The sequence below is a fragment of the Nocardia fusca NBRC 14340 genome (assembly GCF_001618425.1).
GTDB classification, from domain to species: domain Bacteria; phylum Actinomycetota; class Actinomycetes; order Mycobacteriales; family Mycobacteriaceae; genus Nocardia; species Nocardia fusca.
Genome location: NZ_BDCU01000030.1, coordinates 225,434 through 322,054, shown reverse-complemented (window position 1 = coordinate 322,054; position 96,621 = coordinate 225,434). Strand labels below are relative to the sequence as shown.

At 69.7% G+C, this 96,621-nt stretch carries 91 protein-coding genes and 1 pseudogene (1 of these 92 running past the window's edge); 44 read left to right on the top strand and 48 right to left on the bottom strand.

Annotated features, from left to right (window positions below; genetic code table 11):
- The first annotated feature begins 11 nt into the window (after positions 1-11).
- A complete protein-coding gene (locus tag NF4_RS20435; protein WP_063128931.1) occupies positions 12-527 on the top strand; it encodes a DinB family protein in 516 nt (171 codons plus the stop codon).
- Here NF4_RS20435 and NF4_RS20430 read toward each other — a convergent pair.
- Positions 520-948: an organic hydroperoxide resistance protein gene (locus tag NF4_RS20430; RefSeq protein WP_063128930.1), complete on the bottom strand. Its 429-nt coding sequence runs from the start codon at positions 946-948 to the stop codon at positions 520-522. The genes NF4_RS20435 and NF4_RS20430 overlap by 8 nt on opposite strands.
- A 152-nt stretch (positions 949-1,100) precedes the next feature.
- Positions 1,101-1,679, bottom strand: a complete 579-nt coding sequence (locus NF4_RS20425) for a hypothetical protein (protein WP_063128929.1) — start codon at positions 1,677-1,679, stop codon at positions 1,101-1,103.
- A 43-nt stretch (positions 1,680-1,722) separates the two neighbouring features.
- On the opposite strand from NF4_RS20425, the gene NF4_RS20420 reads away from it, so the two are divergent.
- On the top strand, positions 1,723-2,418 hold the full coding sequence (locus tag NF4_RS20420) for a TetR/AcrR family transcriptional regulator (protein ID WP_232330575.1): 696 nt from the start codon (positions 1,723-1,725) through the stop codon (positions 2,416-2,418).
- A 47-nt stretch (positions 2,419-2,465) separates the two neighbouring features.
- On the opposite strand, the gene NF4_RS20415 is transcribed toward NF4_RS20420, so the two are convergent.
- Positions 2,466-3,260, bottom strand: coding sequence for a GTP pyrophosphokinase (locus NF4_RS20415; protein ID WP_157120466.1), 795 nt, complete (start codon positions 3,258-3,260; stop codon positions 2,466-2,468).
- 259 nt (positions 3,261-3,519) lie between these two features.
- On the opposite strand from NF4_RS20415, the gene NF4_RS20410 reads away from it, so the two are divergent.
- On the top strand, positions 3,520-3,714 hold the full coding sequence (locus NF4_RS20410) for a hypothetical protein (protein ID WP_063128927.1): 195 nt from the start codon (positions 3,520-3,522) through the stop codon (positions 3,712-3,714).
- Positions 3,715-3,781: 67 nt separating this feature from the next.
- On the opposite strand, the gene NF4_RS20405 is transcribed toward NF4_RS20410, so the two are convergent.
- The 5 genes from NF4_RS20405 to NF4_RS20385 form a co-directional block, all read right to left on the bottom strand.
- Positions 3,782-4,744 (bottom strand): phytoene/squalene synthase family protein, encoded by a 963-nt coding sequence (locus NF4_RS20405; protein WP_063128926.1) that lies wholly within the window; start codon positions 4,742-4,744, stop codon positions 3,782-3,784.
- Positions 4,741-6,261, bottom strand: a complete 1,521-nt coding sequence (crtI, locus tag NF4_RS20400; protein ID WP_063128925.1) for a phytoene desaturase family protein — start codon at positions 6,259-6,261, stop codon at positions 4,741-4,743. Before crtI ends, NF4_RS20405 begins: the two co-directional genes overlap by 4 nt.
- 12 nt (positions 6,262-6,273) lie before the next feature.
- A complete protein-coding gene (locus tag NF4_RS20395; RefSeq protein ID WP_084533275.1) occupies positions 6,274-7,407 on the bottom strand; it encodes a polyprenyl synthetase family protein in 1,134 nt (377 codons plus the stop codon).
- A 77-nt stretch (positions 7,408-7,484) separates the two neighbouring features.
- Complete coding sequence (locus tag NF4_RS20390; protein ID WP_063128924.1) at positions 7,485-7,664, bottom strand: hypothetical protein; 180 nt, start codon at positions 7,662-7,664, stop codon at positions 7,485-7,487.
- A gap of 100 nt (positions 7,665-7,764) precedes the next feature.
- Positions 7,765-8,004, bottom strand: coding sequence for a MerR family transcriptional regulator (locus tag NF4_RS20385; protein WP_063128923.1), 240 nt, complete (start codon positions 8,002-8,004; stop codon positions 7,765-7,767).
- 433 nt (positions 8,005-8,437) lie between these two features.
- On the opposite strand from NF4_RS20385, the gene NF4_RS20380 reads away from it, so the two are divergent.
- The 5 genes from NF4_RS20380 (at position 8,438) to NF4_RS20365 (ending at position 13,532) form a co-directional block, all read left to right on the top strand.
- Complete coding sequence (locus tag NF4_RS20380; protein WP_232330574.1) at positions 8,438-10,186, top strand: DUF3556 domain-containing protein; 1,749 nt, start codon at positions 8,438-8,440, stop codon at positions 10,184-10,186.
- 48 nt (positions 10,187-10,234) lie between these two features.
- The gene (locus tag NF4_RS20375; RefSeq protein WP_063814648.1) at positions 10,235-10,864 is read left to right on the top strand and encodes an NUDIX hydrolase; all 630 of its coding nucleotides are present in this window, start codon (positions 10,235-10,237) and stop codon (positions 10,862-10,864) included.
- A 154-nt stretch (positions 10,865-11,018) separates the two neighbouring features.
- On the top strand, positions 11,019-11,141 hold the full coding sequence (locus NF4_RS39810; RefSeq protein WP_269749641.1) for a hypothetical protein: 123 nt from the start codon (positions 11,019-11,021) through the stop codon (positions 11,139-11,141).
- Between the two features lie 32 nt (positions 11,142-11,173).
- On the top strand, positions 11,174-11,659 hold the full coding sequence (locus NF4_RS20370; RefSeq protein WP_232330573.1) for a CinA family protein: 486 nt from the start codon (positions 11,174-11,176) through the stop codon (positions 11,657-11,659).
- A gap of 121 nt (positions 11,660-11,780) precedes the next feature.
- Positions 11,781-13,532, top strand: coding sequence for a penicillin-binding transpeptidase domain-containing protein (locus tag NF4_RS20365; RefSeq protein WP_063128922.1), 1,752 nt, complete (start codon positions 11,781-11,783; stop codon positions 13,530-13,532).
- Between the two features lie 29 nt (positions 13,533-13,561).
- Here NF4_RS20365 and NF4_RS20360 read toward each other — a convergent pair whose 3' ends face one another.
- Genes NF4_RS20360 through NF4_RS20350 form a run of 3 tightly spaced genes read right to left on the bottom strand, consistent with a single transcriptional unit; the run spans position 13,562 to position 15,922 of the window.
- Positions 13,562-14,737, bottom strand: a complete 1,176-nt coding sequence (locus NF4_RS20360; protein WP_063128921.1) for a pyridoxal phosphate-dependent aminotransferase — start codon at positions 14,735-14,737, stop codon at positions 13,562-13,564.
- Between the two features lie 42 nt (positions 14,738-14,779).
- Entirely contained in the window at positions 14,780-15,490 is a 711-nt protein-coding gene (locus tag NF4_RS20355; protein ID WP_063128920.1) for an HAD family hydrolase, read from the bottom strand.
- A 6-nt stretch (positions 15,491-15,496) separates the two neighbouring features.
- Complete coding sequence (locus tag NF4_RS20350; RefSeq protein ID WP_063128919.1) at positions 15,497-15,922, bottom strand: DoxX family protein; 426 nt, start codon at positions 15,920-15,922, stop codon at positions 15,497-15,499.
- 471 nt (positions 15,923-16,393) lie between these two features.
- Between NF4_RS20350 and NF4_RS20345 the strand changes: the two genes are divergently transcribed.
- From NF4_RS20345 to NF4_RS20320, 6 genes are all read left to right on the top strand, one after another.
- Positions 16,394-18,166, top strand: a complete 1,773-nt coding sequence (locus tag NF4_RS20345; protein ID WP_232330577.1) for a hypothetical protein — start codon at positions 16,394-16,396, stop codon at positions 18,164-18,166.
- Positions 18,163-18,345: a hypothetical protein gene (locus NF4_RS20340; RefSeq protein WP_063128917.1), complete on the top strand. Its 183-nt coding sequence runs from the start codon at positions 18,163-18,165 to the stop codon at positions 18,343-18,345. Before NF4_RS20345 ends, NF4_RS20340 begins: the two co-directional genes overlap by 4 nt.
- Positions 18,345-18,734 (top strand): hypothetical protein, encoded by a 390-nt coding sequence (locus NF4_RS20335; protein WP_063128916.1) that lies wholly within the window; start codon positions 18,345-18,347, stop codon positions 18,732-18,734. The genes NF4_RS20340 and NF4_RS20335 overlap by 1 nt, the downstream gene beginning before the upstream one ends.
- A complete protein-coding gene (locus NF4_RS20330) occupies positions 18,731-20,053 on the top strand; it encodes a hypothetical protein (protein ID WP_063128915.1) in 1,323 nt (440 codons plus the stop codon). Before NF4_RS20335 ends, NF4_RS20330 begins: the two co-directional genes overlap by 4 nt.
- 25 nt (positions 20,054-20,078) lie before the next feature.
- Positions 20,079-20,714: a hypothetical protein gene (locus NF4_RS20325; RefSeq protein ID WP_063128968.1), complete on the top strand. Its 636-nt coding sequence runs from the start codon at positions 20,079-20,081 to the stop codon at positions 20,712-20,714.
- 249 nt (positions 20,715-20,963) lie between these two features.
- Positions 20,964-21,401, top strand: coding sequence for a DoxX family protein (locus NF4_RS20320; RefSeq protein WP_063128914.1), 438 nt, complete (start codon positions 20,964-20,966; stop codon positions 21,399-21,401).
- A 162-nt stretch (positions 21,402-21,563) separates the two neighbouring features.
- On the opposite strand, the gene NF4_RS20315 is transcribed toward NF4_RS20320, so the two are convergent.
- From NF4_RS20315 to NF4_RS38685, 3 genes are all read right to left on the bottom strand, one after another.
- Entirely contained in the window at positions 21,564-22,199 is a 636-nt protein-coding gene (locus tag NF4_RS20315; protein ID WP_063128913.1) for a GNAT family N-acetyltransferase, read from the bottom strand.
- 337 nt (positions 22,200-22,536) lie between these two features.
- The gene (locus NF4_RS20310; RefSeq protein ID WP_063128912.1) at positions 22,537-23,268 is read right to left on the bottom strand and encodes a dienelactone hydrolase family protein; all 732 of its coding nucleotides are present in this window, start codon (positions 23,266-23,268) and stop codon (positions 22,537-22,539) included.
- Between the two features lie 237 nt (positions 23,269-23,505).
- Positions 23,506-23,820, bottom strand: coding sequence for a phosphotransferase (locus tag NF4_RS38685; RefSeq protein WP_063128911.1), 315 nt, complete (start codon positions 23,818-23,820; stop codon positions 23,506-23,508).
- A 219-nt stretch (positions 23,821-24,039) separates the two neighbouring features.
- Here NF4_RS38685 and NF4_RS20300 point away from each other — a divergent pair, with 219 nt between their 5' ends.
- On the top strand, positions 24,040-24,801 hold the full coding sequence (locus tag NF4_RS20300) for an aspartate racemase/maleate isomerase family protein (RefSeq protein ID WP_063128910.1): 762 nt from the start codon (positions 24,040-24,042) through the stop codon (positions 24,799-24,801).
- A gap of 113 nt (positions 24,802-24,914) precedes the next feature.
- Here NF4_RS20300 and NF4_RS20295 read toward each other — a convergent pair whose 3' ends face one another.
- Together NF4_RS20295 and NF4_RS20290 are read right to left on the bottom strand one after the other, a co-directional pair.
- Positions 24,915-25,361 carry a YybH family protein gene (locus NF4_RS20295; protein WP_198165388.1) on the bottom strand — a complete coding sequence of 149 codons (447 nt, stop codon included), beginning with the start codon at positions 25,359-25,361 and terminating at the stop codon, positions 24,915-24,917.
- A gap of 205 nt (positions 25,362-25,566) precedes the next feature.
- On the bottom strand, positions 25,567-26,103 hold the full coding sequence (locus NF4_RS20290; protein WP_063128908.1) for a PadR family transcriptional regulator: 537 nt from the start codon (positions 26,101-26,103) through the stop codon (positions 25,567-25,569).
- A gap of 45 nt (positions 26,104-26,148) precedes the next feature.
- Here NF4_RS20290 and NF4_RS20285 point away from each other — a divergent pair, with 45 nt between their 5' ends.
- Entirely contained in the window at positions 26,149-26,721 is a 573-nt protein-coding gene (locus tag NF4_RS20285; RefSeq protein WP_063128907.1) for a peptide deformylase, read from the top strand.
- On the opposite strand, the gene NF4_RS20280 is transcribed toward NF4_RS20285, so the two are convergent.
- Both NF4_RS20280 and NF4_RS20275 read right to left on the bottom strand, forming a co-directional pair.
- Positions 26,715-27,626: a cutinase family protein gene (locus NF4_RS20280; RefSeq protein WP_084533271.1), complete on the bottom strand. Its 912-nt coding sequence runs from the start codon at positions 27,624-27,626 to the stop codon at positions 26,715-26,717. The two genes, NF4_RS20285 and NF4_RS20280, sit on opposite strands and share 7 nt — an antisense overlap.
- Positions 27,627-27,800: 174 nt before the next feature.
- Positions 27,801-29,042 carry an oxygenase MpaB family protein gene (locus NF4_RS20275; protein WP_063128906.1) on the bottom strand — a complete coding sequence of 414 codons (1,242 nt, stop codon included), beginning with the start codon at positions 29,040-29,042 and terminating at the stop codon, positions 27,801-27,803.
- 430 nt (positions 29,043-29,472) lie between these two features.
- Between NF4_RS20275 and NF4_RS20270 the strand changes: the two genes are divergently transcribed.
- Positions 29,473-30,171 carry a class I SAM-dependent methyltransferase gene (locus NF4_RS20270; RefSeq protein ID WP_063128905.1) on the top strand — a complete coding sequence of 233 codons (699 nt, stop codon included), beginning with the start codon at positions 29,473-29,475 and terminating at the stop codon, positions 30,169-30,171.
- Between the two features lie 109 nt (positions 30,172-30,280).
- Here the strand turns inward: NF4_RS20270 and abmR are convergent, their stop codons facing one another.
- The gene (gene abmR, locus NF4_RS20265; protein ID WP_063128904.1) at positions 30,281-30,895 is read right to left on the bottom strand and encodes an ATP-binding transcription factor AbmR; all 615 of its coding nucleotides are present in this window, start codon (positions 30,893-30,895) and stop codon (positions 30,281-30,283) included.
- A gap of 278 nt (positions 30,896-31,173) precedes the next feature.
- Positions 31,174-31,680: a carboxymuconolactone decarboxylase family protein gene (locus NF4_RS20260; RefSeq protein WP_063128903.1), complete on the bottom strand. Its 507-nt coding sequence runs from the start codon at positions 31,678-31,680 to the stop codon at positions 31,174-31,176.
- A gap of 42 nt (positions 31,681-31,722) precedes the next feature.
- On the opposite strand from NF4_RS20260, the gene NF4_RS20255 reads away from it, so the two are divergent.
- Complete coding sequence (locus NF4_RS20255) at positions 31,723-32,250, top strand: MarR family winged helix-turn-helix transcriptional regulator (protein WP_063128966.1); 528 nt, start codon at positions 31,723-31,725, stop codon at positions 32,248-32,250.
- Between the two features lie 163 nt (positions 32,251-32,413).
- On the opposite strand, the gene NF4_RS20250 is transcribed toward NF4_RS20255, so the two are convergent.
- Positions 32,414-34,129, bottom strand: a complete 1,716-nt coding sequence (locus NF4_RS20250; protein ID WP_063128902.1) for an aldehyde dehydrogenase family protein — start codon at positions 34,127-34,129, stop codon at positions 32,414-32,416.
- 168 nt (positions 34,130-34,297) lie between these two features.
- Here NF4_RS20250 and NF4_RS20245 point away from each other — a divergent pair, with 168 nt between their 5' ends.
- The 3 genes from NF4_RS20245 to NF4_RS20235 all read left to right on the top strand — a co-directional run bounded on the left by NF4_RS20245 (position 34,298) and on the right by NF4_RS20235 (position 37,600).
- Positions 34,298-35,521, top strand: coding sequence for a PucR family transcriptional regulator (locus NF4_RS20245; protein ID WP_063128901.1), 1,224 nt, complete (start codon positions 34,298-34,300; stop codon positions 35,519-35,521).
- A 207-nt stretch (positions 35,522-35,728) separates the two neighbouring features.
- Complete coding sequence (locus NF4_RS20240; protein ID WP_063128900.1) at positions 35,729-36,517, top strand: crotonase/enoyl-CoA hydratase family protein; 789 nt, start codon at positions 35,729-35,731, stop codon at positions 36,515-36,517.
- Positions 36,518-36,682: 165 nt separating this feature from the next.
- The gene (locus NF4_RS20235; RefSeq protein WP_232330572.1) at positions 36,683-37,600 is read left to right on the top strand and encodes a hypothetical protein; all 918 of its coding nucleotides are present in this window, start codon (positions 36,683-36,685) and stop codon (positions 37,598-37,600) included.
- A gap of 80 nt (positions 37,601-37,680) precedes the next feature.
- On the opposite strand, the gene NF4_RS20230 is transcribed toward NF4_RS20235, so the two are convergent.
- The 4 genes from NF4_RS20230 to NF4_RS20215 all read right to left on the bottom strand — a co-directional run bounded on the left by NF4_RS20230 (position 37,681) and on the right by NF4_RS20215 (position 41,535).
- Positions 37,681-38,124: an SgcJ/EcaC family oxidoreductase gene (locus NF4_RS20230; protein WP_063128899.1), complete on the bottom strand. Its 444-nt coding sequence runs from the start codon at positions 38,122-38,124 to the stop codon at positions 37,681-37,683.
- A gap of 100 nt (positions 38,125-38,224) precedes the next feature.
- A complete protein-coding gene (locus NF4_RS20225; protein ID WP_232330571.1) occupies positions 38,225-39,220 on the bottom strand; it encodes a fused (3R)-hydroxyacyl-ACP dehydratase subunits HadA/HadB in 996 nt (331 codons plus the stop codon).
- A 186-nt stretch (positions 39,221-39,406) separates the two neighbouring features.
- Entirely contained in the window at positions 39,407-40,453 is a 1,047-nt protein-coding gene (locus NF4_RS20220; RefSeq protein WP_084533268.1) for an alpha/beta hydrolase, read from the bottom strand.
- 749 nt (positions 40,454-41,202) lie between these two features.
- Positions 41,203-41,535, bottom strand: a complete 333-nt coding sequence (locus NF4_RS20215) for a histone-like nucleoid-structuring protein Lsr2 (protein WP_063128897.1) — start codon at positions 41,533-41,535, stop codon at positions 41,203-41,205.
- 129 nt (positions 41,536-41,664) lie between these two features.
- Between NF4_RS20215 and NF4_RS20210 the strand changes: the two genes are divergently transcribed.
- On the top strand, positions 41,665-42,633 hold the full coding sequence (locus NF4_RS20210; RefSeq protein WP_063128896.1) for an MsnO8 family LLM class oxidoreductase: 969 nt from the start codon (positions 41,665-41,667) through the stop codon (positions 42,631-42,633).
- Between the two features lie 95 nt (positions 42,634-42,728).
- Here the strand turns inward: NF4_RS20210 and NF4_RS20205 are convergent, their stop codons facing one another.
- On the bottom strand, positions 42,729-43,619 hold the full coding sequence (locus NF4_RS20205) for an alpha/beta fold hydrolase (RefSeq protein WP_063128895.1): 891 nt from the start codon (positions 43,617-43,619) through the stop codon (positions 42,729-42,731).
- 166 nt (positions 43,620-43,785) lie between these two features.
- Here NF4_RS20205 and NF4_RS20200 point away from each other — a divergent pair, with 166 nt between their 5' ends.
- A complete protein-coding gene (locus tag NF4_RS20200) occupies positions 43,786-44,697 on the top strand; it encodes an LLM class F420-dependent oxidoreductase (RefSeq protein ID WP_063128894.1) in 912 nt (303 codons plus the stop codon).
- Between the two features lie 27 nt (positions 44,698-44,724).
- Here the strand turns inward: NF4_RS20200 and NF4_RS20195 are convergent, their stop codons facing one another.
- Positions 44,725-45,630, bottom strand: coding sequence for a universal stress protein (locus NF4_RS20195; protein ID WP_063128893.1), 906 nt, complete (start codon positions 45,628-45,630; stop codon positions 44,725-44,727).
- A gap of 174 nt (positions 45,631-45,804) precedes the next feature.
- Between NF4_RS20195 and NF4_RS20190 the strand changes: the two genes are divergently transcribed.
- Positions 45,805-46,302, top strand: a complete 498-nt coding sequence (locus tag NF4_RS20190; protein WP_063128892.1) for a GNAT family N-acetyltransferase — start codon at positions 45,805-45,807, stop codon at positions 46,300-46,302.
- A gap of 6 nt (positions 46,303-46,308) precedes the next feature.
- On the opposite strand, the gene ku is transcribed toward NF4_RS20190, so the two are convergent.
- A complete protein-coding gene (ku, locus tag NF4_RS20185) occupies positions 46,309-47,220 on the bottom strand; it encodes a non-homologous end joining protein Ku (protein ID WP_063128891.1) in 912 nt (303 codons plus the stop codon).
- A complete protein-coding gene (locus NF4_RS20180) occupies positions 47,220-48,326 on the bottom strand; it encodes a lycopene cyclase family protein (protein ID WP_063128890.1) in 1,107 nt (368 codons plus the stop codon). Before NF4_RS20180 ends, ku begins: the two co-directional genes overlap by 1 nt.
- Before the next feature lie 140 nt (positions 48,327-48,466).
- On the opposite strand from NF4_RS20180, the gene NF4_RS20175 reads away from it, so the two are divergent.
- Entirely contained in the window at positions 48,467-49,966 is a 1,500-nt protein-coding gene (locus NF4_RS20175) for an MFS transporter (protein WP_063128889.1), read from the top strand.
- Between the two features lie 38 nt (positions 49,967-50,004).
- On the opposite strand, the gene NF4_RS20170 is transcribed toward NF4_RS20175, so the two are convergent.
- The 3 genes from NF4_RS20170 to NF4_RS20160 all read right to left on the bottom strand — a co-directional run bounded on the left by NF4_RS20170 (position 50,005) and on the right by NF4_RS20160 (position 53,625).
- Positions 50,005-50,886: a DUF4564 domain-containing protein gene (locus NF4_RS20170; RefSeq protein ID WP_063128888.1), complete on the bottom strand. Its 882-nt coding sequence runs from the start codon at positions 50,884-50,886 to the stop codon at positions 50,005-50,007.
- A 301-nt stretch (positions 50,887-51,187) separates the two neighbouring features.
- On the bottom strand, positions 51,188-52,069 hold the full coding sequence (locus NF4_RS20165; RefSeq protein ID WP_063128887.1) for a hypothetical protein: 882 nt from the start codon (positions 52,067-52,069) through the stop codon (positions 51,188-51,190).
- Between the two features lie 77 nt (positions 52,070-52,146).
- The gene (locus NF4_RS20160; protein ID WP_084533267.1) at positions 52,147-53,625 is read right to left on the bottom strand and encodes an NAD(P)/FAD-dependent oxidoreductase; all 1,479 of its coding nucleotides are present in this window, start codon (positions 53,623-53,625) and stop codon (positions 52,147-52,149) included.
- A gap of 252 nt (positions 53,626-53,877) precedes the next feature.
- On the opposite strand from NF4_RS20160, the gene NF4_RS20155 reads away from it, so the two are divergent.
- Entirely contained in the window at positions 53,878-55,362 is a 1,485-nt protein-coding gene (locus NF4_RS20155; protein ID WP_063128886.1) for a cytochrome P450, read from the top strand.
- Positions 55,363-55,432: 70 nt separating this feature from the next.
- Here the strand turns inward: NF4_RS20155 and NF4_RS20150 are convergent, their stop codons facing one another.
- Both NF4_RS20150 and NF4_RS20145 read right to left on the bottom strand, forming a co-directional pair.
- A complete protein-coding gene (locus NF4_RS20150; RefSeq protein WP_232330570.1) occupies positions 55,433-56,311 on the bottom strand; it encodes a serine hydrolase in 879 nt (292 codons plus the stop codon).
- A 78-nt stretch (positions 56,312-56,389) separates the two neighbouring features.
- Positions 56,390-56,602, bottom strand: coding sequence for a hypothetical protein (locus NF4_RS20145; protein WP_063128885.1), 213 nt, complete (start codon positions 56,600-56,602; stop codon positions 56,390-56,392).
- Positions 56,603-56,925: 323 nt separating this feature from the next.
- Here NF4_RS20145 and recC point away from each other — a divergent pair, with 323 nt between their 5' ends.
- Genes recC through recD form a run of 3 tightly spaced genes read left to right on the top strand, consistent with a single transcriptional unit; the run spans position 56,926 to position 65,685 of the window.
- Positions 56,926-60,351: an exodeoxyribonuclease V subunit gamma gene (recC, locus tag NF4_RS20140; RefSeq protein WP_063128963.1), complete on the top strand. Its 3,426-nt coding sequence runs from the start codon at positions 56,926-56,928 to the stop codon at positions 60,349-60,351.
- Positions 60,352-60,388: 37 nt separating this feature from the next.
- Complete coding sequence (locus NF4_RS20135; RefSeq protein WP_063128884.1) at positions 60,389-63,748, top strand: UvrD-helicase domain-containing protein; 3,360 nt, start codon at positions 60,389-60,391, stop codon at positions 63,746-63,748.
- The gene (gene recD / locus NF4_RS20130; protein ID WP_063128883.1) at positions 63,745-65,685 is read left to right on the top strand and encodes an exodeoxyribonuclease V subunit alpha; all 1,941 of its coding nucleotides are present in this window, start codon (positions 63,745-63,747) and stop codon (positions 65,683-65,685) included. Before NF4_RS20135 ends, recD begins: the two co-directional genes overlap by 4 nt.
- Here the strand turns inward: recD and NF4_RS20125 are convergent.
- Positions 65,682-66,383: a TetR/AcrR family transcriptional regulator gene (locus tag NF4_RS20125; RefSeq protein WP_063128882.1), complete on the bottom strand. Its 702-nt coding sequence runs from the start codon at positions 66,381-66,383 to the stop codon at positions 65,682-65,684. The genes recD and NF4_RS20125 overlap by 4 nt on opposite strands.
- Before the next feature lie 180 nt (positions 66,384-66,563).
- Between NF4_RS20125 and NF4_RS20120 the strand changes: the two genes are divergently transcribed.
- Together NF4_RS20120 and NF4_RS20115 are read left to right on the top strand one after the other, a co-directional pair.
- On the top strand, positions 66,564-68,135 hold the full coding sequence (locus NF4_RS20120; RefSeq protein WP_063128881.1) for a succinic semialdehyde dehydrogenase: 1,572 nt from the start codon (positions 66,564-66,566) through the stop codon (positions 68,133-68,135).
- Positions 68,136-68,177: 42 nt separating this feature from the next.
- On the top strand, positions 68,178-69,005 hold the full coding sequence (locus tag NF4_RS20115; RefSeq protein WP_063128880.1) for an SDR family NAD(P)-dependent oxidoreductase: 828 nt from the start codon (positions 68,178-68,180) through the stop codon (positions 69,003-69,005).
- Here the strand turns inward: NF4_RS20115 and NF4_RS20110 are convergent.
- Both NF4_RS20110 and NF4_RS20105 read right to left on the bottom strand, forming a co-directional pair.
- Positions 68,989-69,795 (bottom strand): putative protein N(5)-glutamine methyltransferase, encoded by an 807-nt coding sequence (locus NF4_RS20110; protein ID WP_063128879.1) that lies wholly within the window; start codon positions 69,793-69,795, stop codon positions 68,989-68,991. The two genes, NF4_RS20115 and NF4_RS20110, sit on opposite strands and share 17 nt — an antisense overlap.
- A gap of 59 nt (positions 69,796-69,854) precedes the next feature.
- Entirely contained in the window at positions 69,855-70,478 is a 624-nt protein-coding gene (locus NF4_RS20105) for an NUDIX hydrolase (RefSeq protein WP_084533265.1), read from the bottom strand.
- Between the two features lie 106 nt (positions 70,479-70,584).
- On the opposite strand from NF4_RS20105, the pseudogene NF4_RS20100 reads away from it, so the two are divergent.
- Positions 70,585-71,143: pseudogene (locus tag NF4_RS20100) on the top strand (SDR family NAD(P)-dependent oxidoreductase).
- 20 nt (positions 71,144-71,163) lie between these two features.
- Here NF4_RS20100 and NF4_RS20095 read toward each other — a convergent pair.
- Entirely contained in the window at positions 71,164-72,495 is a 1,332-nt protein-coding gene (locus NF4_RS20095) for an adenylosuccinate synthetase (protein ID WP_084533264.1), read from the bottom strand.
- 31 nt (positions 72,496-72,526) lie between these two features.
- Entirely contained in the window at positions 72,527-73,465 is a 939-nt protein-coding gene (locus NF4_RS20090) for a hypothetical protein (RefSeq protein ID WP_063128877.1), read from the bottom strand.
- 226 nt (positions 73,466-73,691) lie between these two features.
- On the opposite strand from NF4_RS20090, the gene galT reads away from it, so the two are divergent.
- On the top strand, positions 73,692-74,813 hold the full coding sequence (galT, locus tag NF4_RS20085) for a galactose-1-phosphate uridylyltransferase (protein ID WP_084533263.1): 1,122 nt from the start codon (positions 73,692-73,694) through the stop codon (positions 74,811-74,813).
- Between the two features lie 84 nt (positions 74,814-74,897).
- On the opposite strand, the gene NF4_RS20080 is transcribed toward galT, so the two are convergent.
- Positions 74,898-75,776 (bottom strand): YdcF family protein, encoded by an 879-nt coding sequence (locus NF4_RS20080; protein WP_232330568.1) that lies wholly within the window; start codon positions 75,774-75,776, stop codon positions 74,898-74,900.
- A 264-nt stretch (positions 75,777-76,040) separates the two neighbouring features.
- Here NF4_RS20080 and NF4_RS20075 point away from each other — a divergent pair, with 264 nt between their 5' ends.
- From NF4_RS20075 to NF4_RS20065, 3 genes are all read left to right on the top strand, one after another.
- Positions 76,041-76,892 carry a bifunctional 5,10-methylenetetrahydrofolate dehydrogenase/5,10-methenyltetrahydrofolate cyclohydrolase gene (locus NF4_RS20075; RefSeq protein ID WP_063128874.1) on the top strand — a complete coding sequence of 284 codons (852 nt, stop codon included), beginning with the start codon at positions 76,041-76,043 and terminating at the stop codon, positions 76,890-76,892.
- A gap of 138 nt (positions 76,893-77,030) precedes the next feature.
- Positions 77,031-77,513, top strand: a complete 483-nt coding sequence (locus tag NF4_RS20070; RefSeq protein WP_063128962.1) for a cation:proton antiporter regulatory subunit — start codon at positions 77,031-77,033, stop codon at positions 77,511-77,513.
- Between the two features lie 10 nt (positions 77,514-77,523).
- Complete coding sequence (locus NF4_RS20065; RefSeq protein ID WP_063128873.1) at positions 77,524-78,714, top strand: cation:proton antiporter; 1,191 nt, start codon at positions 77,524-77,526, stop codon at positions 78,712-78,714.
- A gap of 13 nt (positions 78,715-78,727) precedes the next feature.
- On the opposite strand, the gene NF4_RS20060 is transcribed toward NF4_RS20065, so the two are convergent.
- Together NF4_RS20060 and NF4_RS20055 are read right to left on the bottom strand one after the other, a co-directional pair.
- Positions 78,728-79,108, bottom strand: a complete 381-nt coding sequence (locus tag NF4_RS20060) for an SDR family NAD(P)-dependent oxidoreductase (RefSeq protein WP_063128872.1) — start codon at positions 79,106-79,108, stop codon at positions 78,728-78,730.
- A gap of 65 nt (positions 79,109-79,173) precedes the next feature.
- A complete protein-coding gene (locus NF4_RS20055) occupies positions 79,174-79,524 on the bottom strand; it encodes a hypothetical protein (RefSeq protein ID WP_063128871.1) in 351 nt (116 codons plus the stop codon).
- 321 nt (positions 79,525-79,845) lie between these two features.
- Between NF4_RS20055 and NF4_RS20050 the strand changes: the two genes are divergently transcribed.
- The 3 genes from NF4_RS20050 to NF4_RS20040 all read left to right on the top strand — a co-directional run bounded on the left by NF4_RS20050 (position 79,846) and on the right by NF4_RS20040 (position 84,603).
- On the top strand, positions 79,846-81,414 hold the full coding sequence (locus NF4_RS20050; protein ID WP_063128870.1) for an AIM24 family protein: 1,569 nt from the start codon (positions 79,846-79,848) through the stop codon (positions 81,412-81,414).
- 40 nt (positions 81,415-81,454) lie between these two features.
- Positions 81,455-83,020, top strand: coding sequence for a phytoene desaturase family protein (locus tag NF4_RS20045; RefSeq protein ID WP_063128869.1), 1,566 nt, complete (start codon positions 81,455-81,457; stop codon positions 83,018-83,020).
- A gap of 131 nt (positions 83,021-83,151) precedes the next feature.
- Positions 83,152-84,603 (top strand): three-helix bundle dimerization domain-containing protein, encoded by a 1,452-nt coding sequence (locus NF4_RS20040; RefSeq protein ID WP_063128961.1) that lies wholly within the window; start codon positions 83,152-83,154, stop codon positions 84,601-84,603.
- A gap of 49 nt (positions 84,604-84,652) precedes the next feature.
- Here the strand turns inward: NF4_RS20040 and NF4_RS20035 are convergent, their stop codons facing one another.
- Both NF4_RS20035 and NF4_RS20030 read right to left on the bottom strand, forming a co-directional pair.
- On the bottom strand, positions 84,653-85,573 hold the full coding sequence (locus NF4_RS20035; RefSeq protein WP_063128868.1) for an LLM class F420-dependent oxidoreductase: 921 nt from the start codon (positions 85,571-85,573) through the stop codon (positions 84,653-84,655).
- Positions 85,574-85,628: 55 nt separating this feature from the next.
- Positions 85,629-85,847, bottom strand: a complete 219-nt coding sequence (locus tag NF4_RS20030) for a hypothetical protein (protein WP_030520614.1) — start codon at positions 85,845-85,847, stop codon at positions 85,629-85,631.
- Between the two features lie 303 nt (positions 85,848-86,150).
- On the opposite strand from NF4_RS20030, the gene NF4_RS20025 reads away from it, so the two are divergent.
- Both NF4_RS20025 and NF4_RS20020 read left to right on the top strand, forming a co-directional pair.
- A complete protein-coding gene (locus tag NF4_RS20025; RefSeq protein WP_063128960.1) occupies positions 86,151-88,256 on the top strand; it encodes an AMP-binding protein in 2,106 nt (701 codons plus the stop codon).
- Between the two features lie 237 nt (positions 88,257-88,493).
- Positions 88,494-89,858, top strand: a complete 1,365-nt coding sequence (locus NF4_RS20020) for a metallophosphoesterase (protein ID WP_232330566.1) — start codon at positions 88,494-88,496, stop codon at positions 89,856-89,858.
- Between the two features lie 18 nt (positions 89,859-89,876).
- Here NF4_RS20020 and NF4_RS20015 read toward each other — a convergent pair whose 3' ends face one another.
- Positions 89,877-91,118: a phthiocerol/phthiodiolone dimycocerosyl transferase family protein gene (locus NF4_RS20015; RefSeq protein WP_063128866.1), complete on the bottom strand. Its 1,242-nt coding sequence runs from the start codon at positions 91,116-91,118 to the stop codon at positions 89,877-89,879.
- Positions 91,119-91,269: 151 nt separating this feature from the next.
- Here NF4_RS20015 and NF4_RS20010 point away from each other — a divergent pair, with 151 nt between their 5' ends.
- Entirely contained in the window at positions 91,270-92,046 is a 777-nt protein-coding gene (locus NF4_RS20010) for a siderophore-interacting protein (protein WP_063128865.1), read from the top strand.
- Between the two features lie 17 nt (positions 92,047-92,063).
- Here NF4_RS20010 and NF4_RS20005 read toward each other — a convergent pair whose 3' ends face one another.
- The gene (locus NF4_RS20005; RefSeq protein WP_063128864.1) at positions 92,064-92,840 is read right to left on the bottom strand and encodes a M50 family metallopeptidase; all 777 of its coding nucleotides are present in this window, start codon (positions 92,838-92,840) and stop codon (positions 92,064-92,066) included.
- 237 nt (positions 92,841-93,077) lie between these two features.
- Here NF4_RS20005 and NF4_RS20000 point away from each other — a divergent pair, with 237 nt between their 5' ends.
- A complete protein-coding gene (locus tag NF4_RS20000; protein ID WP_063128863.1) occupies positions 93,078-93,542 on the top strand; it encodes an RsbRD N-terminal domain-containing protein in 465 nt (154 codons plus the stop codon).
- Positions 93,543-93,545: 3 nt separating this feature from the next.
- Here the strand turns inward: NF4_RS20000 and NF4_RS19995 are convergent, their stop codons facing one another.
- Together NF4_RS19995 and NF4_RS19990 are read right to left on the bottom strand one after the other, a co-directional pair.
- Positions 93,546-94,763: a PucR family transcriptional regulator gene (locus tag NF4_RS19995; RefSeq protein ID WP_063128862.1), complete on the bottom strand. Its 1,218-nt coding sequence runs from the start codon at positions 94,761-94,763 to the stop codon at positions 93,546-93,548.
- A gap of 165 nt (positions 94,764-94,928) precedes the next feature.
- Complete coding sequence (locus NF4_RS19990; protein WP_063128861.1) at positions 94,929-95,453, bottom strand: DUF3558 family protein; 525 nt, start codon at positions 95,451-95,453, stop codon at positions 94,929-94,931.
- A 204-nt stretch (positions 95,454-95,657) separates the two neighbouring features.
- Between NF4_RS19990 and NF4_RS19985 the strand changes: the two genes are divergently transcribed.
- On the top strand, positions 95,658-96,621 hold the 5' portion of the coding sequence (locus NF4_RS19985; protein WP_063128860.1) for an MFS transporter. 476 nt of this gene lie beyond the right edge of the window; only the first 964 of its 1,440 coding nucleotides appear in the window; the start codon lies at positions 95,658-95,660; the stop codon falls past the right edge of the window.

Sequence of the window (96,621 nt, the reverse complement as noted above, 5' to 3'; positions counted from 1 at the left end):
AGGGATCCCCGATGACCGCTCCGACCCGAACCACCGGCACCGAACGCGAACTGCTCGAGACCATGCTCGACCAGGCGCGCGCCGACCTCGTCGACACGGTGCGCGGACTGTCCGAAACCGACGCCAGACGCCGGCTCGTACCGTCGCTGACCACCCCGATAACCCTGATCAAACACGCCGCGTACGCCGAACGAATGTGGTTCCAGCGCACGCTCGGACGGCTCGCCGACGCCGACTGCGACGGTCCGCTGTGGGCACATGGCGGTTTCCATGTGGACGAGGCGGAGACCGTGGCCGAGGTGATCGCGGAGTTCGAACGCGCGAGTGCCCGAGCCCGGTCTGTCGCAGCGGGGATTCCCCTGGACGAGACCCGCGAGCACCCGCGCGTGGGAGTTGTCAGCCTGCGCTGGATCTACCTGGCCATGACCGCCGAGTTCGCCCGGCATGCCGGCCACGGTGACATCCTGGGCGAGCAGATCCGGGCCGGGGCCGGCGTTTCCGTGGATTCACCGGTACAGCTCAGCTGACGGTGACGTCGACGGTGACCGGGATGTTGCCACGGGTGGCGTTGGAGTAGGGGCACACCGCGTGCGCGGCCGCGACCAGCGAGTCGGCGGCGGCCTGCTCGATGCCGCCCATTTCCACGTGAAGTGCGGCGGAGAGGCTGAAACCGCCCTGCTCGGTGCGGTGCACGCCGATCTCGGCAACGACCGCCGAATCGGTGAAACCTATCTTCTGTCCGGCGGCGACGGCCTTCAATGCGGAGTGGAAGCAGGAGGCCCAGCCGGCGGCGAAGAGTTGCTCCGGGTTCGTCGCGCCCCCCGGCCCGCCCATTTCCCGCGGGATGGCGAGGGTGAGATCGATGAGCCCGTCGTTGCTGGCCGCGCGGCCTCCGGCGCGCCCGTCTCCGGTCGAGGTGGCGATTGCGGTGTAGACGGATTCGGACATGATTGTTCTCCTTCGGTGGTGAGGGTGCTACTGCGTGTGGGCCGGCGCGGATTCGGCGGCCATCGGCCGGATCCGGCCGATGGCCGGTAGGTGTGGTCAGGTGCCGGGAGCGGCCCGGCGGGGTCTAGGCGAGGAGGCTGACGGCGGTCGGCTCATCGCGCCCGTGCCCCGCGGCGGTGCAGGCGGATCGCCGAGATCAGGAAGAAGATGCCGCCCAGCGTCGCGTATCCGGCGAGGGGGGTGAGGGACGCGTTCGGTGCGCCGGCGCCCGCGACAAAGCTCGCGCCGGCGAGGGCGGAGATTCCCCCGCTCAGGATCATCGCCCACTGGCCACCGAGCCGGTACCGCGCGATCGCGACGATCGACTGCACGATGCCCGCGGTGATCGCCCAGGCGCCCCACACCCGCAAGACATCGGGAATGCCCGAGGTGACGGCCGCGGCCAGTCCGACGGCGGTGAGCAGGCTCAGGGCCATGTTGAGGTACAGCGGCGCCTTCGGACGCGCGGCGCCCGAGGTGCGGAAGTCGATCACGGCCGCGGCCACGTCGAACAGCGGGTAGAGCACCAGCAGGGCGATGCCGAGCGGGGTGAGTGTTGTCGCGGCGGCCCCCAGCATCAGGACTGCCCAGACGACGGCGAATCCGAAGCGGGCGTAGTACAGGTTCCGCAGCCCCTCGGTGCTGCCGACGGCGTCGGCACCGGTCACACCGGTCTCGATTGAACTGGACATCAGACTCTCTTTGGATGGTCGAGGCGGTCGAGGTGCGACTGCCATGAAGAAAGAACGATCGGTATACCTGAAGTCTGGCGGGCGTCGGTCCGTCTTGTCAATACCGATCGTTCTTTCTGCTAGTCTTGGAGCGAGGGTTGGCGAGAGGGGAGGAAGTCGGATGTCGGAAGCGCGCGCGCGACTACTCGACACGGCGAGCGGACTGTTCTACTCCGAAGGGCTTCATTCGGTCGGCGTCGAGCGCATCATTGCCGCCGCCCAGGTGACGCGGGCGACCATGTACCGGCATTTTCCCGGCAAGGACGACCTCGTCGTCGCCTATCTGACACAGGCCGACGAATCGATCCGCGCGCAGGTCGAGGCCGTACGCCGCGAGAACCCGTCGCCGGTCGACGTCGTTCGAGCCGTCGGGCGGGCCATCGCCGACAGCATCCGGGGCCCCGGGTTTCGCGGATGTGCGTTTCTCAATGCGGCGGCCGAATACCCCGACCCCGACCATCCGGTCCACAGAGCCGTTCTCGCGCACCGGCAGTGGTTCCTGGACACCGTCACCGAGATCCTCGCCGATGTCGGCGATACCGATCCGGCACCCGCTGCCCGGCACTTCGTGATGCTGCGCGACGGCGCGATGGCGGCCGGGTGTCTGACCGACCCGGACCCGATTTGCGAGACGTTCCTGCTCGGCATCGAAGGACTTCTGGATGCCCGCGAGCGCACTCGTCGGGAACCGGTCACATAGTTCTGCCGGTGATCGGGCCTGTCGACGGTCGGCTTCGATCGGCCGATCTACAGCTCAGGTGAGCGGAGGGTCGGGGAGGGCGGTACGGCGGACGGGTCCGTCACGAGGCTGTTGTACAGGCGGCGGAGGTCCAGAGTGTCGCCCGGGCCGGTCCGGGTGGGTTCGGTGCGGTCGACCTGGCGGTGCAGGGCTTCCATTTTCTCGTCCAGCTGGGTGGCGACCTCGGCGGCCTGGGCGAGGTCGCTGCGGAGGTTCGGGGGGACCTCGCCGCGGTATTTGTAGTAGATCTTGTGCTCGAGGCTGGCCCAGAAATCCATCGCGATGGTGCGGATCTGGATTTCGACCGGGATGTGTTCGGTGCCGTGCGAGCGGAAGACCGGGATCGAAACGATCAGGTGCAGGCTCTGGTAGCCGTTCGGTTTGCGGTGGGTGATGTAGTCGCGTTCCTCCAGGACGGTGATGTCCTCCTGGCCGGCGAGCATATCTCTGATCACGGTGATATCGGAGATGAAGCTGCACACGACGCGGACCCCGGCGATATCGAGGATGTTGTCGCGGATGGCGGCCAGGGTCATCGGGTACTTCTTGCGCTGGACCTTTTCCATGACGCTTTCGGGGGATTTGAGTCGCGATCCGACGTGTTCGATGGGGTTGTACTCGTGGGTACTGTTGAAATCCTCGCGCAGAATATTGATCTTGGTGGTGATCTCGTCGATCGCGAATTTGTAGCCGAGCATGAAGTCGAGGAACTGTTCGCGGAGCGCGCGCACGTCGTCGACGGTGATCGGGCCCGCACCGGAGGCGCCGGTGTCGGCGGACGGGCTCGGCTGCCATGGTCTCATTGGCTCCATTGTGCCGTTGCCTGCGATTTTGCCGCCACGCCGGGTGAGGCACACCACGATCGTCTCGGCGTTCGATCGGTACGGCCGATACTGGGGCGGAGGTGCCGGCGGGAGTGTTCGCCGGTGATCATGTGGTGCGCGTGGGACCTATCCCGAGGAGATCTCGAGCCGATCTCGGCGGGGTCGGTCGAAAAACGAAGTGTTTTCCCGGACCGCCGGTAACGGTTTCATAAATCGGAGGGCTGGGAAGGCTGTAGATATGACTGCGATTCGGAACCAGCCCGCCCGGGTCGTCGGTGTCGAACGGGGAACGGCGGTCCTGGCCGCGTTCACCTGCGTGGTGTTCTCCATCGGAATCACCGTCCTCGCCGGCTCTGCACTGATCGGTGTCGCCGTGACCGCGGCACTGGCCGCGGGAATCTGGCTGACCTCGAAAATCCTTCCCACCAACTGATTCCGCTGCGGAACCGAGCCGGGAGGCGGCACCGGAACGCGTCGTGCGGGTTCGGCTCCCGCGGAGGTCACGCCGGTATCGTGGCCGGAGTGAGAGTGCCGGACCGGCCGTTGCGGCGGGCCCACAGCGCTCGTGCGAGCGCCGAACCGGCGACATGCGCGCGGCGGGCGCGCCCGACAGTGGCCCGCTCGCTGAATACCGTGAAGTCGAGATCCTCGATCCGGTCGAGGATCTCGCCGTAGAGCACGGCTGCGGTTGCCACGCAGGGTCGTGAAATCGGGTGCAGCAGGTCGATGCCCGGCAGGGCACGGGCATACCACCGGCGGGCGACGGCGTGCTGGGCGGCCAGCGCCGCACGGACGCGGGTATCGGTGCGCCGGTGATCGCGGCACCAGTGCAGCAGGTCGCGGTCGACGCGGAAGGCGGCAAGTTCATCGGCCGGTAGGTACACCCGCCCGCGGTCGAGGTCTTCGGCCACATCGCGCAGAAAGTTGGTGAGCTGGAACGCTTTACCGAGCGCCGCAGCGTACGGGGCGGCCTCGGACTGTGGGCAGACGGCGCCGAGGACCGGCAGCACCTGCAAACCGATCACTTCGGCCGATCCGTACACATAGCGGTCCAGGGCCGGGCGGTCGGGGTAGCCGGTGACGGTCAGATCCATCCGCATGGAGTCCAGAAAAGCTCGGAAGAGACCGTTGTCGAGGTGGTATCGCGCCACGGTGTGACCCACCGCGGCGACAACCGGCTCTCCCCGCCCGGGGGTATCGAGACCGCTCAACAGTTGCCGGGTCAGATCGTCCAGGCGTGCCCGGGGCGTTCCGGCGCCGGGATCCGGTAGGTCGACGATATCGTCGGCCCAGCGGGCGAAGCCGTAGAGGGCGTGGATCGCGGGGCGTTGTGCGGGGGCGAGCAGGCGGGTGGCGAGGAAGAAGGTGCGGCCGTGGCGGGCATTGAGGTCACGGCAGTGCCGGTAGGCCCGGCGCAGGCGCGGGTCGGTGATCGCGGCGGCGTCGAGTTCGGTGCTGATCACGAACGGATACCCCCTGTGCTCATGGGTGCTGCCGCGCGGTCGGTGGCCGGCGAGCCGGTGATGCGGTCGGCGGCCAACCGCCCCGAGATCAGCACCGGCGGTACACCGACCCCGGGGACGGTCGAACTGCCCGCGAGGACGACGTTGTCCAGGCCGCGGATCATATTGGCCGGCCGTAAGGGGCCGGTCTGTGACAGCGTGTGCGCCAGTGCGAAGGGGCTGCCCGCGAGCATGCCCTGGCGCGCCCAGTCCGCCGGTGTGATCACGTGCAGGATGTCCACGCCGGTCAATGGAGTGGGCAGGCGCTGGTTCACCGTGGCGACGAGTTCGTCCGCGTAGGCGGGCCCGAGACGGTCCCAGTCGATCGGTGCCCGTTCCAGGTTGGGTGCGGGCGCGAGGATCGACAGCAGCTCGCGCCCGGGCGGTGCCAGCAGAGTATCGGTGGCGGTGGGGCGCGTGACGAGCAGTGACGGGTCCCGCATGGGCTGCCCACGGGTGAGGATGTCGTCGAAGGTCTGCCGCCACGCGCGCCCGAACAGCAGCGAATGGTGTGCGAGATGTGGGGCGGGATCGCTGCCGAGGTGAACCACTACGGCCGAAGGTGCCGCGATGGGCCGCTGCGGGCGCCGTGATCGGTGGCCGATCAGCCGGTAGGCGTGATGCAGTTCGGTGGTGACGACGACCGCGTCGCAATCGATATCTCGTCCGTCGGCAGTGGTGACGGCCTGGACCCGGGACCCCGAACGCCGGGTGGATTCCGCGGTGACGCCGAAGTGGAAGCGCACCCCGGCGGCGGTCGCGGCGGCGGCCAGGGCGTCGGGTAGCGCGCGCATTCCGCCCAGCGGGAAGAAGACTCCGCCGATGGTGTCCATGTAGGCGATGACGGCGTAGGCGGCCAGCGCACGCTGCGGCGGGACTCCGGCGTAGAGGGACTGGAAGGTGAAGAGCCGGCGCACGTCGGGGTCGCGCAGATGGCCGGCGACCGCCCGGTCCCAGCGGCGCAGCCCGCCGGCCAGGATCAGTTGCCCGGCCGCCGGGGTCACCAGCGACAGCGGTGAATCGACGTTGGCGGCGATGAAGTGATCGAATTCGGTGCGGTAGAGGTGGGTCAGCCAGTGCCGCAATTTCAGGTAACCGTCCGCCTCGCGGGTGCCGGCGAATTCGGCGATCGCCTGGGTCATCGGTTCGGGACCGGTGTGCAGGTCGAGGGAGCGGCCATCGGCGAAATGGGCCCGGTAGGCCGGGTCGATGGGCTGGAGGCGCAGATGATCCTGGGTGTTCGCGCCCACGGCGGCGAACACCTCGTCGATCAGGTCGGGCATGGTGAGCACGGTCGGTCCCAGATCGAGGCGGTAGTCACCGATATCGGCGCGGGCGGCGCGCCCCCCGGGGACCGGGTCACGCTCGAGTACGGTGACCGCGACCCCGCGGCCGGCCAGGTGGATCGCGGCCGATAGTCCGGCCAGCCCCGCGCCGATCACCACAACGTGATCACAGCGACCTGCGACGCCCCGCATCGTCTTCTCCTCTCAGAATTCGCGGACGGTACACCGGGCGGCCATGCCGTCCAGTAGCTCGCGCCGGTCTTCGGGCAGCGGTGCGGCGGCCAGTGCGTGGCGGGCCTCGGTGACCCGGTTGTCGATCATCGCCTCGATGCGCGTCGGGGCGCCGGTGGCGGTGATCAGGGCGCGGACCCGCGCGACCTCGGGTATGCCGAGCGTCGGCGCCTGCAGCAGGGTGCACAGTTCGCGATGCAGGCGCGAGCCGGCCATTTCCGTTGCCGCCACGATCACGGTGGACGCCTTGTGCTGGGCGATATCGTTATCGGGCTTTCCGGTGACCTCCGGGAGGCCGTAGACGCCGAGGATGTCGTCGCGTAGCTGGAAGGCTTCGCCGATGGCCCGTCCGTACTCGGCCAGCGCGGCCGTCACGTGCCGATCACAGTCCGCCATCGCCGCCCCCAGGACGAGGGGCCATTTCACGGTGTAGTCGCCGGATTTGGCGCGGGCGATCGCCAGCACGGCGTCCAGGGTGGGCGCGCTGCGGATATCGTTGCTCAGGTCGGCGAACTGCCCCAGGGCCAGCTCGATTCGCATGCGGTCGTAGTGGGGCCGGACCCGCGCCAGCGCGGGCTCGTCCATTCCGCTCTCGCGCAACATCTGCTCGGCCCAGATCAGGCATATGTCACCGAGCAGTGTGGCCGCGGATTCGCCGAAGCGGCGCGGGCAACCGGGCAGTCCGTTGCGCCGGTGCCGGTCGGCGAGCCGGCGGTGCGCGGTGGGTTCACCTCGGCGCCGGGCGGACTCGTCCATCACGTCGTCCTGGAGCAGCGCGAACGCGTGCAACAGTTCCAGTGCCGCGCTGGCTCGCAACGCCGTGTCGTCTTCGGTGGCGCCGCACAACCACCCCGCGTACATGAAGGCCGACCGCACGCACTTGCCGCCGCCGACGTATTGCCACAGCACATGCTGCACCGCCGGCCGCACGGCAGACTCGACGGATCTCCGCTGGACGAACTCGGCCAGCTCGGCCAGTACCCGGGCACGGACCGTCTGCTGCCACTCGGCTGTCGGCTGCCCGGGTAGCCCGGCCGCTCCGCGGGTCCTGGTGCGCTCTGCGCGCCTGTGCTCTGCGCGCCGGGATCCCACGATCTGTGTGTCCATCACAGCTCCTCGACTCCATCGCGTGGTGTGGGTCACAACCCATTCTAAACCTTTTTCGATGCAAAAGCGATGCGAGGTCAGCGGGCAGGTACAGACCGGACGATCTCGCCGAGCGCGTCCTCTCGCGAGTCGACCCGGCGGGCGGCGGGGAATGCGGCGGTCACCGGCCCGCCGGGCCCGGCGAGCAGCAGGCGGGCCGGTGGGGGCATCCCGGCGGAATCGGGGCCGGTACTGCCGTTCGCTCCGTCTGTGACCACAGCACCACCACCGGCTCGCGCGGCTGCCGGACGATGGCGGCGGCCAGTCCCTCCGCGGGGAGCGCGGCGCCGAGCGGCAGCGCCGGTATGCCGGCTTCGGTCAGCGCGGCCCGCAGTACTTCCAGCGGCAGGACATGGTTCTCGCCGGCGGTGCAGGGCCCAGCACCGCCACGTCGCTCGGCGTGTAGTACCGGTGCTCACCCGGGTTGCGGTGGGGAGGTCCCAGGCCGTAGCGCCGGTTCCAGCTGCGCAAGGTCGCCACCGGAATGTCCAGAACCTGGGCCACCGTGCCGACGGTGAACCCGATCGCCGCATCGTCTGTCGGATCGGTTTCGCGCACCGCTGCACACACCTTTCCCGCGCCGGACAGCCGGCTGTGCCTCCTCTCGGGTGCCGGCCGGTTCCGGGACCGCGGCTGCCGTCGCCGTCTCGGGGCCGATCCCGGAATTCCGCCCGTGATGCTCACGCTAGTCGCCTAATGATGCGAAATCGATTCACATCGTACTGGGTGGCCGGCGCACGATCCGATCGTCGGCAACCGGTCGATCCCGCCCGCGAATTGCTCGTGGTGAGCCCGCCGATTTTCACTCGGTGACCGCAGCGGGGGTGCGATGATCTCGGTCGTCGGCCGGTTCGTCACGAGGGTGACCGCCGTCCGTCACGGCGTCCGGGGACGGTGGTCTCCGGACGGCGAGAGGGCACCCGAGGAAACGCGTATCCGCTATCGAAGGTGTCCGCACCACTGATCGAACGGCGTAGGGAACGAGAGCGTAGTGGGCGGAACAGATCGGTTGTTCGGCATTCTCCGGCCGAGCCTGCCGGTGGTCGATTTCGACGAATGGAGCCGGGGGACCCGGGCGGAGAAGCTCCGGCCGATGGCACGGCACTGGGCCGAGGTCGGTTTCGGTACGCCGGTGCTGTTGCACCTGTGCTATGTCGTCAAAATCGGCCTCTACCTGCTCGGCGGGTGGTTGTTCGCGCTGACGACCGAAGGTATCGACGGATTCACCGCGGTTGGTACCTGGTGGTCGGAGCCGATCGTCTTCCAGAAGGTCGTACTGTTCACGATGCTGTTCGAGGTGGTCGGGCTGGGCTGCGGGTTCGGGCCGCTGAACAACCGGTTCTTCCCGCCCATGGGTTCGATCCTGTACTGGTTGCGGCCGGGCACCATCCGCCTGCCACCCTGGCCGGATCGGGTGCCGGGTACCCGGGGCACCCGCCGCACGCTGTTCGAAGTGGTGTTGTACGCGGCGCTGCTGATCATGCTGCTGGTGGCGCTGGTATCGAACGGAACCGGACCGGACGCGGCGCTCGATACGACCGTGGGTGTTCTGCCGGTCTGGCAGATCGCGGCGGTACTCGGGTTGCTCGCAGTGCTGGGACTACGCGACAAGACCATCTTCCTGGCGGCGCGCGGTGAGGTGTACGCGGCACTCGCGGTGACGTTCCTCTTCGGCGGTGCGGACCTGATCGTCGGCGCCAAGATCGTTTTCGTCGTCATCTGGATCGGTGCGGCCGTATCGAAGCTGAACAAGCATTTCCCGTTCGTGGTGTCGACGATGATGTCGAACAGTCCGGTGGTGCGGCCCAGGGCCCTCAAAAGGCTGTTTTTCGAACGTTTCCCCGACGATCTGCGGCCGGGCCGGTTGTCACGGTGGTTCGCCCACGGCGGCACCGCGGTCGAGATGGGTGCGCCGCTGGTGCTGTTCTTCGCACACGGCGGCTGGCCCACGGCCGTCGCCGCCACCGCGCTGATCGGCTTCCATCTGGTGATCCTCACCGCGATACCGATGGGCGTACCCCTGGAGTGGAACGTCTTCATGATCTTCGGTGTGCTGACACTGTTCGTCGCACACGCCGATGTGGGCCTCTCCGCGGTCGGCAACCCGGTGCCGTTGGTACTGCTGCTGATTGTTCTCGCCGGGGTCGTCGCTGTGGGGAACCTGTTCCCACGCAAGGTGTCGTTCCTGCCCGGGATGCGCTACTACGCGGGCAACTGGGATACCACGCTCTGGTGTATCCGGCCCTCGGCCGACGCGAAGATCCGGGCGGGGATCGTCGCCGTCGCGACCATGCCCGCCGCGCAGTTGCAGCGGTTCTACGGCAGCCCGGAGGCCGCGCAGATCCCGCTGTACCTCGGCTACGCCTTCCGGGCCTTCAACACTCACGGCAAAGCGCTGTTCACGCTCGCGCATCGGGCGATGGCCGGTCACGACGAGGCCGACTACGTCCTGACCGACGGCGAGCGCATCTGCTCCACCGCGCTCGGCTGGAACTTCGGTGACGGTCATCTGCACAGCGAGCAATTGATCGCCGCCTTGCAGCAGCGTTGCGGGTTCGAGCCGGGAGAGGTCCGGGTGGTGCTGCTGGACGCGCAGCCGATTCACCGGCAGACCCAGCGCTACCGGCTCGTGGACGCGGCGACCGGGGAATTCGAGAGCGGTTCGGTGCGGGTCGCCGATATGGTCGTGCGTCAGCCGTGGGACGACGATGTGCCGGTGTACCCGGATCACCGGCCCTGACAGGGGTGCGTGCCGGTTCCTGTCGGTCCCAGGTGTCAGGCTGAGCGAATGACACCTGCTGTCCGCGCGGTGCACGAGACCATCACCGCGATCACCCCGCTCGACGAGCTGGAACGTACCCAGCTCACCGAGGCCGCGAACTGGGTGGCGCGCACCGGCGATATCTTCCGCCGCGCGAAACCGGCCACGCCCGCGCGTCATCTGGTGTCCTATGTCGTGGTGGTCGATCCCGCCGGTGACGCCGTATTCCTGGTGGACCACATCAAGGCCGGCCGCTGGCTCCCACCGGGCGGGCATGTCGAACCCGGTGAACACCCGGCCGTGACCGCGCGCCGGGAAGCCGAGGAAGAACTCGGCGTCACGGCCGACCTCGGTCTCCACCATGAACCAGTGTTTCTGACGATCACCACCACCGTCGGAATCGACGGCGGCCACGAGGACGTCAGTCTCTGGTACGTCCTCGTCGCCGATCGAAGCACCGAGTTCGTCCTCGACCCGGGTGAGTTCCACTGCGGCCGGTGGTGGCGGCTCGATGAGGTGGCCGGCGCGGATCCGGCACGGTTCGATCCGCACTTCCCTCGGTTTCTCACCAAGCTGCAGCGCATCAGTGACGTCACCAGGGCGCTGCGGCCTCCGGTTCGGTCGGTGGCGGAAGAGCTTCCGCGGTCGCTGTCGTAACCCGGTGTAGGCGCTTCGGAGTCGGGTGCCTTCCGGGCCCGTCGACCGGTCGCGGTCCCGGGTGGATCGGCGAAGTCGCGCGCGACGGTGGTGGGCTGCCGCGCGAACTCGCCGTCGGCTCTGCCCGCGCCCCCGCGTGTCTAGACTGACCTGCGTGTTGTACGACGGAATGATCGGGTCCTGGACCTGGCACGCACGGCAGCGCATCGCGGTGGGCGGCGCGCGGACCGTTCGCGGTGCCACCGGTGGGGTACGGCATGCGGAAGTGGGGTACTGATGTCGACGCGATCCGAATCCGAAGGAGTACTTGTGCCGGCTGTACTGGGGCGAGCCCATGACCGCGCCGAGGAGTTGGCCGCGATCGCCGAGCGTACGGGTCTGCAGGTGGCGGTGGCGGAATCGCTGACCTCCGGCCAGCTCGCGGCGGCGCTGGGCGCGGCGAGCAATTCGGGGGAGTGGTTCCGCGGCGCGGTGGTGGCCTACAGCCGGGCGGTGAAGCACCGGGTGCTCGGCGTACCGGAGGGGCCGGTGGTCTCCGAGCCGGCGGCCCGGGCGATGGCCGAAGGGGTGCGGACGCTGTTCGAGGCCACACTGTCCGTGGGAGTGACCGGGGCCGGCGGTCCCGACCCGCAGGACGGGCAGGAGCCGGGTTCGGTGTGGTTCGCCGTCGCGGTCGAGGGCCAGGTCACCGCGACGTTCCGGCTGTTCGAAGGCGAACCCGCCGAAATCCTGGACCAGGTGGTCGATCACGCGGTCGAGCTGCTGCTCGACGCGGCGAAGGCACTGCGTGCCTGATCCGGGCCGCGGGTCCCACTCGGTCGTGCAGTCCTACCCCGCCGACTCGGCGCCGTGATCCGCAACACCGGAAAGTGGGTCATCCGCGTCCGCCGGGGGTGCGGTCGATACAGTCGAAGCGGTGCGCACCGATCGGAAACTCGTCGTCCTCGTGGCCGCCCTGGGTCTGGCGCTGGCCGGTTGCTCCTCCGCGCCGCCCGAGCCGGATACCGTCGCCGAGCGCTTCACCGAGGCGCTCAACAGCGACGATGTCGGTGCGGCCGCGGCACTCACCGATGATCCGGCGCGGGCCGGTGAAACGATCGGCTCCCTCTACGACGGATTGGGCAAGGAGGCGACCTTCGCGGTCGCCGGGGTGCATGAGGACACCTTCACCCTCGAAGCGACCTGGAAACTGGGGCCCGAAGGCGGCAAGGAATGGAAGTACACGACCACCGGCACCGCCGGCGAGACCGACGACGGCTGGAAAGTGCACTGGAACCCGGCCACCGTCGCACCGGGGCTCGATACCGGGCCGCTGAGCTACGCACCGGTGTACCCGCCGCCCGCCCGGGTGCTGGACGCCGCGGGCGGTGAGCTCATGGCCGAGCAGGTGGTGACGCTCGTCCAGTTGGCGCCGGGCGCCGATACCGCCGCCGCGGCGGCCCTGCTCGCCCCGCTCGCCCCCGGGATCACGCCGGCCTCCCTGGATGCCGAACTGGCTGCCGCGCAGGGCAAACCGGTGACGGCGATCAGTCTCCGCGAAGCCGATATCGCACCGGTCCGGGACGCGTTGACCGCTGTCCGCGGGGTCACTCTCGCCCCCCAGACGCGGTTGCTGACCACCGACAAGGCGATATCCGCCCCGACTCTGTCGGGACTGAGCGAACTCTGGCAGCAGCAGGCCGACGACGCCGCCGGCTGGGCGGTGCGCGCGCAGACCGCGGACGGCACGGTGCGTATCGCCGGCGCGGACCCGCGACCCACCACCGATATCGGCTCCACCATCGATATCGGGCTGCAACGGGCCGCGGAAACCGCGCTGGACCCGATCGGCACCCCCGCGGCGATCGTCGCGGTACGCCCCTCGACCGGCGAGATCCTGGCGGTCGGGCAGAACGCCGCCGCCGACGGCGCGGGGGCGATAGCGCTCACCGGTCTGTATCCGCCGGGCTCGACCTTCAAGACGGTCACCGCCGCCGCGGTGCTGGACGCGGGACGCGCCACCCCCGGCACTGTGCTGCCGTGTCCGGGCGTCGCCGACATCGAGGGTCGCCGCATACCCAACGACGACAGTTTCGACCTGGGCCAGGTCCCGCTGCACACCGCGTTCGCCCACTCCTGCAACACCACCATGGCCGGGCTCGCCGTCACGCTGCCTCCGGACGCGCTGCGGACCGCCGCCGAGCGGCTCGGACTCGGGGTGGACTACGTGACGCCCGGGCTGACCACGGTGACCGGCGGCGTTCCGGTCGCGCAGAGTCCGGCGGAGCGGGTGGAGGCCAGTATCGGGCAGGGCCAGGTTACGGCCTCACCGTTCGGAATGGCGCTGGTCGCCGCGTCCGTCGCCCACGGCACCACCCCCGCTCCGGTACTGGTGACCGGTTCGCCGGGCGTACCCGACCGGACCCCGCCGCCGCTGCCCGCCGCGGTCACCGGCGATCTGAAAACCATGATGCGGGAGACCGTCACGGCGGGCACCGCCACCCGGCTGGCCGATATCCCGGGTCTGCTCGGTAAGACCGGCACCGCGGAATACGGTGACAACAGCAGCGCGCACGGCTGGTTCATCGGTATCCAGGACGATCTGGCCTTCGCGGTGTTCGTTGCCGACGCGGGTAGTTCCGGTCCCGCCGTCGAGGCGGCGGGCCGGATGCTGCGGGCACCGCGCTGATCACGGGGCCGCATCCGGCCATCCGGTGATCAGCGGGCGCTCGCCTTTCGTAGCCGCCGGACGCCCTCGTCCAAGGTCTCGGAACGCTTACAGAAGGTGAAGCGGACGAGATGTCGCCACGCGGCCGGGTCGTCGGTGAAAACACTGACCGGCACCGCGGCCACCCCGAGCCGTGCGGGCAGTTCCCGGCAGAACCGGATTCCGTCGTCCTCGCCTGTGGGGCGGATATCGGCGCAGACGAAGTAACTCCCTGCGCTCGGATGCACCCGGAAACCCGTCTCGGCCAGCGCCGCGGACAGGCGCAGCCGCTGCTCGGAGAGCCTGGTGCGCAGCCGGGCCACCCAGTCGAGTTCATGGGTGAGCGCGTGCGCGACGGCGGGCTGGAACGGTCCACCGCCCACGAAGGTGAGGAATTGTTTGGCGGCGAGGACCGCGTCGATCAGGGGAGCCGCCCCGCAGATCCAGCCGATCTTCCAGCCGGTGACGCTGAACGTTTTCGCCGCACTCGACACCACCAGTGTCCGGTCGGCCATCCCGGGGAAGCCGGCGATGCTGAGATGTTCGGCGTCGTCGTACACCAGGTGCTCGTACACCTCGTCGGTCAGCACCAGCAGGTCGTGTGCGCAGGCGATCTCGGCGAGGGCGGCCAGATCGGCGCGGTCGAGGACCGTGCCGGTGGGGTTGTGCGGTGAATTCAGGATCAGCATGCGCGTGGCCGGGGTGATCGCGGCGCGCAGACTGTCGTGGTCGAGGACGAAACGGTCCCCGTCGGGGACCAGCCGGGCGGTGCGCCGATGCCCCCCGGCCAGGGCCACCGCCGCGGGATAGGAGTCGTAGTAGGGCTCGATCAAGACCACTTCGGAGCCGGGCTCGACCAGGCCGAGGACCGCGGCGCTGATCGCCTCGGTGGCGCCGACCGTCACCAATACCTCGGTGTCGGGATCGTAGTGCGTCCCGTAGCGGCGGGCGCGGTCCGCGGCGATCGCGCGGCGTAGCACCGGCATACCGCGGCCGGGCGGATACTGGTTCAGGCCGTCGGCGATCGCGTCGCGGGCGGCCTCGAGCATGCCGGCGGGCCCGTCGCTGTCCGGGAAGCCCTGCCCCAGGTTGATCGCCTCGTGCCGGACCGCGAGTTCGGTCATCTCGGCGAAGATCGTGGCGGCAAAGGGCCGCAGCCGGTCGACGGTGGGGGCTCGGTCACGCATGGCACGAGCCTAGACGGCCCGCCCTACCGTGGCGGGCCCCGCTCACCTCCCGCCGCGGGGCCGGTCTCCCACCGATCCGCCCAGTTCGGCGAGCGGACTGCGCGCGAAATCGGCGAGCAGTTCGGCGGGGTCGTCGTAGACCGCGACCGCGCCCGCCTCGTGCAGTTCCGCGCCACTGATTCCGCCGGACCGGAACCCGATGAAGCCCACTCCCGCCCGCCGGGCCGCTTCGGCGTCCCAGACCGTGTCACCGACGAAGATCGCCGACCCGGCCCCGGTGCCGGCCCGGTCGAGCGCGGTGCGCACGATATCGGGGCGCGGTTTCGCGGTGCCGACGTCCTCGCTGGAGGTCTGCGCCGACACCACCTCCGCCGCGCCGAGGACCTCGCGCAGTAGCGAGAGTTCGTCCTCCGGCGCGGAGGTCGCCAGCACCACGGTGAGTCCGGCCGCCGCGACCCGCTCGAGCAGTTCGCGCGCCCCGCCGACCGGGCGCATGAGCGCCCCGGAATCCAGGTAGTAGCGCAGATGCAGGTCCTTCGCCCGGTCGCGGGTGTCGTCGTCGGCGTCGGGCAGCAGGGTGCTCACGAGCAGGGAGCCGTCCATTCCGATACTCCGGTGCACCCGCCAGGCGTCCACCTCGGCGCCGACTTCCCGGAACGCCCGGGTCCAGGCGTAGACGTGCAGATAGTTCGAATCGACCAGGGTTCCGTCGATATCGAACAGCACCGCTCCCGCGGAATCGGTTTCGGGCACGGGCGCTCAGCTCCTGGCGTCGCGGGGGACACCGGTGGACCACAGCGCCCACAGGACCAGGACCGGCTGGAAGAGCAGTCGTACGAAGCGTTTCCCGTCGGTGTCGAGCCGGAAGGCCGATCGGTGGCCCCGCCACTGGGCGATATTGCCGGGGAAGACCGCGACGAAGAACAGCGCGGTGATCCGCCCCATCCGGACCCGATCCCGGGTCATCGCCGCCAATCCCGCGCCGAGCATGATCTCCACACCGCCGGAGGCCATCACGACACCGTCCTTGTCCAGCGGTACCCAATCGGGCACTTGGGCCTGGAACTCCCGGCGGGCCCAGAACAGATGGCTCAGACCCGCGAACATCAGCGCCGCCGACAGGAGATAGCGGGCGGTCGTACGAGCCGGTGTGGTGGGCGCACTCTCCGATTCGTGACTGGCCATGCACCGCAGCCTACCCGCGGCGACGGTGGCGGTGGCGCTGCGAAGGGCCGTCCTTCGCGGTGTACTCGCTGATCGCCGGTATCGCTTCTGTCGTCAGGTTCTGCTGACCACGGGTCCGCCGCGATCCGATCGGTACTTCCGGACACGGTGGTCACCGGCGCTCCCGGCGTACGCTCACAGCAGCCGGGACTGCTCTCGACCATCGGGTTTCCGTCGACCGCCGCCCGGGCCCGCGTCCCCGTGGGGTGTGGGCCCGCTGTGGTCGGTCACGTACGGAATCGGCGTGTCGCAGTGAGATCGTGACACGCCCGGTAACCCTCCCTCTCCGGCAAAAATTCATGCTACTTTTCGTCACACATATTCCAGTCAGGGTGTGGAGGTTCGGTGCCGGACGGTACAGACGAGTTGTTCGGGTGGTCGGCGGCGCCCGCCGGCGAAGGCGGTGGCGCGGCGCTGGACCAGGTCGCGATCATGACCGGGGCGGCCGGGGTAATCGCACTGGGGCTGCTGTGGGTCGGATACCTCCACCGGAACCGCCGCATCACCTGGCTACAACGGCTCGCCGATCGCCTGGGCCGGGTGTTCAACCGGCCCGGCTGGGTGGCGCTGCCGCTGGCGATGTTCCTCGCGACCATCCTGACCGCGCTGCTGGGTTTCATCTGGGATGTGAGCCTGCACATCGGCAACGGCCGCGACGAGGGACCGCTGGCCAATCCGGCGCACTATTTCATCCTCGCGGGGCTGTTCTTCCTCTTCACGGCCGGGATGGCGGCCATCGTACTGCCCCTGGACGAGAAGCCCGGCCCGGCGGCGGTGCGGATCACCCGGACCTGGTACGCGCCCGTCGGGGGAATCCTGCTGGCAGGGGCCGGCCTCTACGCCCTGATCGGGTTCCCGCTCGACGATATGTGGCACCGCATCTTCGGCCAGGACGTCACCTTGTGGGGGCCGACGCATCTGATGCTCATCGGTGGCGCCGGGTTCTCGCTGATCGGTGTGCTGCTGCTCGAGTACGAGGGCCGGCACAACCGGCCGGAACCGCGTGAGCGGGAGACGCGCCGGATGTGGCTGCTGCGTGCCTTCGCGTTCGGGGGCCTGCTCATCGGACTGTCGGTGTTCCAGGTCGAGTACGACTTCGGGGTGGAACAGTTCCGGCTGGTGCTGCAGCCGATGCTGATCATCGCGGCGGCGACGATCGCCCTGGTCGCCGCGCGGCCGGTCCTCGGCCCGGGCGGCACGCTGGTCGTGGTCGGTTTCGCCGCGGTCGTGCGGGCCGTTGTCGCCGTCCTGGTGGGCGGCCCGATCATCGACGCGCCGCGTAACGTGTTCCCGCTGTATCTCGGCGTGGCGGTCGTGGTGGAACTGCTGGCCCTGCTGCCGTTGGTCCGGCGCCGGATCGTCTGGGGCGCGGTCTGCGGTCTGGTGGCGGCGACCCTCGGACTCTGGCTCGAATCACTATGGGTCGGGGCGATGTTCGTGAATCCGTGGCCGGCGGCGATGTGGCCCGAACTGCTGGTCATGGCGGTGCCCACCGGGATCGCGGGCGGTGTCGTCGGGGCCATGCTGGCCGTCGTGCTGCTGGGAGAGCCGCTGCCGCGGCCCGCGGTGCGCCGGACTCTCGTGGTGGCGGCGGTGGCGGTGGTGGCCGCGGCCACTACCAACGGCCTGCTGATCGAGGTGCCGGAGGGGGCCCGGGCGGCGGTGGAACTGCGGGATGCCCCCGAACAGGGCGGACGGATGGTGTACGCCGATGTCCGGATCATGCCGGCGGATCTGGTCGGCACCGATCCCGAGTGGGTCGAGATCCTGTCCTGGCAGGGCGGTGTGGGCAGCGACAGCCCCGGCCGCGGCCTAGTGGTCGACCAGCTCCGGCGCGAGAGTCCAGGACACTACGTCTCGACGAAACCCGTACCGGTGCACGGTACGTGGAAAACGCTGCTGCGGGTCCAGGACGGCCGGACGCTGACCGCGCTACCGATCTTCATGGCCGCCGACCCCGGTATCGGCGCCGCGGAGATCCCGGCACTCGACTCGTTCACCCGGCCCTTCGTCTCCGAGATCACGGTGCTGCAGCGGGAGCGGTCGTTCGACCATCCGGCGTGGTTGTTCGCGGTGGCCTCGCTGGTCGTGCTGGTGTGCAGCCTGGCCCTGGTCGCCGCGCTGTCCTGGGGCGCGGCCCGGATCAACGACCGGTACCTGCGCGAGTCCCCCACGGGGCAGCAGGAACGGGCGCCCGCGCAATGACCGATCGATACGACGGCGTGGATCTGCTCGCCGACCATTCGATCCTGCTCGCGGTTCCCGCCTTTCTCCCGGCGTTCCTCATCGCTGCGGTCGTCGTCGCTGTCGCCGTGCGCGACCGCAGGCGCGGCGACGACGATGACGACCCGTCCGCCGGCCCCGATACCGAGAAGGAGGACTGATGCCGTCCGTCTCCCGCCTGTGCGTCGCGGTGCTGGCCGCCGGGCTGCTCGCCGCCGGCTGCGCGAGCAGCGAACCGGAACAACCCGCCGCGAGCAGTGCGAGTGCGGCACCGGGCGCCGCGGCCGTGGTCGTCCCGGTGCGTATCGCCGGCGGCACGGTGACCCCGGCCGACGCCAGGCTCGAGGCCCGGGTGGGCCAGCCGATCGAGATCGTCGTCGACAGTGACGCCGCCGACGAACTCCACGTGCACGCCGAGCCCGATCACACCTTCGCCGTCACACCCGGAACGGGCGAGCGTTTCCGGTTCACCGTCGAGATCCCGGGGCGGGTGGAGATCGAACTGCATCACGCCGGTCGGACGGTGGCCACCCTGCTCGTTCGCGAATGACACTGTTCGCCCACGGCTTGGGTGGTGCCGCGGATCTGCCGATTCCGTTGACCTATGCGCTGATCGGCGCGGCCTGGGCCCTCACCTTCTCGTTTGCGGTGCTCGCCGTCGCCTGGCGGGAACCGCGGCTGGACCCGGATTCGCCCGGTATCGGTGTGCCGGAGGTCGTGCGATCGGTCGTGGACGCGCCGGTGGTGCGCGCGGGGATCGCGGCGATGAGCGTGGTGGCTTTCGGCATGGTACTGGCGATCGGCGTGTTCGGCCCCGCCGATCCGGCCCGTAATCCGGTCCCGGGTGTCCTCTACATCTTCCTGTGGGTCGGGGTGGCCGTCGCCTCGCTCGTGGCCGGGCCGGTGTGGAAGGTGCTGTCCCCGGCGCGGGCGGTGTATCGCGGGTACTGCGCACTCACCCGCCGCCGGCCCGAGAACGGCCTGCTGCGGTACCCCGAAGCGTGGGGGAGATGGCCGGCGGCGCTGGGGTTGTTCACCTTCGTCTGGCTGGAACTCGCCGCACCGAATCCGGGCTCGGTCACCGCGGTGACCCTGTGGCTCACCGGGTACCTGGTCGTTACCGTGGCCGGGCTGGTCGTGTTCGGCACCCCATGGGCCGAGCGGGCGGACCCGCTCGAGGTGTACAGCAGTCTGCTCGGGCGGGCGAGCCCGATCGGCCGGGGTGCGGCGGGCGCCCTCGTCCTGCGTACGCCGCTGTCGAATCTCGCGGGGACGCCGGTGGGCGCGGGATCGGTGGCGGTGGCGGCGACCCTCCTGGGTTCCACGGCATTCGACAGTTTCTCGTTGTTCCCGTGGTGGCGAGCCCTGGTATCCGACGGCGGGTTCGCACCCACGCTGGTGTCCACCCTGGGATTGCTGGTGTTCATCGGGGTGGTCGGGGTGAGTTTCCGGTTCGCCGCGGCGGCCACCGGAGGCCTCTCCCGCGCCGACCGCCGGATGCTGCCGCGGAAACTCGCCTATACGCTGACACCGATCATCGCCGGGTACGTGATCGCCCACTACCTGAGCTTCCTGGTCGAGAAGGGCCAGGCGACGATGATTCTGTTCGCGGATCCCTTCGGAGCCGGCTGGAACCTTTTCGGATTGGCCGATCGCGAGGTCGCCTATGTGCTGTCCGCGCAACCGACGGTACTGGGAACACTCAAGGTGTTCGCGGTGGTGACGGGGCATATTCTCGGTGTCGCCGCCGCGCACGATCGCTGCCTGCAACTGCTGCCGCGGGCACATCGGCTCACCGGGCAGCTCGCGCTCATGCTGCTCATGGTCGGGTTCACCTTCACCGGACTCTATCTGCTCTTCGACGCCTAGATGCCCCGTAGCAGTGTTGACCGTGATGGATGAGCCGCGAGCCGAATGGCCGAACACGACGCACGACTGGGTCACCGAGGTGGATATCGCGCACCTGCAACACATCCGCCGAGCCCCGGCGTCGCTGGCCCCCGGCGGTCTCCGGCACCTGATCCTCGAAGTCGTCGCCTACGCGGCCGACGAAGCCGAGGTCACCGGCAACGGGCGATGTCTCATCGTCCTGTATGCGGACGGCTCGGTGTCGGTATCGGACGAAGGCAGGGGCACCGATACCCGAGTCGACGATCGAGGTCGCCATATCCGGAAACCGATCATGTCATCGAAGGACCTACGATTTTTCGACCGACCCGAAGCGCAATGCCTCCCGGACCTGCACCCGCGTCGCGGTATCTCCGTCGTCGCGGCCCTGAGCCGGTGGCTGATTCATACCAATCGCCGTCGCGACGGCGCCTGGACCCAGCGCTACGAGCACGGCATTCCGGTGAGCGACCTCCTGCCCGTCACAGCCATCGGCCCGACCGGGACAACAGTCCACTTCCTCCCGGACCCGGACCTATCGCCGGGCGACGAACTGAACGCCGAGGACCTCCTGCAGATGGTGGCCTGCTGGCCTTACCTATCGGTCGATGTCGACGACGCCCGGCCGCAAGAGTCACGGTAAGGACCCGACGGGGGGACTACGGAGGCACTCCGGCCTCATCCACCTGAGTTGCGCAGATAATTCCCGGAGCCGCCGGCTGTGGAGCGGCCTGGCCGCATGCGGAGTCACAGGCGGTGCAGTTCTATGGAACCCGGCAGCACCGCGGCGGTTGCGAAATTTTCTCGCGCCGCCGATGACTTCTCCGGTGGTGCGCCGTCGTATCGGTTGAACGCGCTACCAACCCGGCGCGACCGACCCGAAGGACCGGAAATGACCACCACCAGCCCCACCCCCGCCTTTTCCGCCGATGTCGCCGGCCGTCCCGGCACGATCGGTAACCGGGTCCTGTGGACCCTGCAGATCCTGCTCGGCCTGTTCTTCGTCATCGCCTCCGGCGGGCCGAAGCTCGTGATACCGAATGCTCTGGCCGATAACGCACCCGAGAACCTGACCATCCCCTTCGGGCTGCTGATCTTCATCGGGGTGGTCGAGGTCGCCGGTGGTATCGGTCTGCTGGTGCCGCGGTTGTCTGCCCTTGCTGCCGTGGGGCTGTCGGTTCTCACGGTGCTCGCCGCGGGGACCCAGGCGTTCCTCGCCGACCAGCCGGCGATGGCGATCTTCCCGCTGGTGCTCGCCGCGATCTTCGCCTGGATCGCCTACGAGCGCCGCGCGGGTGTGACTGCGCTGCGTGACTCGCTGTCGCGGTGAGGAAATCCGTAGCTATGACCGGCGATCGGTGGCCCGGCCACCGATCGCCGGTCGTGCGTGCTGGTGATCGATCGCCTGTCGGGTTGGCGGCGATCGATCCCGCGGCCATCTGGTTCGCGGCACCGGCTCGGGTGTCGCACCAGGTGGCCGTCGGTGCCTCCATCACCCTCGTCGCGTCACCAGAGTTTCTCCGACGGCGTCCTGTACGAGTTTCATCGACACGAGCTCGGTGAATCCGGCGCGTCGAGCGAAGCGCACCTTTTTGCGCTTGTACACGGTGAAGCCGAGCCTGGTGTAGACATTGAGCGCAGCCGCGTTGGTGTCCTTGATGTCCTCGAGCACATACTCGCGATATCCGGGCAGGGCCAGCAGATGGCGCAGCAGCGCGGTCGCGACGCCGCGCCCCTGATAGGCCGGCTCGGTGGCGACGAACCCGATCTCGGCGAGGCCGGGCCGGGCACCAGCGGATGCGGCCATGAACCATTTCCGGATGACCACGTAGCCGAGCAGCCCTCGGGCCGGCCCGAGGTGACGCCGGATCTCCTGCCATCGCGGCGCGAACAGCGTCTGGTCACCCTCGGTGAGTGAGGCGAGGCCGGCGGGCTCTCCGTCGACGAGCGCGATGTAGAACCGTTCGAGCAGCAGCATGTGCTCGAACGCGTCGGCCAACTTATCGGTGTTCCTCGAGAACGCGACGAAATCTTCGGCAAAGGCGCGCACATACACCTCGGTGATGCGGCGCCGGTATTCCTCGCCGAGCCTGTCTCCCCGCTCGACCACGACCGTCGTCTCGACCATCTCTGTTCACTCCGCTTGTCGCATACCCGTATCGGGCCCGGACCGTATCCCTCGGCGCCACCGATATGATCCCATGCCGGATATCGCCGACCCCGAACAGCAGTGCTGGGAAGCTGCCGTCGTCGGTGGGGTTCGGTCGCGGAGGTTCGGCCGACCGGAGCGCGGGTGGTCCAAGCGCCGCCCCGACCGCGGCGGAGCCGGCCATAGCCGGTACCGCCGCGGTCGGGATGGTGGTGAATCTGCCGGACACCGTGGTCGAGGACGGCCGGGACCTGTTCTCGGCAACGGCATCCGGCCGACAGTTTCTATCGTCTGCCGCCGAGCCGGGGAGCCGGCCTCACTTCAGGTGCCGGGCGAAGAACCGGTTCGCCTCGTCCCCCGCGAAATGCGGGACGCCGGTGTGTCCCCCCATATTGGCGTGCAGTGTCTTCACCTCGGAGCCGAACGCGTCGAACAGGTCCAAGGCCTGTTGCCGGTCGTTGTGTTCGTCGTCCCACTGCAGCAGGACATGCAGCGGAATGGTGACCTGCCGGGCCTCTTCGAACATGCTGCGGGGCACGAAACTCCCGGCGAACAGAACGGCAGCGGAGATGCGCGGCTCGACCACCGCCAGCCGGGTGCCGATGGAGATCACCCCTCCCGAATATCCGACCGGGCCGCCGATCTCGGGCAGCGATAGGAGGTCGTCCAGGGCGGCCCGCCATTCCGGGACCGCCTTTTCGACCAGGGGGAGGACGAGCCGGTCGACGATCTCGTCGTCGACCGGCTCGCCAGCCTCCAGCGCCCGGCGCAGGTCGGCGCGGGCCTGCTCGGCGTCGGCGGAACGGGGCCGGTCACCGCTTCCGGGGAGTTCGATGGTGGCCGCGGCGAAGCCTTCCGCCGCGGCGTGCCGGGCCCGGGCCGCCAGCCGGGGGTACATCATGCGCAGTCCGCCGGGGTGACCGGCCAGGATCAGCGGCGCCGGTTCGGGCGCGGATTCGGGCGTCCACAGGATGCCGGGGATCTCGCCGAGGGTGAATTCGCGTTCGAGGACGCCGTCGTCGAGGCGCTTTTCGGAAGTGAATTGCATTGTCGTGCCTTTCGGGAGTGCTCTCGTGCGGCGCTCCCGGACGACCTATCGCCCGACCGTGACCCCGGAGGGGAGCACCCATGTCGATACTGCGTTCACGGGTACCACCTCCTCGTTCTCTTGCACGGCCTCCGGAAGGTACCAGGGGTCGTCGTGGTCGGCCAACAGGTTTTTGCCGGCGCCGCGGGACCGCAGGCCATCGAGTTCGAACCGCCGATTCGGATCCTTTCCGGACGCTCAGGTCTCCTCGGTGAGGATGTCGTCGATCAATGCCCGGGCTCGCTGATCGACGGGGTCGTGGGCGAGGGTGAGAAGCGTTTTCCAGAGCGCCCAGCCGCGGGCCCGGTCCCAGGTGCCGCTGTCCTGGCCGGTGGTGTCACGGAACGCAGAGCGCCCGGCGCCGGACAACATCGTCCACGCGGGCACCAGATCGCAGGCAGGGTCGCCGATTCCGCATGTGCCGAAGTCGATGACTGCGCTGAGCCTTCCGCGCTCGACGAGCAGTTGCCGATGGCGAGGTCGCCGTGGAACCAGACCGGGCGGCGGTCCCATTCCGAGGTCAGGGCCCTGTCCCAGACCGCGGCGGCCGCGCCGATGTCGATATCGTCGGCGAGTACCGCCAGGCAGTGGCGGGTCTGCCGGTCATAGTGGTGCGGGGCGGCGCCGCGGTAGAAACTGTGTTCGCCGGCGACCGGGGCTCCGGTGGTGTCGCAGCCGCTGTCGAGTTGCGGACGATTTCGTCCGCCGATCCGGGTGTGCGACCTTGCGGTGATGGCGACGTTGCGTTTCGGGGCGCTCTTCCCCACGGCGAATGCCGATATCGACGACTTTCAGCGGCTGCTGGGGCGGGTGTCACCGCCGGCGCGACTGAATGTAGTGGATTTGCGGTGGCCGCCCGGCGTGGCCGCGGGCCTGGCGGAGATGTCCGATGACCGTTTGGCGGCCGCGGCGGCCGGGCTGGGCGATCCGGTGTTGCTCGCGAGCGCGCTCGATGGTTCCGCGGGCCGGTTCGAGGCGGTCGCGCTCGCGGTCACCTCTGCGAGCTTCTTGCGCAGCGCCCACGACCACGCCCGCCAACTCACCACACTCGCCCGAGTCGCTCGATGCCGCGGCGCGACCACACTGCGCGGCTTCCAGGACGCGGTCCGCCATCTCGGAGCCACCCGGATCAGCGTGGCGTCGGTCTATCCATCGCATTTCACCGACAAGTTCATCGGCCACCTCGGTGAGACGGACGCGACAGTCGTGCACCGCGTCGACGCGAATGCCCGCACCGACCACGACCTGGCCCGCTGGGGAGACGACCGCATCATCGACTTGGTAACCCGAGCAGCGCATCCGGGGGCCGAGGTGGTGTTGCTACCCGAAACCGCGTTGCACACCGACCATCTCACCGCCGCTCTCACGGAGGCCGCCGGGGTGCCGGTGCTGACCGCAACCCAGGTCACCCTCTGGTCGCTGTTCCGAGCCCTCGGCCGCACTCCGGCCGCGGCCGCCGCGGGGCCGTTGTTCGGCGGCGATGAACTTCGATAGCGCAGACCACTTTCCAGGCGACTCGGATCAGGACATGACCTGGAGGCCGGGACCGACACATGGATCACCGACCGGTAGGAGTCGACGCCGGTGGTGGGGAGGTGGCCGGCCGGTCAGACCTCGACCGATCCGGCGATGTTGGTGTTGTGCACCGAACAGGCCCACCATGCCCCGTGGCGTTTGATCAGGACCCAGGTGCCTCGGTTGGCGACGGAGAACTCCGGGGTGCGCAGTTTTTGCTCGACGTTGACGACTGCGTGTTCGGGTGTCAGGAGACGGAGGGCGAGTATCTCGAAGTGGGCTCGCGCGTCCGGGCTGTCGCCGAGGCGTTTGCGATGGTAGCCGTGCAGTTCGTCCCATCCCCGGAAGACCGCGCCCGCCGGCGTGATGAAGACGATGTCTTCGGTGAACGGCTGGTCGAAGGCTGCTGCGTCTTTGGCCTCCAACGCGGATTCCAGTGTCCGGAACAGGGTTTCGATCTCGCCGGTCGTGACCGTGTCGGCGTCGGAGATCGCGGCCGTGGGGCGGGCGTCGGACGGGGCGTACTCGGGAGAACTCACTCGCCGCACGCTACGCCGCCGCGCTCCCACTTCTGGTATTCGGGCAACCCACGCGATGGACGGCCGCGTCGCCGATATCCCGTACTTCGACCCCGTCCCCGACCGGGAACCCGGGCAGCGGCTGGTCAGCGACCGCTATCCGCGGGTGGGTTCGCACCGACGAGGGCATCGAGGGTCGAGAGCCGTTCGCCGGTATCCGCATCGCTCACCCGGGCTTGCCGATACCGGCCAGCACCTTTTCGTGCCATTCGATCTCGGTCCGAATCCGCAGGCGGGCGTGTTCGGCGATGAGATCGTCGGCGGTGCTCTGGTCGGGCCAGCGGCGGTCGAGCTGATGCTCCATCCGCGAGCCGATCGCACGGAGCGCGGCGATCCGGTCCTCGAGGTAGCCGCGCAACAACTCCGGATCGAGATCGTCGCCGACGGCCAGCGCGAGATCGACCGGGTCGGGCCGGATATCGACCTCGGTGAAGGCTTCGTCGCGTAACGCCCGCAGCTCCCGCCGGCCCTCGTCGGTGATCTCATAGATCGTGCGAGCGGGAAGCGCGCCCTGCTGTTCGGTACGCAACGGGCGGACCAGGCCCTCGCTCTCCATCCGGTGCAGTGCGCCGTACAGCGAGCCCGGTTTGACGCGCGACCACAGGTCGGCCCGGTCCAGGCGGGCGTCCCGGCGCAATTGGTGGCCGTGCATCGGTCCGCGCCGAGCCAGGGCGGCCAGGACGAACAAGCGGGTCTCGTTCACGAAACCAGTCTGTCACGAGTACTCGTATTTGAGTAGTCTCCCCGCATGACTGTGCGACCCATCCTCATCGCCGGCGACCCGCGGCTCACCACTACCGCGGTTCCGGTGACCGTGTTCGACGACGAACTCGCCGCGTTCGTCGCCGACCTGTTCGAGACCAACACCGCCGCAGCCGGTGCCGGATTGGCGGCCAACCAGATCGGCGACCCACGCGCGGTGTTCGTCTACGACCTCACCGATTCCGGGACCCGGTACCGCGGCCACGTGGTGAATCCGGTGCTGCGGACCTCCGGGCTGCCGGAGACCATGCCGCACCCCGAGGACGATCTCGAAGGGTGTCTTTCCGTTCCGGAGGAATGGTTTCCCACGGGCCGGGCGGACCGGGCCGAGGTGACGGGCGTGGATATGACGGGAGCCCCCGTCACAGTGACAGGCACCGGATATCTGGCCCGCTGTCTGCAACACGAGACCGACCATCTCGCGGGGACCCTGTACCTGGAGCGGCTGGTCGGCCGGAATCGGCGCGCGGCCCGCAGAATGATCAAGGATCGGCGGTGGACCGTGCCCGGCAACAGCTGGCTTCCCGGCGCGGCGGACCATGCCGCCGGTGCTCAGTAGTTCGTCGCCTCGATCAGGCGCTGCCGCAGCCAGGTCAGGGCGGTCGCGCCCGCGGGGTCGACGACATAGGAGGGATAGGCTTGGTGCGCGCCGGATTTCAGGAAATCGTCGATCTGTTTCCGGCGCTGTTCGTAGGCGGAGGCATCGAACTCGCCGGCCAGGCCGAGACCCCCCGCGGCCAGCGCATCGCCGAACAGTGCGGCTGCCTGCCGCTGATAATTGCCGATATCGGCCGGATCGGGATTCGACATCTGGACCACCAGCCCGGCCAGGCGCCCGGCGATATCGCCGTCGGGCATCGCGCAGTACAGATCGCCGTCGACACAGAACGTGTACGTGCGCGGGCCGAGTGCGGCGAAACCGCCCGGCCGCGCCCCGACGGCTCCGGCGCCGGGCACCGCCGGGCCGATGAGGGTGTCCGCGGGCGAACGCCGGGGGTCGGCGATCAGTCCCACCAGCGCGATCCGTTCCGCCGGCGCGGTGGCGGACCCGGCGCCGATCTCGGCCGCGAGATCACCGGCCGCGTGCGCGCCCTGGCTGTAGCCGAGGAGCGCGATACGTGTCGCCGGGCAGGCCCGGGCCGCGGCCGCGACCATATCGCGCGCTCGATCGGTGGCCTCCTGCTTGGAGCGGCCGTAAACCTCCCCCTCCCAGGGAAAGGCCGTCGCCGCGTAGGCGACATAGTCGACCGCCACGTTTTCCGGCAGCCGGTCGACGGTCGCCGCGAGCATGCCCGTGCCGGGCTCGGTATCGGAAGTCTCCCAGGTTCCGGGGATCGCTACGACGTACAGATCGGGGCACGGGGTCGGTGTGCCTGCCGCCACCGGGGCTCCGCCGACCTGGAGAACTGCGGCTACGAGCGCGATTACGCAGGCGGCGACGCCGGATTTCCATCGTGTGGGCACGACTGCTCCATCTCGTCACACCGAGGGTGTAGCTGATCGGGTCGGGCGGGAGGCCGCGTCGGCGGAACTCCCGTGAGATGAGGCCGGCCCGGGTCCGGGGTGGATGGCGGGGTGGCGCCCCCGCCCGCTCGCCCGCACGGAGAGGGTCCGTGCGGGCTCGACCGGACATCCGGGTCAGCGCGGTGGTTGGCTCATATCCCGGTTCATCATCGGGAGCTCGATACTGATCGGCATCCGGAGTTCGGCCAGATACCACAGGGCGAACTGACGCAGGAATTCGTCGAACAGCCAGTACGCCTCCTGCGTCGGTGGGGCGACGGTGAGTATGCCTTCCCGGACCGCGATGAACGGGCCCCAGCTGAACCGCAGCAGCGGATCCCAGACCGGTTCGCGGGCGATGGCCAGCTCGTCGGCGATCTTGTCGCCGAGCAGGAACCGCGTGAAGGAGCCGAGGACCCCCTTGCTCAGGATGGCGAGGTCGAGGTTCGTGCCCAGGCGCAGCAGCCGGTCGGCCAGTTTCACCCCCTCCGGGGTCGGCGCGATGATCGGATCCAGGACCTGCGCCGCCTGGGAGTTGGCCTGGTCCCACGAGTTCGGGATGTACTCGTCGCGGACGCCGAGTAGATGCGCGGCGACCTGCCAGGAATGCAGGAACGCGTCCGATTCGTGGACGGGGATGGGCACCTTCCATGCCGTGAGATGACGCATCACAGTGGTGGGCAGGCTGTGCCAGGTGACCATGATGTCGTTCTGGCTGATCGGGATGTCCTCGTCGGCCGAGTGCACCCAGTGCGGTGACCGGGGCAGCAGATGCCGGACCGCGGCATGCACCAGACGCGTTTTGACGCAGGTGACGACCATCTGCCCGTCCGGGCCGTAGGCGTTGCCGCTGCCGATGTCGTAGCCGAGTTTGGCGGTCTTGGAGATGCGGTCCTTGAGGTCGTGGCCGCCCTTGGAGTAGTAGACCGCTCGCGCTTCCTTGGGGATGACCGTGCTCATCATGCCGCTGGCGAGGCCGTACAACACGCCGAGGTAGAGACCGCGTTTCTTGTTGAAATCGACGGCGGTGGCCAGTTTGCCGGGATCGGTCCACTGGGGGAGCTGCCGCGCGTATTCCATGAAGTCCCGCAGATCCGGGGGTAGCCCGCCGGGTAACGGCTGACCGTTGCGAGTCCAGGTGCGCAGCAGATCGTTGACGGCGGGTACCGCGCCGCGGTCGAGCAGGGAGGCGACCAGTTCATCGGCTTCGGGGTCCCAGACGGTGAGCGGGTCGACACCCGCGCCGGTGCCCGCCACCGACCCCTGTGGCGACCATGTCCACGGTTGCGCTCTGGCCGGGGTCGCGATGGCGAGTGCGCCGAACGCGCCCAGCACCCCACCCGCTTTCAACGCATCCCGCCTGTTGAGTCGGTCCATGTCGCCACTCCTCGTCGAGTTCGAGCATCGCGGTGGCGCAGATGCGTCACCGGGTTGATATGGGAAGAATACTCAGTAACTTATCGGCTGTACAAGTGCCTTGCTCGCTGATTCGGCGATTTGCGTGGACCGCGGCCGTCTACGGCCATTGGCGAAACGGTAGCCTGACTTAGGCCTGACTTCCTGCGGATATGTCTAGATCCGGATCGTGCGCGTGGGTTCGAGTACGTCCGGGCGGGCTGGTCGGGCCGGGGTTGTCTTCCTTGCATCTCAGTGAGAATTTCCGATAACCGCAGGTCACTGACTCAGACGGAAGGCCGGGCACGAAGGTTCCCACCGCTCCGCCGCGCTATTCGGCGATCGGCCCGACAGGGGGTCTCGCGGCGGCGGTCACATGTACATGTGCCGAATCGGCTGCTAGTCCTGGAGTATGACGACACCCGGTGATTTCGAGTTCGAATCCGTCTATCGCGGTACCGGCCCGTTCGGGCCGGACGTGGCGCCGCCGTGGAGTATCGGGGAACCGCAGCCCGAACTCGCGGCGCTCATCGATCAGGGCAGATTCCACGGCGACGTACTCGACGCCGGCTGCGGTGAGGGTGCCATCTCGCTGTATCTGGCCGAGCGCGGCTTCACTACCGTGGGCCTGGACCTCGCGCCGACCGCGATCGAATCGGCCCGGGCCGAAGCCGGACGGCGCGGGCTGGGTACCGCCACCTTCGAAGTCGCCGACATCACCTCGTTCACCGGCTACGACGGCCGCTTCGGCACCGTGGTGGACAGCACGCTCTTCCATTCGATTCCGGTGGCGTCGCGGGAGGGCTATCTGCGGTCGATCGCGCGGGCCGCCGCTCCCGGTGCGGCCTATTTCGCGCTGGTTTTCGACCGGGCCGGCTTTCCCCACCTTCCCGATGCGGTACCCGCGCCGGTCACCGCCGACGAACTCCGCGACGCGGTATCGGAATACTGGGTGATCGATGAGATCGCCCCGGCGCGGATCCACGCGAACCTGCCGGAGCACCTCGATTCTCCGGCCGGCGAACCCCCGCTGCGGTTCGAGGACCTGCGCGACGAACCGAACGGCCGCAAATCGGTTCCGGCCTGGTTGCTCTCGGCGCATCTGGGCTGATCGGCCCGCGCCGTCCGCCGGTGCGCGATCCGGTGGCGCCGGGCGCGGCGCCACCGGATTCGGCCGGTCGTGGCCGTGGGCGGAACGCGGCCGGACGGCGGGCTGCGGCTCAGAGCCCCTGCGGGCCCTCGGAACGGAGGTCTTCGACCTTGCGCATGGCGGTGCGCAATTCCTCCAGCCAGCTCTGTGTGTGCTCGCCCGCCAGTTTCACCGTCCAGGCCAGCGCATCGGCCCGGGATCGCGCGACGCCCGCGTCGACGAGCGTATCGAGGACCTTGCGTTCCGGCTGGCGCAGGCGCGTCATCACCGGTACTGCCAGATGGGTGAACAGAATCCGCTCACCGTCGACCGAGACGCCCCAGGCCACACTGCGGCCGTAGCGCTGCTGGGCCTCGTCGGCGATCTGCATCCGCGCGGGCCGGGTGGTCTCCCGGAAGCGTGCCACCGCCCCCTGTTTCGTCGCCTCCGGCACTGTGCGGGCGGCCTCGTCCCCGCCGGCCGTCGTATCGGCGGCGGGCTTCTCGTCCGCGGCGGTGTCGGGCAGGGGGAGTTCGCCGACCACCACGATCTCGTCCCGGTCTATCTCGATGGCGGGACTGCCGGTGAACCAGTCACCGGGCAGCCGCCCCGCGAACCAGTCCGCCGCGTCCGCCGCGTCCGGCAGGTCGGCCTGCTGCCAGCCGCCGGGCCGGCCGAATCCGCGCCCCCGATGTCCCTGTCTCATGGTGCACCTTCTCAGCTATGGCAATTACTTGATTACAAGATTACGCCGTTTCAGCTGTCGGTGGTTTCGCTCACAGCGAACCGCACCCCGGTCAGTTCTTCGGGACCGACCAGAGACGCGCCCCGCCGAAGCGAACCCGGCGCCGGGTCGGCTCCGGTGGCTCGCCCTGGTTCGGCGAGCGCTCGCGCCGATTTCCCCGCGTGGGGACGGATGACGACCCGTCGACGGGCGCAGCGGGTGTCTCCCGGCGGTGCTCGGCATCGCCGGGAGACCGATGGTCATTCGGCGCGTACGAGGCGGTTGGCCAGTGTCGACATCGTGTACGTGCCGATCCCGAAGACGACTTCCAGTGCGTTGCGTTCGGTATATCCCTGCGCCAGGAGGGCGGCGAGGGATTCCTCGTCCACGCCGCCCGCGGTCGCGAGGACGTGGAGGGTGAATATCCGGATCGCCTCGAGGTGTGCGTCGGGAAGGGGAGCGGCCGCACGCAGCGCGGCGATGATCTCCGGTGCCGCGCCGAGTTTGCGGAGTTTTCCGGTGTGCATGGCGATGCACACATGACAGTCGTTGCGTACGGCGACGGTCATGATGACGACCTCCCGTGCCAGTGGGTCCAGGGTGCAGCGTTCGAAACTGGCGCTCATGGCGAGGAATCCGTTGAGCAGCTCCGGGGATCCGGCCAGCCGGCGGACCGCGTCGGGGATCGTGCCGGTGCTGCTCTGTACGGCCTGCATCGCCTGTCGGGCGGCGTGCGGAGCGGTCTCCAGGGTGTGGGCGCGGAACATCTCTCTCCTAGGATGGACAACATGGTTGACGATAATGAGGAGATGGTAAACCGGGTTGACGGTTATGCCAAGGACGCGACGGAGAGCTCGGGCGCGGACGGCCCGCCGCGCGCGGGGTACGAGCTCGCATTCCTGCTGTTCGCCGGATTCCGGACGCTGATCGACGAATTGCACGCCGAACTGGCACGACAGGGGCATCCGGAAATGCGGCCTGCCCACGGTTTCGCCATGCAGGCGATCGGGGCCGGCGAGACCTCGGCCAGCGATATCGGCCGTCGCCTGGGGATTTCCAAACAGGCCGCCGGCAAAACAGTGGACCGCCTGGTCGCTCTCGGGTACGTCGAACGGGCCGATGATCCGGCCGATACCCGGCGGCGCATCGTCCGGCTCACCACGCGGGGCTTCGACGCGCTGGCCCGCTCGGCCGAGATCTTCCAGCAACTGCGCGGAAACTGGGCGCGTGAGCGCGGAGAGGACCGGATCCGTGCCATGGAAGACGATCTCCGTGCCCTGGCGCCGCCGGTGGCGTTCCGGCTCGACGCCGCCGGGTGGCTGGGCCGACTGACCTGACGGCCTGCTCCGATCCGTGGGTACCCTCGCGGTGATGCCGAGGGCCGACCGCGTCGGGTTCGGCCGCCCGAGCCCGGTGTTCCGGACGAACCCGGCTACAGCGCCGGGCCCCGTGCGGCGACCCGTGTCGGGTGGATCCTCGACACGGGTCGCTCGGGTTCGATCAACCGCGCAGCGCGGAGGCGAAAATCGCGGGGAGACGCGACCAGCGGGGATCGGCGGCGAAGTCGGTGAGCAGTCGCCCGGTCCGCGCGGCGGTCCGGTTGGAGACGAACCACGGTGGTTTGGGGGTGAGCGACCACTCGCCGTGCAGCACCGACCGCGGCGCGGGCCGGAAGGGACCCCGCACGACAGTGCGCTCGATCCCATCGATCAACCACGCGTTGTGCACCACACCGATCCCGCTCTGCACATCGTCGAGCGTATGGCCCGGGTAGGCGCCCCAGCTCGCGGTGGGCGTCAGATAACCGACCGCGGTCCACGCGTTCACGGCGACGGTGCCGTACCGCAGCCGCTCGATCATCGTGTCGAATTCCGTGCCGAGCGCGGCGACGGTGTCCGGGTGCGCCACGATGTTCACGCCGAGGGTGCCGGTGAACTTCTCGTTGGCCGTATCCACCGCGGCGCGGGCGAAGGCGGCCTCGCTGCCGGGCAGTTCCACGATGCCGAGGACAGGCGCGAAGTACTCCGAGGTGAACAGCGCTTCGTCCGTGTCCGGATCCAGCCCGGCCACCAGTAGCCGCTCGCCTCCGCGGCCGAGCCGGCGAGCGTCGGGATAGCTGGTTCGTGCCCCGGCGACCCGGTGGTCGCTACCCGGGTAGTAGGCGTGGCGGTTCGGCGCCCGATCGACCGCCGCGGTGAGGGCGGCCAGGAAGGCGTCCTTCTGCGGCCAGTCCGCGGACACGATCACCGCCTGTGTGGCCACACAGTTGTAGCCGCCGTTGTGCAGGCGCTGGGTAGCGATGTGCTCGGCCTGGAATTCCAGGTCGGCGGTACTCCATTCGCCGGGCAGCACGATCGTCGGGGACACTCCGCCGAGCTCGCTGGTGATGGGTTTGTCCAGCAGCGGGGTGCCGGCCTTCTTCCGTTCCGCCGCCTCCGGCCCCGTGCCCCACACGATGGCGTCGTGCGTCACGGCGCTGCCGGTCATGTGGACGTGGGCGACCCGCTCGTGTCTCACCAGTTGCCCGCCGACCTCGGGGCCGCCGGTGAGCACCCGGACCACTCCGAGCTCGATCAGCGGCGCGAAGATCTTCTCGAACACCGGCAGCAGCGGATCGGTGACCGGGTTCAGTTTCAACGCCACCACGCGGTTGTGCGCGATGAGTTCGTAGATCGTGTCCAGCGGTGCGATCGAGGTGATGTTCCCCGCGCCCAGCACCGCGCCGATCCCGTGGGTGCGGGCGGGGTCGAGCTGGGCGAGACCCGCGCCGGCCCGGGCGGTGGCCGCGTCGACGCCCCGCTGCAACCACACCTCGGCCCGGAAGCCGCTGAGCAGGAGTTCGTCGTAGAGCCCCGCGGGGAGCGCGCGTACGGTCACACGGCCGCCGGCGGTGCCGAATGTCGCGTTCGCCAGCGGGCTCACACCGCGCTCCAACGATTCGAGGGTCCGCGACACCGCGGTGAGGCTCGTCGCGAAGGCATAGGGTCCCGACAGCCATTCCTCGCCCACCAGCGGGGATGCGGGATCCAGACCTTTGATCCGGACCGCGGTCTCGACCCATTCACGGGCGTGCCGGCCGGTGAGCGTGCGCATCCGGTCGAGCAGAGCCCGCCGTCCGGCCAGCGGCAGGCGGGACCATTTCTGTTCGCCCGCGGCGAGTTCGGCGAGGGCGGTATCGATGACCGTGTCGGTCGCGACGGCCTGTTCTGGCTGCACGTGGGCACACTCCGTAGCTGAGATCCGGTGATCCGAGTACTGAACAGTGTGGCTGTGCCGGTGCCCGAAGGAAATGTGTCGGCGTTGCGTCATCCGCCGCCCCGTTTTGTGCACGGGCACAAAACGGGTGTGGTGCGGGTCACGGTCGGGTGACTAGACTGTTCCGGTATGAGCACGCCCGCGCCGCCGGCGGCGCCACTGGCCGCCGCGCTCGCCGATTCCGTCGAAGCGCTGACCGATGTCCTGGTCGGCCGGATCGCGGCGGCCGACCCGTCGTATGGGGAATCCGGGCTGTTGACCGCGGATCAGCTGTACCGCACCTGCCTGGAAAATCTGACCGCGGTGATCGGGGCGCTCGCCGGAACCGGGCCGTTACGGCTACAGCCGGCCCGCGACGCCGGACGCCTCAAGGCCGAACAGGGGATTCCGGTCGCGAGCCTGTTGCACGCCTACCGGCTGGGCGGCCGGCTCATCTGGGAGGAACTGACCAACTGGTCGGCCGGTCCGGGGGACGCCCGGCTGCACGAGCTGGCGACGCGGCTGTGGGAGCTCGTCGACCTGTACTCCGACGCGGCCGTCGAGGCCTACCGGGAAACCGAAGTGCTGCTCGCGCATACCGACGCCCAGATCCAGAGCCGGCTGGTCCGGACCCTGTTCGACGACCATTCCGGCAACCCCGCCCGCGTCCTCGACGTCCTGCGCACCCTCGGACTCCCGGAACGCGGTGCGTTCGCGGTGGTCGCCATCGATACCGAACCCACCGCGCCGCTGCCGGGGAGACTCACCGCGGCGCTGCGCGATATCGGCATCCGGTCGGTCTGGGATGCCCAGATCGATGCCTATATCGGGTTGCTGTCCGCGGCCTCCCCGGAAGCGTTCGAACGCGCCACGGCCACGATCTCGGTGTGCGTCACCGACCGGGTGGGTCTCAGTGCCGCCTTCACGACACCGCACACCATCACCGCGGCGCTGGCCGAGGCACGTCTGGCATCCCGGTCGGTGCGGCCGGGGACGGCCGCCACGGTCCGCTTCGGCGACGAACCGGTCGCGCATCTTCTCGTCGCCGTGCCCGAGGCCGGGCGGCGGGCCGCCGCGCAGATCCTCGGTCCGCTGCTCGATCTTCCGGTCGCCGAGCGCGACGATCTGATCGGTGCGCTCGAATCCTGGTACCGATGCGGCGGATCGGCCGCGGCCGTTGCCGAAACCATGCACTGCCATCGCAATACGGTGCGCTATCGGCTGCGCAAGATCCGCGACCTCACCGGCCGCGACACCACCGATCCCCGCCAATCGGCCGAACTGTATCTGGCACTGGAAGCCTTCGGGCTGCTCGGCGCCGAGTCCACCGGCGGCCGGGTCTCCTCCCCGGGATCCGGTGCCGCTATCCGATGACCGAGCGCACCCTCGGCCGGCCGCTGCGTGTCCGAACAACACTGAACTCCCTCCATACCCGCGGTGCCGCGCCGGACGTGGTCCATCGGCGGATCGAGCGCTTCCGGGCGGTATGGGGAAATGGGGCCGGTCCGATCGGTGTGGATCGGCCGGGGAGCGCGCCGGAGGCCATAGGCTCGGGCGGTGACCGCGAACGAAGGAACACCTATGACCGGCGCTCCCGTGCGAATCGAAAGGGACGGGCCGGTGTTCACCATCGTCCTGTCCCGGCCGCAGGCCCGTAACGCGGTCGACGGACCCACCGGTACCGCCCTCTACGATGCGTTCACCGCCTTCGAGAACGACGATTCGGCGGCGGTGGCGGTGCTGTGGGGCGAGGGCGGAAACTTCTGCGCCGGCGCCGATCTCAAGGCCGTCGGGACCGACCGGGCCAATCCGCTGTCGGCGAAGGGCCGCGGGCCCATGGGCCCGACCCGCATGCAGCTGAGCAAACCGGTGATCGCCGCGGTCGCCGGTCACGCGGTGGCCGGTGGGCTGGAACTGGCGATCTGGTGTGATCTGCGGGTGGCCGCCGAGGACGCGGTGTTCGGCGTCTTCTGCCGGCGGTGGGGAGTGCCGCTCATCGACGGCGGTACGGTGCGGCTGCCGCGGCTGATCGGTACCGGGCGGGCCATGGACATGGTGCTCACCGGGCGGCCCGTGGACGCGGCCGAGGCGCGCGCGATGGGCCTGGCCGACCGTGTCGTTCCGGTCGGGGAGGAACGGCAGGCCGCCGAAGCGCTCGCCGCCGAGATCGCGCGTTTCCCGCAGACCTGTCAGCGACACGACCGGCTCTCGCTACTGCAGCAGGAGGGGTTGGGTGAGCAGGAGGCGATCGCCAACGAATGGGAGCACGGAGTCATCTCCCTGGCCGAAGCGGCGTCGGGTGTCGAGCGATTCACCGCCGGGGCCGGACGCGGCGGCGCGTTCGGCGATTTCGGCGTTCCCTCCGCCTAGATACCGCGTCCGGCGCAGCGCCGGACCCCTTCAGGGCATCCCGGAACAGGGGCCCACGACCCCGGCCGGCCGGTCGGCCCGCCCGGCGACGAACTCGAACCCATCCGAATCGATGCACGGATCCGAATGTGAAACGACAGCATCTCTTCAGGCGGAAGGTGATAGATGGGCACCGGCAAGCACAGAGCAGTCAGTTCGCGTCGAACCCGGATGGGGTCTCTGGTGGTGGCGGGCGCCGTTCCCGTCGTGCTCACCCTGGTGGGATCCGGCAGCGCCGGCGCCGAACCGGACCACTACCGTCCGGCCGATTCGAGCGGGCACCTCGCTCCGGTCGTGGACGAGGCGATCCCCGCCGATCCCCCTGTCGGCACCGGAGCGGCGGGGCAGCCGGACGGCTCCGGGCAGTGGCCCGGCGCCGAAGCGCCGAATGTGCGCCCGTACCGGGGCGTCCGGATTCCCGACGACGTCCTGTCCTCGCTGCAGTGGGCGCGGCCGGCACCCGCGAGCGACTATCTGGCGCCGGTGGAAGCCCTGCACGCGCCGGCGCCCGTCGCGCCCGTGCCCCCGATCGCGCCCCCGCCCGGCGCTTTGCGTTTCGGCGATGTCCAGGTCGACTCCCCGGAATGGCTGCCCCGGGAACAGGCCATCCAGATCAACGACGGCTCGGCGTCGGCCGAAGCGAATCTGGCGACCTTCCTCGATTCGGTCGGTATGGAACGCACCCGATCCGACCGGGTCGCCGGGCAAACCCTCGGTGCCGCGGCGATCGGCGCGGCCGCCGGGGCGGCGTTCGCGAGCCCGTTCGCTCTCATCGGCGCGGGTGTGGGCGGAGCGATGGGGCTGGCCATCGGAGCGCCGTTCGCGCCGATCGGACTCGCCGCGGCACCGCTGGGCGCCGCCTACGGGTTCGCCCTCATGGCCGCGCCGCTCGCCGGGATCGGCGCGGGCATCGGGGCGGGGATCGGGGCGGCCGCGGCGCTGAGCGCGCCGCCCCGGGCGCTCGGTCCCGCACCGGAAGCGCTCGCCACCGCGCCGGAGGCGGGCCACCCGGACCCGGCCGCGGGCTCACCGGTCGCCGGCTGAGCGGCGCGTCCGGTGAAAGCCGCCCGGATCCCGGTGGGTGCCCGCCGATATCACGCCAAGGTTGCGCGCCGCCCGGTTCGTCAGGCTGCCGCGGGCACCGGTGTGTTGTGCCGGGCGGCCACCCACCAGCGTCCATGCTCCGCGACCAGGACATAGAGCGCGACCATGGCCGGGTCCCGGTCGAGGAGGACGCCGTCGGCGGTGCGTGCGCGGGCGGCCTTGTGGGCGATCGCGATATCGGGGCGGAGGAAGACGATATCGGTGAGCTCGTAGACGACGTACTCGTCCTTCAGGAACCCGGACAGTCCGAGACGCGCGGCCTCCAGCAGTGCCTCGCGGCCGGTGATCACCGTGCCCACGGCATTCCCGGCGGAGGCGTTGGCGAGAAAACCGCTGACCATCAGTTCGGCGTCGTTGGTGTTGTAACCGGTTTCGACATCCTTGATCAACTGCTCGATCGCCGCGATATCGGCGGTGTGGTCGGTCTCGGAATCCGCGACGGTGGGTGCTTCGTTCGTGCTCATGGCACCATCCTCGAACCTCGAGTCGACTCGAGGTCAACTCGTCCCGCCGGGTGGCCGCGCGCCGGGCGGGGCATCCGCGGCGACGGCCGCCGGACCCGTTTCAGCGGAGCCGGACCACGGCGGTCGCGCGCCCGAAGATCCGGCGGCCGCCGTGCCGGGCGGTGAGTGCGACGGTCGCGGTCCGCTCTACCGGGTCCACCGCCTTCACCCGGCCGGAGTATTCGACCTCGGCCCCCTCCTCGGTGACGTGCACCGGGCTGGTGAGGCGTACCGCGTATTCCCGGACCGCGCCCGGATCGCCGAGCCAGGAGGTGACGAATCCGGCGCCGATACCGATGGTCAGCATGCCGTGTGCGACGGGGGAGTCCAGCTCCGCCAGCCCGGCGACCTCGCCGCTCCAATGGATCGGATTCGGATCGCCGGACACGCCGGCGTAGTTCACCAGATCACCCGCGGTGAGCCGTACGGTCCGGGGCGGGAGTTCGGTACCGACGGCTACGGTTTCGAACGCACGGGTGTAGCGGCTCACCGGTGCGGACGGTATCGCGTCGACGGCCAGCTCCTCCCACAGTTCACCGGTTACCGGCGGCGGTGCGGGCCGGGCGCTGTCGGTGCCGCCCCGCCGGAAACCGTGCATGAGAACCCCCGCGCCGATATCGGCGAGATTCGACTCGACGCCGGTGCGGCCCACGATGCCGGTGTGCGAGACGAGCACCGGTTCGTCGTGGCGGTCGGTGACCAGCGTCCGGAACCCCATCAGATCGCCGCCGAATGCCCGGCGGAACGATTCCAGGCGCACCTCGAAGTACAGTGCGTCGGTGTGGCGGATCGGCCGGAAGTAGCGGACCACCTGATCGGTCTGCATGATCTGGCTCAGGTCGTAGCCGGTCATGACGGAGGCGAACATCTCCGATTGGGCGAGGAACCCCGGCACCGAGAAGAACGTCAGCGGTGCGATGAGACCACCGTATCCGTATTCCGCGCCGGCGTCCTCGGACCAGTGGACCGGGTGATGATCCTGTACCGCGCGGGCGAATTCACGGATCTTCTCCCGGCCGACCACGTAGTGGTCACGGGCGCGGTACCGATATCCCACCGGCACACCCGGTCCCGGTGCGGAAGGGGATTCCCGACTTTCGGAAACGGCCGTATCGTCAGCACTCACGACGGCTCACTCTACCGATTTTCCCGTTGTCCGCAGGGTTCGTGAGCCGGTACGGCCGGACCCTGGGCGGTGCCGATTGTGTGCTCGGCCTGGCGATTTCGAATACCGGCATCGCCGTCAGCCGATATTCGCGGAGAGATCGGGAAGCATCCGCAGGGCTTGGTCGGCCCAGTTGTTCCACGCGTGGATACCGTAGGCGGGGAAGTCGTAGTGCACGTTCTGGGCGCCCAGGGTCGCCATCCTGACCTGGAAGGCGCGTGTGTTCACCAGCGCCAGCGCCTCGAGGCCCATCCCGTTCACCGTGGTGATGCTCGGGCTGTCGGTCGCGGTCGGCAGACCGCTCGCCGCCGACACCCAGAGCCGGGTGTTGTTCGCGATGAGCCGGGGCGCGGCCACGAACGGGTCGATCCGCAGCCATTTCGGATCCCAGGGCGCGGCCATCGAGTCCACGTTGTAGCCGCCGGCATCGATCATGGCCACCCGGATCGCTTCCCGCATCCCGGGTGCGGAGATATTCAGGTAGCCGGAGTAGGACCCGGCGAAACTGAACTGGCCGGGATGGTCGCCGGCCAGCGTCAGGGCAGCGCTGCCACCCATCGACAGGCCGAACACGCCGTTGCGCTGGGTGGCGAAACCCAGCCGGTCCCGCAGGGCGGCGGGCAGTTCACGGGTCAGGAAGGTTTCCCATTTATAGGTGTAGGACTTGCCGGGGCCGCCCGACAAGGCCTGCAACCCGCCGGAGCCCGACGAAGACCCGGAGGCCGATCCGGCGGTCGAACCCGAGCCGGGCGCTACACCGAGGAAAGAACTCGGCGCATTCCAGTCGGTATAGAAACTGGACTGACCGCCCACCGGCATCACCACGTTGATATTCCACTTGGTGAATTCCCGGGCGATATCGGTGTCGATCTCCCAGCCGCTGAGATCTTCGCGGGCGCGCATCCCGTCCAGCGCGTAGACCACCCGCGAGGTATTGCCGTCGGCGGCGCGGAACACGCGCGATTTGATCGGGCCCATGCTCGAGTCGACCCAGAAATCCGCTCCGGCGGGATCGAAGGCGGCCCGGGCGGGAGCGGTGCTGCCACCGATCAGGAAGAGCGTTTGGGCGACGACCGCGAACGCGGCGGTGATCAGCCAGAGGGCGCGGCGGTTCAGGGCGGTCATCGGCGCCGGAGACAATCGGGTTCGCATCGCGGAGCAGGGCCTTTCGTCCGGGTGAGCACAGGGTCGAGGTGACCGGCCGGTGCCGGTCACGCGGATCCCGACCGGTGCCGAACAGCGCGCGGCCCCCGCCACGGTCTCGGCATACCGATCGGTCCGTCGTCGACGGAGGCGGGTTCGTTACCTATCTGTGATCTGATTCGCCCCGGGGTGGGTCGCGGTATAACCGGCGGCGGCCCCAGCGTGAGCGGCCGGCGCGGTCCGGGTCGCTCCGGTATTCGCGCAGGTCCGGATGTTCTTCGATCGGTTCGTTCACGCGGTGGGGCGTACCGGGTCCGGGCGAAGGTGAGCCGGGCGGTTACCACGACCCGGCTGCCGTGCCCCGGCCCTGGATTTGCGCGAGCACGAATCACCGCGCCCGCGGAACCCCGCAGGGCGAAAGCGGCGAGCAGCTGCTTCGAACGCCACCGGCGATTCCTGCGCCGGAAACGGCAGCGTCAGGGCCCGGCCGGCGGCGAGACGGCCATGGCGGACGCGGGCAGGAACAAAACGGGGCCGCGTGACCACAGATCACGGCGCCCGCGGGATCCCGCGCCGCGAGCTCGCTCGGCTCGTTCTGCCGCCGGCCGGTCGATCGCACGGGGCTGTGCCGGACCGATCGCCGCCTCCCGTGTTCAGCGAAGGTACGCGCCGATCCCGGCGGAGCCGTAATGATTCCGCAGCGGCCGGAATTCGCCCGAGACGGTGACGGGTCAGGAGTGGGCCTTCTGATATGCCTCGGCGATCTCCGCCGAGATCCGACCCCGGCTCGACACTTCCAGCCCGTTCTTGCGGGCCCACTCGCGGATCGTCTGGGTCCGGGCATTGTTGCCCGTGGCCTGCGGCCGCTGTTTACCCTTCGCCCGGCCGCCGACCCGGCGCGCATATGCTGTCCAGAAACCGATTGTGTCGCGCAGCTTTTCGGCATTGTCCGCCGACAGGTCGATCTCGTAGGTGACACCGTCCAGAGCGAGCGTGACAGTTTCCTCGGCGATGGAAGTTCCGTCGTAGTCGTCGACCAGCTCGACGATCACCTTGCGCGCCATGCAGTCCTCCGAACAGTGGGCAAACTATCCGGACAATGGTAGCCATAGGGGCCTGCCCGACCGGAACCCGGCAGCGGAGTCCGTTCCGGCGAACCGGAAGACCAGGGACGAGTCCGGTGTTCCACAGGTGTGGAATTGTCGTTGCTGGATCGGTCGCGGACCCGGGTGGGGGAACCCGAGTCGGCCGCGTTGTCCCATACCGTCGAACGGGCTGTGGCGGCCGAGAAGTCGGGATATCTGCGCTTCTGGGTGGCCGAACATCACGCCGTGCCCGGAATCGCCTCCGGGTCGCCGCCGGTCCTGCTGGCGGCGCTGGGTTCCCGGACATCGACGATCCGGATCGGGTCCGGCGGCGTGATGCTGCCGCATCATCAGCCACTGGTGGTGGCCGAACAGTTCCTCATGCTGGAGGCGCTGTTCCCGGGACGTATCGATCTCGGCCTGGGTCGCTCGCCGGCGTTCACCGCCCCGGTGCGCCGGGCCATGCGGCAGGACGAGAGCGCACCCGACCGGTTCACGGCCGACCTGGCCGAACTACGCGACTATCTCGACGGCACCGGTCCGGTCACCGCGCATCCGGTGGGCGACCGGACGATCCCGATGTTCGTGCTGGCCACCGGACAGGGACTGACGGTGGCCGCGCGGCTGGGGCTACCGGCGGTGCTCGGCGGTCCGCTGCTGGACAGCCCGGAACTGGATGCGGCTCTGGCCGGTTACCGCCGGGAATTCCGGCCGAGCCCGCGGGCGCAGCGGCCGCGGGTGACGCTCGCGCTGGAGGTCACCGTCGCCGAAACCGACGAGCAGGCCCGCGCCCTGGTCCTGCCCGAGGCCTGGGCGATGGCGCGGTCCCGGTCCACCGGCGTATTCCCGCCCCTGGAGCCGGTTGGCGAGGGCGCGTCGTGGACCGACCAGACACGACGTCGCGTCGAGGCGGCGGTGCGGCGCGCGATCGCGGGCACACCGCAGACGGTGCGTCGCCGGATCGAGCAGCTCACCGACCGGACGGGCGCCGAGGAACTGCTGGCGACCACCTCCACCTACGACCGCGCCGCGCTGGCCGCCTCCGACGCCGCGCTGGCGCGGATCGTCGCCGGTTGAGCGTCAGGGCCGGGCGGGAGCCGATCGGGCTCCGGTGAAGCGCCGGATCTCCTCGACCACCAGTTCGGGTTCGGTGACGGGGACGTAGCCCGGCGCTACCCGACCCGGGACGCGAGGAACTCGCGGAAGGCGCGCAGCGTCTCGGCCGGCGCCTCGAGCTGCGGGTAATGCCCCACGTCGGGCAGCTCCACCACATCGGGCTCGGCGACCACCTGGCGGTACCGGCGCACCATACGCACGCCGGACACCGGGTCGCGCAGGCCGTCGATCAGCCGGACCGGCACCTGCGGGCGGATCAGCGCCCCGACCCAGCGCTGCCGATGGGCGCGCCGCTCGGCCATATAACCCATGAGTTTGTGGCCGTTGCGCTTGCCGTGCTTACTGCACCACAGCATCCAGAACTGGTGCATCTGCTTCTCGTCCGGCCGCGACTCGGCGGCGAACACCGCGCCCAGGCTGTGGGCGAAGGTCTTCTCGGTGCCGAACCGGCCGACCAGCGGTCCCAGCGGGCTCGCGAGCAGGTTCTGGATGGGCCGGGGCCGATGGGCCTCGGGGAAGAGGCCGCCGTTGAGCAGGCACACCGATTCGATCACCAGGGACCGGTCGCCGGCCGCCCGGCGTTCGGCATCTCGGGCCAGCATTTCCTGGGCCACCGTATCGCCGTAGTCGTGGGCCAGGATGTGGAACCCGTGCACACCTTGTTCCCGGAGCAGCTGTTCGGCCAGATCGGCCTGATCGGCGATCGTGTAGTCGTAGTGCTGTGGTTTGGCAGACCAGCCGAAACCGATCAGGTCCGGGGCGAGGACCCGCTCGAACTGCTCGCACAGCTCCGGCCACAGGGCGTGCCAGTCCCAGGACGCGGTGGGAAAACCGTGTAGGCACAGTAGGGTCCCGGACGATCCGGTACCGCCCGCGCGCCAGAAGATCTGGTGTCCGCGATGGGTGAAACGCGCTCCGCTCGACCGCCAGCTCGCAAACTCGTCCATGGTCTCAGCATGCCCCGCCGCGGGGCGCCGGTCGAGTATGTCGCGGGCGCGTCGGCGCGACGTCGCCCCGTGCGGAATCCGCGGGGTACGGAGGTAGGCTCGACGCCCGGAGGAGCCGCCGGCTCGGCCGGAGATCCGACCCGACCACTCGACGAGGAGGCACACCGTGCGTATCGGCATTCTGCTCAGTGAACGGTCCGGAGCCGACGCGCTGCGCCTGCTCGCCGACGATCTCCGCCGGGTCGCCGAGGAGGGGTTCGCCTCGGCCTGGCTCTCGCATATCTTCGGCGTGGATGCGCTCACCGCGCTGGCCGTCGCGGGTAATCAGGTGCCCGATATCGAACTCGGTACCGCGGTGGTGCCCACCTACCCGCGCCATCCCGGGGCGCTGGCCCAGCAGGCGCGGACCACGGCGCTCGCGGTGGGCCCGGACCGGCTCACCCTCGGTATCGGCCTGTCGCACCAGGTGGTCATCGAGAACATGTACGGGTACGGGTTCGAGCGGCCGGCTCGTCATATGCGCGAGTACCTCGCCGTGCTGGGCCCGCTGCTGGAACGGCAGCCGGTTTCGTACAAGGGCGAAACGCTGAGCGGCAATCTGGAACTCGGGATTCCGGACGAGGGCCGGATTCCCGTACTGCTCGCCGCTCTCGGTACCCAGATGCTGCGGCTGGCGGGCCGTCGCGCCGACGGCACCGTGTTGTGGATGACGGGCCCGGCCACCATTCGCGACCATATCGCGCCGACGATCGGCGGCGCCGCCGCCGAAGCGGGCCGGCCACCGGCGCGGATCGTCTGCTCGCTGCCCGTGCTGGTGACCGACGACGTCGACGGCGCCCGCGAACGAGCGGCCACCACCTTCGCGACCTACGGCACCCTGCCGTCGTATCGAGCGATGATGGACCGCGAGGGCGCGGCCGGGCCCGCGGATCTGGCGATCATAGGATCCGAGGAGCAGGTCGCGGCCCGTATCCGCGAGATCTTCGACGCGGGAGCCACCGAATTCGTCGCCTCGGTCTTCGCCGGCGGGGCAGAGGCGCGCCGCACCCGCGCACTGCTGTCGGGGCTGACGGGCTGACCGCGCGCCCCGGCCGGCGGAGGTGCGTCAGGCCGGCCGGGTGATCATGACCGGGCACGCGGAGTGCTGGATGAGCGACTGACTGGTCGAACCGAGCAGCAGTCCGCGGAATCCGCCACGCCCCCGGCTGCCGACCACGACGAGTTGCGCCCGCTCGGACCATTCACGCAGATGCTGTGCCGGTGTGGACGGATACACCTCGCGCTGCACGGTGACCTCCGGATAGCGCTGCTGCCAGCCCGCCAGCCGTTCGGCCAGCACCGCCTGTTCGGCGGTCTGCAGATCCTCCACCGGGATCTCGATCAAACCGGTGCTCGCGAATTCGGTGAAGGTCAGATCGCTCCAGGTGTGGACGGCGACCAGATCGGTTTCGCGTTCGGCGGCTTCGGCGAAGGCGGCGGCGACCGCGGTGTCACTGACCGGGCTGCCGTCGACACCGACGACCACCGGGCCGCTGGTGATCTCCTCCCCGTTCTCGCGGATCGCGACAATCGTGCCGCGGCCGTGCGCGGCGACCGCCAGGATCGTCGAGCCCAGATGCGAGACCGCACCACTGCGCCGCGAGCCGAGGACCACCATATGCGCGGATTCGGACAGTCCGATCAACATCTTCGCGGGGCTCTGCTCCGAGAGCAGGGTGTCGGCCTCCACCCCCGGGGCGGCCTCCCGGGCCACCTGTGTGCCGGTTGCCAGTACCTGCTCACCATGGATTTTCAGCGTCTGCACGGCTTCGTCGACCATGGGCTGGTAGGCGACCAGCCAGGTCTTGGCCGGGGTCGAATTCATTCCGTAGGCGAGGATCAGGCGCCGGCCGCGCCGGGCCGCGACCGTGGCTCCCCAGCGGATGGCCGAATGCGCGGCGGGAGTACCGTCCACACCCACTACGACGGCAGCGGATACAAGCCGGTGCGGATCGTCTTCGTGTGCGGTCATAGGCCGAGTATCCCTCCGGCGGACAACCGCGGCGATATCCGCCGGGCGTGTCCGGCGAAATGGATTGTGCGCACCCTGTGCTCGCCGTCACAATATGCGCTACCTGGGTTTTCATTCGCGGCGCGCCGTAGCGGGGGCTTGTCGAACGCGGCGGGATGTGCAGATCATGATCGCGTGCTGATATCGGATGGGGTGATCGGGCTACGGCCGATCGAGGTGGCCGATGCCGCCGCGCATCTGGCGGCTCAGGACCGGGAATCGATGCGTCGCGCCCCGGGCCCCGGAACCCCGAATGTCGTGGCCGATTTCGAACGCTGCGCCGACCAGTGGGCGCAGGACGGCCCGTGCAAGACCTTCGGCGTGGTGGACGCGCTGACCCATGCGCTGGCCGGCACCTTGGACGTGGCGATGGAACAGGAATTCCTCGCGAAACGACAGGCCGATATCGCCTACGGCATCTACGCGCCGTGGCGGGGCCGGGGCATCGCCGGCCGCAGCGTCGTGCTGGCGTGCCGATATCTGGCCCGGCACGATCTGGCCGACGAGGCGGTCCTGCGGATAGACCCGGACAACAACGCGGCGACGGCGCTGGCCCACCGGCTCGGATTCCACTACCACCACACCAGCGTGGGTCCGGAAGGCCGCCTCGACTGGCTCATCCAGGCGGTCTGATCCGGTTCACGCACCCTTGCGGGTTCTCTTCTGTGCGGTTTTCCGGGCCTTCGGCTCCGCGGTCTTGCGCGGTTGCGCTTTCCTGGGCTGCGACTTCCGCGCCTTCTTCGGGGGCGCGGATTCCGTACCCCCGCCCGCGCCGCTGGCCTCCAGGCTGCGCTGCAACGCGGCCACCAGATCGACCACCTCGGCATCGGACTCCGCGGCGGCCGCCTCGGGGCGTTCGGGTGCCTTCCCGTCACCGCTGGCGACGGCCTCGTCCAGCAGGCGCTGCAACTCGACCTGGTATTCGTCGGTGTACTGGTCGGGGTCGAAATCGTCGGACATCGACTCGACCAGCGTCTCGGCCATCTTGATCTCCTGGGGCCGGGGTGTGCCGGCTTCCTCCAGTGATTCGAAGGAGACCGCGCGCACCTCGTCGGGCCACAGCAGGGTCTGCAGCACCAGCATGCCGTCCCGTACCCGCATGGCCGCGAGCCTGGTCTTCTGGCGCAGCGTGAAGTGCACGAGCGCGGTGCGGTCGATACGTTCGAGGGTCGCGGCGAGCAGCACGTAGGCCTTGGGGGTATTCGAATCCGGTTCCAGATAGTAGGTCTTGTCGTACAGGATCGGATCGATCTGATCCGACGGGACGAATTGCAGAACCGGGATCTCGTGTTTCTCGGCCACCGGCAGTTTGGCGAAATCGTCGTCGGTGAGGACGACTTTCTCCCCCTCAGGTGATTCGTATTGTTTATCGATATCGGCGAATGCGACCGATTTCCCGCATATCGTGCAGACGCGGTCGTATTTGATCCGTCCGCCGTCCTTGGCGTGGACCTGATGGAATTTGATGTCGTGGTCCTCTGTGGCGGTGTAGACCTTCACGGGGACATTCACCAGCCCGAACGCGATCGAGCCTTTCCAGATTGACCGCATCACTCCATGATGACCGAACCGGACCCCCGGAGCGAGATCGGTCGCAGTCCGAGTGTCGCCGCCGCGAGCCGGGTCCGCACGGGGGCCGGAAGCCCGAAAAAGAGCCCGGACATGGCGGTGAGCATGCCGATCGGATCGTCGCGCCGCGAGAGATAGGCGCGTTGCAGTTCGATATCGAGGTCGAAGAACGCGTCGAAGAAACGCGGGATCTCGGTCGGCGGCAGGGCCAGCAACGCCCGCAGCCCGGCCTGCCGGAGCCGGTGGACCGCACGCGCCGCGTTGGTCCACCCCGAGCCGCCGGCGGCGACGGACTCGGCAGCCGCCAATGCGGCCGCGACGCTGTAGCCGGTGGCGGGATGCAGATACCCGCCCGCCGCACCGAAGCGGCCGGCACCGGGCCTGCCGCCGGCGACCGGGAAGCGCACCCGCTCGACCGGTTCGTCACCCGCCGTCGCGATATGCCGTGCCCGCAGCCGGTGGTGCAGGCGGCGCGCGAGTTCCTCCTGGGTGAGGGCGGGTGCGCCCACCAGGCAGGTTTCCTCGTACAGCACGGCGTCGGCACCCAGCGGTACCGCGTAGAGGAACGAGGGGGTCGCGCCCGGGGCGGCACCGTTGTCCGGTCGCCAGTCCATGAACAGTGCGGACTCCGACGTGGTGTCGCGGGTCAGCTTCAGGCCGTAGGCGGTTTGCTCGGCCCGGCCCGGCCGGCGCCGTAACCCGCGCGCGTCGACGACCCGGCCGGCGCGCAGGACCCGGCCGCTGTCGAGAGTCACCGTGCGCCGGTCGAGTGCCACCGCCCGCCCCGGCACCACCGTGGCGCCGGTGAGATCGAGGGACTGCTGGAGCCGGGCGGTGTCCAGTACGGAATACGCGCGCGGGATGCTGTGATCGCGCAGGCCGTGCGCCCGCGGTCGCGCGACGGTGGCCGCGACGACGGAGCCGTCGAGCCAGGCGGGGAGTTCGTCGGACCAGGCGGCGTAGGTGGCCCGCCAGACCCGCCGGGGATTCGGGTCCACGACGAGCACGGTCATCCCGCGGGCCAGACAGCGGTGGGCGAGCGCGCGCCCGGCCGGCCCGAGCCCGCAGATGGCGATATCGGCGCTCACCGTCGGATCGAAACACGGCCGCCGGGCGCCGCGCCCACCGGGGTGGTGGTGATCATCGCCGCGCGCCGCCGTGGCCAGGAACAGTCGCCGCGGTCACGCGTGTTACGACTGGGTGAACCGACGACCCGGAAGGAACATGGATGACGAACGTGGAGGCGGCACGGACCGCACCGGATACGAGCGGCGGGCGGCGTGCCTGGTTCGGTCTGGCCGTGCTCCTGCTGCCGGTGCTGCTGGTGTCCATGGATATGTCGGTGTTGTTCCTGGCGTTGCCCACCCTCACCGCCGATCTCGATCCGAGCGCCGCCCAGCAGTTGTGGATCCTCGACATCTATGGGTTCCTCATCGCCGGTCTGCTGATCACCATGGGCAATCTGGGTGACCGGATCGGCCGCCGCACCGTCCTGCTCGCGGGCGCGACCGTGTTCGGCACCGCCTCGGCGATCGCGGCCTTCGCGCCCAGCGCGGCGGTGCTCATCGCGGCCCGCGCGCTGATGGGGATCGGCGGGGCCACCTTGCTCCCGTCGAGTCTCGCGCTCATCTCCGATCTCTTTCCGGACCAGCGGCAACGTTCGCGGGCGATCGGGATCTGGACGGCGTTCTTCGCCGGGGGCTCGGCCGTCGGGCCGATCATCGGCGGCGTCCTGTTGCACCACTTCGCGTGGGGGTCGGTGTTTTTGATCAATGTGCCGGTCCTGCTGGTGCTGCTCGCGTTCGCGCCGCTGCTGCTGCCCGAGCACCGGGCCGCCGCGCTGGGACCGCTCGATCTGCCCAGCGTGGCACTGTCCATCGGCGGGATCCTGCCCGCGGTGTACGCGGTGAAGCACATCGCCGAACACGGGCCCGATGTGGAGGCCTTCGTCAGCGCGTTCCTCGGCGCGGCGGTGCTGACCCTGTTCATGCGCCGGCAGCGGCGACTGGCCCACCCACTGGTCGATCTGTCGCTGTTCACCCGCGCCCGGTTCTCGGTCGCCATCGGGTCGAGTACCGCCGCGATGATGTCGCTGGCCGGGCTCAGCTATCTGAGCAGTATTTGGTTGCAGTCGGTGACCGGACGGGACCCCTTGCAGGCGGCCGTGCTCGGTATCCCCATGGCGATCACCGTGTTCATCTTCTCGGTGAGCGGGTCGGCGGTGGCCCGGCTGCTCGGTGTGCGGTGGGCGTTCGTCACGGCACTGGTGACGGCCGCGGTCGGCAACCTGCTGGTGCTCGGTATCGGCGCCGACGGCGGCGCGGGCTGGTACGTGGCCGGATCGGCGATCGCCGGTATCGGCTACGGCATTGTGTTCACGCTGGTCTCGGAGGTGGCGGTGGCGTCGGTCCCGCCGGAACGGGCCGGTTCGGCGGTCGGCATCTCCGAAACCAGTTTCGAACTCGGTAACGCCTTGGGTCTGGCCCTGCTGGGCTCGCTCGCGGCGCTGGTCTTCCGCGCCGGCGGTGAGTTCGCGCCGACCCTCGGGGAGACGATCCAGCGGTACGCGGCCGATTCCGGATTGCTGGCCGCGGCGCGGGAATCGTTCGTCACCGGCGCGCACGCGTCCATCGCGGCCGGCGCCGGCGTGCTGTTGCTGATGGGGGTGGTCGCCTTCGTAGTGGGCCGGGGTGATCGCCCGGCCGGTTCGCCGGCCGACGACCGGTGAGGGTGGCCGGCGGCCGGTGGACCGCCGGCCACCTTCGATCACTGCGCCGGCTGGGTGCCGTACGGGGCGGCGGCGAAACCGTCCGCCGCGCCGACCGCTCCTCCGATGGCCGCGCCGGCGGCGGCCGCCGGCCCGGCGATCACCGCGTAGCCGATGGCCGCGCCCAGGATCGGCCCGATGAGCAGCCCGATCGGCAGGAACGGGATCCCCGAGATGAAGCCGGCGACCGCGCCGACCATGGCCGAGGTGCCGGCGAGGGGGGAGGCCAGCGTATTGGCCACCGAGGCGCCGATGGCGGCCGAGCCCAGGGTCTGTGCGGCGATCTTGTCCGAGCGGCTGCGCTCGACGCCGACCGAGTCCAGGAAGGTGGCCAGCTGCGCCTCGGTCTGCGCGGCGCCGGTGTTGATGTCGCGCACATCGAACGGCGCGTCCATTTCGACGTTCCCGATCCGCAGTTTGCCCGGCGGCGCCTCGATCGGCGCGACCGGCGCGACCGGCGCGGGCGCGTGCAATTCCCCCTGCGGTGCGAGATAGGTGTGATTCGGCACCGGCCGGGTGGCGGGGGCGGGCGCCACCGGGTCCGCGATCACGGCCGGCCGCAGGACCGCGGGAGCCGCGGGCGCGGCGTGGGTGAACGGTGCCGTGGCCGCGGTGATCGTATCGGTGGCCGATCGGACCACGACCCGGGCCGCCTCCCGCACGGTGTCGGTGGCCACGCCGAACGGGTCCACCGTCGCGATCGGGGCCGGGGGCAGCGCCGGTAGCGCGGCGGGAATCGGGGATGACGCGGGTGGAGCGGGGAGTACCTCGGCATTGGCGGTGCCGGCGCCGATCAGTGTCGCGATGAGCGGGATCGCGCCCGCCGCGACGACCGAGCCGGCAGCACGCCGGGACGGGCCGGTTGCCCTGTGCTTACCCATGGTCGCCTTTCTCCGGGAATTTGTCGGTTTGCCAGAGATTCGTTCCAGAGCCCGGCGCGGATGGGTCCGGCCCGTTCAGCCGCCTTACAGCAACAGGTGGCGCGGGTTTTCAGGTGGCGGGGTAATGGTTGTCCGGTGATTCGCCCGCGATCCGACGCCGGTACGCGGGGATCACGGCGGCCGACCGGTGCGGGCCGGGATATCCGGACCCTGTGCCGCCCGGGAGGACACCGGGATGGGCATACCGCCGCCGTGGCGGAAGGCAGGTTCGGCGCGGTCCGAGGTCGCCGTGGGTGCTCGGTTACAGCGGTGGCAGCGGGCCGAACGGCTGCGTGGTGAAACCGTCGGTCGCTCCGAATGCGGCGCCGAGCGCTGCACCGGCGATCACGGCCGGTACCGTGACCACCCCGTAGGCGAGGGTGGCGCCGAGGACGGGTCCGATGACGAGTCCGGTGGGGAGGAAGGGCAGCCCGACCACGAAACCCGCGGCGGCGCCGAGCATCGCGAACGGAATGGCCACCGGTGCCGCGACCGCGGCGCCGATCCCGGCACCGATCAGGCCGGAACTCATGGCCTGGGCGGCGACCCGGTCCGCCCGGCTGCGCTCGATACCGGACGAGTCCAGGAAGGCCGTCAGCTGTTCCTGGGCCCGGTCGGCACCGGCATCGAGCTCTCGCGTATCGAACGGCAGGCTCATCTCCAGATCGCCGACCCGCAGAGTGCCCGGCGGAGTCTCGATCGGTGTGGCCGGGCCGACTGCGGGTGGTGCGGCTCCGGGTGCCGCATGGCCGTCCACGGGCCGGACCCCGGGAATCACCGCCGGTCTCGGCGCCGCGGGCAGCAGTGCCCCGGGCGCCGGACGGATGAACTGGGTGGTAGCCGCGGTGACGGCATCGGTCACCGACCGGGTGGCCTCGTGCACCGCGCCGACGGCCGCGCCGAGCGGATTCACGGCCGGATCCGGTGCGGGCGGGAGCAGACCGGCGGGCAGCGCGGGCAGTGGCGGCAGCGGGGGTATCGCCGGGAATGCGGCGGGAACGGCGGATGGGGCGAGCGGAGCGGGGTGAACATCGGCGTGGGCCGTCCCGGCGCCGATCAGGGTCGCGATGAGCGGGACGGCTCCCGCCGCGACGACCGATCCGGCGGCGCGCCGGGACCGGACGGTTGTCCTGTGCTTGCCCATGGTCGCCTCTCTGCGGAGATGATCTGATTGCCAGATGTTAGCTCCGGAAGGGCGCCGAATCGGGGAGGTGAGCCCGGTCAGCCGACTTTGCGATCGCCACCGTGCTTCTCGGGTGTGCCGGTGTCGACGGCTTCGGCGGTGACGGCCGGAGTCCCGGGGGAGGGCGCCGGGGGCCGGCGACCCGCCGCGCCGCGCACGATCTCCTCGCCCTCTTCGCTGTCGCCGTACACCGCCTCCAAAGCCAGGCGCGCGAAGATCCACTGCTCGGTCGCCGCCATCTGGCCGCGAGTGCGGCCGAGGAAGGTGACGAACCACTGGAAGATCGTGGTGATCCGGCTGCGGTAGCCGACCAGGTAGTACAGGTGCAGGCCGAGCCAGGCCAGCCAGGCGATGAACCCCCCGAACTCCAGTTTGCCCACCTGGCAGACGGCGCTGAAGCGCGAGATCGTCGCCATACTGCCCTTGTTGAAGTAGGAGAACGGCCTGCGCTCCTGTGCCGTCTGCTTACCCGCCAACTCCGCCTTGATCTGTTTCGCGGCGTAGGTGGCGCCCTGGATGGCTCCCTGGGCCTGGCCCGGGACGCCCGGTACCGACATCAGGTCGCCGACGACGAAGACGTTCGGATGCCCCTTGACGGTGAGGTCGGGTTCCACCACGACCCGCCCGGCCCGGTCGACCTCGGTACCGTCGGACTGGTCGGCGACCATCTTGCCCAGCGGGCTGGCCTGCACCCCGGCCGACCAGACCTTGCACGCCGATTCGATGCGGCGGCTGGTGCCGTCGGCGTCCTTCACCGTGACCCCGTGCGCGTCCACGTCGGTGACCAGGGCGTTCAATTGGATCTCCACGCCCATGGATTCCAGACGCCGCTGCGCCTTGCCGCCGAGCTTCGGTCCCATCGGGCCCAGTACCGCGCCCGCGCCCTCGACCAGGATCACCCGGGCGTCGCGGGGATCGATGTTGTGGAAGGTGCCCTCCAAGGTGCGATCGGCGAGTTCGGCGATCTGCCCGGCCAGTTCGACCCCGGTCGGCCCGGCGCCCACCACCACGAAGGTGAGCAGCCGGTCGCGCTCCTCCTGGGTCTGTGCCACCTCGGCCTGTTCGAACGAGCCGAGGATGCGGCCGCGCAGTTCCAGGGCGTCGTCGATGGTCTTCATACCCGGCGCGAAGGTGGCGAACTGGTCGTTGCCGAAATACGACTGCTGTGCCCCGGTGGCCACGATGAGGCTGTCGTAGGGGGTCACCGTCGATTCGCCGAGCAGCACCGAGGTGACGGTGCGTTTCTCCAGGTCGATCTCGGTGACCTCGCCCAGCAGCACCCGGGCGTTCTTCTGTTTGCGCAGCACGAGCCGGGTCGCCGGCGCGATCTCGCCGACCGACAGGATGCCGGTCGCGACCTGGTAGAGCAGCGGCTGGAAGAGGTGGGTGGTGGTTTTGGAGATGAGGGTGACGTCGACGTCGGCGCGTTTGAGATGTTTGGTGCCGAACAGGCCGCCGAAACCCGATCCGATGACGACGACGCGGTGCCGGCCGTTCCCAACAGGTTGCGTGCTCATGGTCGCTCCTCGCCGGCGGTGGGCCCGGTGCTGCCCTGGTGATCATTTCCTGACAACGCACACGGTAGTAGCAGTACCCGGATACGACACAGTCAGACGCCCGTTGTTCACTCGCGGTGGTGCGGCAGCTCACCACGATAGCCATTGCGACGGGGTCTCGGCGGGAGGCCGGATGATACCGATTCGGTGGATTGGGCTGAGCCGTTGCAACAAAGACAATACGATGGGTGCTGTCTCTCAGGAGGTTTCGCCATGGTCACCGTCGACCGTGTCGCCGCGCATCGCGCGCGTGCGCGCACCGATACCGAGAATTCGGCGCTCATCGAGATCCCGCACCGAAGTATGGTCGACCGGCTGCTGTTGACAGTGCCGGATCGGCAGCGGACGCTGGCCACCCCGCCCCGCGGTAGTGACACGGTGGCCGTACGCGGCGATGCGGGCCTGCCGTATGTGGGGCGCACGTTCCACTACATGCGCTGGGGTCCGGCCGAACTGCTGGACAAGTACCGCCGCTTCGGGCCGGTGAACATCAACAGTTCCATGGGGATGGACCGGGTGTTCGCCGCCGGGCCCGACGCCATCGACGAGGTGGTCGGCCGGCGCCGTCGCGATTTCGGGCAGGGCTGGGACTACTTCATCGGGCCCTTCTTCCGTCGCGGGCTGCTGCTGCTCGAATTCGACGAGCACATGTTCCATCGCCGGATCATGCAGCAGGCGTTCACCCGGGAACGGCTGGAGGCCCATCTCGCCGAGCTGACCCCGGTGGTGCGCGCCAGTATCGGCCGCTGGGTGCCGGAAGGTAAGGATGCGAGCCGGACCGTGCAACTGTTCCCGGCGATCAAGGAGCTGGCCCTCGATATCGCGGGGGAGACCTTCATGGCGGTCGAGGTCGGTGACCAGCGCAAGGATCTCACCGACGCCTTCGTCGCCTGCACCCACGCCGGGCTGGCCTTGATGCGCCACAACGTGCCCGGTGGGAAATGGCGCGCGGGGTTGCGCGGCCGGGCCGTACTCGAGGAGTACTTCACCGCGATGGTGCCGGAGAAACGGCGCAGCGACGCCCCGGATTTCTTCTCGGGCCTGTGTCATGCGCGGGCCGAGGACGGCTCGGTGTTCAGTGACGCCGATGTGGTCAACCATATGATCTTCCTGATCATGGCCGCGCACGATACGACCACGACCACCGCTACGGCCGTGGCCTACTACCTGGGCAAACACCCGGAATGGCAGCAGCAGGTGCGCGCGGAGGTGCGGGCGCTGGATCTGGACAACCAGTCTCCGACGATCGCCGATCTGGACACCTTGCGCACGCTGGATCTCGTGGTGAAGGAGAGTCTGCGCCTCATGCCGCCGGTACCGGGGATGGTGCGCCGCGCGGTCCGCGATACCGAGATCCTCGGCCACTACATCCCCGCCGGTACTCCGGTGGACCTCGGTTACCAGGTGAACCATCTGCTCGAGGAGTTGTGGACCGACCCCGAGGTCTTCGATCCGTTACGGTTCTCCGAGGAGCGGCGCGAGGACAAATCGCACCGGCTGGCCTGGATGCCGTTCGGTGCCGGTTCGCACAAGTGCATCGGGATGCATTTCGGCACCTTCGAGGTCAAGACGATCATCTCGGCGCTCGTCCGCGATTACGAGTGGAGCTTCCCGGACACCTATCGGATGCCATGGGGCTTCACCACCATCCCGTTCCCGCGCGACGATGCCCCGATGCGGTTGCGCCGGCTCAACTGAGACATCGCGTGCGAAACGACTCCGGGCCCCCGTTGCGCAACGGGGGCCCGGAATGTGCCGGTCGCGGTGATCAGCGTCCGGCCAGCAGTTTTTCGGCGATCGTCGTATCGGTTTCGGCGCCTTCCTGGTAGCCGCCCTCACCGTTCATCGCGGTCATGATCGCGAGCGTGTAGCGCTCACCCGGCCCGGCGAAACCGACCGAGTTCACCACCCAGCCGCCCTGTTCCTCCGACCAGCCGTTCTTCAGGCCCGGCCGCATGGCCGAGCCGGCGCCCCACACACCCCAGTGCTGGTTGGAATCGACCCGGCGCATCAGGTCGAGCAGGTAGCCGCGATCGTCGGGGTGCATCCGGTCCAGCACATTGGACATGAGCCGGTCCAGATCGGCCGCGGTGGTCTTCTGAAAACCCCAGTTCGGGCGCCCGTTGGGCGACGGCTCGGGCCGGAGGCTGGTCATCCCGTTCGCGCGGAACGCATTGTTGAACGCCTGGCCGTCGAGACCGGAGTACTTGTTCCACAGCAGGTCGGTGGCCTGGTCGTTGGAGGTGGACATCATCTGCTCCAGGAGCTGACGATCCTCCGGCGGAAGGGCGATGGCCCCGACCCGGGCGCGGTTGAGTAGATCCGAGGCGATGGCCAGTTTGATGGTGGACGCGGTGAACACCATGTCCTCGGCATGCGGGCTGGCGTAGACCGCGCCGGTCTGGCGGTCACGGACGACGTAGCCGGTGACGCCGGGGCGGGAGTCCAGATACGCATTGACGGATTCGATTCGGGCGGCCAGATCGCAGTCGAAGCCGTTCGCGCAACCCTGGGTATGGGCGTGCGGTACGGCATCGGCCGAGGGCAGGCCGGCGGGCACACCGGCGAACAGGATCGCCGCGGCGGCCAGGACAGTGGCGGGTGCGGCCACGCGGGGAGCCGCACCGGTGAGCAGGGGGTAACGCACGAGGAAACACCTTGTCATATCGGCGCTCTGCGCGCACGTTTTCCCCGGACCGCCGGCGGACCCGCTTCCCCTGGTCCGCTAGCGGACCGGCGCGGTGGCCTTCAGTGCGGCGGCGGCGCGGCCGTTGAGGCGATAGCAGTGCTCGAATGCTTCGGTGTGTTCCTCGCGCGGCCACGAGTGCAGGACGACGGTGCGTCCGTAGTGCCGGGAGTTGACGAGCTCCCACCGGTCACCGGACCGGCGGACGGTGAATCCGTCCTTCGGTATCAGGGGCACAACCAGCGCTTTCATCGTCGCGAACCAGCCTTTCGTGCGGTAACCGTTCCTCCCGGGGTTGCACTGTGACACAGCGCGTCCGCGAGATCGCGGCCATACGACCGCGTGTCGGTGACTCATGTGCGCTAAATCACTGTGCGCCGGCTACCGTTATCCGGTAGAAGCTGTTGGCGCCAGGGACATTCGGGGATGATCCCCTGTCCCGGGGTTGTCCGCTCCCTCGTGGGGTCTTGGCGAGCGGTGTCGGACGGCGGGCGTATAAACGGGTGGACGATACGCCCGCCCGAGCAATGCGGACGTGACGAAGGATGGTGATCGCACCGAGCGGAAGGGCGGAGATGGCGCTGCACATCCACCGTGCCGAACGCGCGGATACGCTGGTCGCCGCGCTGGCCGGGCTGCTTGCCGAGCCGCTGCCCGATCCGTTCGCCGCCGAGGTGGTCGCGGTGCCCGCCAAGGGCGTGGAACGCTGGCTGACACAGCAACTCTCGGGCGTGCTGGGGGCCTCGGCGGCCTCCGGTGACGGTGTCGCGGCCAATATCCGGTTCCCCGCCCCGGCCGCACTGGTCGAGGAGATATCGTCCGCGATCAGCGGTTTCGGTCCGCACGAGGACCCGTGGTCGCCCGACCGGGTGGTATGGACGCTGCTGCGGGTGATCGACGAATCGGTGCGCGAACCGTGGTGCGCCGTACTCGCCCGCCATCTCGGACTGGACGCCGGTGATCCGGTGCTCGCCGAGGCCGTGCCCGCCGCCGGCCCCGAGCACCGGCGCGGCCGCCGGTACGCGACCGCTGCCCGGCTGGCCGCGCTGTTCGAGAGCTACACCGTTGCGCGACCGACCCTGATCACCGAATGGTCGCGCGGCGACGATACCGACGGCACCGGCCGGCCCCTGCCCGACGATCTGAGCTGGCAGCCGGCGCTGTGGCGGCGGCTGCGCGAGGCGGTCGGCGCGCCCGATCCGGCCGAACGGCTGCACACCACCTGCACGCGACTGCGGGCCGATCCGGGGGCGGTGGAGCTACCGCCGCGCTTGTCGGTCTTCGGCGCCACCCGGCTGCCCGCCGCGCACCTGGCGGTACTCACCGCCGTCGCCGAGCACCGCGAGCTACATCTGTGGCTGGCGCATCCCAGCCCGGCCATGTGGGACGCGCTGGCCGGCACGGATCCGCAATCGCAACGGGCACGCGACGATTCGGTCACCCGGGTCCGGCACCCCCTGCTGGCGAGCCTGAGCCGGGATATCCGGGAACTCCAGTTGCGCCTGCCCACGGCCGCCACCGATGTGCGGTATCCGGACCCGGCGGGCGCGCAGATCCGAGCCGGTGCCCCGGCAGCGCACGCGGACGGCGCTGCGGGCCGGGACGAGCCGCCCGCGACCCTGCTCGAACACGTTCAGCGGCACCTGCGTGACGACCGGTGGCCGCCCGTCCCCGGGGACTCCGGGGCGGACGGCAGCGTGCAGGTGCACGCGTGCCACGGCCCGGTCCGGCAGGTGGAAGTACTCCGGGAGTGCCTGCTCGGCCTCTTCGCCGCCGACCCGACACTCGAACCCCGCGATGTGCTGATCATGTGCCCGGAGGTCGAGACATTCGCTCCGCTGCTGCGCGCCGCGTTCGGGCATCCCGGTCCGGCGGGCACGGAAACCCGTGCCGATTCCGGACATCCGGGCCATCGGTTGCGGGTGCGCCTCGCCGACCGCGGCCGGGCGGTCACCAACCCGCTGCTCGGCGTGGTGGCGACACTGCTGGAACTGGCCCGCAGCAGGGTCACCGTCACCGAGGTGCTGGACCTGGCCGCCGGTGAACCGGTGCGCCGCGCCTGCGGTTTCGACGACGATGATCTCGAGCGGTTGCGGGAATGGGCGGTCGAGGCCGGCGCACGGTGGGGCATCGGCCGACGGCAGCGGCAGGCCTTCGGTCTCGGTGATTTCGAGCAGAACACGGTGAACGCGGCGGTGGACCGCATCCTGCTCGGGGTCACCGCGGACGAGACCTCCGGGAGCTGGCTGGACCGGGTGCTGCCGCTCGACGATGTGGACAGCAACGATATCGACCTGGCCGGCCGGTTCGCCGAATACGTCGACCGGCTGGCCTCGGTGTTGCGGGATCTGCAGGGGCCCGGACCGGCGGCGCAGTGGACCGCGGTGCTGGACCGGGCCCTGGATCTGCTGACCGATGTACCGGAGTCGCAGGCGTGGGTCCGTACCGAGGCGCGCCGGGAGTTGACGGCCGCCACCGCCCACGCCGGTGATGTCGAGCTGCGGCTGGCCGATCTCACCGGTCTGCTGCAGGAGCGCCTCGCCTCCGCCCCGGCCCGGTCGAACTTCCGCACCGGCGAGCTCACCGTGTGCGGCCTGTCCCCGATGCGCTCGGTGCCGCACCGGGTGGTGGTGCTGCTGGGCGTGGACGACGAGATCTTCCCGCGCGGTGCGGGCATCGACGGTGACGAGGTGCCGGCGCGCGACCCGCTACTGGGCGAACGTGATCCGCGCTCCGAAGACCGGCAGCTGCTGCTGGACGCGATCACCGCCGCACGCGACACCCTGGTGGTCGTGCACACCGGCGCCGATCCCGTCACCGGTGCCTACCGGCCGCCCGCCGTGCCGGTCGCCGAACTCCTCGATGTGCTGCGTGCCCACGTCGGTGCCGCCGGAATGGCCGAGGTGCTCACCCGTCATCCACTGCAGGCGCACGATCCGCGCAATTTCGCCGCCGAGCGGCCGTTCAGTTTCGACAGTGTCGCCTTCGCGGGTGCCCGGGCGGCGGGCGCGGCACCCACCGCGCCACCGGAACTGCTCACCCGCACCCTGCCCGGTGCCGAGACCACCGAGATCGGGCTGGCGGAGCTGATCTCTTTCCTGGAACACCCCGTGCGCGGTTTCCTGTGGCAGCGCCTCGGTGTGCGGGTCCCCGACCAGGACGACGAGATCGCCGACCGGCTGCCCATCGAGTTCGGTGGACTCGAGACCTGGGCGCTGGGTGAGCGGATGCTCGCCGCGCGCCTGGCCGGCGCCGACCCGGCCGAACTGCGGGCCGCGGAATGGCGGCGCGGGATCCTGCCGCCCGCCGAACTCGGCCGCGCCGTGCTGAACGAGGTGGAGCGGACCGTCGAAACCCTGGTCCGGGCCGCCGGTCCCGACTACACACAACCGCCGCGCGATATCGATATCTCGTTCGATCTCGGCGACGGGCGCCGCCTCACCGGCACGGTCGCCGAGGTGCGCGGGGAGCTGCTGGTGCGCACCACGTATTCGCGGGTCGCGCCCAAACACCGGCTCACGGCGTGGGTGTCGCTGCTGGCGCTGGCGGTCACCGACGAACGGTCGTGGCGGGCGGCGGTCACCGGCCGGGGGCGCTTCCCGACCCCGGCCTGGCGGGCCGAACTCACCGCGCCCGGCGCGGCCGAGGCGACGACGATACTGCGCACCCTGGTCGCGTTGCGCGATGCCGGTCTCACCGAACCGTTGCCCATCTCCACGGCCACCACCGCGGCCTACGCGGAGGCGCGGTACCGGCGGCTGCCTCCGGAGGAGGCGATCGCCGCCGCCGACCGCGAGTTCGGCGGCGGGGACAAGACCAGGGATTTCGCCGAGCACACCGACCGGAATCTGCGGTACGTCTGGGGTCCGGCACCGGACCTGCGCGACCTCACCACCGCCCCCGCACCAGCCGGGGAACCGATCGAGAACACCCGTTTCGGGTCGATCGCCCGCCGCCTGTGGGTGCCGCTGCTGCGCGCCGAACAGCAGGGGGCGCCGTGATCGCCGGAGCCGCCCGGAGCCGTGAAACGGAGCAGCTGTGACCACGACCGCGCCCGCCCCACCGGCCGAGCCCGGCAATGCGTTCGAGCTCTGCGGCACGCTGCCGCACGGCACCACCGTCCTCGAGGCGAGCGCCGGTACCGGCAAGACCTACGCCATCGTCGGCCTCGCCGTCCGCTATGTCGCCGAAGCCGGTGTGGACATCTCGCGGCTGCTCCTGGTCACCTTCAGCCGCGCGGCGACCCAGGAACTGCGGATGCGCACCCGCGACCGGTTCGTCGCCGTGGCTGCCGCGCTCGCCGATCCCGAAGCCGCCCGGACCGCCTCCGATGACTTGATCCGCCACCTGGCCGACGCGGAACCGGAGGAGGTCCGCGCGCGCCGGACCCGGCTGCGCGCCGCGCTCTCGGATTTCGATGCCGGCGTCATCGCCACCACCCACAGCTTCTGCCAGCGCATGCTGGCCGAACTCGGCCTGGCCGGTGACCTCGAGCCGGGCGCGCGCCTGGTGGAGGAGGCCGACGACCTCATCCGCACCGTCGTCGACGATCTGTACCTGAACCGCTTCGCCCGGGCCGCGGCGCCGTTCTCGGTGAAACAGGCTCAGCGGTTCGCGCTCGCGGCGGTGCGCGACCGGCAGGCCCGGCTCGCGCCCGATACCGACGAGGCGTCGGCGCAGCGGGTAGCCTTCGCGGCCGCGGTCCGTGCCGAAACCGAACGCCGGAAACGACTGGCGGGGTTACGGGACTTCGACGATCTGCTGGTGTTGCTGCGCGATATTCTCGCCGACCCGGCGCGCGGTCCGGCCGCGTGCCGGCGTATCCGGGACCGCTACCAGGTGGTGCTCGTCGACGAGTTCCAGGACACCGATCCGCTGCAGTGGGAGATCCTGCGCCGGGCCTTCCACGGCCACACCCCGCTCGTCCTGGTGGGCGACCCGAAACAGGCGATCTACGCGTTCCGGGGCGCCGAGGTGCTGAGCTATCTGGACGCGGTCGGCCATGCCACCGCGCGCCGCGAACTCACCACCAACCGGCGCAGCGACGCGGGGCTGCTCGCCGCGCTCGAACATCTGCTGGGCGGAGCGGCACTGGGCCACGACGAGATCGTGGTGCCTGCCGTCATGCCCACCCAGCCGTGGAGCCGGTTGCGCGGCCCCACCGAGCTGACCACCCCGCTGCGACTGCGGTGCCTGCCGCGGACCGGCGCGGGCCCGCGCGGCGCTTCCGGGTTCCCGAACATCCACCGGCAGCGGGCCCGGGTGGCGGCCGATGTGGCGGCCGATATCGTCGCCCTTCTCGAATCCGGGACGGTCGTGACGGATTCGCCGGGTGCCCGGGTCGTGCGGGCGGCCCCGGACGCCGCGGCCGGCGGCACTGGGGAACGGGCGGTGGGCCCCGGTGATATCGCGGTGCTGGTGCGCACCCATACCCAGCTCGAGGTCGTGCGGGCCGCGCTGGAACGTGCCGGTGTTCCGGTGGTCCTGGCCGGTGGTAGCAGTATTTTCGCGACCCGCAGTGCCACCGACTGGCTGTGGGTGTTGCGCGCGCTGGAACAGCCGCATCGCGCGGACCGGGTCCGGCTGGCCGCGCTCACCCCGCTGTTCGGGTACGCCGCCGCCGAGATCGATAGCGGGGGAGCGGATCTGGTGGGCCGGGTCAGTGCCGAGCTGCGGGATGCGGCCCGGCTGTTCGCCCGGGCCGGTTTCGCCGCGGTGTTCGACGAACTGGCCACCGGGACCCGGCTGGCGCCGCGCTTGCTCGCTGTCGAACACGGCGAACGCCGGCTCACCGATATCCGGCATCTCGCCCAGCTGCTCGACGAGATCTCGGCGACCGAGGGCCTCGGTCTCACCGCACTCACCCGGTGGCTGGCCGACCGGGTCCGCGATCCCGCGTCGGGATCGGTGCCGGGCCGCAGCCGCCGGCTCGACCGGGATATCGCGGCCGTGCAGATCGCGACCGTGCATGCCAGCAAGGGGCTCGAATTCCCGGTCGTCTATCTCCCTTTCGCCTGGGACAGTTCCGCCGATCCCAAGCCCGCCACCCTGCTGATGCACGAGGACGGCGTGCGGGTGCTGGATATCGGTGGGCCGGATGCCCCCGGGTACGCGGCGCGCAAGGAGCGCGCCGACAGCGAATCCGCGGGTGAGGAACTGCGCCTGTGCTATGTGGCCCTGACCAGGGCGTGCTGCCAGGTGGTCGCCTGGTGGGCGCCCTCGTTCGGCACCGCGGCCGCACCGCTGCACCGGTTGCTGTTCGGCCGGGCTCCCGGGGCGGCGCCACCGAGTGCGCGGGCCGCGGTCGCCGAGGACGCCGCGGTGGTCGACCGGCTCCGGGCCTGGGCGGCCGGGGCGGGTGAGTCGATCTCGGTGACCGCCGCCGACCCCGCCGCCGACCCACCGGTCTATCGGCCGCCGGACGATGCCCTGTCCGGTGCGGTGGCCGTCGCCGTCTTCGATCGGGAGATCGACGAGCACTGGCGGCGCACCTCGTATTCGGCACTCACCGCGGCCGCCCATCCGCCGGCCCCGGAGTCCGGACCGGTGGACGCCCCTGGTGTCGGCGACGAGCCCGAGGCTCCGGCCCCGTCGGCCGCACCCGAACCCGGCCCACCGTCGCTCATGAACGACCTGCCCTACGGCGCCGAATTCGGCACCCTGGTGCACGGGGTGCTCGAGCATGTCGACACCGAAGCCCCGGATCTGGCCGCCGAGGTACGCGCGCGGTGCGCCGAAGCGATCGGTGAGATGCTCTCCACCGCCGATCCGGAACTGCTGACCGCGGCCCTGGTGGAGGTCCTGCGTACCCCGATCGGTTTCGGCGCCCTCGCCGATATCCCGGGCCGGGACCGGTTGTGCGAGCTCGAATTCGAACTGCCGCTCGCCGGCGGTGACGTCCCGTCCGGTGGGGCCGCCACACTGGTCCGCATCGCCGCCACCGTGCGCGCGCACCTGGACCCCGGCGACGATTTCCACGCCTACGCCGACGAACTCGACACCCTCGAGGACGTACCGTTACGCGGATATCTCACCGGCAGTATCGACGCGGTACTGCGCACCCCGGACCAGCGTTACGTCATCGTCGACTACAAGACGAACCGGCTGGGCACCGGCGACCTCACCGTCGCTCATTACACCCGTGACCGGATGGCCGCGGAGATGGTCCGCTCCCACTATCCGCTGCAGGCACTGCTGTACTCGGTCGCGCTGCACCGGTACCTGCGCTGGCGGCTGTCCGGTTACGATCCCGCGGTTCACCTCGGCGGTATCCGCTATCTTTTCGTGCGCGGCATGATCGGGCCCGAGACCCCCGAGGGCGCCGGGGTTTTCGACTGGACGCCGCCGCCCGGCCTGATCGTCGCCCTGTCGGACCTACTCGCCGGAGGTGCGGTGTGATCCCCATCCGGGTGGCGCAGCGGGGGACCGGGATCCTGCGCGAGTTCAACGAGGCCGGGGTGCTCTCGGCGGCCGATGTGCATGTGGCCGAACGGCTGGGCAGGTTCGGCGGGGAGGACCGGGAACTGGTCCTGTTCGCCGCCGCGCTGGCGGTGCGCGCCGTGCGGTCGGGGTCGGTGTGCCTGGACCTCACCCGGATGCGGGATATCGGTGTGGACGCCGACGAGGAACGGGCGGAGCTACTGGTCGCGCCCGCGGATCTGCCGTGGCCCGAGGAGGCACGAGTCGTCGAGGCATTGCGGGAGAGCCCGCTGGTGCTGGGCGGTCCGGCCGGTCCGCTGCGTCCGCTGCGGCTCACCGAGCCGTCCGGTGCGGGTATGGGCCCGTTGCTCTACCTGGATCGGTACTACCAGCAGGAGCAGATCATCCGCCGGGTGCTCACCGCCCGCGCCGCCGACCATCCGGGCACCGATCCCGCGGTGGTGCGCCGCGAACTGGACCGGTTGTTCGGCCCGCCGGCCGGCGTCGTGGACCGGCAGCGCATCGCCGCCGCGCTCGCCGCCACCCACTGGACCACGGTCGTCGCCGGTGGACCCGGTACGGGCAAAACGCACACCATCGCCCGAATCCTCGCGTTGCTCGTCGCCCAGCACGCCGCCGGTCCCGCGGGCGCCGCGCCGCCGCGGATCGCGCTGGCCGCGCCCACCGGGAAGGCGGCCGCCCGGCTGCAGGAGGCCGTCCGGGACCAGGCGCCCGCCCTGGGTCTGCCCGAGTTGTCCGCCGCCACCCTGCACCGGCTGCTCGGCTGGCAACGTGGCCGTACCACCCGGTTCCGCTATCACGAACACAATCGGCTGCCCTACGACGTGGTGGTCGTGGACGAGACGTCCATGGTCTCGCTGACCATGATGAGCAGGCTGCTGGCGGCGCTGCGGCCCGATACCCGGCTCGTGCTGGCCGGCGATCCGGATCAGCTCGCCTCGGTGGACGCGGGCGCGGTGCTCGCCGATATGGTGGCCGCTCCGTTTCCCGGGACCCTCGACCCGTCGTTCGAGGAGATACTCGGCGGCGAACTCGCGGCGGCCCGGACGGCCGGGACCACGGACGCCGACCCGCCCGATGCCGAGGCGCTCACCGAAACGGAACGGGACCGGTTGCGCGGCGGTATCGTCCGGTTGACCCGGGGCCGCCGGTTCGGCGGCCGGATCGCCGATCTCGCCGTCGCCGTCCGGGCCGGCGATACCGAGTCCGCGCTGGAATTGCTGCGGGCCGGCGGCGATATGCTCGAGCTGGCCGGTCCGGACGAGATCGCCGCCATCCGAGCGGATGTCGTCACCACCGCGCAGCAGGTCAGCACCGCCGCCCGCGCCGGTGACGCGGCGGCCGCGCTCGCCGCCTTCGAATCGCATCGGCTGCTGTGCGCCCACCGCCGCGGTCCGTACGGAGTCGAACAGTGGGACCGCACCGCCGCCGAATGGGCCGCGGCGGCGGGTTCGGGCCCCGAGAACCGGTACGGCACCTGGTATCCGGGCCAGCCCCTGCTGGTGACCGCCAACGACCACGAGGCCCGGATCTACAACGGGGACACCGGAGTGGTGGTGTGCCGCCCGGACGGGTCGCTGCGGGTGGCGTTGCAGCGCGGGGACCAGCCGTTCCTGGTCCATCCCACCCAGTTCCCCGCCGTCGTCACGGTCTTCGCCATGACCATCCATCGCAGCCAGGGCAGCCAATACGATGCGGTGACCATCGTCCTGCCGGAACCGGGTTCGAGTCTGCTCACCCGGGAACTCCTCTATACCGCGATCACCCGCGCCCGCCGGCACGTACGCATTCTGGGTACCGAGGAGGCCATTCGCGCGGCGATCGACCGGCACGTCCTGCGCGCCAGCGGCCTCGGCCCGGATGACGTGAGCGCGGTGCCCGGCCCGGGGCTCTAGGGGGAGTCCGCCGGCGCCGCCGGGAAGATTCCGGGCAGGCTCATCGCGTAGTGCATATCGTCGGTGTTGCCGAGGGTGGCGAGTACCACGCGGATCATGGTCAGCCGGGCCGCGGCCACGGTGTCCGGGTCGGGTTCGCTGCCCGGTTCGGCGGCGGCCGATATCCGGTAGACCACGTATTCGCATACATGGAGCGCCGCGTCGAGATCGAGGGGCGTGGGAACCGGGCGGCCCAGTTCGGTGAACTTGGTGCGGACGATCGCGCGGATGCCGTCCAGCGCGTTGTTGCGGTACTCCGACACCGGTGACCCCGGGTCGTGGAGCTCGGCGAACAGCGGCCGCAGCATGGGGCCGTGCCCGCGCGCCCAGTCGAGGTAGGCGTCGATGAGCCGGATCCCGAGATCGACGCCTTCGCCGGTCGCCTCGAGGGCGGCCCCTATCCCGCCGACGAGTTCGGCGTTGGAGACATCGAGGACCGCGTTGAGCGGTTCGGTGGCGTTGGCGAAGTAGCGGTAGAAGGTCGGGCGCGACAGTCCCGCCTGCGCGATGATCTGCGCGACGCTCGACCCGCGGGAGCCGTTGCGGGTGAACACCTCGGCGGTGGCCCGCACGATCCGGGCGCGCACCTGGTCGGCCTGTTCCGGCGTCTGCGGTGGCCGGCCGCGCCGCGGTGTCCGTTCGGTGTCCGAGGCGCTCACGACGCGGCCTCCGGCGGGTCTGTGAAATCCCACAGCCTCCGGTGGTTCCGGACTGTTGCACGGAACGGAGCCCTTGACACGGCATACGGCACGATGATTACCCTAACACCACTGTTCAATTAATCATTTCCGCTGTGGTTCTGCGGCCGCGGCGCGCGAACGCCCAGGAGAACGCCGACCATGACGACCGCCCAGCGTCCCACCGCCACCGGCGCACTGACCCCGGATTTGGTGAAACCGCTGCTCGCGCGGGCCGCGGCCGGCGGCGCCCCGGCCGTCACGGTGCACGCACCGGCCACCGGGGAGCGGATCGCCGAACTGCCGCAGTCCTCGGTCGCCGATATCGAGGCCGCGTTCGACCGCGCGCGTACCGCGCAGCGGCGGTGGGCACAGGTCCCGGTCCGTCAGCGGGCCGCGGTGCTGCGGCGTTTCCACGACCTGGTGCTGGCCGAACAGGACACCATCCTCGATATCGTCCAGACCGAGACGGGTAAGTCCCGGGCGCACGCCTTCGACGAGGTCGGTGATGTCGCGGTCAACTCCCGGTACTACGCCGCCACCGCGCCCAGACTGCTCGCGCGCCGCAATCCGCGCGGCGTGCTGCCGGTACTCACCGATGTGCAGGTGCATCAGCGGGCCAAGGGAGTGGTCGCGGTCATCTCGCCGTGGAACTACCCCCTCGCGCTCGCCGTCTCCGACGCGCTGCCCGCCCTGGTCGCGGGGAACGCGGTGGTCGGCCGCCCGGACAACCAGACCGCGCTGACCGCGCTGTGGGCGGTGGACGCGGCGGTCCGCGCCGGGCTCCCGGAAGACCTCTGGCAGATCGTGCTGGGCCGCGGCTCGGTGATCGGCGGCGAGGTGATCGACCGGGCCGACTATGTCGACTACACCGGTTCCAGCGCCACCGGCCGCACCATCGGCCGCCAGGCCGGCGAACGTCTCATCGGCTGCTCGCTCGAACTCGGTGGCAAGAACCCGCTGCTGGTGCTGTCGGACGCCGACCCCGTCGCGGCCGCCCGCACCGCGGTCCGGGCCAGTTTCGCCTCCGCCGGTCAGCTCTGCGAATCCATGGAACGCATCTATGTCCACGAGGCCGTCCACGATCGCTTCGTGGACGAATTCGTCGCGGCGGTGAAGGCGTTGAAGCTGGGCTCGCCGCTGGACTACTCCACCGATATGGGGTCGCTGACCTTCCCGCGGCAACTCGATACGGTCCGTGCCCACGTCGACGACGCCGTCGCCAAAGGCGCGACGGTACTCGCCGGCGGCGTCCACCGCCCCGACCTCGGCCCGTACTTCTACGAACCCACCGTGCTCACCGATGTCACCGCCGAGATGACGGTCTATCGCGAGGAGACCTTCGGCCCGGTCGTCTCGATCTACAAGGTGGCCACCGACGACGAGGCCGTGACCCAGGCCAACGACACCCCCTACGGGCTCAATGCCAGTGTCTGGACCCGCAGCGTCGCCCGCGGCCGGGAGTTCGCCGCGCGGATCAACGCTGGCTCGGTGAACGTGAACGAAGGTTTCATCGCCGCGTGGGGCAGCGCCGACGCGCCGTCGGGCGGGATGGGCATCTCCGGAACCGGCCGCCGGCACGGCCCGGAGGGGCTGCTGAAGTACGTCGACACCCAGACCATCGCGGTGCAGCGGATGCTGCCGATCGCGCCGTTGCCGGGGATGTCGGAGGCGATGTGGGCCAAGACCATGACACTCTACTTCCGGGTCATGAAGACGCTGCGCCAGAAGTAGGCCACTTCCTCAGCTCACTGCGACGACAAGGATCCGAAACCGATGAAACTGGATACGGTGGCCGGTAAGAAGGTGCTGATCACCGGGGCCGCCATGGGCCTGGGCAAACTCTTCGCCGCCCGGGCGGTGCGCGAGGGCGCCGCCGCCGTGGTGCTCTGGGATATCAACGACACCGCGCTGCGCGAGACCGCCGCCGAACTGACCGCGGCCGGTGGCACCGTGCACACCTACACGGTCGACGTCTCCGACAGCGGCGCGGTCGCCACGGCCGCCGCCGCGGTGCGGGTCGATGCCGGTGACATCGATGTCCTGGTGAACAATGCCGGGATCGTCCGCGGGAACACCTACTTCTGGGAAACGAAGGACCGCAGCGATATCGACAAGACCATGGCGATCAATTCGCTGGCGCCGATGTATGTGACCCTGGAATTCCTGCCGGCGATGGTCGCGGGGACCACCGAGGCCCGGGTGCTCACCATCGCTTCCTCGGCCGGGCTGGTGCACAACCCCCGGATGAGTGTGTACGCGGCATCGAAATGGGCGGCGCTGGGCTGGTCGGATTCGGTGCGCATCGAACTGGAACAGTCCGGTCACGACCATGTCAGGGTCACCACCGTATGCCCGACCTATATCGATACCGGAATGTTCGAGGGCGCCAAAGGGTTCTGGTTCACCCCGATCCTGAACCAGCACAAGGTCGTCGATACGTCCTGGACCGCGATGAAGAAGGGCACGCCGCTGGTGATCCTGCCGTGGACCTCGCGCCTGAACAAGGCGCTCTCCGGTGTGCTGCCGCTCAAACTACGGGATCTGTTCCTGAACACCGTCGGCGTCTACCACTCGATGGACGAGTTCACCGGCCGGAAGTAGCCGCCGGACGCCGGCCCACGGCCACGGTGGCGTCGAGGTCCGGCGAGCGTACGATCCGAGCGGTGAGCCCACCGGCGGTGAGCAGGTCCGTGGCGGTCGGCGCCTGATCGATACCGATCTCGATCAGCACAGACCCGCCCGGTGCCAGCCATCCGGCCGCCGCCGCCGCGGTGCGCCGGGCCAGCGTCAGACCGTCGGGTCCGCCGTCGAGGGCCACCTGGGGTTCGTGGTCGCGGGCCTCCGGCGGCAGCCGCGCGATCAGGCCGGACGGGACATACGGGGTGTTGGCGAGCAGGATATCGATCCGGCCACGCAGTTCTTCCGGTAACGCGTCGAAGAGATCGCCTTGATGGACCCGGCCGCCGACCGCCGCGAGATTGTCGCGGGCGCAGGCCACCGCCACGGGGTCGATATCGGCGGCCACCAATTCCACCGGCCGGGAGCCGAGTCCGGTGCGCAGGGCCAGGCCCAGGGCTCCCGAGCCGCAGCACAGGTCGACCACCGTGCGTACCGGGTGGTCCGCGGCCAGTGTCAGTGCCTCGTCCACGAGCAGAGCCGAGCGTTGCCGCGGGACGAACACTCCGTCCCGGACGCCGATCCGGAGGCCGCGGAACTGCACCCACCCGAGCAGATGCTCCAGCGGAGTGCCCGCGATCCGGCGGTCCAGCAGGGCCGCCAGTTCCTCATCCGAGGTCGCGGCTTCGCTCAGTAACCGCGCTTCCTCCTCCGCGAACACGCAGCCGGCGGTACGGAGCCGCCGGGTGATCTCGGAGGTGTCGAAAGCGGTCATGGGCACAGTCTGTCGGCTCCGTACGCCGTGCGCACCGGAAATACCGGTGCGGTGGCCGGCTACCGGTCGGCGAAGGACCAGACGGCGGCCGGCCGGCCGGTGGCCTTGGTACGGCGGCGCTCGTCGGTCTTGTGCAGCCCAGGAATGCCGGCGAGCGTACGGTTCAGGTTCGCCGCATCGGGGCGGGCGCCCAGCAAGGAGGTCGTGAGGTCGACCGCACGGGTTGCCGGGAACTCGTCGCCGAGCAGGGCCCGGGTCAGCGACAGATCCTTCCAGAGCAGCCCCGACAGCAGTCCGCGTGCCGCGGCCACGATGGTGTCGTGATCGAAGGCCAGTGCCGGGGCGTCGTCGAACGACGCCCACTGCGCGGGGCCGTGGTGCGGTGCGGTCACCGCCCACATGACGATCGACAGCGTGGGTCCGCGGGGATCGCGATTGGGCTCGTCGAAGGTGACCAGCTGGCCGACCGGGCCGATGGCGCCGTCGGGTACACCGAGTTTGGTGTGCACGGCCCGCCGCGCTGCCTCGGCGAGGCGTTCGCCGCGCCCCAGCAGGACACCGGGTAACGCGACGTGCCCGGTGAAGGGCTCGTGCGGGCGTGCCGCAATTCCGAAGGTGGCCGCGGCGTCGTCGGCCCAGAACCGCAACGCCACGACATCCACCGATACCGCCGATTGGTCCACAGCACCCATACTGCCGTATCCGTCTCGCGGCCCCGTCCGTGGGGTATTGTCATTCTTGTAGTAGAGAATTATATTCTCTTGAGATTCGGGAAGTGAGTACACGGATATGGGCGCACCCGGGCTGGATGGAAAAGTAGCTGTGGTGGCCGGCGGTGCCACCGGGCTCGGCGCCGCGACGGCCGTCCGGCTCGGCGCTCAGGGTTGGCGTGTCGTCGTCGGCGACCTGCGCGAAACCGAGGCCGCGGGCACCTCCGAGAAGATCGCCGCGGCCGGGGGCGTCGCCATCGCTCCCGCTGATGGTCGGCCGGGGCGGAGGGGCGATCGTCAATATGTCCTCGGCGGCGGCCTTCCAGGGCGAGCCGACCAGGCCCGCCTACGTGGCCAGTAAGGCGGGTATCGGCGCGTTGACCCGCCATGTGGCGACCCGATGGGGTAGGGAAGGGATCCGTTGCAATGCCGTGGCGCCGCGATTCACGGCGACCGAGGCGATCCGATCCGCCCCCCAGTGGCCCGATCTGGAAAGGGCTGCTCTCGGCCGAATGCACAGTCCACGGGTGGGGGAACCGGCGGATATCGCCGCGGCGGTGGCCTTCCTGCTCTCCGACGACGGTGCCTGGATCAACGGGCAGGTCATCAATATCGACGGCGGCACGATACTGCGCTGAACGCCCGCGGCGGCGTGAGATCACGCTGTCCGCGCCGGCGTCGGCACAGGGGTGGGGGGCCGGGCCCCCGGCTCGCTCCGGCGCAGCAGTGCCTCGAAGGATTCGGTGGCCCGCCGGGCGCGACGGTCCGGACCGTCCGCGGTGAGCACCACCGGGACGCCGAAGTGGTGGCGCAACCAACCGGGGACGTCTGCGGGGAGATCGGTGTACACCGGGGTGGCGGCCGCGAGGACCTCGGTCAACGCCTGCTGATGGCCCAGGTCCTGCCAGGCGCCCGGCTCGAGTGCGTTCCGGATACCGTCCGGGGTGGCGTAGGCGGTGGCCGCCTTTCCGCCGGCGGCTCTGTCCAGATGGGTGACCACGAGCCCGTCGACACCGCCGCATACGGCGACGGCGTATCGCAGCAGAACCGTATCGAGGGGACCCTGCCGGAAGGCGCCCTGATAGCGGCCGGCGCCGTTGTGCGGTTCCCGGTGCCGCAGCCCCGGATCCTCGGTGGGAAAGGGGCCGGCCCCGTGCCGGGTCGTATACGCGCGGGTCACGCCGAGGACGGCCGCGGTGGCGCCGATACCGGCCAGCAGGCTGCGTGCGTTGCGTGGTTCGACCGTCGACCAGGTGGTGTACGGATGGAAACCACGCCATTCGTCCAGTAGCACCCCCTGCGCGCCCTCGAACACCAGCCGGCCGTATCGCGCGAACCGCGCCAGTTCCCCGGGGCCGGTGATCCGAACCGCGGCACCGAAAGCCCGGTACGCGTCCAGCAGGAGCTCGATCGGTTCATGGTGGTGTGCGCTCGGGGCGAGCAGCGGCCGGTAGTGATCGGCCAGTGCCCGCAGTTTCTGCCCGAGCACTGCGGGCCGCAGGCAGTCCGCGACCCGTGGCGCGTCGTGACGCAGCGCGTAGGCCGCGGTTTCCCCGATTCCCATCCCACACGATCCGTGCCGGTCGGCGCCGCGCGCCTCCTCACGGGCCCGGTTGGCGGCGATATGGACGGGGGTGGTGAGCAGGGCGCGCCCGTCGACGGACAGCAGCGACAGTGGATCCGCCACGCCGAGCCGGATGAGTCGCTCCGCTTCCGCGGCCAGCGCCAGTGGTTCCACCAGCATGTGTTCGGAGAGCAGCGTCGGCACTCCCGAGAAGGTTCCCGAGCCGAATTGGGCGAAGGTGTGGTGCCGACCGCCCGCGACCACATTGTGCGCGGCCTGCGCGCCACCGTTGAATCGCACCACCGCCGAAACGCCCAGCGCCGCCTCGGGGTTGCACAGCCAGTCGACGGTCGCCCCTTTCCCGGCGTCGCCGAATCCGAGATCCACCACGATCAGATGCCCGCCGGCCCGCGCCCGGTCCGCCATTTCCGTTCTCTTCCTGTCCGGTACGTCTCGTTCAGTGGGTGCCGCCGGGCAATGCCTTCTGTTGCGCGTGCAGCGCCCGGCCGACCACCTCGGCCTCGGCCGCGGAGCCGATATCACGCAGATCGGCCAGCCCCGTGTGCACGTCCACCCGGTTCTCCGACAACCCGACCGTCAGTGCGATCAATTCGCAGACCGCCGCCGGGTCGTCGAGGCGCAGGAAGTTCTGGCCCAGCAGGGCTCGCCAGTGCTCCGCGATTTCGGGATCGTGGTAGTACGACGACTGGTTCGGCAGGATGTAGTGCACCTGCCAGCGCTGCGCGAGTTCGCGGTAGATCGACTCGACCCTGATGTCGGTGCGGATGTGATCGCCGATCACGGCCCGGATGTGGCGGGCGGCCAGCCGGGGTTTGTTCAGTTCGTCGCCGATGAGGAACAGGTATCCCTTCTTGCCGCGCTTCTCCCAGGCATCGGTCACCACGTGTTCGGCCATGAAGTACGCCGCCAGTTCGTAACTCTCGGACTTCTGGCCGCCGCCTCCGCCTTCGAGCAGGACGGCCCGCAGCTGATCGTCCATCCGGTTGTCGGATTCGAACTGGCCCACCTGCAGCGGTGCGCGGTCGGTATCGGCGTCGCCGATCCCGCCGAACAGGATCTGCGGATCGTCGGCATAGCCCTTGTCCCGCAGCAGGCCGTGCAGTTTTCCGAGTTTGCCCTGCACGATCATCGGTACCTGCCCCATGGACCCGGTGACGTCGAACAGTACGGCGATCGGCAGCGAATTCCCGTGGTCGGCCGAATCCCGGCACTCGCGGGCCCGCACGCCGAACGGATCCAGGTCCGGATGGACCTTCCAGGTGTCGTAGGGCTGCTCGCGTAGTTGCGCGGTGTAACCGAAATCGTCCATACCTCGGCGCGTGCGGTAGGCCTTGGCCGCCCGGTAGGCGCTGTGGTCCCAGTTGCCGTAACCCATCTCGAAATCTCCTCCATGTTTTAGTCGATTCGACTATAACGTCGGAGGTGTCCACCGGTCCAGGCTTTTCCGAGAGGGGCGCGGCCGCGGCGTCACTCGTCTCGGAGACCGGCCGCCCCCCGAGCAGACCCGCCGGCGAACTCGGTCCATTGCGCCGCGCCACCGCGTCCGACCCGCCGACACCACGGGCGGCCGGTCGGTGCGCGCGGCTCGTTATCGTGAACGGGTGCCCAGCCGCATCGTGAAGCGCACCGCGAAACTGGCCGACGGCCGGGATCTCATCTATTACGACGACGCCGATACGCGCCTCGGACCCGAACGCCGTATCGACACCCGTCGGCTCGAACCCCGACCGCCGACCGCGGTGATGCGCCAGGACGTCCTCACCGGCGAATGGATCTCCATCGCCGCGGCCCGGCAGAGCCGGGTGGTGCTACCGCCGGCCGATCGTGACCCGCTCGCTCCGCAGACGCCGGGCAACCCGTCGGAGATACCCGATCAGTACGACGTCGCGGTATTCGAGAACCGATCCCCGTCCTTCGGCCCCGCGCTGGCGAACGAGCCGGCCGGTATCCCGCCGGTCCCGGCCGGACCCGACGATATGGCGGCCCTCGGGTTCGACCGCGAACGCGTGGCGGTCGGACGCTGCGAAGTCGTGTGCTTCAGCCCGGCGCCCGAGGGGTCCTTCGGCGATCTCACCCCCGGCCGGGCCCGCACGGTGATCGAGGCATGGGCCGATCGCACCGCCGAACTGTCCGCGTTGCCCGGGGTCGAGCAGGTGTTCCCGTTCGAGAACCGCGGCGAAGCCATCGGCGTCACCCTGCCGCATCCCCACGGCCAGATCTACGCCTACCCCTATGTCACACCGCGGACCGCCCGGGTACTCGATTCCGTGCGACGACTGGGGCCGGACCTGTTCCAGCGCATCCTGGACGGTGAACGCGCGGGCGGACGCATCGTCCTGGCCGGGGAGTTGTGGACGGCCTTCGTTCCGTTCGCGGCCCGGTGGCCGATCGAGGTACATCTGCTCCCGCACCGGCAGATCCCGGACTTCGCGGCCACCGACGAGGCGGAACGCGACGAACTGGCCACCCTGTACCTGCGCCTGCTGCGCGGGATCGACGCCCTCTACGACGATCCGACCCCCTATATCGCCGCGTGGCATCAGGCGCCCGTCCACACCGGCCGCGATTCCGTCCGCCTGCATCTCCAGCTGACCTCGATCCGGCGCGGTGCGGACAAGATCAAATACCTGGCCGGTTCCGAATCGGCGATGGGCGCGTTCATCGCCGATATCCCACCCGATGCGGCGGCCGCCCGCATCCGGGCGGCCGTGGCGTCGGTCTGATCGCTCAGGTCCCGGCCGGACCGGGCGGGTATCAGGAGACCGCCCCTCGGCTAGCCGACCGAGGGGCGGTGCTCATGCGATGGGTCAGCGGCTGGTGTTGAGCTGGAACGTGCGCGTCGCGTCGAGGTAGATGCTGTACTGAGCCCGTTTGCCGGGCGGGGGCAGCTGGGAGACCAGCTGGTTCAACGAGGTGGTAGCGCCCACCACCGGAATTCCTGCGACGTACAGATCGGCGACCGCGCGCCGGATATGGTTCGGTGAGGTCACCGCCACCGCGGTCCGGGCGCCCAGGTTGTGCAGAATATCGGCACTGAACAGCGCGTTCTGGACCGTCGAACCGGCTCGGTTCTCCAGATGGATCCGTTCGGCCGGGATACCCCGGTGGATCAGCCAGCCGGCCATGGCCTGGGCCTCGGTGATGCCGTTGCTCGGATTGTTGCCACTGACGACGATCGGCGAGAACGGTGAGGCGATGGCCTGCAGCCAGGCGGCCTGCAGGCGTTCGACGAGTTCGGGGCGGGGCGTACCGTCGGGGAGCAGCCCGAAACCGAAGACCACGATGCCGGTCTGCGGCCCGACCAGGGCCGGAAGTGGGTTCGGGAGGGTGGCGATACCCGCGCCGACCGCGTGCAGGACGCCGTCGGTGCCGGCGGCCATCGCGCTGTCGATGGCGCGCAGGCGGCCCATGGCATCGTTGAGGGCCGGTATATCGCCCGCGTAATGGGACCAGATCGCCTGAAGGGACAGCGCCTCGGCATCGGTGGGATCCCGCCCGATCAAATCGTGGAGCGCGGCCCGGCCGGCGACGGAATCGCCGTCGGTGAAATGGCGCTGAGCAGAGTTGTACAGGGCGTCTGTTTCAGGGCTGGCCTGGGCCGGCGCGCCGGCGAGCCCGGCCAGCGCGATACTCGTAGCGGCGGCCGCGGCCGCCACCAGATACTGCAAACCTCTTCGACTGTGCACTACGGCGACACCTTTCCACGGGTGGAGCGGGGTTCTCGCAGATGATTCGTTCGATGAAATTCGGGTGCGGTCTGTGGCAACCCACCATAGGTCCGGTGTCGGCCGGAACCCGGTATTTGCGGCTGTCCGATCCGGGACATGTCCCGTGAAACCCCTGGCTACAGCTCTGCGGGGCGTATCGGTGCCATCGACACAGTAATATCCGGCGGTATGCGAGGCTGCGGGTGGGGTCCCCTCGGCCCCCAACCGATAGGGTGAACATCCGTGGATACCGCATCGCTGACCGGGAAAGACCTCGCTGCCGCCATCAACGCCGATACCACCGCGCGGGCGCAGGCGCTGACCGAGCAGGCGGGCCGCGCCCCGCGGCTGGCGCTGGTCGTCGCCAACGCCGATCCGGCCAGTGCCTGGTATGTGAACTCGCTCAAGAAATCGGCCGCCAATCGCGGAATCGATTGCGAGACCGTGGATCTCGGTGCGGACGCCTCCGTCGACACCCTGCGCACCGAACTCGCCGTGCGCAGCGCCGACCCCGAGACCGACGCCATCATGCTGCAGACGCCGCTGCCGGCCGGCGTGACGCTCGACGAGGTGTCCCCGGCAATCGTGGCCACCAAGGATGTCGACGGGGTGAGCCCGCTGTCGCTCGGACTGCTCACCGCCGGATCGGCCGGGTTCGCGCCCGCCACCGCCGAAGCGGTGGTGGAGTTGCTGAAACATCACGGCATCGAACTGGCCGGTCGGCACGTGGCCGTCGTGGGACGGTCGAACGTCGTCGGCAAACCGCTGGCACAGCTGCTGCTGGCGGAGAACGCGACGGTCACGATCTGCCATTCCCGCACCACGAACCTGCCCCGGGTGACCGCGGCCGCCGACGTGGTCGTCGCCGCCGCGGGCCGGATCGGGCTGGTGACCGGCGCGAATGTGCGGGAGGGAGCCGTGGTGATCGATGTCGGCACCAACGAGGCAGCCGACGGGAAGATCGTGGGCGATGTCGACGCGGAGTCGGTCCGGGGTATCGCGGTCGGGCTGAGCCCGGTGCCGGGCGGGGTGGGCCCGGTGACGACCGCGCTGCTCATGCGCCATGTCGTGCTCGCTGCCGAACGGGCGCGGTGATCCGCGCCGAGACCTGCTGCCGAAGGCGCTGCCGACGCTGTCCGGGCTGTCCTGGAGGTTCGGGGCCGGGCCCTACGGGGTAGCGCTACTGTGTGTGCGGCTATCGGTCCGCACTCGCAGTCGAGTTAAGGTGACATGGTGAACGTCGAAGTGACACCCTTGCCGGGAATAGGCGTCCGCAAGGATTTTCCGCTTACCGCTGTACGCCGGCGGATCGGGGTCGTCGATCACAAGGACGGGGCGATCGATCTGATCTTCACCAGGATCGGCGATCCCGACGCCACCACGCAGATTCCGCTGACCGAGGCCGAGGCGGGCACGCTGGCCAACCTCTTGGGCGCCCCGCAGCTGGTGGGTCAGCTGCGCAACGAGCATCGGGATATGGACGGTGTGAACACCCGGCAGTTGCCGGTCGGTGAGAACTCGCCCTACGACGGGCGGACCCTGGGCGAGACCCGGATGCGGACCCGGACCAAGGCCTCCATCGTGGCGGTGATGCGGGCCGGGCAGGCGATACCGGCCCCGGGGCCGGACTTCGTGTTCACCGGTGGTGATGTGTTGATCGTGGTGGGCACCTCGGAGGGGCTGGACAGCGCCGCGGATATTTTGAAAGACGGCTGAACCTGTAGCGATGAATGCGACCACGCTGGCGTTGATCCAGCTGGGCGCGGTGTTCTTCGGGCTCGGAGTGCTCGGACGCATCGCAGCCCGGATCGGCATGTCCCCCATTCCGTTGTATCTGGTGGGTGGATTGGTGTTCGGGGAAGGGGGTTTCTTCGGACTACACGAGGCCGACGAGTTCATCCATCTCGCCAGCGAGATCGGCGTGGTCCTGCTGCTGTTGCTGCTCGGGCTGGAATACAGTGCGGCCGAATTGTTCACCGGGATGCGACGATCCTGGATGGCCGGCCTGCTGGACCTGGTCCTGAACACCACGCCCGGTGTGGTGGTCGCATTGCTCCTGGGGCTGGGCCCCACCGGGGCGCTGGCGATGGCCGGTGTCACCTATATCTCGTCGTCCGGGATCATCGCGAAGGTACTGAACGATCTGGGCCGGCTCGGTAACCGGGAAACCCCGGTGATCCTGTCGATCCTGGTCTTCGAGGACCTCGCGATGGCCGCCTACCTGCCGGTGCTGACCGCGGTCCTGGCGGGCCTCGGATTCGTGGCGGGTCTGCAATCACTGGGTATCGCACTGCTCGCGGTGACCGTCGTGCTCGTGGTCGCGTTCCGCTACGGCAAATACGTCTCCGCGGTGGTGGCCAGCGACGATCGCGAGATCTTCCTCCTCAAACTGCTCGGTGCGGCGCTGCTGGTGGCCGGGGTCGCCTCCGCGCTGCAGGTGTCGGCGGCGGTCGGGGCGTTCCTGCTGGGGATCGCGATCTCCGATACCACCGCGCACAACGCGACCAAGATCCTGGAACCGCTGCGGGATCTGTTCGCCGCCATGTTCTTCGTACTCTTCGGCCTGACCACCGATCCGCGCAGTATTCCGCCGGTGCTGGGGTGGGCGGTGCTGCTCGCGGTGATCACCACGGTCACCAAGATCGCCACCGGCTGGTGGGCCGCCGCGCACGCCGGCTCCTCGCGGCTGGGGCGCGCCCGCGCCGGTGCGGCACTGGTGGCGCGCGGCGAATTCTCCATCGTCATCGCCGGCCTGGCGGTGGCCGCGGGTGCGGTACCCGACGAATTCGCCGCTCTCGCCACGACTTACGTGTTGTTGATGGCCTCGGTCGGCCCGATCGCGGCGCGCGTGGTGGAGCCGGTGCTGCGGATCGTCACCCGGCAGCCGAAACCGGAACCCGATACCGCCGACGAGTAGGCCGGGGATCGGATCAGAGGGCGGTGTAGCCGCCGTCGACCAGGTATCCGGCCCCGGTGACGAACGAGGCGTCCTCGGAGAGCAGGAACGCGACCACCGCGGCGACCTCGTCGGCTCGGCCGAACCGCCCGAGCGGATGTTTGTTCTCCAGGAATTGCCGTGCGTCGTCGGGCATTTCGGTGAGCGGGGTGGCGATGACGCCGGGCTGGACCGCATTGATCCGCAGGCCGGTCACGCCGTATCCGACGGCGGCGGCCTTGGTCATGCCGAGTACCGCGTGTTTGGAGGAGGTGTAGGCCGACCCGGGTGCGTCGGTGGCGACGGTACCGTGCACCGACGACATATTGACGATCGCGCACCCCCGCGCTCCCGCGCGGCGCCGGAGGCGCCGCAAATAAACACCGATCCGCCGATCGGCCTCGCGGCGAGGAGGTCGATCGGCGGATCGGTGGGCCGCCCTCAGGCTGCGGCGGCGTGGCGGAGGGAACCTATCGCCGTGCCGACATCGTCGACGTCGACGACCAGGCGGGTGTAATCGTGTCCCCGCAGGTCGATGCGGACGGCGTTGCCACCGAAGAGGGTATCCCAGTATTCTTTCCGGCCCTTACCGCGGAAGGTTCCCGCGGCGATCGCGCCGGGGAAGAACACACCCGGGGCGCGCACCCAGGGCGGCCGGCGGTCGATTTCGGCCGGTTCGACGGCCGCGATATTGGTGAGGTCGAAGGTGATGTGGTCGCACAGCGACAGCACTCGGTGTGCGCCGCGGACGTGAACAGTGACGGTGGTGCCGGTGATCTCGAAGTCCACCATGGGTTCCTCCCTGATGCCGAGTTCCGCTCGTCCGATTCCAGGATGCCGCCGTGGCCTGGCCGTTGGCTGTGCTGTGGCTGTGAAAATTCTCAGGTTCGCCGGCGGTTCACCGGAGACATCGTCGTCGGGCGCGGTGGCGTTTCGTCGCAGGTGGCGTGCCCGTGGGCGGCGTGTCGAATACTGCGGTGGCGCGGCGCGGGCGCTATCGGTCAGACTCGTCGGTGTGGATCAGAAGTCATACGGGTGGGCGGCCGGGGGCCGGGCCACTCACGAGGCCGGCGGGTACCCGGTCCGGTACCTATCGTGTCGAGGTGATATGAGGTGACCGCGCTCGCTGCGGGGGAGAACCGGCCGGCGCCGGGTGACCGGCTGACGGTGACGGTGACCTGTTCCGCGCCGGTGGACGTTTCGGCGCTGCTGCTCGCCGCAAATGGAAAGGTGAGGTCCGACGGCGATTTCGTCTTCTTCAACCAGCCGGCCGGGCCGGGGGTGACCTACCGGCACGGGCAGGGTGCCGGCGATGTCGTCGACGTGCAGACGCCGGGCCTGCCCGGCGATGTCGAGCGGGTGGTCGTCACCGCGAGCCTGGACGGCAGTGGGCCGCCCACGTTCGGTTCGGTGGGGTCGCTCACCGCGACGGTGACCGGGCAGCAGGGCACGCTCACCTTCGCGGTGTCGAAACTCAGCACCGAGACGGCGGTGGTCTGCGTGGAGATCTATCGCCGTGCGGGCGCATGGAAGGTACGCGCGGTCGGACAGGGATACGACAACGGCCTGGCGGGTATCGCCACCGATTTCGGGGTGAACATCGACGACGAGCCGGTTCCGCCGGCGCCGGCGCCGCCCGCCCCGCCCGTATCCCGTACCGATCCCACCATGGTCGCCAATCCGGCTGCGGCGCAACCGTATCCGGCTCCGCAACATCAGTCTCCGCAGCATCAGGCGCCCTCGTATCAGGCGCCGCAGTACCCGCAGCACCCCGGCTCACCGCCGGTGCCGCCGTCCGGGTACCCCGCCGCGCCGCCGGCCGGATATCCGCAGGCGCCCGGTTATCCGCCTCAGCAGCCGTATCCATCCGGGCCGGCCCATCCGGCGCCGCCAGTCCCCGCGCACCAGCCCCCCGCATATTCTTCCCAGCAAGGAGCTCAGCCGATGCACAGCGAGCTGTTCGACCCGCGTCATGCCGAAGTGTCCGGGATGGGTATCCAGAAGCAGGGCAGCAAGATGATCAAGGTCGGCGTGAACGGCGAAACGCTGGTCCGCTCCGGATCCATGGTCGCCTACCAGGGTGATCTGCATTTCCAGGCGCTCGGTTCCGGAGGGATCGGCCGGGCGATCCAGCAGCGGCTCACCGGCGAGGGCGTACCGCTGATGAAGGTGTCCGGGCGCGGCGATCTGTTCGTCGCCAACGGGGCGGCCGATGTGCACATCATCGATCTGGACGGCACCGACGGGCTCACCATCAACGGGTCCAATGTGCTCGCCTTCGATCCCACCCTGGGTTACGACATCCGGATGGTGCAGGGCGCGGCCGGGTTCGCCAGTAACGCCGGTCTGTTCAACTGTGTGTTCACCGGCCGTGGCCGGATCGCCATCACCAGCCACGGTGGCCCGGTCGTACTCAATGTCGATCAGCCCACCTATGCCGATCCGCAGGCGGCCATCGCCTGGTCGTCGAGCCTGCAGACGAGTGTGAAACGCAACGACTCCTTCGGGTTGGGCCGGCTCATGGGCCGTAGCACCGGAGAAGGCATCACCCTGTCGTTCGCCGGCCGGGGATTCGTGATCGTGCAGCCCTCGGAGCTGCCGCCCGGCGGCATGCTCGGCGGGACCGGCGGTGGGCAGGAGGCCGGACAGAGCGGCGGCCTGCTGGGCGGGCTGCTCGGTTAGCCTCACTGCCGCCGCGGCGCCGGTGTGGTATCGACGTCCTATGGTGATGCGGTCCCGGTACGACGTAGTGATCGTGGGCGGCGGGCACAACGGCCTCGTCGCGGCGGCGTATCTGGCCCGCGCCGGACAGTCGGTGCTGGTGCTGGAACAGGCGGCGACGACCGGCGGCGCGGCCGTCTCGGCGCGGGTGTTCGACGGAGTCGATGTCCGGTTGTCCCGGTACTCGTACCTGGTCAGTTTGCTGCCCGAGCGGATCGTCGGCGATCTGGGCCTGCGGTTCCGGACGCGCAAGCGGCGGATCTCCTCCTATACGCCGGCCGGATCGTCGGGTCTGCTGGTCGACAACCGGTCACCGGCGGTCACCCGGGACAGTTTCGTACGGGTCACCGGATCGGAGCGGGAATTCACGGCGTGGCAGCGGTTCTACGCGATGACGGGGGAGGTGGCCCGGGCGGTTTTCCCGACACTCACCGAACCACTGCCGACCGCCGACCGGCTGCGGCGGCGAGTGGGCGGCCGAGTGTGGGAAGACCTGTTCGAGCGACCTCTCGGCGAGACGATCGAAGAGTATTTCGCCGACGACGTGGTGCGCGGGGTGGTGTTCACCGATGCTCTCATCGGCACGTTCACCCATGCGCACGATCCGTCGCTGGCCCAGAACCGCTGTTTCCTCTATCACGTGATCGGTGGCGGTACCGGCGACTGGGATGTACCGGTGGGTGGTATGGGCGCGCTGACCGACGCGCTGGCCGACGCGGCCCGGACCGCGGGGGCGGAATTGGTGACCCGGACGGAGGTGACCGGGGTGGCGACCGACGGGCAAACCGCGGCGGTGGATTTCGCCGGGGCGGTGGCCGGGACCGTGGCGGCCCGGTATGTGCTCGTCAACGCCTCACCTGCCGAGGCGGCCCGGCTGCTGGGCGAACCCGCCGACAGGAAACCCGAAGGCGCCCAGCTGAAGATCAATATGGTGCTGGACCGGCTGCCGCGACTCCGCGATCCCGCGGTGACCGCGCAGGACGCGTTCGCCGGGACGTTCCATATCGCCGAAACCTATGGACAGCTGGCGCAGGCATACCGGGAGGCTGCGGCCGGACGGCTGCCCGCGCTCCCGCCCGCGGAGATCTACTGCCACACCCTGACCGATCCCGGTATCGCGGCCGGATCGGCGCGGCACACCCTCACGCTCTTCGGGTTGCACACTCCGGCAAGGCTTTTCGAATCCGACCCCGATGTCGCGAAGCAGGCCGCGGTCACCGCGAGCCTCGACGCGCTCGACAGCGTACTGGCCGAATCCGTCCGGGAGTGCCTGGCCCGCGACGTCCACGGTGCGCCGTGTCTGGAGGCCGCCACACCGGTGGATCTGGAACGCGCGCTGCGACTGCCCGGCGGGCACATCTTCCACGGGGATCTGTCGTTCCCCTACCGGGCCGGGCCCGGGGACACGCCCGCGCAACGCTGGGGCGTGGCGACCGGTCACGCGAATGTGCTGCGCTGTGGCGCGGGCGCGGTGCGTGGGGGCGGGGTGAGCGGAATCGGCGGGCACAATGCGGCCATGGCCGTCCTCGAGGAAACCGCCGCCCAGCGTCCGGGAAATGCCGGGTGAATTCTGGTCGGAGAATCGGCGGTCACGCTCACTGGTGGGAGTATTCGAATACTTTGTGGCGGTAGCGTTGTCGGCTGTGGATCGGCCCCGCGGGTCGTTTCGATTCCATGTCCGGCGCCGAGGAGATATACGTGGCACTCGATACCGTCCCGAAGAGCAGGGCCTCCGAGGACAAAGCGGCTCGTGAGCAGAAAGCGATACGTGAACTCGCGGGCCGGTTGTCCGCCGCCTATTCCGAGGATCACTCGCCCGACGAGGTGGACACCGCGATTCGGACGGCGCACGAACGGTTCGCCGGAAGTACGGTGCGTGACTTCGTTCCCATTCTGGTGGAGCGGGTGGTGCGCCGGGAATTCGAATCCGCCGAGGAGACCGGCGCCGCCGCGGCGATCACCACTCCCGGTGCCGCACCGGTGTCGGTGCACAAGGGCACACCGGCCGCCGCGACCGAACCGGCCGATCCCGAACGTCCGCTGCGGACCGACCGCCGCGGGCTGTTCGCGCTGGCGGGCGCCGCGGGCGTGGCGGCGATAGGCGCCACGGCCTGGGCGGTGTCACGACCCGATTCGGCTCCCGCCCCGGCGGCGCCGGTCGCGGGAGCGCCGCTGACGAAGGTCACCGGGGTGGTCGGTTCGGAGAAGGCGGCCTTCTTCGCCGACGAGCGGGTCGCCGGAGTATTCGCCGCGCACGGCTACGACGTGCGGGTCGAGGCGGCCGGGTCGCGGGAGATCTCCACCTCGGTGGATCTGGACGGGCGGGCGTTCGCGTTCCCGTCCAGTCTGCCGGCGGCCGAGCGGCTCAAACGTGAGAGGGGGGTGAGCACCCAGTTCGTACCGTTCTATTCGCCGATGGCGATCGCCACGTTCACCCCCATCGTGCAGTTGCTGGACGCGGCCGGGGTGGTGAAGTTCGACGGCCCGGCGCCCAGCCTGGATTTCTCCGCCTATATCGATCTCGTGCAGCGCGGTGTGCAGTGGGACGAACTGGCCGGCAACACCGCCTACCGGGTGGGGAAGAACATCCTGGTCAGCACCACCGACGCCCGGACCTCGAATTCCGCGGCCATGTACCTGGCGGTGGCCAGCTATGTCGTCAACGATCACGCGGTGGTGCGCGGCGCCACCGCCGAACAGCATGTGCTGCCCACCCTGCAGCGACTGTTCCTCGCGCAGGGCTACACCGAGGGCTCCAGCGCCGGGCCGTTCGAGGAGTACCTCACTGCGGGGATGGGGCAGACCCCGATGACCTGGATCTACGAGGCGCAGTACGTGGCGGCCGCGGTCGAGGGACGTTTGCGGCCCGATTCGGTGCTGCTGTACCCGTCGCCCACTGTGCTGTCCCGGCACACCGTCGTCCCGCTCACCCCGGAGGGCGAGGAGATCGGTGCGCTGCTGCACACCGACGCCGAGTTGCAGTCGCTGGCCGCCGAACACGGTTTCCGGACCGGGGATGTCGCCCGCTTCGACGAGGTGGTCGCGGAACACGACGTCCCGGTGTCCCCGGATCTGGTCGATATCGTCGATGTCCCCGCCTACGAGACCCTCGAGCATCTGATCGACGGGGTGGCCGCCGCGTACCGGTGATCCGGCGGCCGGGCGGACGGAACCCGCGGCCCCGTCCGCCCCTCGCCGGTCACAGCTGTGTCGCGACCTCGTCGGCGATGAGCGCGAGATGGTCGAGGTCGGTGAGGTCCAGGATCTGCAGGTAGATCCGCTGGGTGCCGATCTCGCGGTAACGCCCGATCTTGTCGACCACTTCCGCGGGGGATCCGGCCAGTCCGTTGGCCCGGAGTTCGTCGACCTCGCGGCCGATCGCGTCGGCGCGGCGCGCGATCTCCGCCTCGCCGGATCCCACGCAGGCCACCAGCGCATTGGAGTACACCATGCTGTCGGCCGCCCGGCCCCCCGCGGCGACCGCGGCGCGCACCCGGTCGAACTGGGCGGCGCTGTCGTCCGCCGAGACGAACGGGGCATTGAACTCGGTCGCGTACCGCGCGGCGAGTCGCGGGGTACGTTTCGGCCCCTGCCCGCCGACGATCACCGGAACCGGCTGCTGCACCGGCTTCGGCAGAGCGGGGGACTTCACGAGCTCGTAGTACTTGCCGGTGAAATCGAAGGTGTCACCGAGCCGGGTCTCCCAGAGCCCGGTGATCACGGCCAGCTGTTCTTCGAAGCGGCCGAATTTGTCGTCCGGGAACGGTATCCCGTACGCGGTGTGCTCGTCGGCGAACCAACCGGTGCCGAGTCCGAGTTCCACCCGGCCGCCCGACATCTGATCGACCTGGGCCACCTGGATGGCCAGCGGACCCGGCAGCCGGAAGGTGGCGGCCGTGACCAGGGTGCCGAGGCGGATCCGGCTGGTTTCCCGGGCCAGGCCGGCCAGCGTGATCCAGGCATCGGTGGGGCCGGGCAGGCCGTCGACCGAGCCCATGTGCAGATAGTGGTCGGAACGGAAGAATGCCCCGAAGCCGAGGTCCTCGGCGGTGCGGGCCACGCTCAGCAGGGTCGGGTAGTCGGCGCCCTGCTGTGGTTCGGTGAAGATTCGCAGTTCCATAGACCTCATCGTGCCGCACCGGTCCGGCGGCGGCCGCGGGCGGCTTACCGCCGGATCAGGCGGCCGGGCCGGTCATCCGCGTGGGCGACACCCGATCGGACCAGCCGCAGGGTAGCGAGCAACTGGCGATGACGAGGGTTTCGATCTCGCCGTTGTCGAATACGCGCCGGGTGGATTCGGCGCGGGCCGGATATCCGCAGGACGCGCATTTGCCGAAATAGTCGAGGATCTCGTCGATTTGGGTGATGGCCACCCGGCGTCGGGTCTGGTGCATCGTGGTCCTCCGGATCGCAGAACGAGTGGTATGCGGCCGAATGTAGTTCGCGCTCAACAGCTGTACGGGCGAAGTGAGCTCGCGCTGGGAGTTCTCACACCGGGCCGGTCGGCGGGCTTGGACAAGCTCCAACGGCGGTTTCGGCACCTGTGGTGAACGCCGGGCAAACGGCTTCGTGACCTGTCACAGACCGTTGCTACTCGCTGGTAACAACTTCGGCGCCGAGCTATTGTGAGGGACATTACAGATGGGTTACCCCGCCGACCCAGTTGTTCGTTGCGGGCCGACGAGAAGTTGCGGGAGTTGGTTACCGACGTCATCGATATGGTCGCGGAGATCCCCGCAGCGCGTGCCGCTTTCTGGGAGCTGCTCCTCGACCCGCAGACCTATCCGCGGGTGTTCACCGGTATCGGCGCCTGCTCCAGGCTGGACCTGCCCGGCGCCGAGCCGGTGTTCGAATTCCGGCTCGGCACGCCGGAGGCCGGTATCCGGGTGCTGCGCGTGCGCGTGGTCACCTCCCGCTGGTACGAGAGCCTGGAACTGCACGCGCCGGAGATCGGTAGTTTCGCGGCGTTGCGGATGTACGGAGAAGGCGACCGCAGCACCGTATCCATCACCTTCTTCGCGCCGGGGCGGGTGCACCGGCACCTCACCGAGCTGTCGAATTCGGCGATCCAGGACTGGACCGCCGAAGGCCTGCGCCGGATCGCCGATATCCTGCGCGGCGCGCGGACGTCCACGGTGGTCAACGGGGAAGGCTCGCTGGTCCGCCGCCAGCTCGAGGTGCTGCGTCAGGTCACCGTCAGCGGTGTGGTGCGCACCCGGCCCAATGCGGTGATGAAACAGCTGCTGTCACTGAACAAATGGGGTTTCAACCTGGCGGGGGGTTATGCGGCCGGTGCTGCCTACGCTCCGGCCCGGCTCGCCGTGGTCGACGATCGAGGGTCCCGCACCTTCGCCGAGATGGACCGGCGCAGCACCGCACTGGCCGGTGCGATGGCGGCCGTGGGACTCGGCGCGGGTGACGCGATCGGACTGTTGTCCCGCAATCACGCAGGCATGGTCGAAACCATGGTGGCCGCCGGCAAACTCGGGGTGGACGTCGCCCTGCTCAATGCCGGCCTGTCCGCGCGCACCATCGAACAGATCGTGCAGCGGCACCGGCTCTCGGCCCTGTTCGTCGACGGCGACCTCGAACAACTGGTCCAGTATCTGCACGACGACCTGCCCCGGTTCAATACCGACCTGCGGCCGCCGTTCCCCGGCCGGTACACCCTCGAGGATCTGATCGAGAGGGGGGAGACGGAGTTCCGTCGGCCCGCCCATCCCGGCCGGTTGATCGTGCTCACCTCGGGTACCAGCGGAATACCGAAGTGCGCGCGTCGGCCGCATCCCAAGGGATTCGGCACCATCGCCGCGCTGCTGTCGCGGATCCCGCTGGAGATGGAATCGACGATGCTCATCCCGGCACCGCTGTTCCACACCTGGGGGCTGGCCGGGTTACAGCTCAGTACCGCGCTGCGGTGCACGGTGGTGCTGCCGGAACGTTTCGATGCCGAGGACTGCCTGCGCGCGGTCGCCGAACACCGGGTGACCACCGTGATCGTGGTGCCCACCATGGTGAATCGGATCCTCGATCTGCCCCCGGCGGTACGGGCGCGCTACGACACCTCCAGCCTGCGCCAGGTGATCAGTTGCGGGGCGCCGCTGGCCGGGGCCACGGTGCTGCGGTTCATGGACACCTACGGCGATATCCTCTACAACGTCTACGGATCCACCGAGGTCTCCTGGGCGACCATCGCGACTCCCACCGATCTGCGCTTCGCGCCCACCACCGCCGGGCGGCCGCCGCTGGGTACCCGCGTATCGGTGCTCGGACCCGACCACAAACCGGTGCCGATCGGCGCCACCGGGCATATCTTCGTCGGCAACCACATGCTGTTCGACGGCTACGTCAATTCCGCGCCGCCCGACGAGGCGCACGGCATGCTCGACACCGGTGACCTCGGATACTTCGATGTCAACGGCCGGTTGTTCATCGCCGGCCGGGATGACGAGATGATCATCTCCGGGGGTGAGAACGTCTTCCCGCGGCCGGTGGAGGAGGCACTGGCGCATCTGCCCCAGGTCAGCGAAGTCGCCGTGGTGGGCGTCCCGGACCCCGAATTCGGCCAGCGGCTCGCCGCGTTCGTGGTGAAACACGAAGGGGCCGGACTCGATTCGGATATGGTGCGCACCTATATCCGGCATCGGCTGAGCCGGTTCTCGGTGCCCCGGGACGTGACCTTCCTGTCGGCGCTGCCGCGCGGGGAAACGGGAAAAATCTTGAAATGGCTGCTCGCCGGACGACAGGACGGGGAACTCCCACCGTCCGGTCTCGGCGGGCTGGGGGTCACCGGGTCGGTATGACGGCGGCCGCGGGCGGTGTCCGCGTCGCGGCGCGAATGCCGGTGGGATGCTGAATTACCCGATGATCACGGCGACATGGAGTTATCCATGGTTGCCGGATGGGTCACGCGGGTGTGCGTGCCGCCGCCGGGCGGGGTAACGGGTGCGGGGGCCACGGTGGGCCGGACGGCGCGGGGTAGATTCATCAGCCGCACAATCAATCGGTCGGGAGAGGCATCCTCCGTGGTAGTAGTTTCCGTGCTCACAGGACTGGCCGTGGCGTGGTTGATCGCTGGCCTGCACTGGTACCTGTGGCGGCGGCTCGTTCGCGACACCACGCGGGACGGATCTCGCTGGCGGATACCCGGCGGTATCGTCCTCGGGGCCGGCGCGATCACGATGTGTGGCGCCTTCGTCGTGATGTTCGTGGAGGTGGACCGGGCCGACTGGCGCTGGCTGACCTGGCCCGGATTCCTGTGGGCGGCGCTGTTCCTCTACCTGTTGCTCGGCGTACTGGCCGGGGAGGTCGTCCGGCCGCTGCTGCTGCGGGGCCTGGTCCGGCGCGACGCCGGCACCGCCGCACCGGCAGGTGGGGGCGAAACCTCCACCGCGGCGGACACGGCGCCCGGAGCCGTCGAATCGAGCGTGACGCCGCAACCTGTCGGCGCCGCGGTGGGAGAATCGCCCGGTACGAGCACCCCCCGGCCCGGCCGCCCCGGCCCGGCGGCTCCTACCGGGACGGACCCCGGCGCCGCGGTATCCGGCGTGGCGCCGCCGCCACCGGTATCGCGCCTCCTGTCGCGACGACTGCTGGTTTCCCGGCTGGCTGCCGGGGCCACCGTGATCGCGGCCGGCGCGATCGTGGGGACCGGTACCTACGGGGTCCTGAACGGGCCGGTGGTGCGGCGGGTCACCGTACCGCTGGCGAAACTGCCCGCACAGGCGCACGGACTGCGGATCGCCCTGGTCAGCGATCTGCATCTGGGCCCGGCGCTGGGCCGCGCGTTCTGCGAAGGGGTGGTGCGCACGGTGAACGACACCCGTCCCGACCTCATCGCGGTCGTCGGCGATCTCGCCGATGGCACAGTGGACGATCTGCGAGCCGAAACCGACCCGCTGGCCGGTCTCACCGCGCCCCTGGGTGTTTATTACGTACCGGGCAACCACGAATACTTCGCCGACGCCGACGCGTGGCTTGCCCGGGCCGGTGAACTGGGGATGAAGGTGCTGCTCAACGATCGGGTGTCGCTGCCGGACTTCGATCTCGCCGGGGTCGACGATCCGAGGGGGACCGCCATCGGCCGCGGACCCGATTTCGCGGCGGCTCTCGACGGCCGGGACACCGATCGGGCCTGTGTGCTGCTGGCCCATCAGCCGATCGTGGTCCACGAATCGGTGGCCTACGGGGTCGACCTGCAATTGTCGGGGCACACCCACGGGGGACAGCTGTGGCCGGGCAATCTGATCGCGCGCCTGCCCAACCCGACCGTGGCGGGGCTGGAGCTGTACGGGGCGACCGCGCTGTATGTGACCCGCGGCGCCGGTGCCTGGGGTCCGCCGGTGCGGGTGGCGGCGCCGTCGGATATCACGGTGCTCGAGCTGGCCTCGCTCCAGGGAGTCTGAACCGCCGCTGCGGCGGGGTCAGAGGCGGGTGAGCAGATTCTCCAGCCGTTCGATCCGGGGTGTCTGCACCGGAGTGAACTCGGGTGGATGGTGGATCTCGACGCTGAGACGGTCGTCGTAGGTGGTGATGATGCTGGTACCGCCTCCGGCCTGCGGGGGGCGGCGTCCGGTCGGATCGGGTTTGGCGATCATGGTGGTGCGGAAGTCGTGGATCCGGAGCGTGGGCACCGACAGCCGGGGTAATCGGCCCCAGTTCGTGGTCATCACCGTGTCGAACGGGTTGGCGGGGGGCGCGGCCAGGGTGTCGGGGAGCTGGAGCGGGGTCTGCTGGATGTAGCCGGAGGTGAGGTCGCTGCGCAGAGCGTGGAAAACTCCGCGTGCCAGGGCCGGGAGGGTGGCCTCGGTACCGGGGCCGGGCCGGTAACCGGCGAAGCCCAGCACATTCGTTCCCTCGGTCGGGCCGATGGGAGGCCGGACCCGGCGGCGCAGATCCACCGAATACGAACACAGCAGTTCGCCGACCGGCAGCTGCCGGGCTTCGGATTCGGTGAGTAGCAGGGCGGCCGCCACCAGGCTGTGCATCGTCACCCCCGCCCGGTGCCCGTACGCGACGAGCGCGCCGGTCTGCTCCCGGCTCAGCCGGCAGCGGGTGGTGCGCAGGGGCGGGTACGGGTGTTCGTTCGCGTTCAGCGCATCCGCCGGGGGCAGTGGCGGTGCGGCCCGCGGCGGCTCGGTACCGCCCGGGACGGGCCGGCGCACGACTCCCCGGCCGGCGAGCAGGTCCTCCACCGGCATCGGCTGCCTGGGGGGCGGGAGCGTGGGAACCCGTCCGGCCGCGGCGGCCACATAGCAGTGCCACAGCTGCTCGAGCAGGTGCAGGGCATGGGTGGCGTCGGCAATGCTGTGATGCACCAGCAGCGTGACGCTCGCGGTATCTGCCGATCGCACCACGTGCAGTGTGCCCAGGGCTCGTCGCTGATCCGGTTCGGCGCCGGTGAGCAGCTGCTCCGGGTCGCCGTCGGCGACGGTCAGCACGATTTCGGGCGGGCCGGAGGTGACCAGGGTGTGTCCGACCGGCTCGGTGGGCGCGAGCTGTGCTCCGAGGATGGGATGGGCCGTGACCAGGACTTCGAAGGCGGTGGCCAGCGCGCTGAGGTCGATCCTCCCGGACATTCGGGCGCAGTATCCGACGAAGACCTCGCTGAATGCGAAGATCTGTTCGCTGGGCGCCAGCGGGCGGATGACGGTTGCCGCGGTCATGATTGGTGCCTTCGTCCGGAAGTTTGTGTGAGGTTAACCCAAAATCGGTTCCTTGCCGGATATTTCGGTCGGTAGGAGACGGACGCTACACAACCCGCCCGACCCGGCTGGTACGTTCGCTTAGGTAAGCCTAATTAATGAAGGAGGCCGGATGGCCAGAAAGCGCACGACCATGACCGTCGCTCGGACGGAGTGGCTCGGCCCCCATATCGTGCGGGTGTATCTGGGTGATCCCGGATTCGACGATTTCGACGCGAGCGAGTACACCGACGCGTATGTGAAACTGCTGTTCGACCGTCCCGACGGCGAGGTGATGCGCACGTACACGGTCCGTTCGGTGGACACCGCGGCCCGCGAGATCGCCATCGACTTCGTGGTGCACGGCGACGAGGGGATCGCGGGCCCGTGGGCCGCCGCGGTACAGCCCGGCGAGCGGGTCACGTTCTTCGGGCCCGGCGGGGCCTACGCCCCGCGCGCGGACGCCGACTGGCATCTGCTCGCCGGTGACGAAGCGGCGCTGCCCGCCATCTCCGCCGCCGTCGAGGCACTGCCCGAGGGGGCGCCCGCGAAGGTGTTCATCGAGATCGCCGACCCGGCCGACGAGATCACCCTGACCACCAAGGCGCTGGTGGACGTCACCTGGGTCCACCGCGGCGGCGCCGCGCACGAGGTCGGCGACGATCGCGCCGGCGACAACGCACCCCTGATCGGCGCGGTCCGTGCGGCGCCGTGGCTGCCGGGCCGGGCACAGGTCTTCATTCACGGGGAGGCGCAGGCCGTGATGCACAACCTGCGCCCCTATATCCGTAAGGAACGCGGTGTCTCCGCGGAGTTCGCCTCTATTTCCGGGTACTGGCGCCGAGGCCGGACCGAGGAGAGCTTCCGGGTCTGGAAGAAGGAACTCGCCGAGGCCGAGAGCGCCGGCTGAGCGCGGCCCGGCGCCGATCAGTTCGCCGGGCAGTCCGCGCCGTTGGGGACCGGCAGGCAGATCCCCGCGGTCGCCGACAGCAGCAGGCCCGCCCCGGCCACGAGTGCGCCGAGGGCGACGGCCAGGAAGACGACCACCCAGAGCAGGCCCGGCAGCCGGGTGAGCCGGGCCAGCTGGTCGGCGTCGGTGGTGCCGTCGCGCATCCGGGAGCGGGTGCGCTGCAGCTCCAGTACCGGGCGGCTGCCGGCCAGCAACAGCAGCCAGGTCGCGAGGTAGGCGAATCCGGCCTGCAGCGCATCGGAACCGAACCACGACACCGCGAAAACCAGTGCGCCGGTGCTCACCACGGAGACGACGCCGTACACGTTCCGGATCATCACGAGCATCACGGCCAGCGCGGCGATCGCGGTCCACAGCATGAGGGTGATGCGCCCGGCGCCCAGCAGCGCGGCGAATCCGAGTCCCACCAGGGGAGGGGCCGGGTAGCCGGCCAGCGCGGTCAGGATCATGCCGAGCCCGTAGGGCTTTCCGCTGGACACGGTGAGTCCCGATGTGTCCGAATGCAGGGTGATGGCATTGAGCCGGCGTCCGCTCAGCAGCGCCACCAGCGCGTGTCCGCCCTCGTGCGCGATGGTGACCACATTGCGGGTGATCCGCCACAGCGGGCCGTAGGCCACCAGCACCAGCGCCGCCACGGCTGTGGCGAGTACCAGCCACGACGGGGGCGCCGCCTGGGTCGTCGTGAGCCGTTCCGCGATGGAACTGCTGCGGTCTATCAGATCACCGGTATCCACCGCCGCACCTTAACCGGGGAGCGCGGCGGGGCGCGCGTCGTGGGTCGGACCCGGCGACCGGGCGGTGCCGGTGGGCGACGGCACGAAACCGAAGTATCTGTTGATGGGACGTCTCACTATCTTTGCCGACCCGAGTTCCGAGGTGGACCGAAGTCCGGGCGATGTGTCGGCCGGAAAAGGGTGGGTAACTATACGTTTGTCCATATCGGTTGCCGGTCGCTGGTGGAGGGAGCACGTATGTGCACGGGTGAGCAGTACGACCGTGAGCCGGAGGAGTCCGGGCATGTGTTCGAGGTGCCGGATCCCGCGGAGCTGATGCGAATGTGGTCGGCCGACAGCGCCCGCCCGGCGGCGCGCGAACGGCCGGGGTCGGATTTCGAGACGGCCTTCCGGGTGGGGCTGGGCATGGCGCTGGCACTGCTCGACGATTCGGATCCGTCCGGACGTCGGGTACTGGCCCGGCTCGAGGTGGCCGCCGCGCGCTGGGCGCGCGAGGAGGTGCCGCTCGAGATCATTCAGCATGCCCTGCACGAAGGCGTGAAAAGTGGTCTGGGCCTGCGTAGTTCGGCGGCGCGCCGGACTCCGGACGCCGCGGCCGGGGGCGTGGACGGATGTTTCGTGGTCGATGTGCTCGATACGCTGACCGCGGCCGTGTCGCGCGCCTATGTGGCGCAGGTGCGCAATGGTCAGGAGCGGGGATGAGGGTCAGTTCGCCCGGTAGCTGCGTGCGACCAGCGCGGACCGCAGATACCACAGACCGGACGGCTGCGTGGGATCGAAGCCGGTGAGCTGGGCGACCCGTTTGAGTCGATAGTCGATCGTGTTGGTGTGGATGTGCATGAGACGCGCGGTGCGCTGCCGGTTCAGGTTGTTGCTGATATGGCGCTGCAGGGTCTCCAGCAGTTCCGGATGATCGTCGAGCGGATCCAGGAGCGACCCCAGGTATTCGCGGCCGGGGCCGGGCCGGGTCAGCTGGTATTCCAGCGCCATATCGTCGAACCGGTACAGGCCGGGCACGCAGTCGAGCCGCTGGACCATATCCAGAAGTTCGTGCGCCTGATCCGCCGCCGAGGGCACCTCCGCGGTGGGTGCCTCCACCACCGCAGCGCTGACCGGCACCTGGGCCGCCCGCGACAGCTGCACGACCAGTTCGTCGAGTTGCTCGCCGGTCAAGATGTCGGCGGGCAGCAGCACGGTGCCTCCGTCGACGCTCAGCAGCGACAGCGCCGAATCCTCGCAGCGGGTCGCCAGTTCGGCCTGGACCCGGCGCAGTTTGCGCCGCGCGACCACCTTGCCGTCCAGCGCCGGGATCGCTTCGTCCGGATGGGCCGGAATGGCCATCGCCAGCACGGTGTAGGCGGGGGCGATCTCGATCCCGCATTCGCGGGCCATGGTGGAGGTGCTGTGCCCGCCCAGCAGCGCGGAGGTCAGGGTGTGCACGGCGGTATGGTGTTCGCTCACCACCGACCGCAGTTCGCGGACGTAGGCCATGGAGATACAGACGGTCATCGTGTCCAGCATCTCGACGACCAGCTTGGCCCCGTCGACCAGCGCCGAATAGTCGGTGACGGTCGCATTGGACACCACCAGGTCCAGGCCGAGCCGGAAACCCTCGTGCACGGCGTGGTGGATGGTGTCGATCGGGACGCCTTCACGCGCCCAGCCGGCGGCGGCGTTCTCCAACCGCCGGGTCTTCTCCGGAATGTCCTTACCGTCGAGCATGCTGACGGCGAGTTCGAGGCAGGTCCGGGTGATGGTGGTGACATCACCGTGGATCGCGTCACCCGGCAGCGTGCCGCAGGGGACCACGTTCTCCACGAAATGACCCACCATGTGGCGGGACAGTGTGCGCACATCCTGTAGCGGCGCGGACATGGGCTGGCCGGATAGCGTCAGCTTGGTTCTGGTCGTGTCGACGGTCATGCTGCTGACTCCTTCTACCCCTGGGTGGCGAGACTGCGGCTCCACAGTAATGATCATGTGTCGTATTCCGGGCGGCTTTGCGAACTCGACTGGACGACCGTGCAGGCACCAACCTTCCGGCTTGTGACCGGTCACAGTGGTGCGAGTTATGGTCGAAGCCGCTGATCAGACCGGAAACGCGGGTGCAAGGGTGCTTGCCGCGCGCTCGGCTCGGGTGCAGGCGTTCTCGGCCGCGCCCGGGGCGCTGTCGACCCGCACCCGCACCACGCCGCCGCCCGCGGTGGGCAGGGCGACGGTGCACGTCGTCGCGGTATCGGAGGTCCCGGTGTGCAGGAGCCGGCCGATGCGGTTCGCGACAGTGACCTCGGTGCGGGTATCCCCGTCACCGGCGACTTCGTCCGGCGAACCGTCGGCGGAGAACAGCACCCGCAGCGCGGCCCGCTCGCTGCTCCATCCGCAGCCCGCCCAGCCCGGTTCGGTGGCCACATCGCGCCGGATCGAGCCGGGCGCGAACCCCGCTTCGGTGAGCAGACCGGCCGGGAGACCACACGGATCCCACATCGCCGCGGGGTCCGCGGGTTCTGCCGCGCCGCCACAGCCGGCGATGAGGATCGCGACGGCGGCGGCCGGCCCACCGAGCCGGATTCGGCCGGAAAAGCCGGGGTGGAGCGAGCGTAGCGGTGCACTCATGACGCGGATGCTATCGACCGATCCCGCTGCGCCACAGCCGCTCTGTGCGGGCTCACAGCGGCTCGGGAGCCCGTGTTGCTGCGCGGCACAAAGGGACACACCCGTCTCATCATGTGGAAATGCGGCGGCGCTCGCGGTGGGGTGGGGAATACGGTGGCCCGGCGATCGTGTTGACGTGTCCGGTCCGGAGGAAGAGGTGCGGCAGTGGTGGCGGAGACGGTGCGAACCGAAGTGGGGCTCCGCTCCGAACGTGGCCCGATCCTCGGCTCGCTCATGCTGGCCACCGGACTGATCGCGCTCGATTCCACCATCATCGCGACCGCGGTGCTCACCATCACCGAGAGCCTGGGCGGTTTCGCCCAGTTCCCGTGGTTGTTCTCCGTTTATCTGCTCGCCCAGGCCGTCACGGTGCCGGTGTACGGCAAGATCGCCGATACGGTGGGCCGAAAACCGGTGCTCCTGTTCGGCATCGCCGTCTTCGCTGTCGGCTCGCTGCTGTGCGGACTCGCGGGCAGCATGCTGTGGCTGATCGTGTTCCGGGCCGTGCAGGGTATCGGCGCGGGGGCCATCCAGCCCATGACCATGACCATCGCCGGGGACCTGTACACCCTGGCCGAGCGCGCGAAGGTGCAGGGCTATCTCGCGGGCGTCTGGGCCTTCTCGTCGGTCTCGGGTCCGCTGCTGGGTGGCGTCTTCGCCGAATACGTCGGCTGGCGGTGGATCTTCCTGGTCAACCTGCCGCTGTCGGCGTGGGCCGGGTGGATGCTGCTGCGCCACTTCACCGAGACCCCGGCCCGGCAACGCCGGCGGGTGGACTACGCCGGTGCGATGCTGCTGACCTCCGGTGCGGGTGCGCTCATCCTCGGGTTGCTCGAGGGCGGCCGCGCCTGGGCCTGGGACGCGCCGATCAGTATCGCGATCTTCGCCGGCGGGGCCGCGGTGCTGGTGTTGTTCGTCCTCGTGGAACGCCGGGCCACCGATCCGGTGCTGCCGCTGTGGCTTTTCACCCGGCGCGTCGTGGTCGCCAGTTCGGCGATCTCCGCGCTGGTGGGTGCGCTACTGCTCGGTCTCACGTCCTATGTGCCGACCTTCACCCAGGGCGTCCTGGGCGTCGGGGCGGTGGTGGGCGGGCTGACGGTCGGCGCGCTGACCCTGGGCTGGCCGGTCT

What these genes read in the sequence shown, in the direction of transcription:
- NF4_RS20115 (WP_063128880.1), top strand. Translation starts at nt 68,178, where the DNA reads ATGAAACTGGATACGGTGGCCGGTAAGAAGGTGCTGATCACCGGGGCC.
- NF4_RS20435 (WP_063128931.1), top strand. Translation starts at nt 12, where the DNA reads ATGACCGCTCCGACCCGAACCACCGGCACCGAACGCGAACTGCTCGAG.
- NF4_RS20430 (WP_063128930.1), bottom strand. Translation starts at nt 948, where the DNA reads ATGTCCGAATCCGTCTACACCGCAATCGCCACCTCGACCGGAGACGGG.
- NF4_RS20415 (WP_157120466.1), bottom strand. Translation starts at nt 3,260, where the DNA reads ATGAGACCATGGCAGCCGAGCCCGTCCGCCGACACCGGCGCCTCCGGT.
- NF4_RS19990 (WP_063128861.1), bottom strand. Translation starts at nt 95,453, where the DNA reads ATGAGTGCACCGCTACGCTCGCTCCACCCCGGCTTTTCCGGCCGAATC.
- NF4_RS20315 (WP_063128913.1), bottom strand. Translation starts at nt 22,199, where the DNA reads ATGGTCGAGACGACGGTCGTGGTCGAGCGGGGAGACAGGCTCGGCGAG.
- NF4_RS20255 (WP_063128966.1), top strand. Translation starts at nt 31,723, where the DNA reads ATGGTAAACCGGGTTGACGGTTATGCCAAGGACGCGACGGAGAGCTCG.
- NF4_RS20320 (WP_063128914.1), top strand. Translation starts at nt 20,964, where the DNA reads ATGACCACCACCAGCCCCACCCCCGCCTTTTCCGCCGATGTCGCCGGC.
- NF4_RS20065 (WP_063128873.1), top strand. Translation starts at nt 77,524, where the DNA reads ATGAATGCGACCACGCTGGCGTTGATCCAGCTGGGCGCGGTGTTCTTC.
- NF4_RS20325 (WP_063128968.1), top strand. Translation starts at nt 20,079, where the DNA reads ATGGATGAGCCGCGAGCCGAATGGCCGAACACGACGCACGACTGGGTC.
- NF4_RS20010 (WP_063128865.1), top strand. Translation starts at nt 91,270, where the DNA reads ATGGCCAGAAAGCGCACGACCATGACCGTCGCTCGGACGGAGTGGCTC.
- NF4_RS20270 (WP_063128905.1), top strand. Translation starts at nt 29,473, where the DNA reads ATGACGACACCCGGTGATTTCGAGTTCGAATCCGTCTATCGCGGTACC.
- NF4_RS20240 (WP_063128900.1), top strand. Translation starts at nt 35,729, where the DNA reads ATGACCGGCGCTCCCGTGCGAATCGAAAGGGACGGGCCGGTGTTCACC.
- NF4_RS20395 (WP_084533275.1), bottom strand. Translation starts at nt 7,407, where the DNA reads ATGGACACACAGATCGTGGGATCCCGGCGCGCAGAGCACAGGCGCGCA.
- NF4_RS20120 (WP_063128881.1), top strand. Translation starts at nt 66,564, where the DNA reads ATGACGACCGCCCAGCGTCCCACCGCCACCGGCGCACTGACCCCGGAT.
- NF4_RS20360 (WP_063128921.1), bottom strand. Translation starts at nt 14,737, where the DNA reads ATGCGTGACCGAGCCCCCACCGTCGACCGGCTGCGGCCCTTTGCCGCC.
- NF4_RS20420 (WP_232330575.1), top strand. Translation starts at nt 1,723, where the DNA reads ATGAAGAAAGAACGATCGGTATACCTGAAGTCTGGCGGGCGTCGGTCC.
- NF4_RS20170 (WP_063128888.1), bottom strand. Translation starts at nt 50,886, where the DNA reads ATGGGTAAGCACAGGGCAACCGGCCCGTCCCGGCGTGCTGCCGGCTCG.
- NF4_RS20410 (WP_063128927.1), top strand. Translation starts at nt 3,520, where the DNA reads ATGACTGCGATTCGGAACCAGCCCGCCCGGGTCGTCGGTGTCGAACGG.
- NF4_RS20030 (WP_030520614.1), bottom strand. Translation starts at nt 85,847, where the DNA reads ATGCACCAGACCCGACGCCGGGTGGCCATCACCCAAATCGACGAGATC.
- NF4_RS20350 (WP_063128919.1), bottom strand. Translation starts at nt 15,922, where the DNA reads ATGGCCAGTCACGAATCGGAGAGTGCGCCCACCACACCGGCTCGTACG.
- NF4_RS20015 (WP_063128866.1), bottom strand. Translation starts at nt 91,118, where the DNA reads ATGACCGCGGCAACCGTCATCCGCCCGCTGGCGCCCAGCGAACAGATC.
- NF4_RS20330 (WP_063128915.1), top strand. Translation starts at nt 18,731, where the DNA reads ATGACACTGTTCGCCCACGGCTTGGGTGGTGCCGCGGATCTGCCGATT.
- NF4_RS20110 (WP_063128879.1), bottom strand. Translation starts at nt 69,795, where the DNA reads ATGACCGCTTTCGACACCTCCGAGATCACCCGGCGGCTCCGTACCGCC.
- NF4_RS20095 (WP_084533264.1), bottom strand. Translation starts at nt 72,495, where the DNA reads ATGGCGGACCGGGCGCGGGCCGGCGGGCATCTGATCGTGGTGGATCTC.
- ku (WP_063128891.1), bottom strand. Translation starts at nt 47,220, where the DNA reads ATGCGGTCAATCTGGAAAGGCTCGATCGCGTTCGGGCTGGTGAATGTC.
- NF4_RS20340 (WP_063128917.1), top strand. Translation starts at nt 18,163, where the DNA reads ATGACCGATCGATACGACGGCGTGGATCTGCTCGCCGACCATTCGATC.
- NF4_RS20175 (WP_063128889.1), top strand. Translation starts at nt 48,467, where the DNA reads ATGACGAACGTGGAGGCGGCACGGACCGCACCGGATACGAGCGGCGGG.
- NF4_RS20220 (WP_084533268.1), bottom strand. Translation starts at nt 40,453, where the DNA reads ATGACCGCCCTGAACCGCCGCGCCCTCTGGCTGATCACCGCCGCGTTC.
- NF4_RS20090 (WP_063128877.1), bottom strand. Translation starts at nt 73,465, where the DNA reads ATGGGTTACGGCAACTGGGACCACAGCGCCTACCGGGCGGCCAAGGCC.
- NF4_RS20260 (WP_063128903.1), bottom strand. Translation starts at nt 31,680, where the DNA reads ATGTTCCGCGCCCACACCCTGGAGACCGCTCCGCACGCCGCCCGACAG.
- NF4_RS20300 (WP_063128910.1), top strand. Translation starts at nt 24,040, where the DNA reads ATGGCGACGTTGCGTTTCGGGGCGCTCTTCCCCACGGCGAATGCCGAT.
- NF4_RS20285 (WP_063128907.1), top strand. Translation starts at nt 26,149, where the DNA reads ATGACTGTGCGACCCATCCTCATCGCCGGCGACCCGCGGCTCACCACT.
- NF4_RS38685 (WP_063128911.1), bottom strand. Translation starts at nt 23,820, where the DNA reads ATGGGACCGCCGCCCGGTCTGGTTCCACGGCGACCTCGCCATCGGCAA.
- NF4_RS20230 (WP_063128899.1), bottom strand. Translation starts at nt 38,124, where the DNA reads ATGAGCACGAACGAAGCACCCACCGTCGCGGATTCCGAGACCGACCAC.
- NF4_RS20425 (WP_063128929.1), bottom strand. Translation starts at nt 1,679, where the DNA reads ATGTCCAGTTCAATCGAGACCGGTGTGACCGGTGCCGACGCCGTCGGC.
- NF4_RS20160 (WP_084533267.1), bottom strand. Translation starts at nt 53,625, where the DNA reads ATGAGCACGCAACCTGTTGGGAACGGCCGGCACCGCGTCGTCGTCATC.
- abmR (WP_063128904.1), bottom strand. Translation starts at nt 30,895, where the DNA reads ATGAGACAGGGACATCGGGGGCGCGGATTCGGCCGGCCCGGCGGCTGG.
- NF4_RS20195 (WP_063128893.1), bottom strand. Translation starts at nt 45,630, where the DNA reads ATGACCGCACACGAAGACGATCCGCACCGGCTTGTATCCGCTGCCGTC.
- NF4_RS20375 (WP_063814648.1), top strand. Translation starts at nt 10,235, where the DNA reads ATGACACCTGCTGTCCGCGCGGTGCACGAGACCATCACCGCGATCACC.
- NF4_RS20335 (WP_063128916.1), top strand. Translation starts at nt 18,345, where the DNA reads ATGCCGTCCGTCTCCCGCCTGTGCGTCGCGGTGCTGGCCGCCGGGCTG.
- NF4_RS20205 (WP_063128895.1), bottom strand. Translation starts at nt 43,619, where the DNA reads ATGGACGAGTTTGCGAGCTGGCGGTCGAGCGGAGCGCGTTTCACCCAT.
- NF4_RS20235 (WP_232330572.1), top strand. Translation starts at nt 36,683, where the DNA reads ATGGGCACCGGCAAGCACAGAGCAGTCAGTTCGCGTCGAACCCGGATG.
- NF4_RS20155 (WP_063128886.1), top strand. Translation starts at nt 53,878, where the DNA reads ATGGTCACCGTCGACCGTGTCGCCGCGCATCGCGCGCGTGCGCGCACC.
- NF4_RS19995 (WP_063128862.1), bottom strand. Translation starts at nt 94,763, where the DNA reads ATGACCGTCGACACGACCAGAACCAAGCTGACGCTATCCGGCCAGCCC.
- NF4_RS20215 (WP_063128897.1), bottom strand. Translation starts at nt 41,535, where the DNA reads ATGGCGCGCAAGGTGATCGTCGAGCTGGTCGACGACTACGACGGAACT.
- NF4_RS20345 (WP_232330577.1), top strand. Translation starts at nt 16,394, where the DNA reads ATGACCGGGGCGGCCGGGGTAATCGCACTGGGGCTGCTGTGGGTCGGA.
- NF4_RS20275 (WP_063128906.1), bottom strand. Translation starts at nt 29,042, where the DNA reads ATGGACCGACTCAACAGGCGGGATGCGTTGAAAGCGGGTGGGGTGCTG.
- crtI (WP_063128925.1), bottom strand. Translation starts at nt 6,261, where the DNA reads ATGCGGGGCGTCGCAGGTCGCTGTGATCACGTTGTGGTGATCGGCGCG.
- NF4_RS20000 (WP_063128863.1), top strand. Translation starts at nt 93,078, where the DNA reads ATGTGCACGGGTGAGCAGTACGACCGTGAGCCGGAGGAGTCCGGGCAT.
- NF4_RS20055 (WP_063128871.1), bottom strand. Translation starts at nt 79,524, where the DNA reads ATGGTGGACTTCGAGATCACCGGCACCACCGTCACTGTTCACGTCCGC.
- NF4_RS20035 (WP_063128868.1), bottom strand. Translation starts at nt 85,573, where the DNA reads ATGGAACTGCGAATCTTCACCGAACCACAGCAGGGCGCCGACTACCCG.
- NF4_RS20310 (WP_063128912.1), bottom strand. Translation starts at nt 23,268, where the DNA reads ATGCAATTCACTTCCGAAAAGCGCCTCGACGACGGCGTCCTCGAACGC.
- recC (WP_063128963.1), top strand. Translation starts at nt 56,926, where the DNA reads ATGGCGCTGCACATCCACCGTGCCGAACGCGCGGATACGCTGGTCGCC.
- NF4_RS20245 (WP_063128901.1), top strand. Translation starts at nt 34,298, where the DNA reads ATGAGCACGCCCGCGCCGCCGGCGGCGCCACTGGCCGCCGCGCTCGCC.
- NF4_RS20145 (WP_063128885.1), bottom strand. Translation starts at nt 56,602, where the DNA reads ATGAAAGCGCTGGTTGTGCCCCTGATACCGAAGGACGGATTCACCGTC.
- NF4_RS20045 (WP_063128869.1), top strand. Translation starts at nt 81,455, where the DNA reads ATGGTGATGCGGTCCCGGTACGACGTAGTGATCGTGGGCGGCGGGCAC.
- NF4_RS20165 (WP_063128887.1), bottom strand. Translation starts at nt 52,069, where the DNA reads ATGGGCAAGCACAGGACAACCGTCCGGTCCCGGCGCGCCGCCGGATCG.